Here is a 111,927-nt window from a genome sequence, read left to right as displayed (position 1 = left end):
AATCCTGTTGGCCAGGCTGTGGGCTGCATCCAGAAGGTCTGCGGGATCGTGGATTTCAGTGATGAGGTTGGCGGCACGGGCCTCGTCTGCGCCGAGGACCAGTCCGGCCAGCAGGATCTGCTTGGCCAGCGGCTCGCCCACCAGTTCTTTGAGCCGCCAGCTGGCACCGGCAGCAGCAAGGATTCCCAGGCCTGTTTCCGGGTTGCCGATGCGTACATTGGGGGTGCCGATCCGGAAGTCCGCGGCATAGGCGAGTTCGGCGCCCCCGCCCAGGCAGTAACCGTCCAGCGCAGCGATGACCGGCATCGGCAGCTTGGCGATCCGGACGAAGATGGTGGAGTTGATTCCCTGCAGGGCGTCGTCCCGGCGCCGTTCGCGCAGCTGGGCGATGTCGGCGCCGGAGGCAAAGACTCCGTCCACGCCGGCGATGATCAGCACCTTAGGGTTCTGTTCCAACGCAGCGCAGACGGTATGGAGCTCATCCACCATCTGCTGGTCAATGGCGTTCTTTACGTCGGGCCGGTTGAGCAGCACCACCACGCGGTCATCCCGCTCCTCCACGAGCAGGGCGGAAAAGTCTTCCGATGCCAGGTCTACGGCGACCCCCATCAGATCTTCTCCAACAGCATCGCGGTGCCCTGGCCAACGCCCACGCACATGGTGGCCAGGCCAATCCGGGCGTCTTCGCGTTCCATCCGGCCCAGCAGCGTGATGGCAAGCCGTGAGCCGCTGGAACCGAGCGGGTGCCCCAGGGCGATGGCTCCGCCGTCGCGGTTGACGATCTCCGGCTCCAGCCCAAGGCGCCGAATGCAGGCCAGTGACTGCGTGGCAAAGGCTTCATTAAGTTCGACGGCGGACAGGTCACCGACGCTCAGGCCGCTTCGCTTGAGCACTTTCTGGGTGGCGGGGACGGGACCGATGCCCATGATCTCGGGTTCACAGCCGGCGGAGGCGCCGTCAATGATGCGGGCCCGGGGGATGAGGCCCAGCCGCTCGATGGCCGCCTCCGAGGCAACGATGATCGCCGAGGCGCCGTCGTTGAGGGATGATGAGTTCCCCGCGGTGACCACGGATCCGCCGTGTGCCACCGGTTTGAGCCCCGCCAGAACGTCCATGCTGGTGCCGGCGCGGGGGCCCTCGTCCGTGTCCACCACGGTCTCGGACTTGCGGGACTTGACGGTCACGGGGACGATCTCGTCTTTGAAGCGGCCGGCCTGGATGGCGTCCAGGGCCAACTGGTGGGAGCGGACGGCGAAGGCGTCAGCGTCCTCGCGCGAGATGCCGTCCACCCGGGCCACTTCCTCGGCCGTTTCAGGCATGGAGTAGGTCATCTTCCCGTCGCGGGACAGTCCGCCGTGCTGGAAATGCGGGTTGGTGAACCGCCAGCCGATCGAGGTGTCGAAAATCTGGCCCGGCTTGGCAAAGGCGGCGGCGGGCTTCTCCTGGACCCAGGGTGCCCGGCTCATGGATTCAACGCCGCCGGCGATGACAATGTCCGCGGCGCCGGCCTTGATCATGTGGCTGGCCTGGATGATGGCGCTCAGGCCGGAGGCGCAAAGCCGGTTGACGGTGATCCCGGGAATGTGCAGCGGCAGCCCGGCCAGCAGGGTGGCCATCCGGGCAACGTTCCGGTTCTCCTCCCCCGCGCCGTTGGCGTTGCCGAGAATGACCTCGTCAATGCTGTCGGGATCCAAACCGGCGCGTTCCACGGCTTCCCGGACCACCAGGGCCGCAAGATCGTCCGGGCGCACGGAGGACAACGCGCCCCCGTACCTGCCCACGGGCGTTCGGACCCCGCCTACAAGGAAAGCCTGCGGACCTGCAGTTGCAGCCATGGAAACACCCTTCACGCGATAAACAGCACTGTCATCGGCGGCCGGCACAGCGGAATCATCCACTTACCGACCGTTCGTTCTGTAAATGGTACACGGGACGCCATGGGTGCGCATCCAGTTACAGGACGGTCACCCCCAGGTGCGCGGCCATGAGCGGCGCGAGGAGTCCCAGCTGGTAGTCGTCAACCACCATGCCGGCCATGCTGCCGAGTCCACTGATCCTGCGGAATTCCGTGCCCCGGAGGTCGAAGTCCTTCAGCTTGGCCCCGGCCAGGTCCAGCGTTCCCACAGTGCAGTCCACGAGCTTCACGCGGGTTGCCGCCGCGGCGCCAAGGTCAAGTTCATTGATGATGCACCCCGTGATCAGCACGTCCGCGAGCTTGGCGCCGCGGAGGTTGAGGAAGTCCAGCTTGCCGCCGTCGATCCGCACGGACTGCCAGCCGCTTTCGTACAGTTCCGCGGAACCCAGGCGGGGATTCCGGAACTCCACGTCCTGCCAGGTGCTGCGGGCGCCCTTGAAGACCGGCGCGTACAGCTCCGCCAAGACGCAGTCGCGGAACGATGCGCCGCGGAGCTGGGCCTCATTAAAGGAGGGTGCACCGAATTCGCATTCGACAAAGACAGCGCCACCCAGGTCCAGTCCATCGGCCGCCGGGCGGCTGAACCGCACGTTCTCATGACGCCCGCCGCGCCGGAGCTCGGCCTCCGGCTGGTCCTCGAGGTCCTGCAGCTCCACGGAGGAAAGCCGGGGCGGAACCACTTTGGCCGCACTCTTGCCGCGCACTCTATTCATGGCCCGAGCCTAGTGGCGGGCACCGACAAGGAACAGCGCGGGCAAGCCGGGACTTGAAATAGTAAGCAGGCTTTGCTTATCGTGAAAGGGCACGGTTGATCGACGGAAACGAAAGGAGGCCGGAACCATGGGCCTCGGAGACAAGATCAGTAACGCGGCAGAGGACCTTGGCGGCAAGGCCAAGGAAGCTGCGGGCAACGTGACCGATAACGACCGTCTGAAGGCAGAAGGCCAGGCCGATCAGGTCAAGGCAGATGCCAAGAAGGTCGGCGAAAATGTCAAGGACGAGTTCAAGCGGGACTAATTCCTTGCTGGTGCAGCCGTAGCGAACGGCGTGCTGCAGCAGCCCGACGGCGGTGGATCCACTGGATGCACCGCCGTTTCGCTGTCCGCCCGCCATCGATTGCTGAGCACCTGCCGTTTTAAGGCGTCATAACGACACATACTCAGCAATCGATGGGGGGAATTCGGGATTCACCATCCGCTGCGGGTGGGAGTGTGCCCCTTCCGGGAATCCTCCGGCATGGTCATCCCGGCGCGCAGGCCGAGCAGCCGGACCGGATGCCCCGGCTCGATTTTTGACACCAGATCGAGCGCCGTCGCCAGCACTTCTGCGGGGTCCGACGTTTCAGGGATCTTCCTCGCATAGGTCTTGGTGGTGAACGGGGCATACCGCACCTTCAGCGTCACGCCAACCACCGGCCGCCCCTCGGCAGCAACATCCTCCAGTACCCGCGCAGCCAACTCCCTGACGGCGTCGTCAATCTCTGCAGCGTCTGTGAGGTCGCGCTGGAAGGTGGTTTCACGGCTGTGGCCCCGCGCCACCCACGGCGTATCGTCCACCACGCGCGCTCCATCACCCCGCCCGAGCTGCGCATACCAGGGACCCATTTTGGGGCCGAACTCCGGGACCAGGTCATTGGGGTCCACGGCAGCGAGGGCAGCAACGGTCTTGATGCCCAGCCTGGCCAGGCGCTGCGACACCTTGGTTCCCACACCCCACAGCTCAATCGTGGGCCGGTCCCCCATCACCTCGAGCCAGTTGCCCTGCGTAAGCCGGAAGACGCCGGCAGGCTTGCCGAACCCGGTGGCAACCTTGGCGCGGACCAGGGTGTCACCAATGCCGACGCTGCAGTGGAGACGGGTTTCCGCCAGGACTGCCTGCTGAAGTTGCCGGGCCCAGGCCTCCGGATCCGTTGTCTCGATGCCAACGAATGCCTCGTCCCAGCCGAGCACCTGCACGGTGGCACCGCGCTGCGAGCGCAGCACGGCCATCACTTTCTCCGACGCCTCAAGGTACGCCTCGTGGTCCACGGGCAGGATGACCGCGTCCGGCACTTTCCGTGCGGCGATCCGCAGCGGCATTCCCGAGCCCACGCCGTAGGCCCTGGCTTCGTAGGACGCGGTGGACACCACTGCCCGCTCGGTGGGGTCGCCGCGGCCGCCCACGATCACTGGCTTGCCCGCAAGTTCAGGCCGGCGGAGCACCTCGACGGCGGCGATGAACTGGTCCAGGTCCACATGCAGCACCCAAGGTTCGCTCACATCCCCCAGTCTGCCCCGGGCCGGCGGCGCAGGCCACCCCTCCCGCGACATCCAGACAAAAGGCAGGACTTCCCCGGAACGTCCGGTTAGCCTTGCCCGATGACCATCGTTGACCTGAGCGCTGCAAGCGCCGCCGCAGGCGGCTCCCCGGGCCTGCGCGGCTACCTGGCGTTACCTGAAGGGCCTGGCCCTTTCCCCGCCGTCGTCATGATCCATGAGGTGTTCGGCCTCGATGACCAGACCCGCCGGCATGCGGACCGGCTGGCCCGGGCCGGCTACCTCACCCTGGCGCTGGACCTGTTCAGCGACGGCGGCCGGCGGCGCTGCCTGGTAGGAACCATGCGTGCCATGGCGGCGCGGACTGGCCGGCCCTTCGTTGACATCGCCACAGCGCGAAAATGGCTTGCGGAATCGGAACTGGGCAACGGCAGGACCGGGGTGATCGGCTTCTGCATGGGCGGCGGATTCGCCCTGCTGGTGGCACGGGACGGGTTCGACGCCGCCTCCGTCAACTACGGGCGGCTCCCGGGAAAGCAGCAGGAGGACCTGGTGGAAGCGCTGCGCGGAGCCTGTCCGATCGTGGCCAACTACGGCGGCGTTGACAAGTCGCTGAAGGGAGCCGCCGCGCGGCTCGAATCAGCCCTGGACCAGTTGGGCATTGAGCACAGCGTGAAGGAATTTCCTGCGGCCGGCCATTCGTTCCTCAACGATCAAGAGCTGGGCCCGGCACCCCTCCGGCCGCTGATGCGGGTGATGGGCGTGGGGCCGGACCCGGAATCTTCGCCCGAAGCCTGGCGGCGCATTGAAGACCACTTCGCCACGTACCTGAAGGGCCAATCTCCATCGAGTGCTCCGTAGCTGCCGTTTTGAACGCCCAAAACGGCAGCTACGGAGCAATCGACGGAAAACGCCGACGGCGGGCCGCCCCACCAAAAGGGGGCGGCCCGCCGTCGAACTTTGTTCCAGGAAGCGTCAGCTGAAGAGCTCGCTCTTAGGCTGGTTGTTCTTGACCTTCTGCCAGCCCAGCCACAGGACCACCGCAAAGAACGGAATGGTGCCCAGGGTCCAGAGGCCCAGGTAGAACACCTCGCCGGACTTGCTGGTCATGGTGTCGAAGCCGATCAGGACCGTGATGGCCAGCAGCCCCACCAGGCCGGCCCAGCTGGTCCACGGCGAGCCGGGCATGGCCAGGCCGGAGGTGACGCCCTTGCGCCGGCGCAGCATGATCTGGCTGGCAAAGATGGAACCCCAGCAGAAGATCACGCCGATCGAGGCGGTGTTCAGGGCCAGGTCGAACGCGTGCGAGCCGCCCAGCCAGATGTTCAGCATGATGCCCACCAGGTAGAAGGCCGCGATGGCGAGGATGGCCGCGTACGGGACGTGCCGCTTGGACATCTTTGTAAGCCACTGCGGGGCATGGCCGTTGTTGGCCATGGTGCGGAACACGCGGCCGATCGAGTACAGGCCGGAGTTGCAGGAAGACAGGGCGGCGGTGATCACGATCATGTTCATCACGTCGCCCACCCAGCCGAGGCCCATCTGGCCGAACACGGTGACGAACGGGGACGTGCCGGCCTTGTACTGGTCGGATGGCAGCAGCATGGCCAGCAGGGTCACCGAACCGACGTAGAACACCACAATGCGGAGGACGACGGCGCGGATCGCCTTGGGCACTTCACGTTCCGGGTTCTGCATCTCGCCGGCGGTGATGCCCACCAGTTCGATGCCGTTGTACGCGAAGATCACGGCGTTCAGGACCAGGACCATCACCAGGGCGCCCTTGGGGAACATTCCGCCCTCAGCGGCGAAGAGGTTGGCCACCGACGCGTGGCCGTTACCCACCTGGGCGTTGGTGACCACCATGAAGGTGCCCACGGCCAGGAAGATCAGGATGGCGCCCACCTTGAGGCAGGACGCCCAGAATTCGAACTCGCCGAAGGCCTTGACGCTGAGCAGGTTGACGGCGACCAGCAGGACCAGGGCGGCGATGGCCGAGGCTTCTACCGGGACATTGGGGAAGAAGAACTGGAAGTACAGACCGATTGCGATCAGTTCGGCGATGCCGGTCATGCCCCAGTTGATGAAGTACATCCAGCCGGAGAGGAAGGCGCCCTTCTTGCCGAACATCTCGCCGGCGTAGCTGACGAACGAGCCGGAGGTCTGGCGGTACATGATGAGTTCGCCCAGGGCACGCATGAGCAGGTAGGCGATCACGCCGGCGATGGCGTAGGAGAAGATCAGGGCGGGGCCGGTGGAGGCGAGGCGGCCGCCGGCTCCCATGAAGAGTCCGACGCCGATGGCGCCACCCATGGCGATCATGGTGACATGGCGCCTGCCCAGCGTCTTGCTGTAGCCCTCGGCACTGAGGGTGGGGTCGACTACGGCGGTGGATGGTGCCGTGCTGTTCTTTAGGTCTGTGGGGGTACTTTGAGGCACAACTGTTCCTTGTGGGTTGGGGGTTGGCCGCATCCGGACTTCGTATGATCAAGCTCACAAAATTCGGCTTTAAGTCTCTGGACCTACAAATGTGAGCGCGGGATCCTCGAACTGCCGAAGCTTCACGCGGCCTGACCATCTTACGTGACGGTGCGGGGTGGTACGTGACGCGCACTACACGCTGCCCGCCGGAGATAGGCTGGCGGCATGGCAACAGTCCACCGCTTACCGCCCAGTCCACAGCCGCAGCTGTACCGCTTTTCGCGGCTGGACTTGGCCACCCTGTGCCTCTACGTTGCCATCGCCGGTTTCTTCGCAGCCGCCGGCGACCTGCTGGCCCCGTTCCTCCGGCAGATCGCCCCGTCGCCTGCCGCCGCGTCCTATGCAGTGAACCTTTTGTTCTATGCCTCGGTGGGAATACTGGCGCTGCTGGCGGCCCGTAAGGTTGTGGTCCGCGACCTCAGGGTGCTGGCAACCCGGCCCTGGTTCACGCTCCTGATGGTCCCGGCAGCCGTAATCGCGATGATGATCCTCACCGCGGTTGTGGTGGCGGCGAACGGGCAGGTGGAGACCTCGGCAAACCAGGCGGGACTGCAGGCACTCATGCAGCAGGTCCCCGCCTGGCTCATGGTTCCACTGCTGGTGGTGGTGGGCCCGTTCGTGGAGGAATACATCTTCCGGCACCTCCTGATTGGCAAGCTCAGCAGGCGCATCAACGTTTGGATCTGCTGCGCCCTTTCCGTGGTGCTGTTCGCAGCACTTCACATCGTGGGGCAGGAAGCGGTCACCCTCACGGCCCTGCTCCCCTACCTGGCCATGGGTGCCATGCTGGTGTTCGTCTACATGTGGACCGGGAAGAACCTGATGTTCTCCTACTTCGTCCACGCCGCCAAGAACCTGCTGGCGGTGATCCTGGTCTACGCCATCCCGCCGGAACTCTTTGAGCAGATGCAGAACATCCAGGCGTAGGCGTCCTCCTTTCCCCGGCATCTTCCGCTTCGCCACGGCCGCCTCTACCGTGGACGGATGGGACTGAACATCCAGATAGTCATCGATTCCGCCCGCCCCCATGAGCTCGCCGACTGGTGGGCGGAAACCCTGCAATGGGCGGTGGAACCCCAGGACGCCGGCTTCATCCGCTCAATGGTCGACCAGGGCTTCGCCACGGAGGACCAGACCATGGTGCACCGCGGCAACCTGGTGTGGAAGGACGGCGCGGCCATCCGGCCGCCGGAGGAGATCGAGGCCAAAGCGCCCGCGCGGCGCATGCTGTTCCAGACGGCTCCCGAGGGAAAAACGGTGAAGAACCGGGTGCACTGGGACGTCAGGCTGGACGGCCGGGACAAGGACGAGGTGCGGCGCGAGCTCGAGGCCCGCGGCGCCTCCTTCCTGTGGTCCGCGCGGCAGGGCCCGCATTCCTGGCACACCATGGCCGACCCCGAGGGCAACGAGTTCTGCATCAGCTGACCCGATTACTAGACTTGGACGGTGAGCAACCAGATCCCCGCCCCGGTGTCCGACGTCTTCGACCCCACGCGCTGGCGGGTGGTCTCCGGCTTCGAGGACTTCCAGGACATGACCTACCACCGGCAGGTGGAGCGGGATGCCGACGGCGGCTGGGTGCGTGACCTGCCTACTGTCAGGATCGCGTTCAACCGGCCAGAGGTCCGCAACGCGTTCCGGCCGGGCACAGTGGACGAACTGTACCGCGCCATGGACCACGCCCGGATGACGCCCGACGTCGCCACCGTCCTGCTCACCGGCAACGGCCCTTCCCCCAAGGACGGCGGCCACTCCTTCTGCTCCGGCGGCGACCAGCGGATCCGGGGCAGGGACGGCTACCGTTATGCCGACGGCGAGACCCAGGAAACCATCGATCCCGCCCGTGCCGGCAGGCTGCACATCCTGGAAGTCCAGCGGCTCATGCGCACCATGCCCAAGGTGGTCATCGCCGTCGTCAACGGCTGGGCAGCAGGCGGCGGGCATTCCCTGCACGTCGTCGCCGACCTCACCATCGCGTCCCGGCAGCACGGCAGGTTCAAGCAAACGGATGCCACGGTGGGAAGTTTCGACGCCGGCTACGGCTCGGCGCTGCTGGCCCGGCAGGTGGGGCAGAAGACAGCCCGGGAGATTTTCTTCCTGGCCCGCGAATATTCCGCTGAGGACATGGTTCGGATGGGTGCCGTGAACGAGGCGGTGGACCACCAGCGGCTGGAGGAAGTGGCCCTTGAATACGCCGCTGACATCGCCCGCCAGTCCCCGCAGGCCATCCGCATGCTGAAGTTCGCCTTCAACCTCGCCGACGATGGCCTGGCCGGCCAGCAGGTGTTCGCCGGTGAAGCTACCCGCCTGGCATATATGACCGACGAGGCCGTGGAGGGCAAGGAGGCCTTCCTGCAAAAACGCGACCCCGACTGGTCACGCTTCCCGCACTACTTCTAAGGCAGGACGCCAATGAACAGCGAAGAAACCCCGGCCCCCGCCCCCACCGGGCCCCTGAACATCGAACCCGCCCTGAAAGCCCTCGCGGCCGCCCTCCATGGCGAGGGCCCCGCCGTCGAGCTGTCCGTGGGCCCCGACGGCCGGCTGGTTGTGGGCCACGTTGAGACCCCCGGGTGCGACGACGCCGTGGCCGTGGTCCGCACCTCAGGTTCCACCGGCACACCCAAGGCAACCCTGCTGACCGTCGAATCCCTGGCGGCCTCCTCCATGGCCACGGCCCTGCGGCTCAAGGGCGAGGGCCAGTGGCTGCTGGCGCTGCCCGTCCAGTTTGTTGCCGGTATCCAGGTGCTGGTGCGGTCCCTGTTCGCCGGCACCCGGCCCTGGGTCATGGACATGTCCGGCGGCTTCACCCCGGAGGCCTTCACCGCCGCCGCGCTGGAACTGACGGACAAGATCCGGTTCACGTCCCTGGTCCCCACCCAACTGCAGCGGCTCCTGGACGATCCCTCGCCGGACACGCTCGCCGTCCTCCGCCGCTTCAACGCCATCCTGCTGGGCGGCGCCCCCGCTCCGCCGGCCCTTCTGGCAGCTGCCCGGGACGCCGGGGTCCGGGTGGTCACCACCTACGGTTCGGCCGAAACCTCCGGCGGCTGCGTGTACGACGGCTACCCCCTGGAGGGCGTCTCGGTCCGGGTGGCCGAGGACGGCAGGATCCTGCTGGGCGGTGACACGGTGGCCGCCGGCTACATCGAGGCACCGGACGAGGAAACCGGAACCTTCTTCGAGGAGGACGGCGTGCGATGGTACCGCACCAGCGACCTCGGCGCCATTGACGACGACGGCCGGCTCACCGTGCTGGGCCGGGCGGACGACGTCATCATCACCGGCGGCGTGAAGGTCTCCGCGGGGCACGTCCAGGAGCAGTTGGAAAAGTCCGACGCCGTCGCCGCGGCTTTCGTGGCCGGGGTGCCGAGCGCGGAATGGGGCCAGGCGGTGGCGGCCTATGTGGCCCTCACCCCCGAAGCCGCTGCCCGGCACGATGACGGGTACCCCGCCGTCGTGCTCCAGCAACAGTGGCAGCAGCAGCTGGGGGTCCTGGCGCCCAAAACCGTCCTCACCGCACCGGCCCTTCCGATGCTGCTCAACGGCAAACCGGACCGGCTCGCCATGACCGCCGAACTCAGCGCCCTGCACGGGGGAAAGTAGAGTTGGACCTGCACCACCGCGGCGGGTGCGCACGTTCCGTCCTGCCGTCTTACCGAAACAACACGAGGTACTAACCGTGGCCACAGCCGCCCAATGGATCCAAGGCGCCCGACTCCGGACGCTGCCGGCAGCGATCGCGCCTGTGCTGATCGGCACTGCCGCCGCCTACGAAATGGACTCGTTCCTCCTGCCCAACGCCATCCTCGCGGCGCTGGTGGCCCTCCTGCTCCAGGTGGGCGTGAACTTTGCCAACGACTATTCGGACGGCATCCGCGGGACCGACGATGACCGGGTGGGTCCGCTGCGGCTGGTTGGCTCCGGCGTCGCGAAGCCTGAACACGTCAAGTGGGCGGCGTTCGGAACCTTCGCCCTGGCCATGGTGTTCGGCCTGGTCCTGGTGTTCCTCACCCAGGCGTGGTGGCTGATCCTGGTGGGGCTGGGCTGCGTCATGGCCGCCTGGGGCTACACCGGCGGCAAGAACCCCTACGGCTACATGGGCCTGGGCGATCTTTTCGTGTTCGTCTTTTTCGGCCTGGTGGCCACCCTGGGTACCACCTACACGCAGGCCGGCCACATTAGCCTGTCCGCGGTCATTGGCGCCATCGGCACCGGATTGATCGCCACGGCGCTGCTCATGGCCAACAATGTCCGGGACATTCCCACGGACATGCAGGCCGGGAAGAAGACCCTGGCGGTGCGGTTGGGGGACAAGCATGCCCGTGAAAGCTACGTCCTGATGCTCGCCGTCGCCATCCTGCTGGTGGTGATCCTAGCGCCGGGCCGGCCGTGGATCCTGATCGTGCTGCTGCTCATTCCGGCCTGCCTGATGCCGGCCTGGCTGATGATCAACGGCCGCAAGCGCAAGAGCCTGATTCCGGTCCTGAAGCAGACCGGCCTGATCAACCTTGGCTACAGCGTGCTGTTCTCACTGGGACTGATCCTCAGCCACGGGTTCTAGCCCTTGTGGTTGCTGCCTTTGGCGTTGTTGATGGTGATGTCCGGATTGGCGTCAAGCAGGGCGTCCTCGGCGTTGGCGTCCTGGACCTCGCCGGCGGAACGCAGCGGCTTGGCCTTCCCTGAGAATCGGTGCTGCAGGGCTGCTGCGGCGGCGTCGCGCTGCTTCTGGAAGAAGAGGTAACTGATGGCAAAGGCAATAAGCGCGGCGCAGATCACGGACATCAGCACTCCCACCTGCAGAAGCGCGAACAGGGCAAACAGGGGCACGAAGATCGCCAGCCGGATCAGGGAATATTTCAAAAAGGCCACTATTCAAGTTTAGCCGCCTCCGCCAGCGGTCCCTGCGCGTCCTGACGATAGACTTAATGGCATGCTCTTCCGTGTGGCTTTGGCCGTCGCAGTCCTCGTCATCTTCGTGTATGGCCTGGTGGACGTGATTCGCACTGAGGGCCGCCTGACCCGTGGAATTTCAAAACCGGCCTGGATCATCGTGCAGATCGTCCTGCCCGTCCTGGGTGCCATCCTGTGGCTCGTGATCGGCAGGCCGCGCGGCACGGCGCAGCCGCGCCCCAGCTACCCGCATCCCACTGCCCCCGACGATGATCCGGATTTCCTCCGCAACCTTGAGGCCCGCCGGCGCAACCAGGCCGAGGCGGAGCGCCTGAAGAAGCTCCGGGATGAGCTGGAGGCGAAAGCCAAGGAGGACGGCGGCAAAGGCCGGCGCGGCACCGATGAACACGATGCCGACGGACTGAAATAGGGCCCATGGCGTTCCACCCCGGCGGAGACGAGGGGCGCCTGCCGGCTCCCCCACCGAGGCCCGGCCTGTCCTACTCCGCGCCACCGCCCATCCCCGTCACTCCCGTGCTGCCCCGGGTTGTCAGGACGGCCCGCACGCTTTGGGTTCTCAGCTTCGTCGCTGGGCTGGCCGTCCTGCTGGGATCGTTTGTGGCCCGTGACTCCAACGTGCAGCGGCTTCGTGGGGTGGTGGCGGACATGGCGGCGGGCAGCGACGCCGAGTCGGTGGGTACCGCGGCGGAAATCGTGTTTTGGGGCAGCATTGGCGCCCTGTTGCTGGTGACCGCGCTCGAAGCAGTTTTCCTGGGCGCCGCACTGGGCCGGCGTAACTGGTCCCGCTGGGTCTTGCTGCTGCTGCTGGCCGCCCACGTTCCCGTCCTGCTCCTGGCATCGGCGTTCCTTGTTCCCAGCGGCGCCGAGGGCAGCTACGTAGTCATGCTGTGGGGCGCCGGCCTGCTCCTTGCGGCCGCCGGGATGGTATTTCTGTTCCTGCCGGCCGCCGGAGCCTGGCTGAAACGGAAGGCCGCCTGAGCCGGGAGCCTGCCTGAAGCAGGCGCCTGGCTGGAGCGTGACCCCGCCGGCTTGGGACCCGCCCTCCCTACGCCGACTGGGCCTGGCTGCCCCTGTCCGCGAAATCCGCCAGGACACCCTCGCAGCTGCGGATCACCACCCGGCACGCATCAAGGGCGGGCCTGGGAGTCAGTGGGCTTTCAGCAACCCTGCGCCAACGCGCAAGGCAGCGCCGCGCCTCGGCGGCCAGCACATCCGGGCTTGAGTCGGCCGCCAGGCCCAGCCGCAGATCCGGGGCCGTGCCGTGGCCGCCGATGATCCGTTCAGCTTCCGCCGCCAGTTCGGGGCCGAGGTCCACCCCGGTGGTCCGGAGGGCTGCCAGCAGCCGGAGCTCACGGAACTCATGCGCGTTTGCCTGCAGCCGCTCCAGGGACGCCGCCAACTGTTCCGATCCCCCGCGGGGGTGGCTGTCCAGGAGGTTTCCCACCGCAACCAGCGCGGTCCTGGCCTTGAGCGCCTCGGCCCGCGCCTGGAACTGCCGTTCCAGCACGTCCAGCAGAGGGTCCAGGCCACTGCGGCGGGCGAGTTCATGGGCCAGCGGCGTTGGTTCCGGGTATCCGTTGCGGATGAGGACCACGGCCAGCCGGATCCCGAAAAGCCCGTAGCGCGCCAGCAGTGAGGAGCGTGCTTCTTCCGTTAGTCCCTCAGGTTCCCTGGACCGGCGGAACCTGTCGGCCGAAAGCATCATCCGTTCACGTGCGTCCCGGTCCAGGGTGGCCAGCAGTTGGAGGGCCTCGAAGTCCGGCTGGCGAAGGGTACGGGCGCTCTGGGCAAGCAGTCCGGCGACGGGGACAACGCCCAGTGCCAGCTTCCGGAGGTTGGGGTCCCGGCTGTACCTTTCCGCGATGGTGCCGGCGGACAGCAGAGAGTCGATGCGGCCCGCCCCCACCTCGTCGGCCCGGGACAACACCGCGAGGGCGTTGACGGTACCCGAGCGGCCCGCCCCGGTGTCCCGGAAGGATTCAAGGAACCGGAGGTCGGACGCATGCAGGTGGCGCATCAGGTAGATGACGGCATCAGCTTCCGACGCCGAATCCTCCGGGGTCAGGAACCTTGCGGACCGCGCTGACACGTCCTGGGAGAGGGAGGCGATGCCCGGGGTGTCGATCAGCGTCATGGCCTGCAGGGCCGGGGCAGGCCATTCGACGTCGAGCCGTTCCACGTCTTCTGCCTGGACGCCGTCAAGGACAAAGACCAGGCGTCCGTCCACGCGCTTCAACGGCAGGTTCCGGGGCTCCCCGGTGGTGGGGTGAAGTGTGATGCGGGGAGTGTGCCCGTGCCGGTACCACGTGACGATCCGGGTGCATTCGCCGGTGTCAGTGGGGGCGATCTCTTCACCGATGATGGCGTTGAGGAGCGTTGACTTTCCTGCCTTCACCATGCCGGCAACGGCAATCCTCAATGGCTCCGCCAGGCGCCGCGCATAGCCGTGCAGCGCAGCAGTGGCCTGCGGGTCGCCGGCGTAAACATCCAGCGCTTCCCGGATCAGTCCAGCTGCCCCCGCGGTAGTGGACGGTGTCATCCAACCCCCGCCCCGCTGCGGGTCCCGGCGGCAATAACCTCCGCGGCTATGGCTTTAGCGGAGCGGTGCAGCGCATCCACCTTCTTGAGTTCGGCCCTGATGTCCCGGATGCGTCCTTCCTTCTCCTGGGCGTACGATGTGGCAGCCTTCTGGGCTGCGGCCACCGAATCCGACAACGACCTGTGGTACTCGTCCGCGATCTCGGTGAAGTGGTCTCGGATGGTCCGCTGAACCAGCCGGAGCCTGTCCTTCAGCTGCTTTCCCACCTGGAACGTTACGTCGTCGAGCTGGCGCCTCACCAGCGCTTTCGCTTCTCCCTGGCGGCGCTTGAGCCGCGTTTCTTTGTCCTCCCGGTAGGCCTTGCGCCCCAGCAGCAGCCCGGCGCCCACCGAGAGCGGATTGATCAGGGCCATCCCGAAAATTCCCGTCAGGAGGCCAAACATCAGGACCCCGCCGTAGGACCCGCGCATGCCGATCAGGACTTTCTGGACCGGGTTCACGCGCCCCGGATCCAGGCCCGGCATCTGGTCCACCGGGTCCAGCGCGTCCCCTGAGTCGTCCACGTGCAGAACGGGCAGTGATACTTCGTCGGCTGCGAAGTGTTCTGCCACGTGTGCGGCCAGCCATTGCGACCGCTCGCTGGTCCAGACGAAGGTGTCAGAGACGGCCGCGGCGACGCACTCTTCGAGCCATTGGGAGAATTGGGGCCAGACCGGTCCGGGATCGCCCTGGTCTATGGCCGTCTCGGCTTCCCGCTGGATCCGGCGCAGGCGGTCCCGGAGGTCGTACTCCATGTCGGCGATGAGGTCGTTGATGCCGTCACTGAGGGTCAACTGCCAGCGCGCGGACCGTTTCCGCATCTCGTCCGCCTCTGTCTTGGCCCGTTCAAGGTCTGCAAGCATCTGCGGCGTACCGGCAGGGTTTTCCAGGGCCTCAAGCTCGGACTGCAGGGACAGCCGCAGGTTGTCCGTCACGGACAGCAGGTCCTGGCTGACGGACCGGCGCTGGATGCGCTGTGCCTTGCCCACCACATCATTGCGCAGGTGGGCCACCAGGCCGGGGAAGCCGGACTCTGCGTTGAGCTCGCTGTCCTGGAGCCGTGAGGCCTCAAGGCGGAGGTCCGCGGACAATGGGAACAGCGGAATGTCTGGAGCCACCTGGTCCAGGTGTGTCCTGTCCAGTTCCTCCACCCGGCGCCATTCCGGGTAGAGGTCCGTCTTGGAGAGGACAGCCGCAACGCTGGGGGTGATCCGCATGGCCTGGCGCAGGAACCGCAGTTCCGGCTCTGTGTATTCCTGGGAGGCATCCGATACCAGCAGCATGGCGTCCGCGGTGGGCAGGGCGGTAAGGGTGGTGAGGGTGTGCGTGGAGCCCATGCCGCCCACGCCCGGGGAGTCAATGATGCTGAGGCCCCCGGTGAGGATCCGGCGGGGCAGGCAGACTTCCGCGGCCACGAGTTTCCTGCTGTTGCCCGGGTTGCCCTGCTCCGAGACGAGCGCCGGGAGCTCTGCCAGGTCGACGGGCCGGCGCTCCACGCTGCTGTCCCCGCCGTCGCCTGCAGCCTCCCCGCCAGGCTGTTCCGGCGCGGGGACCAGCACCGCGGCGGAGGCCGGGTCCCCGTAGCGGACGACGGTGGGCACCGAGGTGGCAATATCGTCGTCCACCGGACACACCGGTGCATTCACCAGGGCATTGATGAGCTTGCTTTTCCCCTGTTTGAACTCCCCCACCACAATGACCCGGATACTGGGGTCCTGCAGCCGGGCCATGGCCTGGGCCAGCCTCCTGCGCAGGTCCGCACGCTCTCCGGTGCCCACCAGCTGCAGGCCCTCTTCAACGAGCCTCACCAGCTGGCCGGCGGTCATTGGCCCCGGTGCCCTTGCCGGTCCTGCTTCTGCCACAGCGGCCCCCTTTTCCTGTGCGCCCGTCGGTACTACGGGAGCAGCCCGGCAGGAGGTCATTGCCTCCTGCCGGGCGGTTACCTCCCGGACGTAGCGTGTTGGAACCAGCGTGTTACAGCACGGTGGAGTCGTCAACCACCGAATCGTCGATGGTGGTGTCGTTATCGAGGTCGATGTCCGTGTGGCTGGAGTTATCCTCCGTGAAGTCGAGCTGGTTGTCCGCCACCACAACGCTGTCCTCCACGTTGCTCGTGGCCGAGTTGTCCTGGAAGGAGTCCTCCACCTCCACGTCGATGTCCACCGCGGTGGTATTGGAATTGTCCCGGTTGAAGGAGTCCTCCAGCACCGTCGTGGTGGAGCTGTCCTGGTTGAAGGAGTCCTCCACCTCCACCGTGTTCTGCGTGGAGTTGTCCGAGTTGTCGTTGAACGAGTCGCGGAGATCGAGGTCGGTGTCGGTGCTGACGGAGTTGTCGGAATGGTCCGAGTTGTCGGAATTGTCCGAGTTGTCGTTGAAGGAGTCGTCCAGGTCCAGGTCCGTGTTGAAGGAGTCGGCGATGTCCGTCTCCTCATTGCCGATGTTGACGTCCCCGCCTGCATGGATGGAATCGTCCGTGGACTCATCGACGGAGCGGTCGGTGTTGTAGGAATCCCTGATGTTGTTCGAGTCCTGGAGATCGGCATCGTCACCGGCGGCCACGGCGTGGTCCCCGGCTGCCACTACGGCGTCGTTGTCGAACCACTGCTCCACGTCTCCGTCCGCCCAGATGTTTTGGCTGACCGACTGGTCCGTGACGGTGTCCCGGTCGTCCACCATGGTGGTGCTGGCGGTATAGGAGAAGTGGTTTACCACGTGGTGCAGTTGCTGTACCGCGTGTGCGTGGTCGTCCTGCTCGTAATTCCTGCCGCCATGGGCGGCCCCCTGGCTTCCGCTGTGGACGGCTGATGCACCCACGGCGTGGCCCGCCGAGGCGGCTGCTCCGGCCCACACGTTGCCGGCGCCGGTGTTGTATTCGCGCTCGAACGACGGCGCGTTGACGGTGATGGGTGCATAGTCCAGGACCACGGGCATTGCAGCGTCAACGTCAGCCAGGCACACGTTCCCCAGGCCGTGTTCGGACAACGCCCTCTCCGGGTCATCCAGGAAGGCCTGGATGGCCTTGCGGTTGCCGAAGAGGTGCATCAGGAATTGAACAAGGTCATTTGCGAGTGTTGGCATATGCGTGGTCCTCACATCTTCGTTAAGTTTCGGATCATCCGGCGGAACGTGTCGGGCTGCTTCAAACCTAGGTTCGCTGCCGGAGACAGGGCATCGGGCGCATTCCCCCTACCGGTTGGATCCGCCCCGGGGCGCTCCCGCCTCCGCTGCTAGGGGCATTAGGGACTACTCCTGTTGCGGGTTCAGGTGCTGGGAGTTCTCAACGCCGAGGGCCACCCTTAAACGGGCCAGCAGGTCGGACCGGTTTTCAGCGCCAAGGCGGCGGCGGATCCGGGCAATGTGGTGTTCTGCCGTCCTGGGCGAAATGTAGATGGCTTCGCCGATCTCACGGTAGGTTTTGCCCTCAAGCACCAGCCTGGCCACTTCCTTTTCGCGTTCACTCAGACCAGAGCCGTCCGGCTGGTGCGCCCTGCCGCCGTTCTCGGCAGCGGTTCCTGTTTGAATCGCGGCCCCGGACATGCCGCCGGTCGGGCTGCCCTGCGGGTGAAGGTCCCGTGCGCAGGAGAGCAGGCGCATCATGTCCCGCCGCTCGTCGGCACGTGCGGCGGCGTGACCTGCCAGCCTTGCGCCCTCCCAGGGCATTCCAACAGCGCCGAGCAGCCTGGCCGCGCCCTCCACATCAGAGGTGCGGAAGCGGCCGGCGAGCACCGATACCCAGGCTTTTCCCGCAGTGGCCAGGACTGCGGCAAGCTGGCTGTGGGCGGAGGCCCGCGCCAGTGCCGTTGCGTGCGGGGCAAGATCGGCGGGGCTTTCATTCAGCAGCGCGGCCTGGACGCCCGCCCAATGCAGGGGAACGGCCCACAGGGCGGGTTCGCCCAGGCGGCCCAGCAGCCTCCATGCCTCTTCCAGGTAGTGCGCCACGCGCCGCGTCTCCCGCAGGCGGGCAGCAGCGATCAGCAGTTCTCCCCACGGCAGCAGGTTGTAGAGGTCCACCGAAGTATGGAGCATGGCCTCGCGGGCCCGTTCCCATGCCCTGAGGAGTTCCGGAACGTCGCCGTTCCGCCGGGCGAGACCCACCTCGAGTGCCGCGCACATGAACTCGTCCCGCGGGACCAGCGGCCAGTGGTTGACCTTGGCGGCTTCCGTGGCGGCCAGCCGGGCATCCTCGAGTTTGTCCTGCATCATGCACGCCCAGGCCTGCAGCAGCAGGAGCCTTGGTTGCGCGGCATTGCCGCCCTGCCCGGCAGCAACAGCAGCCCTGCAGACGGTTTCCGCCAGGTGCGGCTCACCGGTGTGCAAGGCCAGCAGGGCTGCCAGGGCGGCTGGCGTCTCCGGAAGCGGAAGTGATGTTCCTGCCGAGTTCAGCATGTCCGAGGCGTGGATCAGCACGGAGATGCCCTGTTGCGGCTTCTCTCCCAGGGATGCAAAGACTCCCTGGCCGGTCTGGACCAGGGTGGCGGCAAGGAGGGTGGGCGACGCTGCCGGCGCCCCGGGCTGGAAGAACGCCTCCGCACCGTCCCGGTCTCCGACTCCTATCAGGACGACGGCGGCAAGGGGCGCCGATACGCCCACCCGTTCCGGCCCCAACCAGCTGTAGACATCGGCTCCGCGTGCAAGCATCCCCCGTTGCGCCCACACGGAGGCGGCCACGTCCGCACCCCGCCGGGCATCCTGCGGTTCGGTGCTGACCAGGAGCGTGTCGATGGTGCGGGCAGCGGCATCCAGTTCACCATCGCCGGCTGCCGCCTGTGCGCGCCGTGCTGCCGTCGCCACCGGATCGGCGCCGGCCAGGAGGGCCTCCTCGTATAGCTGCGACGCGAGCCTAGGATTATGCTCCAATGCACTGTCCGCGGCCAGCTCGAGCTCAACAGCCACCCGGGCGTCAGACAGTCCTCCCCGGGCCAGCTCGCGGGCAAGGCTTCCCAGCCGCTGTCCCGTCGAGGTGAACACACCCACAAGCTCACGCTGGAGCGCGTGCACCTTGGCAATGGGTGTGGCGGCCAGCAGTGCGTGCTGCGCCGTCCCCACCACAGTGCCGTCCGGCCTCAGCAGCCCGGCGGCCTCTGCCCGGTCCACCAGGGCATCAAGGTCCTCCACCCCGCCGTTGCCGAGCTTCTGCTGCAGGTCCGCGGGAAGCGGCCCCGGCAGGGCGAAACCCACCGACAGCGCCAGCAGCAGCTCCCGCACCACGGCGTTGGTGCCCTTCAGCTGCCTGGCCATCAGCTCGGCGGCGTGCAACGGGTGCCCCTGGTCCTCCGGTCCTGCGAACGCAGCCTCCAGGTGTTCCTCCCGCTGAAACTGCACGTCCTGATACTGCACGTCCTGATGCTGCATGTCCTGAAGCTCCGCTCCGTGGATGTGCCCATCCATATCAGGCCCCCGGAGAGGTGGTCGGGGCCGTTTCCACGGCTGCTTCAACAGAAGGGGACGCGGGCTCAAGCGGTGTCTCTTGCGGCAATGACGTAGCTTCCACGGCCACCTCCGTTAGGGTCGTCGAGGGATTCGGGTCAGATGCCGGACTGGTGCTGTCCGGCGAGGTGGGCGGGGTGGTTTCCCCTGTGGGCGGATCGGTCGCCGGAGAAGTGGAGGGCTCACCCGTCCCGGGACCGGTTGGAGTCTCGGTGCCTGAACTCTGCGTGGGTTCGCCTGAACCGCCGGGCTCCTGGGTATTCGAAGGGGTCCCGGAAGGAGTGCCTGAAGCGGTGCCTGACGGAGTCCCGGAGGAGGTGTCCGAAGGGGTCCCGGAAGAGGTGTCCGAAGGGGAGGCGGGATCCACGGTAACGGCCCCGGGAACAGTCTCTGACCCGTCCGGCGTCCCACCGGAACCGGCGAGTGGATCGGGGGCGGCAACTCCGCCTGCCACGACAGGTCCGTCCGCAATGGCGCTGCTTCCCGGCCCCGGCCCTTCACCGCCGGCTGCCTGCCCGGCGGGGGGTGCGGCAGCTGCTTCCAGTCCAGGCTCTGCGGCAAGGGGTTTCCTGGCGCTGGCCTCGACGCCTGCAAAGGGGCCGGGGACCCCCGCTGCCGTTGTTGCTTCCCCGGCACCGGCCTCGGCGGCACCGGCTGCATCTTCGCCAACTGACCCGCCCGTAGTGCTGGCACCGGCCTGCGGCACGAACATGGCCGTCAGGCTGCCGAAGCCGTCCGGGCTTTGGGCGGCAGTAGCCGTGAGGACCGTCAGGAGAGCGGCGGCCGCGGCAACAGCGGTCACTCGGACGGTGGGTTTTGGAGCGTGCGCGCCCCCGGCACCGTGCCGTGCACCGCGGACGGTGCCTGGCCCTGCAGGCGCACCTGCCGCCGTCGTATATTTGCGTGACCAGCTGGGCATTGCCGGGCCGGTTGGCGCGGGTGGCATGTCAGAGAGTACGACGGCGGATGGAACCTCTGCGGCGTCCGCTTCGGTGACTGCCGCTTGGGATCCGACTGCTTCAGCTGCGGCGTGGGCAAGGACGGCCGCTACGGCGGCTCCCAGGCAGATGGAGGACTTGGGGTCGGCGTCCACGGCGATGGGCCGGTCCAGCTCCTCGGACACCACCTGGGCCACGAGGGGAATCCGGGAGGAGCCGCCGATCAACAGCACCGTGGACAGGTCTGCCGGCTCCAGGTGGAGTTGGGCCAGCGAATGCTCCAGGGCTTCCACCGTTTCCCGCACGGGCTCTTCGATCAGTGCCTCGAACTCTGAACGGACCATGCGGACCTGCTGCTGGACGCCGGGAAGCAGCACCGGAATGCTGGCTTCACTGTCCGCAGAGAGTGCTTCCTTGGCCTCCACGCATTCCCGCCGCAGCCGCGTCAGGGCCCCCAGCACCGCCGGATCGCTGGTGTCCAGGCCTTCCAGCGCGTTCCCTGTATGCGCCGCCACGTAACGGAAGACGGCGGCGTCAAAGTCGGCGCCGCCCAGGTCTTCGATGCCCTCCGGGCGCCCCAGGAGCTCAAAGCGGCTGCTGCCGCACTTCCTCAGCACGGCCGTGTCGAAGGTGCCGCCGCCGAGGTCGTACACGGCAATGGTGCTGCCTTCCTCCACCCGCACCTGGGATGCGTAGTGCAGGGCTGCGGCCTCGGGTTCGGGAAGGAGGGTCACGTTCTCCAGGCCATGTGCGGCGAGGGCATCACGGATCACTGAGAGGCGGTGGCTGCCCCAGGCTGCGGGGTGGGTCAGGAAAACGGCCGACGCCGGACCCCCCTCGCGTTCGGCGGCCCGGTCCGCCACCCAACGGGCCATGGTGGCGAAGACGTCCTCCGGCTGCAGCGCCAGGGTGCCCAGGACGAACGGGACGTCGTCGCCAATCCGGCGCTTGAATTCCCGCACTACGCGTTCGGGCGAGTCCAGTCCGCGGCGTTCCGCGGCCTCGCCAACCAGGACCGCGCCTTCCTCGGGGTAGTACACCACGGACGGCACGGAGGCTCCACGCGCACCGAGGGGCAGGCACTCGGGCACGGCGGAGGGACCGTGGTGAAATCGAACAACGGCAGCTGCCGTGAAACTGGTCCCGACGTCAACGGCGAGAGCGTAGCTCATGGGTACCTCGGAAAGCTGGTGTTTCACCTGCAAGCTTCATCACAGGGAACGTCACAAACGTAGCATTACCGAAGGACCGGGGAACACCCCTGTTGGTACATCGAATGGTTATTTACCGGGCAGTAGCCGTAACTGAGTGCCGTCACCCGTTTCGGGTTCAAAAAACCCCGGTTTTTAGGGCCGGAAGGCCCTGTTCCAAGGGCCTGATGATCCTCCCTAGAGGCCTGAGTAGGAGTGGAGCCCGTTGAAGAACTGGTTCACGATGGTGAAGTTGAAGATCACGCAGAGGTAGCCCACGATCGACAGCCACGCTGCGCGTGTTCCGGTCCAGCCGCGGGTGGCACGTGCGTGCAGGTAACCGGCGTAGACCACCCAGATCACGAAGGTCCACACTTCCTTGGTGTCCCAGCCCCAGAACCGGCCCCAGGCTTTCTCGGCCCAGATGGCACCGAACATCAGGGTGAAGGTCCAGCCGATGAAGGCGATGGCGTTGATGCGGTAGGAAAGGTTTTCCAGGCTCAGCGCGGACGGCACCAGGCGCATGAAGCCGAGCTTGTCGGCGCCGCCTGCCGCCACCGCCTTCTGCCGGTGGGACTGCACCAGCTGCAGTGCGGACATGGCAAAGGTCAGCGTGAACAGCGCCGAGGACAGCACAGCGATGGAAACGTGGATGACCAGCCAGTAGCTCTGGAGGGCGGGAACCAGGTGGCCCACCGGGGTCCAGAACGCCACCGAGGCAGCCACCAGCATGATGACCACCAGGCCCACCACGAAGGTGCCCAGGAAGCGGAGGTCGCGGCGGATCAGCGAGAGCAGGAACACGGCCGCCACCAGGAACGCGCCGGTGGTGAGGAATTCATACATGTTGCCCCACGGCACGCGGCCTGCGCCCAGTGCCCTGGTAACCACACCGGCGCCGTGGATGACGGCCGCAAGGGCGGTCACGGCTACGGCGACCCGCGCCGGAACCCGGCGCTCCGCGGCGTACTTCATGTCGCCGTCGGCCGTTACAACGCCGCCGGTTCCTGCCCGGCCAGCCTTGGCAGCGGACGACGACGGACGCTCGGCCCGGCCTGCCGGCCCGTCCAGGCGGGACTCGACACTGGATCCTTCGCGTTCCCCCGCCCCGGCAGCAACACCGGCAGCTACCGGGACCTTGGCGGCAGCACTTGCCTGGGCGGCCTTGAGGTCCACGGCGCGCAGCGCCTTGCTGCTCTTGGCCAGGTCCCAGGCGAAGGCGATGAAGGCCACGGTGTAGGTACCCGCCGCCAGCAGCATGAAGAGTTCGCTGTACTGGCCCATGGTTTCGTTGATTCCGAATGGCATTACTGGTCCTTTTCGGGCCCGGTGGGGCCTGCTGGGGTGGTGACGGGGCCTGCGGCATTGTCGGCGGAGCCTGCGACATTATCGCTTGCCCGGCTGGGAGTTCGCTGGGACTGGACATCGTCTTGAGAGGAAAGGACTTCAGAGGCAAGGTCCTGGGACGCAGTGCCTTCAGGGTCTGTGTCTTCCGGCAGCTGCCACTCGGTGGAGAACAGTTTCCGGAGGGCTGCTGCCTCTCCGGCCAGGCGGTGGTCCTCGCCGCGGGCCAGGAGTCCGTATTCCACCATGGTCCGGCCGTCCTCGGCGGTGCCCGTCCTTACCCAGACGCGACGGCGGTTGACGTACAGCGAGAGGATCAGGCCGGCCACGGCCAGCAAAGCGAAGACCAGGGCGTACGCCTGTCCGGGGTTGTGGTGGATGTCCACGCCGATGTACCGCTTCACGCCGTCGAAGCTGATGGTGCCCTTGCCGTCCGGCAGCGTGTAGGTGGAGCCCGGCGCAAGCGTGATGCCGCCGGCTGCCAGGTTCCTGGCGTTGAGCGGGGTCAGGTTCTTGACGTCCAGTTCGAAGACGTTCTGCGGGGAGCCGCTGTTCAGGCCCAGGTCCCCGTAGTAGGAGTTCAGGGTCAGCTGGGGGTTGAACAGTTCCGGGTCGGCGCTGAAAGAGACGTTCTTGTCCGTGACGAACGCGGTGGGGAGGAAGAAGCCCACGAAGCCCAGCTGGTCCGGCTGGGCATCCGGCACCTTGATGACCACGGAGGAGTAGTAGTTATCGCCCTGCAGTTTGGCCACCACCGGGCCCTGCATGGCCACGTTGCCGGCTCCGTCCCGGATGGTCACCACCGGTGCGTAGCCGTTGCCGGTGAGGTAGATGCTGGTCCCGCCCAGGGTCACGGGATCGTTGACCTTCAGGATTTCCTGCTTGGGCGGGGCGTCCGGGTTTTCCTTGGTGGTGACGGTGGCGGCGAAGTCGATGGGCTGGCCGAACTTGCCCCTGGATTCGCGGTCGAACGTGATGTTGAACTTGTCCAGCTGGAGCGAGTACGGCTGTAGCTGGCTGGACTGGAAGTTGGTGCCCGGGTTGAACTGGTCGTAGCCCACCAGGGTGTTCACGAACGTGTCGCCTTCCACCAGGATGCGCTGGCCGCTGTACCCGAACAGGCCGCCCGCGGCCACGGCCACCAGCACGCCGATCAGCGAGGTATGGAAGACGAGGTTGCCCACTTCCTTCATGAAGCCGCGCTCGGCGCCAAGGGATGGCCGGTCGCCGTCGGCGTCCCTGACCTCCACCCGGTAGCCGCGCCTCCGCAGCAGCCCTGCCGCACCGTTGATGGCGTCCGACGCCGGGATCCCGGCTCCGGCGGGGATCACCAGGGTGCCGTATTCCGGCAGCCGGGAGAGGCGCTGCGGCGTGCGCGGCGGCTGGGAGCGCATGGCCTTGTAGTGGGCGATGGCGCGCGGCACCACGCAGCCGATCAGCGAGATGAACAACAGAAGGTAGATCGCTGAGAACCAGGCCGACGAGTAGACATCATAGAGCTGCAGGGAGTCCAGCAGCTTGCCGTAGTCCGGGTGGTCCTTGATGTACTGGGTCACCACCGCCGGGTTGGCCGGCCGCTGCGGGAACAGGGAGCCGGGGACGGCGGCGACGGCGAGGAGCAGCAGCAGGAACAGCGCCGTGCGCATGCTGGTCAGCTGGGTCCAGGCCCACCGCAGCATGCCCCTGGGCCCCAGGGCCGGAAGGGCGGCCTGGGCTTTAGCCTCCGCAACGGGGGCGGATTGCTTCTTCTTTACGTTCACACGCTCGCTCATCAGATCGGCAACTTCACGTCGGTTTGGAACCAGTACTGCAGCCCTGTCACCCAGGTCCCCCAGACGCCGGTGGCCATCAGCAGCCCGAGCACCACCAGGATTCCGCCGCCGGTCCGCTGGATGGCCAGCCGGTGCTTGCGGAAGAACGCCATGACGCCCATCCCCCGGCGAAGGGCCAGCGCGATCAACAGGAACGGAATGCCCAGCCCCAGGCTGTAGACGAACGCCAGGAAGGCGCCCTTGGCCGCGGAGGATCCGCCGGAAAGGCTCAGCAGCTGGACGGCTGAATAGGTGGGGCCGATGCACGGCGCCCAGCCCAGCCCGAAGGTCAGGCCCAGCAACGGCGCCCCCCAGAGCCCGGCCGGTGGTTTGGCATGGATCTTCGCGTCCCGCTGGAGCCAGCTGAAGCCGCCCATGAAGACGATGCCCATGATGATCACCAGGACGCCCAGGAGCTGGGTGATCCACGCGTTCTGGCTGCCGGTGATCAGGGTGCCCAACTGGCCGAAGGCGCCGCCCAGCAGGACGAAGATCACCGAGAAGCCCAGGACGAACAGCCCGATCCCTGCCAGCATGCGGCCACGTTTTTGCTTTTGCAGGTCCACGCCGCTCAGGCCCGTGACGTAACCGAGGTAGCCGGGAACCAGTGGAAGGACGCAGGGGGAAAGGAAGGAAACCAGTCCGGCGAGCAGTGCCACCGGAATGGCCAGCAGGATGGAGCCGCTGAGGATGGCTTCAGCAAAGGGGCTGTTCACGGTCCCGCCCTACTCGGCCACGGCGGCGCTGATGAGGGCTTTCAGGGTGCCCTTTTCAATCTCGCCGAGGACGCGTGAGGCCACCCGTCCCTGCTTGTCCAGGACCAGGGTGGTGGGCACGGCGCCGGGCGGCACCAGGCCGGACACGGACAGCAGGACGCTGCCGTCCTTGTCGTCAAAGCTCGGGTAGGTCAGGTTAAAGGTCTTCTCGAACGCCTCCGCCGTGGGCTTTTCGTCCCGGAGGTTGACGCCGAAGAACTGGACACCCTGGTCCTTGAACTCCTGGTGCAGTTCTTCGAGCAGCGGTGCCTCCACCCGGCAGGGGGCGCAGGCGGCGAACCAGAAGTTCAGGACGCTGACCTTGCCCTGGAAGTCGGCGGGGGTTACTGCGGTGCCGTTGAAAAGCGCACCCTGGATCTGCACGGCTTCCTTGCGGTCCCCGGCCGCGAACTCGGTTACGGAGCCGTCACCCGCCACGTAGTTCTTGTTGTCCCCCGCCTTGGCCTGCTTGGCCAGCGCATCCTCCTGGGCACAGCCGGACAGGCCCAGGGTCAGTGCGGTGAGGGCCATGCCGCCGGCAGCGAGCATGCTCCGGCGCGAGGGAAGGTTGTTGCTGCTCACGGTCAGGCTCCAGGGGTGCTGGCGGCACCGGGAAGAAGGGATGCCGCGGGTTCGCTGTACTCGACCCGCAAAAGCGAGCCGTCGTCGTCGAACACCAGGGACGTAACGGATGTCAGGGTGCACTCGCGCTTGCGCGGATCGTGCCACAGGGGCCGGCCTTCGGCGCTCAGCCGGGCCGTCCAGATGGGCAGCTGGTGGCTGACCAGGATGGCCTCGGGCCCCCGGGCGCCGAAGTCGCCTGCAGCCAGTTCGATGGCCCGCAGCCGGGCGTCCTGTGCAGCGGCGGCCACCCTCGCGGCCTGCCGCTTGTACGGTTCACCCCACGACGGGCGCAGCGGGTTGACCAGCCGCGGCCAGTGGCGGGGCCGCCGGAGCTCCGCCTTGGTGACCTTCATGCCCTCGAAGTAGTTTTCGGCTTCGATGATCCGCTCATCGGTGTGGATCTGCAGGCGCAGGGCTTCCGACGTCGGCCGCGCCGTTTCCTGCGCACGGTCCAGCGGGGAGGCGGCGAGGTACGTGATGCGGGCCCCGAGTTCGGCGCGCTGCCGGAAGTGTTCTGCGAGCGTCCGGGCCATCTCCTGCCCCAGTTCGGAGAGATGGAATTCGGGAAGCCGCCCATAGAGAACGCCGTCGGGATTATGGACCTCGCCGTGGCGGAGCAGATGGACAGTGGCTTGGGGCATGTTTACCAGTTTCTCAAAGATGGCGTGCGATCCGAAATCTTCCGCACATGCTTTCTACAAACAGTAGAACTGAAGTTTTTGAAGAAATGTTCCGGAGCCGGGAACAAAACATGCAAACGCATGTTTATACTGGATGCAGCAGGTTAGTTGAGGCTTCAACAGATGAAGGTTCAACCGCGCAACCAGCCCGCATACCTATACAAGGAGCAACATCATGGCACTTCCCGCAGACGTCACCACCGGTACCTGGACCCTGGACAACTCCCACAGCGAGATCGGCTTCACGGTCCGCCACGCCGGCATCAGCAAGGTCCGCGGCCAGTTCAAGGAAGCCGCCGCCACCCTGGACCTGGCCCAGGATGTTGCCGACTCCACCATCAACGCCACCATCCAGACCGCCAGCTTCGATTCCGGCGACGTCAACCGCGACGGCCACGTCAAGGGCGAGGACTTCTTCGACGTGGAGAAGTTCCCCGAGATCTCCTTCGTGTCCAACGGCCTGGTGGCCAAGGGCAACAGCTACGAACTCACCGGCGACCTCACCATCAAGGGTGTCACCCGCCCGGTGACCCTGGAAACCGAATTCAACGGCGTTGCCGTTGATCCGTTCGGCAACACCCGCGCCGGCGTCTCCGCCGAGACCACCATCAGCCGCAAGGACTTTGGCCTCACCTGGAACGCGGTCCTGGAAGCCGGCGGCGTGCTGGTCAGCGACAAGGTTGCCATCAACCTGGAACTCGCCTTCATCGCTCCCGCAGCATAATTTCACCCCCTCAGGGGCACACCCCGGCACCAGGCCTACCCGCCTGGCGCCGGGGTCCCCTTGTTTAACGGCAACTGTTTAACGGCAACTGTTTAACGGCAACCACCTGCGCCAATAGCGGTGGAATCACCCACAACGCGGCCTGCCGGGGGTACGGTGGACTTAAGCCATGCTGGGGGGAAGGCAGAGGACCGATTCCCGGCAGCCTACCCGGATCCCAACCTGCAGAAGGAACGCCATGAGTACTCCTCCCGTCCCGCCACCCGCGCCCCAGGACCCCCATTCCGGCAACGGCCAGCCCGGGCATGACCAGTCCGGCAACCAATCCGGAGACCAGCAGCCCCGCTACGGCCAGAACGCACCCCAGTATGGCCAGAACGCCCCGCAGTACGGGCAGAACGCGCCCCAGTACGGCTCCCAGCCGCCGGCAGCGCCCCAGTACGGCCAGAATGGGCCCCAGTATGGGCAGAACCCGCCCCAGTACGGCTCCCCCTATGGCCAGAATGCGCCCCAATATGGGCAGTCGCCGTATGGCCAGTCCCCCTACGGCCAGTACCCTTCGGAGCAGCCGCAACCCGCCGGCGCCAACGGAATCCCGCAGCTGGTGAACATCTCCTTCTGGCTGCTCATCGCGTCAGCCGTCATTTTCGTCGTCGCAATGCTCACCGGCCTCAGCCAGCTGGACGACCCCGCCTACCGGCAGGCCTTTGAGCAGCAGATGGAGGCCGGCGGCGCCACCGGAGTCACCTATGACGACATCCAGGGAGTCATTGCCGGAACCCTGGTGGTGTTCGCCATCATCGGCGTGGCCCTCTACCTGCTGGTGGCCTTCTTTGTCCGGAAGGGCAAGAACTGGGCGCGCATCCTGGGCACCGTGTTCGCTGCGCTGTCAGTACTGGGCCTCTTCGGTCCCCCCAGCCTGGGCACGATCGGAACGCTCCTGGGAATCGCGGCCATCGTGCTGCTCTACCTTCCCGGGGCCGCCCCGTACTTCCGGAAGCAGCAGCCGTTCGCCAACCCGTACTCGGGCGGCTTCGGCAATCCGTACGGACGGTAGCGGTACCCGCGCTGACAGTCAGGCGGCCCGGGATGCATCGCATCCCGGGCCGCCTGCTTTAAACTGCTAGGCCGTCTGCCCAGGCGTCTGGGCCCGTTGTGCGTGGTAGGCCAGGATCTGGAGTTCGGTGGCCATGTCCACCTTGCGGAGGTTCACGCCTTCGGGAACCTGCAGCATCACGGGTGCGAAGCTCAGCACGCTGTGCACGCCTGCCGCCACCACGCGGTCGCACACCCCCTGGGCCACCGCGGCAGGAAGGGCCAGCACCACCATGTTGGCCCCCGTACGGTGCAGGACGGTTTCAAGGTCTGCCACGTCGCTGACGCGCAGCCATCCCACCTCGTTGCCCACCACCATCTGGTCGGCGTCGAAGATGGCCACCACGTCGAACCCCCGCGATTCAAAGCCGCCGTAGCGCGCCAGCGCCTTGCCCAGGTTGCCGGCGCCCACTATGGCCACTTTCCAGTCGTGGGTCAGTCCCAGGGCAGCGGCAATGTGGCGGCTGAGGTACTGCACCTCATAGCCAACACCCCTGGTCCCGTAGGACCCCACATGCGACAAGTCCTTGCGCAGTGTTGAGGAACTGACGCCTGAGGCTTCCGCCAGGGAGTCGGAGGAAACGCGCTCCACGCCCTCGGACAGCAAGGTGTTCAGGGCGCGGAGGTAAATGGTCAGCCGGGCCACGGCGGCAGGAGGTATCTGCTTGGCGATTGGGCCCGTGGCATCCGGAAGGTCCGGGACAGGCTGGGGCGTTGAACCCAGGGATGTCACCCGCACCTCCCTTGCGTCGCGTTGTGAGTCCACTCTAGGTCCCTGCCGCTCATGGCTTCAAAACCCGGGCCATCGAAAAACCGCGGCGTCCGGGCATCTGATGTCACTGCCGCCACTCCCCTACTGGGCCATGGCGCGCTGCAGCACGCGTTCCAAGCGGGCCTCGTCGATCTTCCAGAAGTCGCGCTGCACGCCGTCCACCAGCACTACGGGGATTTCCTCGGCATAACGCTCACGCAGGTCGGGCTGGTTGTCCACCTGCTCTTCGCTCCACGTCAGGCCCAATGTGGCAGTGACCCGGGCGACGGCGTCGCGCGCCTCCTCGCAAAGGTGGCAGTCAGCTTTGGTGACCAGGACGACGCGGGGTGTAGCCATGGCTTAACGGTATCGCCGTTCGTGGCGTGCCGGTGACGCCGACGGCGGCTGGCCACTGGATTGACTAGACTCGAGTCCATGCCCGAGGAGAAATACGTCGCCGTAGTCACGCGGCCGGTTGCTGCGCCGCAGCCGGGCGAGGCGGCGTTTTTCGATGTGGACAATACCTTGATGCGTGGCGCCAGCCTCTTCCATGTGGCGCGGAAGATGCACCAGCGCGGAGCCTTCACCCTGAGGCAGGCGGCTGGTATGGCCTGGCAACAGTTCAAGTTTGTGGCCCGCGGAGAGAACATGGATGACGTCCACGCCGTCCGCGACTCCGCCCTGACCCTGGCAGTGGGCATCAGCGTGGACGACATCAAGGCGCTGGGCGAAGAAGTCTACGACGAAATGATTGCGTCGCGGATCTGGCCGGGCGCCAAGGCCCTGGCCGAGCAGCACCTGAGGGTAGGCCGCCGCGTCTGGCTGGTGACGGCCACCCCCATCGAAGTGGCCACCGTGATCTCCACCCGGCTGGGACTGACCGGAGCCCTGGGAACCGTGGGCGAGGTTTCCGACGGCATGTACACGGGCAGGTTAGTGGGAGACATCCTGCACGGCTCGGCCAAGGCCGTGGCCGTCCAGGCCATCGCGGACGAGGAAGGCCTGGACCTGAAGCGCTGCTGGGCCTACAGCGATTCCTACAACGACGTTCCGCTGCTTTCGCTGGTGGGCCACCCGGTGGCCATCAACCCGGACGCCAAGCTGCGCCGCCACGCGCGTGACCACAACTGGCCGGTTTACGATTTCCGCGCCGGCCGGCGCGCCGCCACCTTTGGGCTCAAGGCGGCCACCTTCGGCGGAGCCGTTTACGGCCTTTGGAAGGGCTTCGCCCGCATCCGCGGCCCCCGCATCTAGGTAGCAGCAGATGTCGTTATGAGCCCCCATAACGACATCTGCTGCTACCTAGTTGGGCGGGGGACACAGAAATGCCCGCCGCCATGAAAGGCGACGGGCATTTCCACGCTGTTCGAAGTATGTCTACTTCTTGTTACGGCGCTGGTGACGGGTCTTGCGAAGCAGCTTGCGGTGCTTCTTCTTGGCCATACGCTTGCGACGCTTCTTAATAACTGAACCCACGAAAGTTCCTTACAAACTAGATGCAGTACCTGTCTGATGGAGAATGTCCGTGGACAGAGCTACGAACTGAACAACTGACAGATTCTTACAATGACGTAAAACGTTCCTTAACAGGGTACCGCTTATCGGGAGCGGCTCAGGACAGGCCGCCTCAGGCGGTCTCGGTGTGGCCGTCCACCACAGCACCCTTGAGGTACTGTTCAACGGCGTTTTCGGGGACCCGATAGGAGCGGCCGAAGCGCACTGCCGGCATTTCGCCGGAGTGGACCAGGCGGTAAACAGTCATTTTGGAGACTCGCATGACCTCGGCTACTTCAGCCACGGTCAGGAACTTCGCGTTGGAGAAGTTCTGTTCTGCCGACATTTCCCTATTTTCCTTTGCTGACGGATGGACAACAGTGACCCCAGGTACGTGCCAATGCGGTGTTCCGATGCTGAGCCATCCACCAACCACCTAAAAAGATACTCTAGATGTTCCTGTGGCAGATGTGAAAGTAGTGCTTCCCCTATTTCACCCCCTAATTTGACTGCCGCCGCCTCCGTGCCGATGCCGCCAGCTGCCCAAGGACGGACGCGGAAACGTCCCAGTCCATGCAGGCATCCGTGACGCTTTGCCCGTAGACCAGCTCCGACCGCCCGGCCGCATGATCCGCAACATCCAGGTTCTGCGCGCCGCCCACCAGGAAGCTTTCCAGCATCACCCCGGCCACGGCCCGCGCCGCAGCACCGCCTTCCTCCAGCTGGGCTCCGATTTCCAGGGCAACCTCGGCCTGCCGGTGGTGGCTCTTGCCGCTGTTGGCATGGCTCGCATCCACGATCAGGCGGGGGTTCAGTCCCTTGCCTGCCAGTTCAGTAGAGGCACGTTCGACGTCGGCCGCTGAGTAGTTGGGCCCCTTGCGGCCGCCGCGCAGGATCACATGGGTGTCCGGGTTTCCGGCCGTTGCCACCAGCGCCGCCCGGCCGTCGCCGTCGATCCCCAGGAAGGCTTGGGCAGCCGCCGCGGCGCCGCAGGCGTCGATGGCCACCTGAAGGCCGCCGTCGGTCCCGTTCTTGAAGCCGATGGGCATGGAGAGCCCGGACGCGAGCTGGCGATGGATCTGGCTTTCCGTGGTGCGGGCGCCGATGGCACCCCAGGAGATCAGGTCCGCCATGTACTGGGGGCTGATGGGCTCCAGGAATTCGGTGGCGGTGGGCAGGCCCAGCGCGGTGACCTGCTGCAGGAACTGCCGGGCGGTCCGGAGGCCCGTGACCATGTCGTGGCTGCCGTCAAGCCGCGGATCGTTGATCAGGCCCTTCCAGCCCACGGTGGTGCGCGGCTTTTCGAAGTAGGTCCGCATCACGATCAGCAGGTCTTCCCGGTGCTTCTCCGCCTGGCTGACCAGCCGCCGGGCGTATTCCAGGCCCGCTTTGGGGTCGTGGATGGAGCAAGGGCCAACGATGACCAGCAGGCGGTCATCCACGCCGTCCATGATGGCGCGCACTTCGTCGCGTCCGCGTTCAACGACGGCGGCCGCCCGGGCGTCCAGGGGCAGTTCCGCGAGGAGGTCGGACGGAGCGGGCAGCGGAGTGAATTCGCTGACGCGCAGGTTCGAGGTGGACGTGGTGTCGCTGGCGGTTGCTGCGGCTGTTGCGGTGCTCATGTTCGGGGTCCTGTTCCAGATGGGAAGCGGGCCCGGATTTCAGAACCCGCCGGAGAAACGGCGAAGGGCAGAGAATGATCTCTGCCCTGTTGGCTCTGAAGGAATGCTGGATGCGTGTCAGTTAGACGCGGGCCCCTCCAGAGCCAACGAAAAATACGCATACCAACGGTTAGTCATGGAAAAGACCATAAGCCCGGGCCGCCGCGGGCGCAAAATCAATGTCCGTCACATTCCGTTACCGCCGGCTTTGGAGTCCGGCCACCAGTTCTGCGTGCTTCCGGTCAGTCAGGCGGTACCAGTACATGATGCCGACCGCTGCCAGCACCAGGACGGCGGGCAGCAGTCCTGCGGCGGCCCGGACGGCCATGACCGCCGGGGCGGCCTGCTCCGCCAGGGACGAGGAATACCCGCCCCACGCCAACGCGAAGGCCACCAGCCCGCCGCCGAAGCCCATGCCCAGTTTCCGGGTTGCCGCCAGGAGCGCATAGTTGATGCCCTGGACCCTGACACCCGTCTTCCATTCGCCGTATTCCACCGTGTCCGCGATCAGGGCCCAGGTGAGGATGCTGACCGTTGCGGCGGACAACTGCGCCACGACCATTCCGGCCACTGCCGGCCAGGGCACTCCCGCGGGCGCCAGGAAAACCACCATCCCGCCTGCGGTGCCCAGCAGGCAGCCCACGGTGAAGACAGCCTTCTTGCCCCACCGGGCCACCGGGCGCGGCATCACGACGGCCAGCGCCAAGGTGATCACCACCTGCGTTGCCGCCAGTAGCGGAAAGAGATCCACCCGGCCAAGGACGTCACGCAGGTAGTAGAACTGGGCGGCCACGGTGGCGGAGTTGCCCGTCACCAACAGCACGGAGCTGAGGCACAGGACCACCAGGGGCGAGTTGACCTTGAGCGCCTCCGCGGTCTGGCGCCAACTGATCCTGGGGACGCTGCCGGCCACCTGTTCCCGGCATGCGATCCCCGTGAATACGTAGAGCGCGGAACCAATCACCGCGAAGGCCAGCGTCAGCACGGTGAAGATCTGCTGGATATCCCCGCCCCTGCCCAGGAGCGGGGCCACGAAGAACCCGAGCACTGCCCCCGTGGACAGCCCGCCGATGGTCCGGGCGCCGGCCAGCCTGGCCCGTTCCCGGGGGTCCTGGGTCATGGCCCCCACCAGGCAGCTGTAGGGAACGTTCACCAGGCTGTAGGCAAGGCAGACCAGGCCGTACGTGCAGTAGGCGTACAGGAGTTTCAGCGCTGGTTCGACGTCGGGCACATGGAACACGGCAATCCCGAGCACCAGCGGAACAAAGCCGAAGACCAGGAAGGGCCGGAACTTTCCCCAGCGGGGGCTGTGGAAACGGTCCACGATCCGGCCCGCAGCAATGTCCGTGAAGGCATTGAACACCCGCGCCACCACCAGGAGCGTGCCGGCAGCGGCGGCGCCAATGCCGGCAACATCCGTGTAGTAAACCAGCAGGAACATGTTGGCGGTACTGATGATCATGCTGTTCGCCGCGTCGCCGGCGCCGTACCCCACCACCGCGGCCCCTGTTGAGTCGCTTCATTTCTCCTTGCCTCAGGGTGAGAAACCGTTTTCTCTCCCCTGCAAGAAACCTACCCCAAAATCTTGCGGAGAAACACCAGCTGCCGGATCCAGTGGTGTTCCTGGCCGCCCTCGTGGTTGTTGAACCGGTACACCTCGATCTCCTTCTCCGCCCCGCCGGCGGAGGACGCGGACATGCCGGAGCCGTAGGCGTTGAAGCTGGCGAAGACGGTGGACGCCGGGCAGATGTCGTCCATCAGCGCCGCTGAGTACAGTGCGGGCGCGGTGGCGGAGCGCGCCAGGTTCACACCGTCGAAGTAGGCGAGGACGGCAAGCGTGGACTCGTAGCTGTCCCTGTGCCGTGCCAGGAACTGGGCGATTTCCGGGTAGGGCCCGCGCGGGGTGATGTCAATGGCGCGGGGGAAGTCCTGCAGGAAGGGGACGTCGGGCAGCGCGGCGATGACGCCGTCGAGCCTTCCTGCGGTTAGCCCTGCCGCGGCCACCACCAGCCCGCCGCCCTGGCTGACTCCTGCCAGCACCACCTTGGACGGATCGACGGCGGGGTGGGCCTGGGCGGCCTCCACCGCGCGGAAGGCATCCACATAGACCCGGCGGTAGTAATAGTCCTCCCGGCTGGCGATGCCCCGGGTCATCAGGCCGGCATGGGCAACATCGCCGGCAGAGGGGTGGGGGTCCGCCGTGTGCCCCAGCGTGCCGCCGTACCCCTGGCCGCGCGTGTCCATGATGAAATGCGCGTACCCGGCCTGCGCCCAGCGGGTGTCCTGGTTGACCAGGCCGCGGCCGCCGGAATAGCCGATGTAGTTCACCACCACCGGAAGCCGCGCGCCGGCGTCCCGGTGGGCGGGAAGGTGCAGCCAGCCTTTAACAGGTGCGCCGCCGAAGCCGGCGAAGGTGACGTCAAAGGTGTCGATCACGGTGAGGTAGTTCTCCACCGGCTCAAAGTGCGCGTCCAGCGGGAAGGCACGCGCCTCCGCAAGGGTGGCATCCCAGAATGCGGCCAGGTCCTCGGGCGGAGTGACGGCCGAGGTGTAGCTGCGCAGCTGGTCAAGGGGCAGGTCGAAGAGGGGCATCGTTGTCCTTCGGCTTTCAGTTGTTCGTAGGCCTCGCGGGGAGTTCCTCTATTTCTAGCGCACGCACCCCTGGCGCACGACGATGACATCCAGGCGCCTGGGCCCGTGCACTCCCTCGACGCGCTCCAGTTCGATGTCGGACGTGGCGCTGGGTCCGCTGATCATGGTCAGCGGACGGGTGCCGTCCAGGCGGCGGAGGGCTTCGGGCAGGATGGCAGTGATGTCCCTGGTGTGCACCACGCAGACGTGATGGTCCGGAATCAGGGAAATGGCGCGGCGGCCCTGGTCCGGGCTGCCATCGAGGATGATGGTTCCGGATTCGGCCACGGTCACCGCACTGGAGGTCACGACGGCGTCTGTTGCGTCGAGTTCCGCCACTGACCGCACGCCGTGCGCGCCGCCGTCGTACTTAATCCGCGCGGGTTCCGTCTCCCAGTCCAGCCAGGCCGGGTCAAGGCCGGCCGGGACAACATAGGAAGCCGCGCCAGCAAGCAGCCGCCGGATGGCGGCCGCGACGGCGTCTCCATCGACGACAGTGACACCGGCCTTGTAGTCTTCCAGCCGGTCAACCAGGATCTCGATGCGCTGCTGCGCGCCTGCCTCCCCGTCCAGGCGGTAGTTCCGCGGGATCTCCGGAACGGCCGGCACGTCCTTCAGTGCGGTGCGGACGGCGGCGAGGATCTGTTCACGGCTGCTCATGGTTCCTTGTGCTCCTTGGCCCACCAGTCGCGGAAAGACTGTGCCGGCGGCGCCGGGATATCCCGGCTTTGCGTCCAGCCGGCGGCAATGCCGGGCAGTTTCTTGATCTTCTTGTCCCGTCCGGCTGCGGCACGGCCCAGGGGCAGGAGCTTTTCGACGGCGGCCAGCCGGCTGCCCGAGGACAGCGCCCAGGAGGCTGCCTTGAGTCCAATGTCCAGCTGCGACGGGAAGCCGCCGCGGTGCGCATCAACGTCCTTGCCGCGCAGGTGGACCAGGATGTCCGGGATGTTGATTTTCACGGGGCAGGCGTCGTAGCAGGCGCCGCAGAGCGAGGACGCGTACGGGAGCGAACCGTTCTCTTCAGCCTCGATGCCGGTCATCAGCGGCGAGAGGATGGCGCCGATCGGTCCCGGGTAGGTGGAGCCGTAGGCGTGGCCGCCGGTCCGTTCGTACACCGGGCAGACGTTGATGCACGCGCTGCAGCGGATGCAGTGCAGGGCAGAGCGTCCCATCTCGTCGGCCAGGGCGTTGGTGCGTCCGTTGTCCAGCAGGATGACGTGGAACTTTGAGGGTCCGTCGCCTTCGGTGATGCCGGTCCACAGCGAGGTGTAGGGGTTCATCCGCTCACCGGTGGAGGACCGCGGCAGCAGCTGCAGGAAGACCTCAAGGTCGGCGAAGGTGGGCAGCAGCTTCTCGATGCCCATGACCGTGATCAGGGTTTCGGGCAGCGTCAGGCACATCCGGCCGTTGCCCTCGGACTCCACAACGCCGAGCGTTCCGGAGTCCGCGATGCCGAAGTTCGCCCCCGAGATCGCCACCTTGGCGGTCAGGAACTTCGCACGCAGGTGCGCCCGGGCGGCCATGGCAAGCAGGCGCGGTTCATCGGTCAGGCCGGGGTCCACGCCGGGCATCTCCTTGAGGAAGATGTCCCGAACCTCGGTGCGGTTCTTGTGGATGGCCGGGACCAGGATATGGCTGGGCTTATCGTGGCCCAGCTGGACGATCAGTTCAGCCAGGTCCGTCTCGAAGGCCGCGATGCCGCGCTCTTCCAGGTACTCGTTCATGCCAATTTCCTGGGTGGCCATCGACTTCACCTTGACCACTTCGTCCACGCCTTCGGCCTTGACCAGGTCATGGATGATCCGGTTGGCCTCCGCGGCGTCCTGCGCCCAGTGCACCACACCTCCACGGGCGGTGACGTTGGCTTCGAAGGCTTCCAGGAGTTCGGGCAGCCGGGCCATGACCGCGGTCTTGATGGCACTGCCCGCCTCCCGCAGTTCCTCCCAGTCGGGAAGTTCCCCGGTGACCGCCAGGCGTTTGCCGCGGATGGTGGACGTGGCGTGCTTGAGGTTCCGGCGGAGCTGGCTGTTGCCGAGCCCGCGGCGGGCCGCTGAGGGGAACTTCTCTTCGGCGAACAGATTGCCTGAGCCGGGGTGGAGGCCGGGCATGCCCAGCTGGGTGCGAGGCATCACTTCACCATTACTTTCGCCGGTGTACCGGCCGTCTCCGGCAGCACAGCCGGCTGCTGTTCCGTGCTGGCCAGGATTTCGGCCAGATGCAGGGTGGCCACAGCATCGGCCTGCCGTGAGAGGCCGCCGCCGATGTGCATCAGGCAGGAGTAGTCGCCGCCGGCGCACACGGATGCGCCGGTGCTGCGGATGTTCGCCGTTTTATCAGCCAGCATCGCGGAGGAAACGTCGGCGTTCTTTACCGAGAAGGTGCCGCCAAATCCGCAGCACTGGTCGGCTTCCGGCAGGTCCACCAGCTTCAGGCCCTTCACGCCGCGCAGCAGCCCGGCCTGCCGGTCACCGAGCTTCAGAAGGCGCATCCCGTGGCACGAGGGGTGGTAGGTCACCGTGTGCGGGAAATACGAACCCAGCTGCTCCGCCGGATTGGTGACGCCCAGGACATCCACCAGCAGTTCGGACAGTTCGTAGGTTTTCTTCCCGACGGCGGCCGCCCGCTCCTCGAGCGTGGCGTCCCCTGCGTGCCGGGCCACCATGGGGTGCTGGTGCTTCACGGAGGCGACGCAGGAGCCCGAAGGTGCCACGGCGACGTCATAGTCCCCGGATCCGAAGGCGCGGACATGATTGGCCACCACGGGGACGGCTTCCTTCAGGTAGCCGCTGTTGACGTGCATCTGCCCGCAGCAGGCCTGCCCTTGGGGAAAGACCACCTGGTGGCCCAGGCGTTCCAGGACCGCCACGGTGGCTTGTGCCGCACGTGGATACATGGCATCCACGATGCAGGTGGCGAAAAGTGCGATTTTCATGGGTTCAATTCCTGGCGGCGTTGAGGGGCAGGTCCTGCGGTTCGTAGCGGCGAAGGCTGGTTCCGGCGGCAATGATTCCGCGCAGGTCCGGCAGCCCGCCGGTGGCAGCCCCGGCGGCGCGGGCCTGGATGAGCACGTTGCCCAGGGCTGTGGCTTCGACGGGACCGGCAACGACGGGGCGCCCGGTGGCATTGGCGGTGAGCTGGCAGAGCAGGGTGTTCTGCGAGCCGCCGCCCACCACGTGCACCACGTCCACCTCGCGGTCCGCCAGGCGTTCTGCTGCGGTGATGGTTTTGGCGTATGCGGCGGCGAGGCTGTCCATGATGCAGCGGGTGATGGCTGCGGGATCGTTGGGCAGGACGTCACCTGTACGCCGTACCGCCGCCCGGATGCGCTCCGGCATATTACGCGGGGCGATGAAGTAGGGATCGTCGGCATTGACCTGGGGACCGCCCGCAGGCAATGCCGCCGCGGCGGCGAGCAGTGCGGCCAGGTCGGGTTGGAAACCCTCACTGGCCCAGGTCCGCTGGCATTCGCTCAGGAGCCACAGTCCTCCCACGTTGCGCAGGTAGCGGATAGTGCCGTCCACGCCCCGTTCATTGGTGAAGTTGGCTTCCCTGCTTGCTTCCGTCAGGACCGGATGCTGCAGTTCGAGCCCCACCAGCGACCAGGTGCCGGAGGAGATGTAGGCGAATGCGTCATCCCGGGCGGGAACGGCCACGACGGCGGAGGCAGTGTCGTGCGAGCCCACCGCCACCACTGTGGTTTCACGGGACAGGCCCAGGGTTGCGGCGATCTCCGGCAGGAGGTGTCCGTAGGCTTCCCCGGGCTGGATCAGGGGCGGAAACAGGTCCTTCCGCAGCCCCAACGCCCTGAAGAACTCGGTGGCCCACTCCCCCGCCACGGCGTCGAACAGTCCTGTGGTGGAGGCGTTGGTGGCCTCGGTCCGGCGCACCCCGGTCAGCAGGAACGCCATCAGGTCCGGGATCAGCAGCGCCTTCAGCCCGTCCAGGTGACGTTCGGTGGCCAGCTGGTAGACGGTGTTGAACTGGAGGAACTGCAGCCCCGTGGTCTGGTACTGGCGTGCCGGGTCCAATTTTTCGTGGACAGGGGCAATAGCCGCCCTGCTGCGATCGTCGCGGTAGCTGTATGGCTGTGCCACCAGCTTCCCCGATGCATCCACCAGGCCATAATCCACTGCCCAGGTGTCAATGCCGATGCTGGCGATCGTTTCACCCTGCACGGCCGCCACTGTGGCCGCAGCGCGGAGGCCGGCCAGGACCTCCGCGAACAGGGCGTCGAAGCCCCAGCGGAGGCCGCCGTCGAGCTCCACCACGCCGTTGGGGAAGCGGTGCACTGTCTCCAGTGATACCCCTGCGCCAGTAACGCGGCCCAGCATCACGCGCCCGGAGGAGGCACCGATGTCGACGGCGGCAAACACGCCGCGGGCAGGAACCGTGCTCATCGCAGGAAGGCTGCGGCCACTCCGGCGTCCACGGGGATGTGCAGGCCGGTGGTGTGGGACAGTTCGTTGCTGGTGAGGACGGCGGCGGCGTTGGCCACATGCTCGGGCAGGACTTCGCGCTTGAGCAGGGTGCGCTGGGCGTAGTACTCGCCCAGTTTCTCCTCGTCCACGCCGTACACGGCGGCGCGCTTGGCGCCCCAGCCGCCGGCGAAGATGCCGGAACCGCGGACCACGCCGTCGGGGTTGATGCCGTTGACGCGGATGCCGTGCTCGCCCAATTCCGCGGCGAGCAGGCGGACCTGGTGGGCCTGGTCCGCCTTGGTGGCGGAGTAGGCGATGTTGTTGGGGCCGGCGAACACGGAGTTCTTGGAGGAGATGTAGATGATGTCCCCGCCCAGGCCCTGCGCGATCATCACCTTCGCCGCGGCCTTGGCCACCAGGAAGGAGCCCTTGGCCATGACGTTGTGCTGCAGGTCCCAGTCCTTCTCGGTGGTTTCCAGCAGCGGCTTGGAGATGGAGAGGCCGGCGTTGTTGACCACCAGGTCCACGCCGCCGAACGCCAGCACGGCGGCGTCGATAGCCGCTGCCACCTGGGCCTCGTCCGTCACGTCGGCCTGGATGCCGATGGCGACGTCCGGGCCGCCCAGCTCCTCGGCGACCTTTTCCGCGTTCTCGAGGTTCAGGTCCGCGATGACCACGCAGGCGCCTTCCGCGGCGAGGCGGGTGGCGATGGCCTTGCCGATGCCGGAGGCCGCGCCGGTGACCAGGGCGATGCGGGTGGCGTGGGACTTGGGCTTGGGCATCCGGGCCAGCTTGGCTTCCTCCAGCGCCCAGTACTCGATCCGGAACTTCTCGGATTCCTCGATCGGGGCGTAGCTGGAGATGGCCTCGGCGCCGCGCATCACGTTGATGGCGTTGAGGTAGAACTCGCCGGCAACGCGGGCTGTCTGCTTGTTGGCGCCGAAGGAGAACATGCCGACGCCGGGGACCAGCACGATGGCCGGGTCCGCGCCGCGCAGGGCCGGGCTGTCCTGGTCCGCATGGCGGTCGTAGTAGGCCTGGTAGTCCTCGCGGTAGTCAGCGTGCAGCTCGTGCAGGCGGGCGATCGAATCCTCGATCGAGGCGTCGGCGGGCAGGTCCAGGATCAGCGGCTTGACCTTGGTGCGCAGGAAGTGGTCCGGGCAGGAGGTACCCAGGGCGCCAAGGCGCGGGTGTTCGGCGGCTTCGAGGAAGTCCAGGACGACGGCGTCATCGCTGAAGTGCCCCAGCTGCGGCTTGTCCGTGGAGGCCAGGCCGCGGATCACGGGTGCCAGGGCTGCGGCCTTGGCTTTCCGTTCGGCCTCAGGCAGTGCCCCGTAGCCGGGCAGCCTGGCTCCGAAGGGTTCTGCCTTGCCGTTGTCCTTGATGTACTTCTCGGCCTGCTCAATGATCCACAGCGAGTTCTGCTCTGCCTCTTCACTGCTGGCGCCCCACGCGGTGATGCCGTGTCCGCCCAGGATGGTGCCGATGGCCTGCGGGTTGGCGTCCTTGATCGCGGCGATGTCCAGGCCAAGCTGGAACCCGGGCCGCCGCCAGGGCACCCACACCACTTTGTTGCCGAAAATCTTGGTGGTCAGCGCCTCGCCGTCCACCGCGGTGGCAATGGCAATGCCCGAGTCCGGGTGCAGGTGGTCCACGTGCGCGGCGTCAACCAGGCCGTGCATGGCCGTGTCGATCGAGGGAGCCGCTCCGCCCTTGCCGTGCAGGCAGTAATCGAACGCGGCCACCATCTCGTCTTCACGCTCCACGCCCGGGTAGACGTTCTTCAGCGCGTTCAGGCGGTCCAGGCGCAGCACCGCCAGGTTCTCTGCCTTCAGCGTGCCCAGGTCCCCGCCGGAACCCTTGACCCAGAGCAGCTGGACGTCCTCGCCCGTGACAGGGTCCTTTTCGGTGCCCTTGGCGGAGGTGTTGCCGCCGGCGAAGTTGGTGTTCCGCTTGTCCGCACCCAGGCGGTTGGAACGGGAAATCAGGTCTTCAACAGTCTTGTTGGTCATAACTAATCAGGCGCCCCATCCGGCTTGCTGGCCGCCCACGCGGTCCTCGTTGATCTTCTTCTGGTAACCGCTGGCCTTGAAGGCGGCCAGCGGGTCCGCGGGCAGGCCGCGGGATTCACGCCACTCGGCCAGGATGGGCCGGACGTCGGTGTAGAAGGCATCGTTGAAAATGCCGTTGGCTGCCAGGACATCCCCGGCGCGCTGGGCCTCGGCCAAGGCTGCGGTGTCCACCAGCAAAGCCCGGGCGGTCATTTCCTGGACGTTCAGGACGGAGCGGATCTGGCCCGGGATCTTCTCTTCCAGGTTGTGGCACTGGTCCAGCATGAGGGCCACGCCGGAGTCCTTGCCGAAGCCGCCGCCGCGGATGACCTCGTGCATGATGCGGAAGAGCTGGAACGGGTCGGCCGCACCCACAATGAGGTCGTCGTCGGCGTAGAAGCGCGAGTTGAAATCGAAGGAACCCAGCTTGCCCAGGCGCAGCAGCTGCATCACGATGAACTCGATGTTGGTGCCCGGGGCGTGGTGGCCGGTGTCCAGGCAGACGAACGCCTTCTCGCCAAGCGCCAAGGTCTGGGCGTAGGAAGTGCCCCAGTCCGGAACATCGGTGTGGTAGAAAGCCGGCTCGAAGAACTTGTACTCGAGCACCAGGCGCTGTTCGTCGCCCAGGGCGGCGTAGATCTCCCGCAGGGACTCGGCCAACCGATCCTGGCGGCCGCGCATGTCATCCTGGCCCGGGTAGTTGGTGCCGTCCGCCAGCCAGATCTTCAAGTCCGTCGAGCCGGTCGCATGCATGATGTCGATGCAGTCCAGGTGGTGGTCGATGGCGCGGCGGCGCACGGCCTCGTTGGACGACGTCAGTGAGCCAAACTTGTACTCGTCATCCTGGAAGGTGTTGGAGTTGATGGTGCCCAGGCCCACGCCCAGGCCGGCCGCGTACTCCTTCAGTGCGGCGTAGTCGTCCACCTTGTCCCACGGAATATGCAGGGCCACGGTAGGGGCCAGTCCGGTCAGTTCGTGGACCTTGGCGGCGTCCGCCAGCTTTTCCTGCACAGTCCGCGGCGTCCCGGGTGTGCCAAACACCTTGAACCGGGTGCCTGAATTTCCATAGGCCCACGAGGGGACCTCGATGGCAAGCTCCCCGAGCCTGCCCAGCGCCGTTGCTACTTCATTCATGATGGTTCTTTCCGGTGTTTGTTGATGAGTCTGATGCGTTGTGGTGGTTGCCCCGCTGCTGGAGCCGTGCCGGTCGTGTCTGGCTATGTCAGTCAGCCCGCGGAGGACTGTGCTGCCAATTGACTGTCGAGGTTGAAGACTTCTTCCAGGACCTGGAACCCTTCGTCGGGCGCCTGGCCGGAATTTTCAAACAGGGTTGCCATCTCCGCCTGCCACCGGGCGTTGACGTCCGTGAGGGCCATGCGGGCACGGACGGCATCGAAGTCGTCGCACTCCACGTAGCCCACCAAGAGCCCGTCCGCGGCAAGGAAAAGGGAGTAGTTGTGCCAGCCTGCCCCCTCGAGGGCGTGCAGCATTTCCGGCCACACCGCTGCATGCCGGCGGCGGTATTCGTCGATCAGCGCCGGCTGGATGGAGGAACGGAAACACACCCTCATCGGGAATCCCTTCAATTTCGAAATGTTTTGAATCGTTTCATTGGTACGATTCAAAGTACTCTTGGACTTGAACAGGTGTCAAGCATTAACAAAAACTTTTGATTTCCCGCACGGAACCTACCGCGGCGGCACGTCAGCACGGAGAACCGATGAACCGCACAGCCAGTATCAAGGACGTCGCCACCCACGCGAGCGTGGCCGTGGGAACCGTATCCAACGTCCTGAACTATCCGGACCGGGTCTCGGACCGGACCAAGGAACGTGTGCTGCGCGCCATCGATGAACTGGGCTTTGTGCGCAATGACGCCGCCCGGCAACTCCGGGTGGGCCACAGCCGCACCATCGGGCTCATTGTCCTGGACGTCGGCAACCCCTTCTTCACCTCCGTGGTCCGCGCCGCCGAGGACGCCGCGGCACTGCAGGGCAGCGCCGTCCTGCTGGGCGACAGCGGCCACAATGCCAGCCGGGAGGCCAACTACATCGACCTTTTCCAGGAGCAGCGCGTCCAGGGCCTCCTGATCTCCCCGGTGGGCGATATCACGGAGCGACTGGACCTCCTCCGCGAGCGCGGAGTGCCCACGGTGCTGGTGGACCGGCTGGCTGACGAGTCCAAGTTCAGTTCCGTGGCGGTGGATGACGACGCCGGGGGGTACCTGGCTGCCCGGCACCTGCTGGACACCGGGCGCCGCCGGCTCGCGTTTGTTGGTGGCTCCACCTCCATCCGGCAGGTGGCGGACCGCCTCCAGGGGGCCCGGCGCGCCGTGGAGGAAGAGCCCAATGCCGCCCTCGAGGTGCTGGACGCGGAAGGACAGACGGTCCTGGCGGGCCGCAGCGTGGGTGACATGCTGGTGGAGCGGGGCCGGGCCGGGTTGCCGGACGGAATTTTTTGCGCCAACGACCTCCTGGCCCTGGGCGTCATGCAGTCGCTCACCATGACCCACACATTCCGGATCCCCGAGGACGTGGCCCTGATCGGATATGACGACATCGATTTTGCGGTGTCGGCCGTGGTTCCCTTGTCCTCCATCCGCCAGCCCACCGCACTGCTGGGCCGGACGGCCATCGAGCTGTTGTCCGAGGAAGTGGAGTCCCAGAACCCCACCCACCGCTCAGTGGTGTTCACACCGGAGCTGGTAGTCCGGCAGAGCACGGCCACACCCCCTGCCGGCTGACCCTTCCGACAGGGTTATTTCCCTGCCTGCTGCAGCCACTTCATGGACTCGGCGCGGGAGGTGAAGAAGCGGGTAGGGCAGGGCGGAATGTGGACGCCCAGGAAGAAGTTCGCGATGATCCGGTCCACCGGGCTTGAGCCCAGCAGTGCGATGCGGTTGGCCGCACAGGGGATGGAGAACACCGAGCGCGCCTGGATACTCACATTCTCGGTGGTGGCCATGTCCACCAGCATGGGATAGCTGCTGTCGCCGGCTATCCGGTTGACTGTCGCCATCGCCGCCTGCGCATCTTCGACTTCTATCCGGACACTGGGTTCCCAAATGAGGTGAATGACCCCGTCGGCACGCAATTCCACCGTGCCTTTGCCGCCGTCGACCGTCATGGGTTCCAATGACCCCGCCTCCCTCCAGTGGGCAGTTCCTGAACCCCTCTATCTTGCCCCAGCATGGCCAGTCCGGGGCGCACGCCGCTCCCCCACAACCACGCCTGCACCCTGGCCGGCTTGACTAGTCAGCATGCTTACTTTACCGAAAATGCGCACCAAGGTCTCAGCTTCAGTAACCGCCATTGCCCTCTCAGGCGCCATGCTCTTCGGCATGGCAGGCCCGGCGACCGCAGCGGCACCCGCGGCTCCTTCCGCCGCCTCCCAGTCATCAAAGGTTGCCAACGTAACGGGAACCATTAACCAGACCATCGACGGCGTAGGCAGCTTCGTTGGCACCTTCACACCGTCCAACTTCAGCACCAAGGACGGCCAGCTCATGGTCACCGGTTTGCTGCAGGGCACCTTCACGGACCTTGCCGGGGCTACTCAGTCCGTCGACCAGACAGTCACCACAACCGCTGCTGCTGCACCCACCACCATGGCCGGCGGCGGCGGGGCCGGCTGCGACGTGTTGAACCTGGTTCTCGGTCCCCTGCATCTGGACCTCCTGGGCCTCAACGTCGACTTGAAGCAGGTGGTCCTGGATATCACCGCCCAGACCGGAGCGGGCAACCTGGTGGGCAACCTCCTGTGCGCCATCACCGGCCTCCTGGATGGCGGAAACGGCCTGAGCGGCCTGGCCAACCTGCTGAACCGGGTCCTGGGACTGTAGTTCCCCAGCGCCTCAACAACCAGGCAGTGACAAGAGCGGGCGGCCCTTCAAGGCCGCCCGCTTTTGCGTTCCCCTGAAGGTTCCGTCCCTAAAGCTTCTCCACGACCAGGTTCCGGTAGGCAGCCTTGAGCGGCGCCATGTGGCGGAAGCCGATCCGGCCACCGGCCAGCACCTTCCCCGAGGCATCCTGCCAGTCAAAGAGGAGCAGCCCGTTGATGGAAAATGCCACCCGGGCCCCGTCCTTCACTACTTCCAGCCGGTAGAAGCCGGCGGCGTCCTCAGTGGGCGGCAACGGGTCCGCCCCCTGCGCCACGAGCTCGAAGCCCGCACTCTTGCGCAGGTTGCAGGTCCGGAAGGCACGCTCCGATGGGTACTTGTGCCGGAAATAGGAGACGTGCAGGGCGTCAATGTCGCCCGAGTGGTACTGGGGATAGTAGCCCGTCCGCGGCGCCAGGCCAGGGCTGAAGAGGTCCAGTCCGCGGTGTCCTGTAGCTGCGAAGAACAGCATGGCCAGGCCGGGTTCCTCCAGTGGCAGGAAGTCCCAGCTGATGCGGATGCCGTCCGGGAATTCCACCGGGCACCAGAACGTCCAGTGGGCGTGGTCGCCGAATTCCTGGTCATCCAGTGCGCCGGACAGTTCCAGGGCTCCCTGATGGCTTCCCATCTTTACCGGTCCTTCGGCCACCCATCCGGCCACGTCATCGGGTCCTGCCAGCGGGTTGCTGTAAAGGACGCCCGTCTCCAGGCCTGTTGCTCCCACCTAGCCGCGTCCCGCCGTCGTACTTAACTCTCTGGTCCCGGGCTCTGCGCTGGAGCCGCCGTACCCCAGGGCGCCAAGCTGCCTGGCCACCTCACCGGCAACCAATGCGGCGCCATGCTGGGAGAAATGCGTGTCGTCGGCCAGGCCCTCAGGCCAATGTGCGTGTTCCCCGGGCGCGAAGTGGCAAAAGAGCTCCCGGGACTTGTCCGGCCCCAGCCGGACGTACATGCTCCGGGTCCAGGCGTTCAGGTCCACCACCGGGACCGCTAACTCCCGGCCGAGTTCGCGGACCACCTCCGGATAGTCCTCCAGACTTTCTTCCAGCAGAGCGTCCGACGCCGGGAGGTGGCTTGGGTGCCTGCCGGCCAGGAAGTGCCGCCGCTCCACGGAGGTGCACAGCACCGGCGCGGCGCCGGCAGCACGCACCTCCGCCACCATGGTGCGCAGGTTCGCCGCGTACCCGGTGCGGGCAGCGAGATGGTGCTTTTTCTGGTCGTTGTGGCCGAATTGAAGCAGCACCACATCGGCCGGGCCTGCCTGGGCGGTCAGGTCCGCCCACAACCCCTCATGGCGGAAGGATTCGGTACTTGCCCCGCCCTTGGCGAAGTTGTGCACAGCGCCCCACCGGTAGGTGAGCGGGGCGAGGTGTGCGCCCCAGCCGCTCATAGGGAACTCCTGCGTGGGGCAGTTGGCCACGGTGGAGTCTCCGGCCAGCAGAATTTTCATGCTCAGCCTTTCACCGAGCCGATGAGCATGCCCTTGGCGAAGTGCTTCTGCAGGAACGGATAGAAGATGAGGATGGGCAGGGTGGCCACCACGATCACGGCGAACTTGATGCCCTGTTCCGGCGGGATGTAATTGGGGTCCACGTTGCCGGTGCCCAGCAGGTCGGAGGCAGCGGTGACCTGGCGGAGGTACATCTGGAGCGTCCATTTGGAGTTGTCACTGAGATAGAGCAGGGGTGACATGAAGTCGTTCCAGATGCCCACGGCGTAGAACAGGGCGAACGTGGCCAGGACGGGCTTGGACAGCGGGAGCAGGATCCGCCAGAGGATCCCGATCTCGGTGGCACCGTCCATCTTGGCCGATTCCTCAAGCTCCGCGGGGAGTTCCTGGAAGAAGTTCTTGATGATGATCAGGCTGAACGGGTTGATGGCCGCGGGCAGGATCAGCGCCCAGTAGGAGTTGAGCAGTCCCAGGTCCTTCACCAGCAGGAAGGTGGGGATCATGCCGCCGGAGAACACCATGGCGAAAACCACCAGGGACAGGATGACGTTCCTGCCCCGCAGGGTCTTCTTGGCCAGCGGGTAGGCCATGGTCACCGTGAATGCCAGCTGGACCAGGGTGCCCACCGCGGTGACCAGGATGGTGGTCACCAGGGCCCGGACGAATGCCGGTGTGGCAAAAATGTATTCGTAGGAGCCCAGGGTGAACTGTTCCGGCCAGACGAAGAAGGCCCGGCGGGTGATTTCCGCTTCAGTGGCGAAGGACCCGGCGATCACGTAGACGAACGGCAGCAGCGTGATGATGCCGATCAGGGACAGGAAGGCATAGTTGACGGCGTCGAAGACCCGGCCGCCGCGCGTGTTGTGGATCTTCATTAGAACAGTCCGCTCTGGTTGAATCGCTTGGCCAGCCAGTTGGTGCCGAAGATCAAGACAATGCCCACCAGGGACTTGAACAGGCCCACCGCGGTGGAGTAGCTGTAGGCACCCTGGGTGATGCCCACGAAGTAGACATACGTATCAAAGACATCCGCCACTTCACGGTTGAGGGCGTTGGTCATCAGGTAGATCTGTTCGAAGCCGGTGTTGAGCATCTGCCCGATCGCGAGGATCAGCATCACGATGATGGTGGACCGGATGGCGGGCAGGGTGATGTGCCAGACCCGCCGGAACCGGCCGGCGCCGTCGATGATCGCCGCTTCATACTGGTCCTGGTCCACGGTGGACAGCGCGGCGAGGAAGATGATGGTTCCCCAGCCGGTGTTCTTCCAGATTTCCTGCAGCACGATCAGTGGCCGGAACCAGTTCGGATCGGACAGGAAGTCGATGTTCGTGCCCATGACGGAGTTCAGGAAAAGGAACAGAGGGCCGAAGTCCAGGGCGAACAGCAGGAAACTCAGGGACGCCACGATGGTCCAGGACAGGAAGTGCGGTATGTACACCAAAGTCTGTACGGTGCGCTTGAGGATGGACAGCCGCACTTCGTTGAGCAGCAGCGCCATGATGATGGTCAACGGGAAGGCCACCCCCAGGTTCAGGAAGGCCAGGATCAGGGTATTGCCCAGCAGCCGGGGGAAGTCCGGGTTGGCGAAGAAGTCCTCGAAATTCCGGAATCCAACCCAGGGGCTGCCGTTCACGCCAAGGAACGGAACGTAATCCTTGAATGCGATGGACACCCCGTACATGGGCGCATAGCGGAACACCGCGAAGTACACCACACCCGGCAGGAGCAGCAGGTACAGCCACTTGTAGTGGGCGAAATGGACGGAGAACCTGCCCCCAGTCCGGGGAGCGGGCGATTTTTTGCCCACCCGCTCCCCGGCGAGGGTGTCAATGACAGGGGCTGCCATTTACTTGTTGTCCTGCCAGAGCTTGTTGATCTCTTCCTTGATCTTGTTGCCGCCGCTGGTGCCCCACAGCTTGATGGCATCCTTGAGGCCCTGCTCGTCGATCTGGCCAGCCAGGTACTTGATGCGGGCGTCGGCCACGATGTTGTCCAGCTGGGCACCCTTGGCCACGTACGTCTCAGAAACGTAAGGCGCGGCCGGGTTGTAGACGGCACTCTTCAGGTCCTCCGCCATGACTTCGGTGCGCTTGTCGAAGACCTGCTGCTCATAGTCGGAGGCCTGCTTCACCGGGTAGAACTCGTTGCCCGCAACATTCATGCCCAACTGCGCGTAGCTCTTGATGTCCGTGGTGACCGCCTTGCCCTCGGGGGTCTCCGGCTTGATGGTGGCCGCTTTCCCGTTCTCCACCGTGAAGTTCACGCCTTCGATGCCGTTGTTCAGCAGGATGGCCACGTCCTTGCCGTTCATGGTGTTCAGGAATTCCAGGACCTTGTCCAGCTCAGCCTCGCTCTTAACGCTGGCCTTGGGAATGGCCAGGAAGCCGGAGTAGCCGTCGGTGGGGTGGGCGTGGAGTTCGCCGTCGGGTCCTTCGAGGTTGCCCACGAAGCCCACCTTGTTCTGGAAGTTGTTGGGGTCCGCCTGCTTGAACAGGTTGATGAGGACGCTCACCCGGGAGTCGACGTCGACAATGATGCCGCCCTTGCCGTTGAAGAACGGCTCATTCCATTTGGTGCTGTCAAACGTGGCAAAGTCCGGATTGATGAGTTTTTCGTCCACCATCTTCTTGATGAACCGGTCCGCTTCGAGGAATTCGTCGGTTTCGAAGCTGGGGATCAGCTTCCCGTCCTTCTCGGTCCAGCGGTTGCCGGCCCCGTACCACTCCTCGATCAGGTCGTAGGGGCTGTTGGTGCCCAGTGCACCCCACTTGGGGATGGTGATGCCCCAGGTGTCGTTCTGGCCGTTGCCGTCCGGGTCCTGTTCCGTGAAGGCCTTGGCCACCTTGTACAGGTCTTCGGTGGTCTTGGGCGGCTGGAGCCCCAGCTTGTCCAGCCAGTCCTGCCGGAACATCACGGCGGCACGCATGGGGGCGCGGCCGCGGAACACACCATAGACCTTGCCGTTGACGCTGGCGTTCTTCTGGATGTCCGGGAAGGTTGTCTTGAGGTTGGGGTACTTGTCCAGCTTGTCGGTCAGGTCCCAGAAGGCACCGGCCTGCGCGTTCTTCACGAATCCGGGGGTTTTCCCTTGGATCACCATGACCTGCGGAATGTCCGAGGATGCCAGGGTGATGTTGGTCTTGTCCTCGTAGGACGCATTGGGGGCCCAGTTGATCTTGACCTGCTTGCCGGTGAGTTCTTCCAGCTTCTTCTGGACGGCGCCGTCCGCGGCGGGCGGCTGTGCCTCGAGGAACGGCGCCATGATGGACACGGAGGTGAGGTCCGCGGCCGGGGTGTCACCCCCGCTGCAGGCGGTGAGGGTCAGGGCCGTGGCGGTGACGACGGCGGCGGCCAGGGACAGTTTTCTGCGGATCATATTTTTCCACTCCACTTCGTTGGGGTACTTGGGGCTGCATGCCCCTTGGATTGAGACGTTTCATTTCTTGTTGGCCGTTCAGGCGGTGGCCACCGGGGGGGAGTCAGGCGGCGGAAGCTCCGTGAACAGCGGGGTGGAGCGCAGGTTCCGCCGCCGCCACGGATTCGTCATTGGCGGCGAAGAAGCGGTCACACAACCAGCCCGTGAGGTACAGCCAGGCTCCAACACTGAAGAACGGGATCAGGCCCGGAACGCTGCTGCTGGCATAAACCACAGCTGCGGTGACAAAGAGCAGGATGACCGTTCCCGCCAGGTGCCGCACCGCGAAACGCGAGGACATCAGCAGGTATTGCGGCACGGGCAACTCATACCGCGCATACATGGGAAACACGTAGCAGGCGGCGCCGGCCAGGAAAATTGCCGCAACAAAGATCCCTGCCGCCATCAGCTGCGGAAAGAGCCCCGGGCCCCGGGAGAAGTAGTTCCGGTTCAGGACAAGGGCCGCGGCGACGCCCATCAGCGGCAGCGAAAGCATGTTCGCCCTGAAGAAGTTGCGGAAGTAGGCGGCGGCGAAGCTTCGCAGCAGCGGAGCGCCGTCACCCGCCGCCCGTTTGCGCACAGCGATCTGGGCGGCAGCGGTGGCCGGTCCCGCCCCAAAGACCCCAAGACCCAGGAGGGTAAAGGCGATCCACAGCAGGTTCAGTCCCGCGATCCAGACGAGGGTGTCAAAAAATGAGTAGGCACGCGCACTGAAGGTCCCGGACAGCATGGCGGGGCTCCCTTCTATTCTCCATCGTTGCAGAGGCGAAGCGGAAAGTGTCCCGCATCACGCTGGTAATCGGTTTCTCGAAAATCTAGACCTCCTGCCACACGATGGTCAAGCGAAATTTTGAATCGTTACATAGCTGGACTGGGCGGGACGGTATGCCGCACACTTATTGCTGGAAAGCGCTTGCTGGAATGTTCAGGAGCAAAGAGTCGGTGCCTGCGAAGCCGGTGCCAGGGCAGAATGGAGAACCATTGGGAACGGCAACGGAAGCGCCCGGCAGTGACGCCGGAACAGCGGCCACCCCGCAACCCGCGGCCCGGGTTGCGCTGGTGGGAGTGCACGGCTTCGGCACCCACCACCTCCGGAACCTGGGGCGCCTCCAGGCCGCAGGCAGCGTTGAACTCGTTGCCGTGGCGGACCCGCAGCCGCCGGCACCCGGGGCCCTCCCGCCGTCGGCCGCTTCCTACCCGGGACTGGACCTGCTCCTGGAGGACAACCCGGACCTGGACCTGATCATTGTGGCCACGCCCATCCAGACCCATGCCCCGTTGGCCCTGGCCGCCCTCGCCACGGATGCGGAACTGTACCTGGAGAAGCCGCCCGTCGCTTCCCTGGCCGATTTCAACCGCCTCTGCGCGGCGGCTTCGGCATCCGGCCGCGGGGTGCAAATCGGATTCCAGAGCCTCGGCTCGCACGCGCTGAATGCCATCGAAGAACTGGTTGCCGCCGGCACCATCGGAACCCTGGAAGGCATCTCCGCCACCGGGCGCTGGGTCCGAGACAGGGCCTACTACAAACGCTCCCGCTGGGCCGGAAAACGGAGCATCAACGGCGTGGACGTGGTGGACGGTGTGGCCACCAACCCGCTGGCACACGCCGTGGCAACTGCCTTGCGCATTGCCGGGGCGCGCACCACCGCGGACGTTGCGTCCGTGGAGACCGAGCTGTACCGCGCCAATGACATCGAATCCGATGACACCTCCGTCATCCGGATCCGCACCGCGGCCGGGCTGCCCATTACGTGCGCCCTGACCATCTGCGCGTCGGAGTCCGTGGAGCCTTATGTAACCCTGCAGGGCTCGGCCGGCACGGCGGTGTTCCACTACACCGAGGACCGGCTCACCATCGGGACGGGGTCCGGGCACATGGAGGAAACCTACGGCCGCGACGACCTGACGGAAAACCTGCTGGCCCACCGGGCGCATGGAGTTCCGCTCACCAGCAGCCTGGTGGACAGTGGAGCCTTCATGCTGGTTCTGGAGGCCGTCAGGACAGCGCCGCTTCCTGCTCCCATCGATCCCGCACACGTCCGCTGGGAAGGCGAAGGCGACGCAGCGCATGCCGTGGTGGTGGGCATTGAGGACGCCCTGGAGCGCGCGGGCCGGCAGCATGCCACGTTCAGCGAACTGGGCCTCCCCTGGGCTGCCGCTGCCCCGGTTGCCTTCGAATTGCCCGCTTCCTGATGGCAGTGCAGGAACCGCAAGCCGGGCAGCTCCACGCGGCCAACCTCCTGACGGACGGGCTTGCGTCCTGCCTGACCGCAGCCCCCTCCCCTGTGTTCAGCTGGCAGCTGGACCTGGACCACGACGCCGATCCGGCCCTTGCCCGGCAAACGGGCTATGAGCTTGAGGTACAGGACGCCCAGGGCACGGTTTTGTGGACGTCGGGGCCGGTGGCGTCATCCTGCCAGCGCGGCATTCCATATGGCGGTTCCCGGCGTGACGACGACGCCGATTACGCTTGGCGCGTTCGTATCCGGGACGGCGCCGGAGTCACCGGTTCCTGGTCTGCCCTTCAGCCCTTCAGCACGGGCCTGACGGACAGTTCCTGGCAGGCCGGCTGGATGGGCCGGACGCCGGGTGGACGTGCTCCGCTGGAACTACTTAACGAAACGCTCCGGGTGGCAGGGTCCCCCTTCCTGCCTGTCCCCTGCCCCGGGCTCCGCAGCTTCCGGCTGGAGGCCCGGCTCCGCCCCGTGATGGGCCGCGCTGGCCTGCTCCTGCGCAGCAGCGGCCCCGGAAGCGGCCTGTTGCTGGAGCTGGGCGCCGACGGACAGGTAGCGCTCCGCCACGCTCCGGCCTGGGAGATCCCGGCCCCCGCCGCCCCGGAAACCCCGGTACTGGCGAGCGCCCATGCCGCCGGCGCTGCGTCCGGCGGGTGGCGGGACCTTGCGGTCAGCGACGACGGCAGGACCATTTGTGTGGCCGTCGACGGCCTGGAACTGCTGGCCGTTGATGAGCCGCTGGAACAGTCCGTTGGCCAAGTCGCCGCGGGCAGTATCGCCCTGCACCAGGGCCCGCGAAGCCAGGCCGAGTACGCCTCGCTGCGCATCGCGGGCACCACAGAAGGGAAACCCGGCGAACGGGAAGAACTCCTGTTGGACCACCGCTTCGATGCCGGCAGTGAACTGGCCCTGGCCTGCCTTGCGCCCTGGTCCCGGACCACGGCACACCGCCAGCCCGATGAGTGGACCCTGTTCCGGACCACCCTGAACCTCACGGGGACGGTGCGGCGGGCCCGGCTCTACGCCGCAGCCCACCACCACGCCCAGCTCTCCGTCGCGGGGACACCCTGCCTCAGCACCACCTCGTTCGGCTACCCCGGCGAAGGCTATTACGACGCCGCCGACCTCACGGAGGTCCTTACTCAACACCCCGCGGACACGCCCGTGCCGGTGACAGCCCTGCTCCATTGGTACGGCCCGGGCCAGGGCCGCGCTGCCGGTATTCCGGGCCTGCTGGTCCGGCTCACCGTGGACTACGACGACGGGCGCCGCCAGGTCCTCACGTCCGGCCCGGGTTGGACCGCCGGCGAAGCCCCGTACCGCCAGTCGGGCTACCGCAACGATGAGGGCGATCCGGTGGAGCACCTGGACGGGGAGGCTGCGGCGTCCCTTAGCGCCGCCGTTGACCTGCCGGCCGCCATCACCTCAGGCGGCCACCCGTCGTCGGACTTTCCCCGGCTGCACCCCCGCAGGACCTTCCTTTCCGGCCGGTTCATGGCGCCGCAGCAGTTCCTGACCGCCGCTGACGGGACCATGGTGGCGGACTTCGGCCAGGTCCTCCCCGGCAGGCCTGAAATTGATTTCCTGGACGGCATGCCAGGGCGCACCGTCATGCTCCGCGCCGGCTACACCCTGGACCCCGACGGCAGGGTGGACGCCGGGAAGACCGCCAGCCAGAACACTGACATGTCCTTTCCCTACACCCAAACCTCCGGGCCACAGCAGTACCGGGCCTCGGTGCATCTGGGCTTCCGCTACCTGGAGCTCCCCGGCGTGGATGCCGCGGAGGTCTCACGCGTCGGCGCCGCCACCGTCCACGCCGGCCACCCCGGCGAGGGCAGCTTCAGCAGCTCGGACCCGGTGTTGGACTCCGTGTTCGGGCTGCTCCGTGATTCTGCGCTGTATGGCGTGCAGGAGCAGTTCGTGGATACCCCCACCCGGGAAAAGGGCCAGTTCCTGGCCGACGCCGCCAACATCTCCTATGCCACCATGGCGCTGTTCGGCGAACACGCCTTCACGGCGCAGGCGCTGCGGGAGTTCGCATGGTCCGCCCGCCGTTACTGGAATGCCGGCGAGGAGAAGGGGCGCTATAACGCCGTCTATCCCAACGGTGACGGCAAGCGCGACATCCCGGATTTTTCCCTGATGCTCCCGGAGTGGGCGGAGGAGTACCACCTGCGCACGGGTGATCTTTCCCTGGTCCGGGAGCTGCTGCCGCACCTGTGCAACACAGCTGACTACGCCCTGCGCCACATTCCAGCAGAAGGCCCGACGGCGGGACTGGTCACCAACCTGGGCGGCGGCTCCGGCCCCTACCTGCACGGCATCGTGGACTGGCCGGCGCCCGGCCGGTTCGGCTACGACATGGAGTGCGCGGCCAAAACCACTGTCAATGCCCAGGCCTACTCGGCGCTGGTATCCACGGCCCGGCTCTGCGGGGCGGCAGGTGAGGAAGACGCGGCAGCCCGCTACGCCGCCGCTGCCCGTGCACTGGCAGCCGCCCTTCGCACCCGTTTGCGGGTCAACGGAGTCATGGTGGACGGGCTGCAGGCAGACGGGACGCCCAGCTCCCACGCCTCCCAGCACGCCACCTCCTTCCCACTGTCGCTGGGCATCAGCGAGCCAGCACACGCGGCTGCGGACGCTGCCAGGATTGCCGGGATGGGCATGCGCCAGGGCCCCATGACCGTGCACCGGCTGGTCCGGGCGCTGTTGGGTCAAGGGATGACGGACGCCGTGCTGGACCTGCTGACGAACAAGGATCAGCCCGGCTGGGCGCAGCTGCTGGACCGCGGCGCCACGTTCACTTGGGAGGCATGGGACCTGGCGGACGGCAGCGACTACAGCCAGTCGCACGCCTGGTCCGCCGCAGTGCTCAAGGAGATCCTGGAACACCTGCTCGGAGTCCGGTTCAGCGTGCCGGGCGGGAACGGGGTGGTGATCGAGCCGCCGCTGTGCCGGCTGGAGCACGCCCGCGGCAGCGTCCCGGTGGGCAACGGGTATGTGCAGGCCGCTTGGCGGCGCCTCGGCGGACAGGTGGAACTGGAGTGCACCATTCCACCCGGCGTTACAGCCACCGTCCGGCTGCCCGCCGGCACTTACGGGGTCAAGGGACCTGGTGCGGATGCCGCCGTCGTGCCTTCCGCTTCAGGTGACCGTCAGGCGAACGGGGCCGCCCGGGACTTCCGGGTGCACACCGGAACCTGGACGTTCACGCCCGCCTAGGCCTAAGACGCGCGCGAGATGGCATTTCGCGGCAATCCCCGATGGGATTATTGCCGCGAACTGCCATCTCACGCCGGGGAACGGTGCGTCAGGGCACGGAACTGCCAAGGCGCTGCCGCCGCCCGTGCCACCAGAGCAGCAGGCCCACCACGGCCGCGGAGAGCATACCCAGGCCGCCGGTGACCACCAGGCCGGTGCGGACGCCGAACTGTTCGGTCAGCCAGCCCGCCAGGAGTCCCCCGCAGGCATGCCCGCCCAGCAGGAGTGGAAGGTACAGCGCCATGACGCGGCCGCGGATGGCGGGCCCTGCTTCCAGCTGGACCGCCGTGGCGGCGCTGGTCAGGAACAAAAGCGTCATGATGCCCACCACCACCAGCATGGCCACGAACAGCACGAGGTTGGGCATGAGGGCGGCCACCAGCTGCGACAGCCCGAAGAGACCCGCCGCAGCCACGATGCCGCGGCGGCCCATGTTTCCCAGCCGGGCCGCAAGGAGCGCACCTGCCAGCGCCCCAAGGGCACTGACGGTGTTGAACAGCCCAAAGCCTTCCACGCCGTTGTGCCACACCCGTTCGGCGAAGGCGGCGAGGACCACGGGCCCGTTCATGCCGAAGGCGCCCAGCAGCCCGGCCAGCAGGATGAGGAGGAGCAGCCGCGGCCGCTCCCTGACGTACCGGAAACCGGCCAGTACCTGCCCGCGCCCCCGCTCCGCCGGTACACCCGGGTGCAGCTCCCGGCCACGGATGGCGGCGATCATGCCCAGCACCAGCACACCGATCAGCGCGTTGGCGGCGAAGGCGGCCGCCGGCCCCGCCTGTGCGATCAGGATGCCGCCCAGTGCCGGACCGGCCATGGCGCCCAGCTGGGACAGCGCGTTGTTGAGTCCGATGGCGGGCCGCAGGCCGGCGTCGCCCACCACTTCATTGACGAAGACCTGCCGGGTGGGCTGGTCCACCGCTGCCGTGATGCCCAGGGCGATGCAGCTGGCGTAGACCACCCACACGGTGATGGTGCCGCTCGCGGCCCACGCGGCCAGCCCCACACCGAGCAGCACGATGACGGACTGGCACACCATCATGATGCGGCGCTTGGGGAAGATGTCCACCACGAGTCCCGCGAGCGGCCCCACCACCAGCATGGGCAGGAATTGGAGGGCGACGGCGGCACCCACCGCGGCGGGGCTTCCGGTCAGCTGCAGCACCAGCCAGTCCTGGGCCAGGCGCTGCATCCAGACACCAAGGCTGCCGGCCAGCTGCATGGCCAGGAACAGCCGGTAGTTGTGCTGCTTTAAGGGGTGGTACCAGCGGGGCTGGGTGATCCCGGGACGGGTGTCCGGGGCGGACCGCGTGCGGCGGGAAGGCACAGTCAGTTGCGGTGGCGCTGGGAGCGCAGCTTCACTGCGGCCGCGGCCAGGATCAGGGTGCCGGGAACCACCACGAAAAGTGCGGCGAGCATCCAGACGAACACCACGGCACCGAACAGCGCGGCGGCGATCAGCAGGGAGCCGGTCCAGTCGCGCAGCGAGATTGCCTGGCCGGCCTGGAGGGCCCGGCGCCATGTCTCATTGCCCGTGTTTCCGGTGCCGGAGGAATCGGACCACGCCGATGCCGTGCGCAGCAGCAGGATGGCTGCTCCGGCGGCAAGGATGAGCGTGGCGGGCAGCACCACGCCGCGGCCCGGCAGCTGCCCCACCCATGCAAGCAGCAGGTTGAGGACAATCACGACGGCGGCTGCCGCCGTGGTGAGCCCCAGTTTCCAGCTGCCGGGAAGGGCAGCCTTGAACAGGTCCCAGAGGCCGCGGACGGAATCGTCCCGGCCGTTCAGGTGCCGCTCAAGGTGGGCGGTGCCGGCGGCGTAGGCGGCGGGGATGGTGACCAGCGGGATGGACAGCACCAGCACCAGCACCCCCGCCAGGAGGGTTTCGGAGAACAGGGCGAACCGGTTCACCGGGATGGGCTCGTGGCTGGATGCGGGTGTGGTGCTGTCCATTACGCTCATTTTCTGTCTCGTTTCCGCTAGCCCTTGAGGCCCTGGGTGGAGACGCCTTCAACAATGTACCGCTGGAAGATCAGGAAGAAGATCAGCACGGGCAGCAGGGCCAGGACGGACATGGCGATCATGGCGCCGTAGTCCGAGGACTGGGTCTGGTCCACGAAGAGCCGCAGTGCCAGCGGCAGCGGGTACTTGTCCGGGGTGTTCAGGTAGAGCAGCGGGCCCAGGAAGTCGTTCCAGCTCCAGATGAAGGAGAAGATCGAGGTGGAGATCAGAGCCGGCTTCATCAGCGGCAACATGATGGAACCGAAGATCCGTGCGTGTCCGGCGCCGTCGATCCTTGCCGCCTCATCCAGTTCAGCGGGCAGGCCGCGCATGAACTGGACCATGAGGAAGACGAAGAACGCGTCCGCGGCCAGGAACTTGCCGATCAGCAGCGGCACATAGGTGTCCACCAGGCCCAGCTGCTGGAACACGATGTACTGCGGGATGATCACCACGTGGAAGGGCAGCAGCAGGGTGGCGATCATCATGCCGAAGAAGACGCTGCGGCCGGGGAAGTTGATCCTGGCGAACGCGTACGCCGACACGCTTGCCGACAGGACGGTCCCCACCACCGCGCCGATGGCCAGGATCAGGGAGTTGGTGAAGAACTGCAGGGTGGACACCCCGCCGATCCCGTCCATCGCGGTGACGAAGTTGTCGAAGCTGAAGTTGTTGGACCACAGCGACGTGTTCTGGCCGCCGATCTCGGAGTTGGGCTTGAAGGACGACGCGATCATCCACAGGCCGGGGTAGAGCACAATGGCGGTCAGGGCGAGGGCCACGATGTGGAAGATGGCGCTCTTGGCCCGCTTGGTCCCGGTGGATTCGGATTTCGGGTTGTAGGCCGGGGTGGCGGCGTCGGGGGTGGACTGCGTGGGTGTTGCCATGGTTGTCATCGTGAATCACCGCTGTAGTGGACCCAGGACTTGGACGTGCGGAAGAAGATCAGCGTGATGATGCCGACCACGATGACCAGCAGCCAGGCCATGGCCGAGGCGTAGCCCATCCGGAAGTCGCTGAAGCCCCGCAGGTACAGGTAGAGGGTGTAGAAGAGGGTGGAGCCGGCAGGGCCGCCTTCACCGTTGGAAATGATGTAGGCCGACGCGAAGATCTGGAATGCGTGGATGGTTTCCATCAGCAGGTTGAAGAAGATCACTGGGGAGAGCATGGGCCAGGTGATGTTGAAGAACTTACGGACCGGGCCGGCGCCGTCCATCGATGCTGCCTCGTACAGCTCACCGGGGATCTGCTTGAGGCCGGCCAGGAAGATCACCATCGGTGCGCCGAACTGCCACACGGTGAGCAGGATGAACATGGGCATGGTCATAGACGGGTTGCCCACCCAGCCGCCCAGGTTGATCCCGAAGAAGGACAAGCCCTGGTCCACCGGGCCGGAATCGCCGAACATGGCCTTCCAGACGATGGCGATGGAGACGGAGGCACCGATCAGGGAGGGTGCGTAGAAGGCGGAGCGGTAGAAGCCCTGGCCGCGGCGCTTGCTGTTCAGCAGCATGGCCACCGCCAGTGCCGCCGCAAGCTTCAGGGGCGTACCGAAGACCACGTAGCCCACGGTCACGCCCACCGACTGCAGGAAGCGTTCGTCCTGGAACAGGGTGGTGTAGTTGTCCAGGCCGATCCACTTGGGCGGCTCGAACAGGTTGTAGTTGGTGAAGGACAGGTAGAGCGAGGAGATCATCGGCCCAACCGTGAGGGCAATGAATCCCAGCAGCCAGGGCAGCAGGAAGGTGTAGCCGGCACGGGCGTCCGTGCCCCGCTGCCGCGATTTGCGCGGCAGCGGGGACGTGGACGACGCCGAACGCCTGCTCAGAGTTGGGCTTTGAGTCACGAGTTCATTCCGTCAGTCGTGGAACCTGGATGGGAGGGCATGGCGCCGGATCAGGCGTTCTGCTTGATGAGGTCTTCGGCTTCCTTGAACCAGGCGTCGGCGGCACCGTCGATGGTGAGCTTGCCGTAGTTCATGTCCGAGGCAACGCGCTTGAAGGAGGCTTCGAGCGTGCCGAAACCGACGATGGGCGGCTCGGGGGCGTCCTTGAGGTACTTCTCGATGGACTTCTCGTAATCCACAACGAGCTTGTCGGTGCCCTCAAAGGTGGTGCCGTCGCGCTGGGTCTTGGAGGCGGGGACGCCGCGGGAGGTCTTGAAGATCTGGCCAACCTCGGGGTCGTTGACCATGAAGTCGATGAACCGTGCCGCTGCGTCCTTGTACTTGGTCTTGGCGCTGGCCACCATCAGCATGGAGGGCTTCAGGAACAGGCCCAGGTTGTCCGGGTCATCCGAGGGAACGGGGACAAGTTTCAGTTCCTTGGCGCCGCTGTCCCCAAGGTAGCCGGCCATGAAGTTGTCCCAGGTGACTTCGGTGGCAGTGGCGTTGGAGCCGAACGGCGACTTCGGGGCCAGCTGCGTCACGCGGTCCTCGGGGATGATGGCGCCGGTGCCCCGCAGGTTCGCCGTCAGGTTCCACCACTTCTTCAGGTCGTCCTTGCTGAAGCCGAGCTTGCCCTCGGAGGTGAAGGCCTGGATCTTGTTCTGGCGCAGCCAGATGTTGAACATCCACCAGACGCCCGTGTAGTCGGTACCGCCGTAGAGGGCTCCGTTGCTCTTGGTGCCCACCTGGGTCAGGAAGTCGTTGAATTCCTTGTACGTCCACTTGCCTGTGGGCTCTGCAATGCCCAGGGGTGCCAGCTTTGCGGGGTCGTAGTAGACAGCGAACGCGTTCGTGCTCGTCGGGATGCCATACTGCTTTCCCTTGATCTGCCCCGACGGCATGAGCGACTTCTCGAACGCGTCGGTGTTGATCTTCACCGTGCCCAGGTCCAGGAGCTGGTTGCGCTGGCCGTAGTCGCGCAGGTAGGACAGGTCCCACTGCATGACGTCCGGCAGGCCGCCGCCGGCAGCCTCGGTGGCGCGCTTCTGCCAGTAGCCGGCGAAGTCGGTGAAGTTGCCGTTGACCTTGATGTCCGGGTTCTTCGACTCGAAGAGGGCGATTGCCTTGCGGGTACGCTCGGCGCGGTCGTCGTTGCCCCACCAGGTGTAGTTGATGGTGACGGGTTTGTCAGCGGATCCGGTCTGGCCGGAAGAGCCTGATCCGTTTCCGCACGCGGACAGTGCTGCGGCAGATGCGGTGCCGATGGCGACGGTAGTGAGGAAATGCCTTCTGTTGATCACGGGAGCCTCCTTGCTCGATGAGTGCTTTGCCATTTTCTCGGTCTACAACGCGAGTAGTGAGCTGGCTTACACGGCTTCTGAAACGATACAATATCTGCATTCCCGAAATTGGGCAAGCGTTTTCCAAAGGTCTGATGTCAGATCGGGTTTTCGTCCCAAACAGACAAAGGAGTCCCATGACAGAGCAGGAAACCACCGGTCCGTCGAGCATCTGGACCAAGGTCCAGGGCATCGGTTTCGGTGGTGACTACAACCCTGAGCAGTGGCCGGCCAGCGTCCGTTTGGAGGACCTGGAACTGATGCAGGAAGCGGGGGTGAACTTCCTCAGCGTGGGGATCTTCTCCTGGGCGCTGCTGGAACCCTCCGAAGGGCACTACGACTTCGGGTGGCTGGACGAGGTGATGGACAACCTGGCCGGCATCGGGGTGAAGGTGGCCCTGGCCACCGCCACCGCCGCTCCCCCCGCCTGGCTGGTCCGGAAGCATCCGGAAATCCTGCCGGTCACGGCTGACGGAACCGTGCTGGGGCCGGGCTCGCGGCGGCACTACACGCCGTCGTCGGCCGTTTACCGCCGTTACGCCACCGGGATTACGCGCGCCATCGCGGAACGGTACAAGGACCACCCGGCGCTGGCACTGTGGCACGTGGACAACGAACTGGGCTGCCATGTCTCCGAGTTCTACGGGGAGGAGGATGCCGCTGCTTTCCGGGCCTGGCTGGAACGCCGGTACGGGAGCATCGATGCGCTCAATGCCTCCTGGGGAACTGCCTTCTGGTCCCAGAACTACGGCTCCTTTGATGAAATCCGGCCGCCCTCCGTTGCGCCGTCCACCCTCAATCCGGGGCAGCAGCTGGACTTCCAGCGGTTCAACTCCTGGGCGCTGATGGACTACTACCGCCAACTCGTGGCCGTCCTGCGCGAGGTAACCCCGGACATCCCCTGCACCACCAACCTGATGGCATCCAGCGCCACCAAGTCCATGGACTACTACGACTGGGCCGGGGACCTGGACGTCATCGCCAACGACCACTACCTGGTGGCCGCCGACCCCGAACGGCAGATCGAACTCGCGTTCAGCGCGGACCTCACCCGTGGCATTGCGGGCGGCGACCCGTGGATCCTGATGGAACATTCGACGTCGGCCGTCAACTGGCAGCCGCGCAACCAGCCCAAGATGCCGGGCGAGATGCTGCGCAATTCACTGGCGCACGTGGCCCGCGGGGCGGACGCCGTGATGTTCTTCCAGTGGCGGCAGAGCTTTGCCGGGTCCGAGAAGTTCCATTCGGCCATGGTGCCGCACGCTGGACGCGACACGCGCGTGTGGCGTGAGGTGGTGGAGCTGGGTGCTGCGCTGAAGCGGCTCGAGCCCGTGCGCGGTTCGCGGGTCCAGTCCCGCGCCGCGATTGCCTTTGACTACGAGGCGTGGTGGGCTGCCGAAATCGACTCCAAGCCGAGCATCGACGTGAAGTACCTGGACCTCCTGCGGGCTTTCCACCGCGCACTGTTCCTCCGCGGGATTTCCGTGGACCTGGTGCATCCCTCCGCCTCACTGGAGGGGTACGACCTGGTCCTGGTGTGCACGCTGTACTCCGTGGCTGATGATGCCGCGGCCAATATTGCCGCAGCCGCCTCCGCCGGCGCCACCGTGCTGGTGAGCTACTTCAGTGGCATTGTGGACGGGAAGGACCATGTGCGGCTGGGCGGCTACCCCGGCGCCTTCCGTGAGCTTTTGGGGGTGCGGGTTGAGGAGTTCCATCCCCTCCTTGCCGGTTCCCAGCTGAAGCTGAGCGACGGCACGCTGGCTTCGGTCTGGAGCGAGCACGTCCACCTGGCCGGCGCGGAGGCTGTGCAGTCCTTTACCGGGTACCCGCTGGAGGGCGTTCCTTCCCTCACGCGCCGCAGTGTCGGTTCCGGATCAGCTTGGTACCTGGCCACCTTCCCCGACCGGGACGGGATTGATGCTCTCCTGGACAAACTGCTGGCCGAGTCCGGGATCTCCCCCGCCGCGGCTGCCGATCCGGGCGTGGAGCTGGTGCGCCGGCTTTCCTCCGATGGGCAGAGCTACCTGTTCGCGATCAACCACACCCGGTCGGACGCTTCGGTGTCGGCCACCGGCACCGACCTGCTGACCGGCGGGACATTCTCCGGGACTGTTCCGGCAGGCGGTGTAGCCGTTATCGCGGAGGCTTAGGCACCCTGCTCCACAAGAGTCCGGGGGCGGCACCGCCCTTGGTGCCGCCTTCCCCATCCGTCCCGGGGCACTTTGGGCACGCCTTCTGCACAAATCACGACGGCGGCCGGCGGGTCCGTGTCAAAGTGCCCCGTTTCGGAGGGCCCCCTTAAACAGCTCCGCCCCGGAAGGAACATTGGTTCCTTCCGGGGCGGAGCTGCCACCCGCCGTCGGACGTCTGTGATGAGGAGGCACCATCGAGACGGTCCGGAGCCGTGTTGGCGGGGTGAGGACTATTTGCTGATGGCGGACTTCATCTCATCAGTCGCTTTCTTGCCTGCATCTTCTGGAGAGAGCCGTTCGAACAGGACTTCGGAGGTGTACCGCTTGATGATTTCCTGGATGGCTCCTGCACCCTTCGGGGGCGGTGCCGGTGCCTCGCCAAGCTCATCCTTGATCTGGTCAATGAACTTGACCACCTTGACGTCGGCCGGAGTCAGCTTCGGCTGGATGGCGGCCCGGACCTCCGAGTTGGGGTAGACACCGCGGTCAGCGAGGAGGGCCTCGCCGGCTTTGACGTTGTTGGTCAGGAAGTTGATGAACTTCGCCGTTTCCTGCGGGTGCTTGGTGCGCGAGGAGGCGGACCAGAACTGTGAGGCCTTGTACCAAAGGCCCGCATCATCGGCAGAGCCGGTCTTGGTGGGGAACCGCAGGATCTTCAGGTCCCCGCCGCTTGCCTTCTCCAGTGCCGGGGCCTGGTTGGACCACCAGAAGGCCATGCCGTTCTTGCCCGTGGCCAGTCCGCTCTGGTCAAGCGGGGCAGCCTCGGCTTCCACCACCTCGGACGCGGACGGCACCGCCTTCTTCTGGCTCAGCTGCTTCAGGAAGGCCCACCACTCGGCGATGTCGCCCGGCTCGAAGCCCAGCTTGCCGTCGGACGTGTACAGCGACTTGCCGTTCTGCCGGAGCCAAACCCCCAAGGAAGCCTCATCAGTTCCGTAGGCTGCAGCGCCATAGGTTCCCTTGGGCGACTTGGCCGTGATCTCTCCGGCGATGCGGCCAAAGTCGTCCCACGTCCACTTGCTGTCGTCCGGGAGCGGCACTCCGGCAGCCTGGAAAACGGCAGGGTTGGCCAGGATGGTGGCGGCGTTGATGCCTGCGGCGATCCCGGTCAGCCCCTTCTCGCCCTTGCCGGCGTTCAGCGCCGCTTCGTCCAGCTTGGAGGTGTCAATCTCGTACTTGGACAGGTCAAGAAGGGCACCGCGGCTGGAGTACTCCGTGATGTACTTCTCGTCCATCTGGATGATGTCCGGGGCATCATTGGCCGCTACCTGCGTGGCCAGCTTGTCCCAGTAACCGCTCCAGTCGCCGAATTCGGGCTTGACCTTGATCTTGGGGTTTTCGGCTTCGAACTGTTTGATGGCTTCCTGGGTCAGCTGGGCGCGCTTGTCGCCGCCCCACCAGGAGAAGCGAAGCTCCACGGTGCCGTCGGCGTTCTGCGGGGCTGCTCCCCCGCCACAGGCGCTGAGTGCCATGACGGCGGCGACTGCGGCGGCAACAGCGCCGGCTTTACGGGTTCGGCCAATGCGGGGTGGGTGGGTGGTGCCTGATGCGGGTGCCCCTGCAGGCTGCTTGGCAGCAGACGCAGGACGGGGAAAAAGCGGCACTGTTACTCCGATCTTCGTTGATCCAGGTGCGGGTTTATCGTGGGGACGGCGGCCGACTCCAGCAGGAGTGCTGGCCAGGAGCCGTGAAAGCGCTTTCTGGCACTAACACTACAAGTTAGTTACTTGTATTACAAGATGGTGCTGCCATGAAAATTGAGCGATTAATGAGCCGGAAAACCACGACGAACGGCCCGCCACTGGGGCGGGCCGTTCGTCTCTGAGGGTTGGCACCCGGCTTATGACATGCCGGGTCTATTTGATGCCGGTGGTGGCGATGCCCTTGATCAGGAACCGCTGCCCAAAGAGGAATACCAGGAAGACCGGCAGCAGGGACACGATGGACATGGCGAACAGCGAACCCCAGCTCGTGGCCGACTGCGAATCCACAAACGCCCGCAGCGCCACCGGAACGGTGAACATGTCCGGGTCCGTGAGGTAGATCAGGGCGCCGAAGAAGTCGTTCCAGGTCCAGATGAACGTGAAGATGGTGGTGGTGGCCAAAGCCGGCACCATCAGCGGGAGGATGACCCGCAGGAAGATCCGCGGATGGCCCGCGCCGTCGATTCGCGCCGCTTCATCGAGCTCGCGCGGGATGCCGCGGATGAACTGCACCATGAGGAACACGAAGAACGCGTCCGTGGCCAGCAGTTTGGGTACCAGCAGCGGCCAGAAGGTGTTCACCCAGCCGATCTGCGAGAACAGGATGTACTGCGGAACGATGACCACGTGGAACGGCAGCATGATGGTCAGCAGCATGATGCCGAAGAACAGCTTCTTGCCGGTGAACTGCAGCCGGGCGAAGGCGTAGGCAGCCATGGAGCAGGACACCAGGTTCCCCAGGATGGAGCCGACCACCACGATGGCCGAGTTCAGCATGTAGTGGCCAAAGGGGTGCGTCAGCGCTGACCAGCCGGAGGTGTAGTTGCTCATTTCCAGGCTGTTGAGCCAGAGGCCCGGCTCACGGAAGATCAGCTCGTTGGGACGCAGGGAGGACACCACCATCCACAGGAGCGGGTAGATCATCAACCCGCCGGCCAGGATCAGGATGCCATGCTTCATCAGCGATTTACCGCGCTGGGCCCGGCTGAAGGCCAGCGTTCCACGGGACTCGCGGACCCGGCGCTTGCGGTCGTTAGGCTTGCCGGCACCCTCGGACTTCTTCGGGGCGGGCAGCGTCTCAAGCTCAGTCGTCATAGAAAACCCAATACTTAGAAGCGATGAAGTTGATGGCGGTGAAGACGCCGATGATGAGCAGCAGCACCCACGCCATGGCTGATGCATAGCCCATGTCGAACTGGCCGAAGCCCTTTTGGTAGAGGTACAGCGTGAAGAACATTGTGGAGTCGGAGGGCCCGCCGTTGCCGCCCGAGACGATGAACGCCTGGGTGAACGACTGGAAGGAACCGATGATTTGCAGCACCAGGTTGAAGAAGATGATGGGGCTCAGCATCGGCATGGTGATCCGCCCGAACTGCTGGAGGGTGGTGGCGCCGTCCACTCTTGCAGCCTCGTAGTACATGTTGGGGATCTGCCGCAGGCCCGCCAGGAAGATAATCATGGGGGCACCGAAGGTCCAGACGTGCAGCAGGATGATCGATCCCAGTGCAGTGCCGGGGTCCGAGATCCAGCCCGGGCCCTGGATACCGAACATGGCCAGGACCTGGTTGACCAGGCCGGTGGTGCCGAAGATCTGCTTCCACAGGATGGCCACGGCAACCGAGCCGCCCAGGAGGGACGGCAAGTAGAACACCGAACGGTAGAACGGCAGGCCGCGGAGGCCCTTGTCCAGGACGAGCGCAATGAGCAGCGCCACGGCGAGCTGCAACGGCACGCCGACAAAGACATAGGTGAACGTGACCCGGAGCGAGTTGTGCAGCCGCGCGTCACTGAGCATCCGGGTGAAGTTGTCCAGCCCGGTCCATTCCGGCGGCTGCAGAAGGTTGTAGTCAGTGAAGGAAAGGTAAAGCGACATCAGCATGGGTCCGATGGTGATGGCCACCAGGCCCACCAGCCACGGGAGCAGGAAGATGTAGGCGGCCTTGTTGTCCCGCCTGTTCGCCTTCTTCTCCTCCGGGGTGGCCTTGCCCTTCTTCCGGGTGATGGAGCTGAGTTCGCTGATGGCGCTCACAGGAGCTGCTCCATCCGGGATGCCAGGGTCACTGATGCCGGCGCCAGGGCCGGACGCAGTGTCCTGGAGATGTGTTTTGCGGCCATGTGGTCTCCTTTGGTCATCGTGGCCTCCACGTTGCGGTCATCGCCAGGCGATGGGGGTCGGGCACTTCCGGCACGGTCTGTTGTCGTCTTGAGGACTACAGGATCCGGGGCCGTGGGTGCCGTTTGAATTGCGGCTCCGTACCAAAGTAAACGGTTTCTTGACTCCTGTATAGCCCTTTGTTAGTTTTTGAGAAAACGCTTTCTGTTACCGGCATCACGCCACCCCACCAACAAGCCGAGGGGCACAACCAATGAAGTTTGGTCTCAAGAAATCCGTCATGGGCGTCACCGGCATTGTTGCCGCCCTCGCCATGGCCTTGACCGGCTGCGGCAGCAGCCAGCAGGCCGGAAAAGTGGGGACGGCGGAAGACCCCGTCACCATCCGCTTTGCCTGGTGGGGCAACGATTCGAGGGCGAAAACCACTATGGAGGTTATCAAAGCCTTCGAAGCCGCAAACCCCACCATCAAGGTCCAGGGCGAAAACACCGAATACAGCTCCTACTGGGACAAGATGGCCACCCAGATTGCGGGCGGAACCACACCGGATGTCATTGCCATGAGCGGTGCCTACCCCAGCGAGTACGCCAGCCGCGGCGTTTTGCTGGACCTGGCCAAGGTCAAGGACCAGATCGACACCTCGAAGTTCGCGGAAGGCACCGTGGACCTGGGCAAGATCGACGGCAAGCAGTACACCATCACGGCAGGCGTCAACTCCATGTCCATGGTCCTGGACCCCAAGGTGTTCGAGGCCGCAGGCGTGGCGATGCCCAATGACGAGACGTGGACCTGGGACGACTACGCCAGGATCGCAGCCGAAATTACGCAAAAATCCCCAGCCGGAACCTTCGGCACCACGCCCATGTCCAACGACTCCTTCCTTGCCGTGTGGGCACGCCAGAACGGCGAGGCCCTCTACACGGATGACGGAAAGAAGATGGGCATCAGCGAGGACACGCTGGCACGGTGGTTCGAGCTCAACAAGAAGCTGATGGATACCGGCGGCGCCCCTTCCGCATCACAGACCGTGGAGGACGGCTCCGCGCAGCCGGAAATGACCCTGATGGGACAGGGAAAGCAGGGCATGAAGATCTCGTGGAGCAACCAGATGACGTCCTACTCCGGCGCTCCCCTGGTCATGGCCAAGCTGCCCGGCGAAAGCAAGCAGACCGGCGCGTGGCTGCGCTCCTCGATGGAATACGCCATCTCCTCCAAGTCCTCCCAGCCCAAGGAAGCGGCCCTGTTCATCAACTACCTGGTCAACAACATGGACGCTGCCACCAAGATCAAGAGTGACCGGGGCATGCCTGCCAACACCGAGCTGAAGGCGGGGATCACTCCACTGCTGAAGGAAACCCAGCAGAAGGAAGCGGCATACCTGGACCGCATCGCCGCCCTGAAGGTCCAGGCTCCCAAGCCGTTCCCGGCAGGATCTTCGGCCACCATGGAAGTTTTGAACCGTTACAACACGGATGTACTCTTCGGAAAGATCTCCCCGCGGGACGCAGCCAAGGGCCTGATCTCCGAGGTCAACCAAAACCTGGGCTGACCAGACCATCCGCGCGGTAACGGCCAGCATCACCATCGGAAGGAGGCCGGCACAGTGACCCCAACACCATCGATCTCAGCGGTACGGCCCAGCGCAATCGCCGGCTACGACGACTGGCCCGCCTACTTGCACAAGTATCCACGCCACCAGGCGTTCACGCAGCCGGCGCAGGAGTTCTCGGACGCTTTGGGTGTGCCTGGGGCAGGGGAACCTCCAGAAGTGACGGTGCACTGGGAGGAAACGTACGACGGCGCCACCACCTCCCAGCTCAGCTGGCAGTTGGGCTTCGGGCCGCGGACAACGGGCTGGCTGGTCCGGCCGGCCGGAAGTCCAGGACCCCTCCCGGGGGTCCTGGCGCTGCACTGCCATGGCGGAAACAAGTTCGGCGGGGCCGACCGGATGGTGGAATTACCGGACACCCACCCGTCGGCGGCGGCCGCCCGTGCAGGCCACTACGATGGCCGGGCCCTGGCCACCGACATCGCACGGCGCGGCTTCGCTGTCCTGGCCCACGACACGTTCGCCTGGGGCAGCCGCCGGTTCGACCTTTCAACTCCCCCATGGCGGACCGCGTCGGCAACAGCGGCGCGGCAGGCGCAGTGGCGGGAGGACGGCGTCGTACCCTCCGACGCGGACCAATACAACGCCGCTGCCGGCTTCCACGAAGACACCGTTGCCAAAGCCGCAGGTCTCCTGGGCACCAGCCTGGCCGGCATGGTGGCCCATGACGACCTTGCAGCGCTCGACATCCTGGCGGCCCTGCCGGACGTGGACCAGGACAGGCTCGGCTGCATCGGCTTCTCAGGCGGCGGCGGCCGGTCACTCGCCCTCTCCGTCCTCAGCCCGCGTATCCGGGCCGCCGTGGTGACCTGCATGATGACCACCTTCGAATCCCTTCTCCCTGCCTACCTGGACGCCCATTCCTGGCTGCTGCAGACGCCAGGGCTGTGGAAACTGGGCGACTGGCCGGAACTCACAGCCCGTTCAGCCGACGCCCAATTCCTGGTGCAGTACGCCCTGGCCGACGAGCTCTTTCCGGAGGACGGGATGCGCCAGGCGCACCGGATCCTGGAATCCCTGCATGACGGCACGGGCCGGTACACGGGCAGCTTCCGGCCCGGCGGTCACGTCTTCACCGCGGCCATGCAGGACGAAGCCCTTGATTTCCTGGCCAAATCGCTGGCATTCTGACCCCTTTTACAACTGCTCCCACGTCTTATAACTGCTCCCAAGGACCCACGTGACCACACAGCATTCGGCCGAATCCACACACCAGCAGACCGCTCCGACGGCCATCCCGCGGGTGGCCCTGGTGGGCGTGCACGGCTTCGGCGAGCGGCATCTTGCCAACCTGGCCCGGCTTGAACAGGCCGGCGCCCTGGAACTGGTGGCCGTCGCCGATCCCAACCCGCCGCAGCCCGGCAGCCTGGCCGCTTCGGTGGCCGTATTCCCGGACCTGGACGGACTGCTGGCCGCACAGCCGGGCGTCGACGTCGTCATCATTGCCACCCCCATCCAGACGCATGCCCCGCTGGCCATCGCCGCCCTGGCCGCCGGGATGGACGTCTACGTGGAAAAGCCGCCCGTGGCATCCCTGGCCCAGTTCGAGCAGGTCCTCGCCACTGCCCGGGAGAGTGGCCGCCTGGTCCAGGTGGGCTTCCAGAGCCTGGGATCCCACGCCCTGCCCGCCATCAGGGACACTGTAGCCGCCGGGGAGATCGGCACCGTCCTGGGCATCAGCGCCAGCGGCCAGTGGCTCCGGACCCAGGCATACTTCAAGCGCTCACGCTGGGCCGGAAAGCGCAGCCTGGACGGCGTGGATGTGGTGGACGGTGTTGCAACGAACGCCCTGGCCCACGCCGTTGCCACGGGCCTCTCCCTGGCCGGCGCACGGACCCTCGCAGACGTCGCCTCCGTGGAGACGGACCTGTACCGGGCCAACCAGACCGAAAGCGACGACACCTCCGTGCTCCGGGTCCACACCGCCCAGGGAACCACGCTGCTGTGCGCCCTCACGCTCTGCGCACCCGAACAGCTGGACCCCACCGTCACCGTGCACGGCACCCTGGGCGACATCACGCTCTCCTACACCCGGGACGAGGTGGTCGTCACTACCCCCAACGGCGAGCGCCGGGAGGCCTACGCGCGCACGGACCTGCTGGAGAACCTGCTCGAGGCCCGGGCCACCGGGGCTCCCCTGCTCTCTGCGCTGCAGGACACCGGCGCGTTCACCGCCGTGCTGGAAGCCATCCGCACCTCTCCCGCGCCGGCCCCGATCGACGGACAATACATCTCGTGGGAGGGCGGAGGCGACGACGCACATCCCGTGGTCCAGGGCATCACCGACCTGATGGCCCGCGCCGTCAAAGCGCAGGCAACCTTCGCCGAGCTCGGAGCCCCCTGGGCCCGCGCCCTGCCGCCCACCCACACGCTAACCCTGGACGGCCACCCGGTGGCGGACTACCGCGACGGCAGCCACATCCGCGCCGTCTCCTCCCCGCGCCCCTACCTGCACCCGGTCCGGACCCTTGCCGGAACCGTGGTGACGGACCACCAGCCGCTGGACCATGTGTGGCACCTGGGCGTTGGAGTGGCGCTGCAGGACGTGGACGGAGTGAATTTCTGGGGCGGCCGGACCTATACCCGGGAGGCCGGGCAGTACGTCTGGCGCCCGGACCACGGCAGCATCGCCAGCACCGGCACTGGGTCCGCACAGATGGACGCAGCCGAAGGGCACGCGGGCCGGCTCCAGGAGGTGCTCAGCTGGAACGGCCCGGACGGCACCCCCATCCTTGTGGAGGAACGCACCTGGGCATGGTCCGGCGTCGCGCCATCCATCTGGCAGCTGTCCCTCGACTTCGCGCTGTCCCCCGCGGGTGACAAGCCAGTCAGCCTGGGCAGCCCGGGATCGAACGGACGCTTCGAGGGCGGGTACGGCGGCTTCTTCTGGCGCCTTCCCCAGTGCCGGGACGCGGCAGTCTGGACGCCCGCCGGTGCCGGCGAATCACAGACCCACGGCAGCGTGACGCGCTGGCTCGCCTGGTCAGGAAAGTTCGACGGCGGACCGGCCACCTTGGTTTTCGTCGCCCCGGAAGGCTCCACTGATCCCTGGTTTGTCCGGGTGGAGGGCTACCCGGGCGTGGGCCAGTCGCTGGCGTGGGACGCCCCCGTCATTGCCCGGCCGGGCAGCCCGGTGCGGCGGAGCATCACCGTTTTTGTGGCCGACGGAATCCTGTCCACAACCGACATCGAAGATCTGATCAACCAGCAGGGGGACCCGTCATGACCCAAACAACCACCTCAGCCGTCCCCCATGGGGAAGCGCGCCTGGCGCCGGGATCAAGGACGGACCGGGCCATCAAGCGCCGGCGCGTCCTGGACATCCTGGACGGGGCCGGGCAGGACTCCCTGCTGCTCACCACCAACACCGCCCTGACCTGGTACCTGGACGGCAGCCGCGTCCACATCAGCCTGGCCGGCGATCCCATCGCCGCCCTGCTGGTGGACCGCGACGGTGACCACCTGGTCACGTTCAACAACGAAGCCGGCAGGATCGCCGCCGAGGAGCTGCCCGCCGGAGTCAACCTGCACACCGTCCCCTGGTACGGGAACCTGCACCAGGCCGCGGCCGCCGTCGGGAACGCCTCCCGCCCCCCGCTGGCGGAAGCGGACGTCACGGCGCAGCTGCGCGCCGCCCGCCAGCAGCTCCTCCCGGCCGAAACTGCCCGCTATTCCATGCTCAGCGCGGAACTGGCCGGGATCATGACCGATGTCCTGTCCGCCGCCCGCCCGGACACCACGGAGTTCGAGCTGGTCTCTGCGCTGGCCGCCCGGGTGGTGGCCGCCGGTGCGGAACCGCTGGTGCTCCTGTGCAACGGCAGCTCCCGCAGCACTTTCCGGCACCCGCTGGCAACGCATTCCCCGCTTGGCCGCCGCGCCATGGCCGTCGTATGCGCCCGCCGGGACGGCCTGGTTGCCAACATCACCCGTTGGATCCGGTTCGACGCCGGCACCCCCGAAGAGCGCGACGCCGAGGCCCGCATCGCGGCAGTGGAGGCGGACATTTTTGACGCCACCGTGCCCGGGGCCCGGCTGGACCGGATCTTCGCCGAGATCCAGGCAGCCTATGCGCGGCACGGTTTCGGTGCGGACCAGTGGGAACAGCACCACCAGGGCGGTCCGGCGGGTTACGCGGGCCGGGATCCCCGGGTCACCTCTGAGGTTACGGACACGGCTGTCCTGGACCAGGCCTTCACCTGGAACCCCTCAGGCCCGGGCGTCAAGATTGAAGACACGGTGCAGCTCACCGAGTCCGGACTTCGCGTCCTCACCGTGGACCCGCGCTGGCCGGTGGCTACGGTGAACGGGCTGGACCGGCCGGTGACCCTGCAGCTCTAGACAGACGCCCGCTCAGATACTGCACCAAAAAACGAAACGCCCGCTCAGTTATGGCCGGTAATACGGCAATAACTGAGCGGGCGTTTCGAATAAAGGGACGTTATCCGAGCGGGCGTTGCTACGGAAGCTGCAGTTCACCGTCCACGCGGCGCGGGATGCCCAGGAGGCGGTTGTCCTCGCGCAGTGCCGGGTGCAGCACTGATTCGGGGGCGTCCTGGTAGGCCACGGGGCGCTGGAACCTGCGGACCGCCGTGGCGCCCACCGAGGTGAAGAGCGAGGTGGTGGCCGGGTAGGGGCCGCCGTGCTGCTGGGCCCAGTTGACGGCTACGCCCGTGGGCCAGCCTTCGAAGAGGACGCGCCCGGCGAGTCCGGACAGCTGCTCCGCCAGGCCCGCGATGTCTTCACCGGGCTGCGCGTGCAGGGTGGCGGTCAGGCTGCCCGGGACCTTGGCCAGGACGGCGGACAGTTCGTCCTGGTCCGCGTATTCGATCAGGATGGTGGTGGGGCCAAAGCATTCCTCCAGCAGCTGCTCAGGGCGTTCCAGCACCTTGACTGCGGTGGTGGAGAACACTACCGGAGCCGCACCATTGGACGCCGCATCCTGCTCCACGGTGCCGCTGACCACATCCACGCCGTCCACTGATGCGAAGGCGCGCAGGCCGTCCGGGTAGGCTTCGGCGATCCGGGTGGTGAGCATGCCCAGGGCCGGCTTGTCCTTGCTGGCCTCCGCCACTTCCTTGGCGAACTGCGTTCCCGCCGGGATGAACACCAGGCCCGGCTTGGTGCAGAACTGGCCCGCACCAAGGGTGAAGGAGCCGGCCAGTCCGGCGGCGAGTTCCGCGGAGCGGGCCTGCAGTGCCGCTGCGGTGATGACTACGGGGTTCAGGCTCCCCAGCTCCCCGTAGAACGGGATGGGGTCGGGACGGGAGGTGGCGAGGTCGAACAGGGCACGGCCACCGGGGATGGAGCCGGTGAAGCCCACGGCTTTGATGGCGGGATCCTGCACCAGCGCCGTTCCCACTTCGCGTCCGTGGACCAGGGCGAACAGGCCTTCCGGTGCACCGGCGCCGCGGAGCGCCGCCGCCACGATTTCAGCGGTGCGCTCCGACAAGCGGAGGTGGCCCGAGTGTGCCTTGACGATCACCGAACAGCCGACGGCAAGGGCGGAGGCCGTGTCCCCGCCCGCTACCGAGAAGGCGAACGGGAAGTTGGAGGCGGAGAAGACGGCAACCGGGCCGATGGGCTTGAGGATCCTGCGCAGGTCCGGCCTTGGCGGGGTGGCAGCTGGATCGGCGTGGTCAATGATGGCCTCAAGGTACGAGCCCTCGGTGATCACGCGGGCAAACAGGCGCAGCTGGCCGGTGGTGCGGGCAACTTCACCGGTAAGGCGCGCGGCGCCCAGGCTGGTCTCGGCATCGGCGATCTCCACCAGTTCGGCAGCGTTGGCGTCCAGGGCGTCCGCCACGGCGTTCAGCCAGCCGGCGCGTTCAGCATCGGAAGCTGCGGCCGAGATCCTGGCCGCTGCTGTGGCCGCAGCGGTGAGCTCGGTTAAGGAAAGCGTTGCAGTTGTCACGTCAGGTACCCGTTCGTCGTATGGAAATTCATGGTTGCAGCGTGTCCCGGAAACGGAAGCCCAGTCCGGGCTGGTCCGCCAGGGCCACCCTGCTGTTGGTGAAGCGCACCGGCGACGGCCCGGCCAGGATCCCCAATTGTTCGAAGGAAGCCTCTTCGACGTCCTCCACCATGGTGGGTTCGGCCAGGGTCAGGGCCAGCTGCCCGGACAGTTCCGGCAGCAGGTGCGGCATGACCTTGATGCTGTTGGTCCTCGCCAGCTCAACAATCCGCCGGAACGGGGTAATCCCGCCCACGCGGATGATGTTGGGCTGGATGATGTCCACCGCCTCCGCCTCAATGAAATCGCGGAACCGGTAGATGGTGTGCAGGTTTTCGCCAAGGGCGATGGGTACGGGCGAATGCTTCCGGAGCCGGCGGTAGGCCCAGAGATCGTCCGCGCGGATGGGTTCCTCCAGCCATTCCAGCCCGAATTCGGCCAGGACATCCAGGGCCCGGAAAGTGGTGGGCAGGTCCCACCGCTGGTTGGCGTCGATCATGAGCCTGCGGTCCGCGCCCAGGACGGAGCGGACGGCGGCTACGCGTTCGCGGTCCTCGCGGATGTCCGGTTTTCCCACCTTGATCTTCACGGCCTGGTGGCCGGCGGCAACCCAGCGTTCGGTCTGCGCCACCAGCTCTTCCAGCGTGTAGTGCAGGTTCACCCCGGAGCCATAGACCTCTGCCGATTCCTGCCGCTGGCCGAGCAGGCCGGTGACCGACGTGCCGGCCCGGCGGGCCTGCAGATCCCACAGTGCCAGGTCCACGCCGGCCATGGCGATGGTGGTGAGGCCTCCGCCGCCGGCCTCGTGCAGCCGCTTCCAGAGCACATCCCACACCGCCTCGGGGGCGGCGGGCAGCCCCGAAACGAAAGGTGCGATGTCGTAGTCAAGCAGCGCCTTGACGGCCTGGGGACCGATGGTGGGCGTCCAGGAGAAACCAAAGCCCGTGCCGCCGTCGTCCGTGTGGACCTCCGTGGCAATCACGTGGTTCTCCGGCGCCTCGGCGCCCCAGCTGCGGCGCAGCGGAACCGTGAGGAGCCGTGCTGACAGGCCGGTGATGCGCGGAACAGTGCGGACGGCTTCCGCCGCCGGTGCGCTCATCAGCGCCCGGCCAGCTCGTAGCCCTTGGCCAGAATGGCTTTGAGCTCCACGAGCTGTTCCTCCGTAGGATCGACCAGCGGCGGCCGGACCGGGCCCACCGGCAGTCCACCCAGCCTCAGGCCGGCCTTGATCAGGGAAACGCCGAAGCCGGGGGTCTGATCGCGCAGGCGTACCAGGGGTGCGTAGAAGCCCTCGAGGAGGGCGTTGCGGCGGTCCTCGTCCCCTGCAGCGTAGGCGTCGTAGTAGGCCTTGGCGATCTCGGGGGCCATGGCGAACGCCGCCGAGGAGTAGAGCGGGATGCCCAGGCCGCGGTAGGCGCCCTGCGTCAGTTCGGCAGTGAGCAGGCCGTTGAAGAAGGCGAAGTCCTTCCGGCCCGTGGCCTTGACGGCGGACACGATTTCCTGGGCGAGTCCCACGTCGCCCAGGCCGTCCTTGAAACCGATGACCTTGGGGTTGGCGGCCAGCTTGGCCATTGACGCGGCAGTGAACCTGGCATTCCCGCGGTGGTACACGATGACCGGCAGGCTGCTGGCGCCGGCCACGGCCTCGATGTAGGCCACCAGTCCGTCGGTGGGACCGGTCACCAGGTACGGCGGCAGCACCAGGAGCGCGTCGGCGCCGGCTTCCTCAGCAGCCCGGGCGGCGGCAAGGGCGTGGCCCAGGGGTCCGCCGGCGCCGGCCACCACGGGGACCTGTCCGGCAACAACCTCGACGGCGGCCCGCACCACGGTGCCGACCTCCTCGATGCTGAGGGCGTGGAATTCGCCGGTGCCGCACGCGGGGAAGACACCGCCGGGCCCGAAGGGCAACCGGGAGCTGATGTGTTCCTTGAGCAGTTCCACGTCAACAGCGCCTTCGGCTGTAAACGGGGTGACGGGGAAGAAGAGTACGCCGTCGAATTTCATGATGTCTCCTTGCCTCCGCCGGCGGTAACCAGCGCGGAGGCCTCGTCGTTGAGGGTTGGATAAGACTTGAGTTCGCTCCGCCACGTGCGCTTGGGCTGCCATCCCAGCAGTTCCCGGGCTTTAGCGATGGAGAAAGCGGGGCTGGTTCCGGTGAGGCCGGCGCTGAGCGCTTCGCTTCCCGGCAGGAATTTGGGCATCAGCTCCGCCAGCGGGGCGGTGGCCAGGGCGTCGGGTGCCCCCACGAAGAAGGTTTCCCCGTTGGGAATGTCTTCCATCTTCTGCAGCAGCAGGTCCAGGAAGTCCGCCACGTCCCGGGCGTCCACATAGTTGAAGAGCGCCGGTGCTGAGAGGGCGGGGTCGGCCAGTCGTTCGGCAAGGGTGTGTCCCTGCTGGGTGGGAGCGCCTTCCCATTCCTCCGGCGAGATGACGAAGCACGGACGGAACGCCGCGTACCGGATCTTCTCCCCCTGCGCCGCGGCAAACATCTGCATGGTCTGTTCGGCGATGAGCTTGGACAGCGCGTAGGCGTGCCAGGGCTTGGGCGGGGTGCGCTCATCGAGCGGGAACGACGGCGGCAGCCACCCCGCCGGGCAGCCGTAGCCCAGGACCGTGGGGCTGCTGGCGGTGACGATTTTGCCGATTCCCAGTTCCGTTGCGGCGCTGATCACGGCGAAGGCGAGCCGGGTGTTGGTGCCGAAAATGACGTCCTCCGGCGCGCTGAACGGTACCGCGATCGCCGCAAGGTGGATGACGGCGTCGGGCTTTGCCGCCCGAAGGAGGCGCAGCGCCTCACCCGGCGCCAGGAGGTCCGCGGATTCCTGGACGACGCCGGCCGGCAGGAGTTCGGCGGGCACCGCGTCACGGTCCACCGAGACTACGTCGTGGCCCGCCTGTGCCAGCCCCGCCACCACGCTGCGGCCGAGGCGGCCGGAGCCGCCGGTAATGAATATCCTGCTCATGGTTGTTCCTCTACTTGCCGCGGCGAAGGTCGACGCCGAGGTCCAGGTCCTCGACCCGGACGGGCAGGGACGTTTCCAGGGAGCGGTTGCCGGCAATGCCCACGGACACCGAACGCAGCCCGTCCAGGTAGCCGGAGGGACGGCCCAGCGGGTCCTCGCCCGGTCCGTTGAAGAGATCCGACAGCAGCAGTTCGTCACCGCCGCCATGGCCGCCCTCGCCGTTGACGATCGGCACCTCGTACGCGGCCTCCCAGTGGCGCTGGACCACCAGGCGCTCGCCGTTGCGGCGGACGGCGTCCTCTTCCTCAACAGGGGTTGCGGACGGGTCCACGACGGTCTTTTGGTCCGTGCTGTGCAGGACGGCGGCGCGTTCCACCACCTCAAGCTCGGCGCGACCTTCGGTTCCGTTGACCACCACCCGGTAGCCTTCCCACGGGCTGTGGGCATTCAGCGAGTAGCTCAGGCGCGGGCCGCCCTGGTACTCCACCACCAGGGCCAGGTTGTCCTCGATGGTGATGCCGGCGGTGAACACATCCTGGTCGCGGCGGTAGCCGTCGTAGTGTTCGTTGTCCAGGAACAGGGCCTTGAGGCGCTCGTCCTCCCTCAGGTCAAGCGCGAAGGGGTCCTTGGCGCCGGCGGGGGCATCGGCGTCGGGCGTTCCCCGTTCCGGGCGGGGGCCAAGCCCGCGCTCGGCGGCGTTCTTGTCGCCGTAGAACTTCAGGCCACCGGACGCGAAGATCCGCTCCGGGACCTCGTCGATCCACCAGTTGACCAGGTCGAAGTGGTGCGACGCCTTGTGGATGAGCAGCCCGCCGGAGTTCTTCTTCTCCCGGTGCCAGCGGCGGAAGTAGTCCGCACCGTGGACGGTGTCCAGCACCCAGCTGAAGTCCACGGAGGTGACCTTGCCGATCACGCCGCTCTGGATGATTTCCTTGAGCGCGCTGTTGCGGGGCGAGTAGCGGTAGTTGAACGTGACCACCACGTTCCGGCCGGTCTCCTGGACGGCCTGGGTGATCCGGCGGCAGCCTTCGGCGTCGATGGTGAGGGGCTTTTCGACGACGACATCCGCGCCCGCGAAAAGGCCCTCCACGATGTAGTCGGCATGGGTGTAGTCCGGTGTGGTGACGATGATGCGGTCGATGTTGTTGGCCTGGATGAACGCCGTCAGGTCCGCGGGCTCAAATGATGCCACCGGTCCCGGCGCACCGAGTTCCTGGATGAGCTTCTGGTAAAACTCAACGCGTCCGCGGTTCACGTCGGAGAACGCCACGAGCTCGGCAGTATCGGCGTGCTTGCCGAAGATGGCGCGGATGTACATCTCGGACCGGCCGCCGGTACCGATCAGGGCGATCCGTGCCTTCCCGCCATTGGGGCTGGTGACCTGCGAAATGGTGTCCGGGGAAGCAGCTGCGGCCGACGTCGTCTCGGCTGTGTTGACCATGGGGTCCCTTTCAAAACTCATTGCCGGCCGTGGGAACGGCGGCTGTGTGATCGGCGGCGGCACTGGTAGCACCGGATGGGGAAACGTCTGAGAAAGCGTTTTCTCAGCTATCTATAGAAGTTGTATCAACCCGTCGGTCGATCCGTCAACCATTTTCCAGCTCGGAGGAAAGCGTTTTCTGAGGCTCCTCCCCGGCTATTCGCCATCGGCGCGGGAAAACAGGTGGGAAAAGCGTAGAAATCGCTTTCCTGCTCCCGTATATGCTGTCTTTCAAAGCATCTGCCATCCCCGCCCGGCTGCCGGAACACCAAGGGTTCGGTGGCGGCGCGGACGGATGGCGCAAAAGAAGGGTTCCCCATGGCCAGGAAATCGGCAAGCGGCCGGATCGGCATCGCGGATGTCGCCGTGAAGGCGGGAGTTTCCCATGCCACCGTTTCACGCGTCATGAACGGAAACTTCACCGTGGACCCGGACATTGCCGCCCGGGTCCGGGCAGCCGCAGTCGAGCTGAAGTACCAGCCCAATCCCGTGGGCCGCAGCCTGGCCCTGGGCAAAACGGACACCATCGGCATTGTGGTGCCGGACCTGGCCAACCCCACCTTCCAGGCGATCCTCCGGGGCCTGAGCAGGGCGGCAGCCCAGGACGGTTACCGCGTGCTCATCGCGGACTCATTCGAAGTGTCAAGCGAAGAGTCCATCTTGGCGGGGGAGGCGCGGCGGCGGTGTGACGGGCTGGTCCTCTGCGCCCCGCGCATGTCTGACGCGGAACTGGAGGAGATTGCACCCTCCCTGCACCCGGTGGTGCTGATCAACCGCACCACTGCCGCCCCGAATGTGCCCAGCCTGGTGGTGGACTACGGCCAGGGCGTCCAGGACATCGCGGGGCACCTGGTGGAACTGGGCCACACCCGCCTGGCTTTCCTTGCGGGACCGCACGGCAGCGCCTCCAATGAGATGCGACTCAAGGGCCTGGAAACGTTCAAGGCCGCCCACCCTGAGGTGGAGGTGACCATGCTGGAGGGCGGCTCCGACTTCGACACCGGGCACGAAGCCGTGGATGCCGTCCTGCACAGCGGGGCCACAGGCATCCTGGCCTTTAATGACCTGGTGGCGATGGGCCTCATGAGTGGCCTGCATGAGCGCGGCATGGATGTGCCCGGGGACATTTCCGTGACCGGCTTCGATGACATCCCATTCGCCAGGTACACGACGCCGGCCCTCACCACGGCCGCGGTCCCCATCACCGAACTGGGCGAGCAGGCCTGGCATCAGCTACGGGCGCTGATCCGGAAGGAAGGCCACGAAACGCCCGGCAGCCGCTACCAGCCGCGGCTGGAAGTCCGGGCCAGCACAGGGCCGGCCAAGGCGCCGCGCAGCACTGTGCACGGCTGATTCTCATCCCGCTGTATCAGAACCCAGCCCGGCCTCTTTGTAGAACCCCTCGATGTGGGCGGCCACCAGATCTGCGGCCCGGCCGCCGTCGCCGTTCCTGACGGCAGCCAGGATGGCGTGGTGCTCACTGCGCAAGCGCGAGGCCGTGGTTTCCCAGTCCGGCAGATTGGCCGTCAGTTCGGCCGCGTATCCCTGGATGGCTTCCCGGAGCGACCCCATCATGGCGCTGACCACCGTATTGCCGGCGGCGTTGGCCAGTGCCAGGTGGAACCGGACGTCAAGGGCCAGGAAATCCCCAACTGACAGGCATTCGGGGGCATCCATGGCTTCCAGGAGGGCAGCCGCGTCATTGAGTTCGGGCGCGTCCTGGGGTGCTTTCGCCGCAGCCCACGATTCCAGCAGGACCCGCGTTTCCACAATGTCCGCCACAGGCAGGTGCTGGGTGGCCACGTGCAGCCGAAGGGCAGAGCCCAGCGCGGACGTGGGGTCCGAAATCACTACCGTCCCGGAGTCGGGTCCGGACCCCACGCCGGCGCGGACCACTCCCATTGCCTCGAGAATCCGGATGGCCTCCCGGACGGAGGTGCGGGAAACCTTGAGTTGTTCAGCAAGCGTGCGCTCGGCGGGAAGCCGGCCGCCCACGGCCAACCCGCCGGCGGAGAGTTGGTCCTCGATCCAGGTCAGGACCAGCTGATGGGTGCGCATAGGCCCAATGGTAGTTGATGTGGTTGGACCACATCACCTAGAGTGTGGTTGGACCATAGGAGGAGCCATGACCCACACCATCCAGCCCAACAATCCGGAGGCTACCCCGGCGCCGGACGCCACGGACATCCCCGCAGCGCCGGCACCCGCCGGGGCTCCGTCGTCGTCCGCCCTGCCTGCCGCACTGAAGCGGCGCATTCCCAAATACTCTGACCTTGCGCCGCTGATGCAGTTCAAGAAGCCGGAGTTCAGCAGGGAGGCCCGGCTGAAGCGGGCCAGCACCATCTGGGAGTTGCGCGACATCGCCAAGCGCCGTACTCCGCAGGCACCGTTTGACTACACCGACGGCGCTGCAGAAGAGGAAATCACCCTCCGCCGCGCCCGCCAGGCCTTCCTGGACATCGAGTTCCGCCCGGGCATCCTGCGCAACGTCTCCAGCATCGACCTCAGCACGGAGATCCTGGGCAAGCCGTCACGGCTTCCCGTTGGCATTGCCCCCACCGGGTTCACCCGGATGATGCAGTCAGAGGGCGAGTACGCGGGGTCGCAGGCAGCCGAGGCAGCCGGGATCCCCTACACCCTGTCCACCATGGGCACCGCTTCCATCGAGGACGTTGCCGCAGCGGCACCGAACGGCCGCAACTGGTTCCAGCTGTACCTGTGGACGGACCGGGACCGCTCGCTGGAACTGATCGAGCGGGCAGCCAAGGCCGGCAACGACACCCTCATGGTCACCGTTGACACCGCCGTGGCCGGCGCCCGCCTCCGCGACGTCCGCAACGGCATGACCATCCCGCCCGCGCTGACCCTCAAGACGGTCCTGGACGCCTCCTACCGGCCGGCCTGGTGGTTCAACTTCCTCACGCACGAGCCGCTCACCTTTGCGTCGCTGTCCCGCTACACGGGCACTGTGGCGGACCTCATCAACTCCATGTTCGATCCCACCCTCACCTTCGAAGACCTGGACTGGCTGCGCGAAACCTGGAAAGGCAAGCTGGTGGTCAAGGGCATCCAGACCGTGGAGGATGCCCGCCGCGTGGTTGACCATGGGGCCGACGGTGTGGTGCTGTCCAACCACGGCGGCCGCCAGCTGGACCGGGCGCCCATCCCCTTCCACCTACTTCCCGAGGTCCGGCAGGCCTTTACTGCAGACAACAGCAACGCCGCCGTCATGCTGGACACCGGGATCATGAGCGGCGCGGACATCGTGGCGGCGCTGGCCCTCGGCGCCGATTTCACGCTGATCGGCCGCGCCTACCTGTACGGGCTGATGGCCGGCGGACGGGCCGGAGTGGACCGCACCCTCCAGATCCTGGAGAAGGACATGGCGCGGACCATGGCACTGCTGGGCGTCAGCAAGGTCTCAGACCTGACCCCGGACCACGTGCGCCTGCTGGCGAAGTAAGCCCTACTTCTTCCGGCCGAACTTCGGCAGGTTGGGGAGGTTGGCCAGCAGGTCCGCCGCCTTCGTGGCGGCACGGCCCACCGTGCGGCCAATCTGCTGCGGAACGCTGTCGTCACTCAACGGGGCGGCTGTGCCGCCGGGAATCACGACGGCGGGGCTCAGCTCGGCGCCCTCCCGCACCAGGACGGGCGCCGGGGCTTCCTCCCTGGCCGTCCGCGGCGCAGCAGGCCTTTCCGCGGCGGACGGGCCGGCCGCGTGGGGCAGGGAGGGGGCTGCGGCAGCGACGCCTTCCTTCAGGTGGGCGGCGACTGCAGGGTCGGGAACCGCCTGATCCGGGACTGCCAGATCATGGCCGGCCGGTGAGGCGGCGGCTTTGGCGCCAGGGCCGACGTCGAACGTCCCCAGCCAGCTGGCGATGCCCTCCAACGGCCCGCGGTTCAAGGCGTAGTAACGCTTCTGGCCCTGCGCGCGCATGCTGACCAGCTGTGCCTCACGGAGGACTTTCAGGTGCTTGGAAATGGTGGGCTGGCTCGCCGCCAGTTCCTCCACCAACTCCCCCACGGCCTTGTCTCCTGCCCTAAGGGCCACCAGGATGTCCCGCCGGGTGGATTCCGCTATGACGGCAAATACGTCGTCTGTCACCATGCCTCCCACCCTAGCGACATATGCCTCGAAAGGCATCAACTATTTCGGCCGCCCGGACAGCTAGTCGAACCAGGGGTCCAGCCCGTGCAGCGGGAACACCGACTTGCGGGTTGCCACGACGCTGCGGTCCACGGCGTCGTTGGGGTCGAAGCCCACTTCCCAGGACCGCCACCACAGCTCCACATCGTCCCCCATCAGGGCCGGAGCGTCCCTTCCAAACTTCTCTGTTACGTACTGCCGCCAGACCCCCGGCACGGGCGTTCGCAGCGGTACAGGCCGTCCGGCAGCGATGGCCACCAGATGCGTCCAGGCCCGCGGCACCACGTCCAGCACGTTGTAGCCCCCGCCGCCGGTGGCGATCCACCGTCCGCCACAGTAGCGTTCGGCCAGATGCCCGACGGCGTTCGCCGCCTCGCGCTGTCCGTCCACACTGAGATTGAGGTGCGTCAGCGGATCGTTCCGGTGTGAATCGCAGCCATGCTGGCTCACGATGACCTCGGGCTCGAAGGCTCCCACCAGTTGCGGCACCACGGCGTAGAAGGCACGCAGCCACCCGGCGTCCCCGGTACCTGCGGGCAGGGCGACATTCACCGCGGTGCCTTCCGCTGCAGGGCCGCCGATCTCGTTGGCGAACCCGGTCCCCGGAAAAAGGGTCAGCCCCGTTTCGTGCAGCGAGAGCGTGAGGACCCGGGGATCGTCCCAGAAGATGTTCTGGGTGCCGTCCCCGTGATGGGCGTCGACGTCGATATAGGCCACCTTGCGCAGGCCGCCGTCGAGCAGCTTCTGCACCGCAACGGCGGCGTCGTTGTAGATGCAGAATCCGCTGGCGCGGTCCCTGGCCGCGTGGTGCATGCCGCCGCCGAAATTGACGGCGTGAACGGCCGATCCCTCCAGGACCCGGCTGGCGGCCAGCAGGGATCCCCCGGCCAGGCGCGCCGCGGCCTCATGCATGCCGGCAAACGCGGGGTCGTCCTCAGTACCCAGCCCCCGGGACTCGTCCGGCTGGGAGGGGTCGGCACTGACCCGGCGCACCGCCGCAACGTAATCTGCCGAGTGAACGGACTGCAGTTCAGCGTCAGAGGCCACATCCGGTGCCGCGACATCAACATGGTCCAGGTCGAAGAGCCCCAGGCTGCGGGCCAGGCGGGCCGTCAGGTCCATCCGTTCCGGCGCCATGGGATGGCCCGGACCAAAGTTGTAGGCTGTCATGTCAGGACTCCACGCCACCATCGTTGGCGGCGCGGGCTGGCTGAGGCCGGGCAGGTATGTCATCAATCACAGGCTACCCGAGCCCGCGCTGCCGCCCACCGGCCATGACGCGGGCTTTAGTGGTTTACTACTGGGGGAAGCCGTTTCAACCGAGGAAAAGCCACACATGACGCAGAGCCAGTCGAGGCCCCGGACACCGGCCGCCTGGCACCCCCCGGCGCAGGAGCGGGAGGGCCTCTGGGTCCTGACGCGGCTGCGCGACTTCATCGACGACATCGCCAACACCACCCCCGCCCGGCTGGCGCTGACGGCGTTCGCCGCCGTCTGCACGGTGTTTACATTTCTGTTGTCCCTGCCGGTCTCTTCCGCTGACGGAACCCCCACGCCCATCCACCAGGCGCTCTTCACGGCGGTCTCAGCGGTGTGCGTTACGGGACTCACGGTGGTGTCGACGGCGGTCCACTGGTCCTTCTTTGGCCAACTGGTGATCCTGGTGGGCATCTTCATCGGTGGCCTGGGCACCCTGACCCTGGCGTCGTTGCTGGCATTGATGGTGAGCAAGCGGCTGGGCGTCCGGGGCAAGATCATCGCGGCGGAGTCCATGAACAACGCCGGCCGCCTGGGCGAGGTCGGCACTCTGCTGCGGATCGTCATCACCACGTCCGTGGTCATCGAGGGTGTCCTTGCCCTCGCACTGATCCCCCGGTTCCTGACGCTGGGTGAACCGTTCTGGCAGTCGGTCTGGCACGGTGTCTTCTACGGCATCTCGTCCTTCAACAACGCCGGTTTTACGCCCCACTCGGACGGCATCGTCCCCTATGAGACGGACCTTTGGATCCTCATCCCCCTCATGGTGGGAGTCTTCATGGGCAGCCTGGGGTTCCCCGTGGTGATGGTCCTGCAGCAGAACGGCCTGAACTGGAAGAAGTGGAACCTCCACACCAAGCTCACCATCCAGGTTTCCCTGATCCTCCTGGTGGCGGGCGCCTTCCTCTGGGCGCTGATGGAGTGGGACAACGCCCGGACCATCGGCTCCATGAGCGTGGGCGACAAGATCACGCACGCGCTTTTCGCGTCCGTGATGACCCGCTCAGGCGGGTTCAACCTGGTGGACCAGAACCTGATGGATTCCACCACCATGCTGCTGACCGACGCCCTGATGTTTGCCGGCGGCGGTTCCGCGTCCACGGCCGGCGGCATCAAGGTGACCACCATCGCCGTGATGTTCCTGGCCATCATCGCCGAAGCCCGCGGCGACGCCGACGTCAAGGTCTATGGCAGGACCATCCCGCAGGGCAGCATGCGGGTGGCCATCTCCGTGATCGTCGCCGGCGCCACCTTGGTGTCCGTGTCGGCTTTCCTGCTGCTGCATATCAGCGGCCAGTCCCTTGACCGCGTATTGTTCGAAACCATCTCCGCGTTTGCAACGGTGGGACTCAGCACCAACCTGAGCGCCGAGGTGCCGCCGGCCGGCGTCTACGTCCTCACGCTGCTGATGTTCGCGGGCCGCGTGGGTACCGTTACCCTCGCCGCTGCCCTGGCCCTGCGCCAGCGCAGCCAGTTGTACCACTACCCCGAAGAGAGGCCGATCATTGGCTAGTTCCACAGACGCCGCCCGGCGCCCCGCCCACAACGCTCCGGTACTGGTCATCGGGCTGGGCCGGTTCGGATCATCCACGGCCGAGCAGCTGGTGAAGCAGGGCCGGGAAGTCCTGGCCATCGAACGGGACCGGAACCTGGTGCAGAAATGGGCGCCCCTCCTGACCCACGTGGTGGAGGCCGACGCCACCAACATCGATGCGCTCCGCCAGCTCGGCGCCCAGGAGTTCAGCTCCGCCGTGGTGGGTGTGGGCACCTCCATCGAATCCTCGGTGCTGATCACCGTCAACCTGGTGGATCTCGGCATCGAGCACCTGTGGGTCAAGGCCATCACCCCGTCGCACGGCAAGATCCTGACCCGGATCGGCGCCAACCACGTGATCTACCCGGAGGCCGACGCCGGGGTCCGCGCCGCGCACCTGGTGTCCGGGCGCATGCTGGACTTCATCGAGTTCGACGACGACTTTGCCATCGTGAAGATGTACCCGCCGCGCGAAACGGTGGGATTCACCCTGGACGAGTCAAAGGTCCGGTCCAAGTACGGCGTGACCATCGTGGGCGTGAAGTCCCCCGGCGAGGACTTCACCTACGCCCGCCCCGAGACCAAGGTGTCCTCCCGCGACATGCTGATCGTCTCCGGCCACGTGGACCTGCTGGAACGGTTCGCGGCGCGCCCTTAACCCAGCTGTTTAGTGATCTCCGCTGCCCGGTTGGCTGCGGCGCGGGCCCCGGCGGCGATGATGGCAGGGATGCCCTGCTCGTCGAATGTGGCAATGGCGCGTTCGGTGGTTCCGTTGGGACTGGTCACGGCCCGGCGGAGCGCAGTGGGGTCTGCTCCCGGCTCGGCAAGCATGAGGCCGGCACCGGCCACCGTTTCGCGGGCCAGCAGCAGGGACAGCTCCCGGTCCAGGCCCAGTTCCTCCCCGGCAGATGCCATGGCCTCGGCCAGGTAGAACGCGTAGGCCGGGCCCGACCCGCTGATCGCGGAGAGCGCATCCACCTGCTCCTCAGGGACCTCCACAACGGTCCCGGCCCCCTTCAGGATCCCCTTGACCTTCTGGAGCTGCTCGGGGGTGCAGTGGGTCCCGGGCGAGACGGACACAACGCCGCGCCCCAGTTTTGCCGGCGTGTTGGGCATGGTCCTGATCACCGGCTGCCCGGCAGGCAGGGCAGCCTCCAGCTGGGCGATGGACACGGCAGCGGCCACACTGACCACCACGGTCTCGGGCGACAGGGCGGGGCTGATTTCCCGGGCCAGGTCCGTGATGCCCACGGGCTTTACGCCAAGGATGACGACGGCGGATCCCTTGGTGGCCTGCCTGTTGTTGTCAGGCTCTTCCTCACCGGCGATCGCAGTGATCCCGTGGTACCGCTCGGCCAGTTCCGAGGCGCGGCCGGCCCGGCGGACCGTGGCCACCACATCCGCCGGTTCCGTTCCGGCCTCCAGCAGGCCGCCAAGGATGGCCTCGTTCATGGATCCACAGCCAAGGAATGCGATTCGGTTGCTCATGCCTCCATCATTGCAGTTCGCACGCATTCACAGGCAACTCCCATGTTGGGCGCAGGCAGCACACAACTTGGGGTCCTAAAGTAGTTATTACCTCATTGAGGGTGCGAGTGATGCGGCAGGCATGGGGATGCCTGCCAGGGCACCGGCGGCGCGGCAACAGGTTTTCCCCCATTTTCCTGTTGCCCGCCCCGGTGCTTCCGCTTTTAACGGACCAGGCGCTGCGGGTCGTCTAAACCGCGGCTTCCACAGAGCGGGAAGCGGCCACGTGCGGTGCGGGCTCCAGCGGACCGGAAAATACCAGCTGGTCCAGGCGGCGGAGAATCAGGCCCTCACGCAGTGCCCACGGGCAGATGCGGAGCTTCTTGAACTTGAACATCTCAAGGGCGGCCTCGGCCACCAGCGCGCCGGCCAGCAGCTGATGGGCCCGTGCCTCCGAGACGCCGGGAAGGTGCAGCCGGTCCTCCGAGCTCATGGCCGAGATCCGCTGGGTCCAGATGCCCAGGTCCGAGGCGTGCAGTTCCCGTTTGACGTACGGTCCCTCCGCGCTGGGTGCGGCACCGGCGATCCGGGCCAGGGAGCGGAAGGTCTTGGAGGTGCCGGCCACCACATTGGCCCGGCCCAGGCCGTCGAATTCGCGCACGGCAGGCTTGAGCGTGGCCCTGATGTAGCGCCGCAGTTCCTTCACGCTCTTGGCGGACGGAGGATCCTCGGCGAGCCAGTCCCTGGTGAGGCGGCTGGCGCCAAGCGGCACGGAGGTGGCCACTTCGGGAAGCTCGTCCTGGCCAAAAGCCATTTCAAAAGAACCGCCGCCGATGTCCAGGTTCAGGATGGGCCCGGCGCCCCAGCCGTGCCAACGCCGCACCGCGAAGAACGTCATGGAGGCTTCTTCGCTGCCGGTGAGCTCCTGGAGGGTGACCGTGGTTTCGTGCTTGACCCGGGCCAGCACTGCGGGGCCGTTGGTGGCCTCGCGGATGGCTGACGTACAGAAAGCCAGCAGGTCCTCGGCCTTGTGCCGGGCAGCGAATTCCCACGCTTCCAGCACGAACTCGGTCAGCTCGTGCTGGCCCTCGTCGCTGATGCTGCCGTCCGGCTCAAGGTACTGGACCAAGGACAGCGGCCGCTTGTGGGACGCGAAAGGGACCGGCTGCGCGCCGGGATGGGCATCCACCAGGAGCAGGTGGACAGTATTGGAACCAATATCGAGGACGCCTAGACGCATGGGGACATTATTGCTCGTCGGCGCGCTTGAAGTCGCGCCGGATGTTGGCAACGCCTTCGGGATTGATCTCGAAGCCATAGGCGGCGCCGGGGTTGATCACCATGCCAAGTTCATCACCAAGGTTGGCGATGATGGCTGCGCCCTGCGTGCCCAGCACATTGGGTGCAGCTTCCAGGTACTGCTGGTCCACCCTGCTGGGGTGCGAGAAAACGGCGAGGACGGGGTCGCCGTCGGCGTTGGCAAGAACCAGGGGCTCCACCTGGGAGTCCATGCCCTCCACCATGTCCGAGCTGATGATGTAGACCTCGCTGTTCAGGAACGACAGGATGACGTCCACAGGGTTCGCGTCAGGCTGTCCGCCGGTGGCGAGCTTCTCTTCGAGGTCGTTGAGCGGCTGGAGGTCCGTGTGCGCAGGCTGTTCAGTCATACGACTACCCGATCACGATCCGGTGGCCGGCGCAAACGCGCCGGCCAGGGCGCTATTTCTTGGCTGTTGCCTTCTTCTTGGCCGGCGCCTTGCGGGTGGCGGTCCGCTTGACGGGGCCCTTGGCGCGTTTCTCGGCCAGCAACTCCACGGCCTGCTCCCGCGTGAGCTCCTCCAGGGAGGTGGCGCGGGGAACCGTGATGTTGGTGATGCCGTCCGTGATGTAGGGCCCGAAGCGGCCTTCCTTCACCACGATGTTCTTCTCGGACACGGGGTCCGGGCCGAACTCGGCCAGCGGCGGCACGGCCGCACGGGCGCCGCGCTGCTTGGGCTGGGAGTAGATCTCCAGCGCCTGCTCCAGGGTGATGGTGAAGATCTCCTCTTCGGAGCCGATGGACCGGGAGTCCGTCCCCTTCTTCAGGTACGGGCCGAACCGGCCGTTCTGCACGGTTATGAGGTTGCCTTCGGCGTCCTCCCCCAGGGCGCGGGGCAGGCTCATGAGCTGCAGTGCCTCGTCCAGGGTGACAGACTCAACGGTCATGGACTTGAAGAGCGACCCGGTGCGCGGCTTGGCCTTGACCGGCTTCTTGGGCGGCTTGGGCTTGCCGTTCTTGTAATACTCCACCGGCTGCTTGGCCAGTTCTTCCTCGGTCATCTCGGGGATGATCTCGGTGACGTAGGCGCCGTACCGGCCGTTCTTGGCCACGACGGTGTGCCCTGTGTGCGGGTCGGTGCCGAGGACGCGTTCCTCGGGCGCCGCCGTCTCCATGAGTTCGATGGCCTTGGCTGCCGTCAGTTCGTCCGGAGCCAGGTCCTCGGGCACGTTGGCGCGGGCCGATTCGACGATCTCGCCGGTCTTCGGGTCCACCACTGCGGCCGAGCTTTCCAGGTACGGGCCGAACTTTCCCACCCGAAGCGTGATGTCGTCCGTGATGGGGATCGAGTTGATTTCCCGGGCGTCGATCTCGCCGAGGTTGTTGACGATGCTCAGCAGGCCGGGATCAGAGTCCTCGCCGAAGTAGAAGTGCCGCAGCCAGGAGGCGCCGGCTTCCTGGCCGTTGGCGATCTTGTCCAGGTCGCCTTCCATATCGGCGGTGAACTCGTAGTCCACGTAGTCGGAGAAGTGCTGCTCCAGGAGCCGGATGACCGAGAAGGCGATCCAGCTGGGCACCAGCGCGGAACCCTGCTTCCGGACGTAGCCGCGGTCCTGGATGGTGGAAATGGTGGAGGCGTACGTGGAGGGCCGGCCAATGCCCTTCTTCTCCAGTTCCGCGGTCAGCGACGCTTCCGTGTAGCGCGGCGGCGGCGAGGTTTCGTGGCCCACGGCCTGGATGTCCGCGGCGGTGAGGGAATCGCCCTTGGCCACGTTGGGCAGGCGGCGCGCTTCGTCGGAGTCGTCATCGCCGCGCGTCTCGTCCTTGCCTTCCTCGTAGGCTGCGAGGAAGCCGGGGAACGTGATCACGGTACCGGACGCGGAGAACTCGGCGTCCCGCCCGTCGGACGCCACGGCACCCAGGCGGATGGTCGCCGTCGAACCCTTGGCATCGCCCATCTGGGACGCGACGGTGCGCTTCCAGATCAGCTCGTAGAGGCGGAACTCGTCCCCGGACAGCTGCTTGGCCACCTGGGCAGGCGTGCGGAAGGAATCACCGGCGGGGCGGATGGCCTCGTGCGCTTCCTGCGCGTTGGCGGCCTTGTTCGAGTACACGCGCGGTGACTGCGGAACGTATTCGGGGCCGTACAGCTCGGAGGCCTGCCGCCGGGCAGCGGTGATGGCTTCGTCGCTCAGCGCGGAGGAGTCCGTACGCATATAGGTGATGTAGCCGTTTTCATACAGCCGCTGGGCGATCTGCATGGTGCTCTTGGAGGAGAAGCGCAGCTTGCGGCCCGCCTCCTGCTGCAGCGTGGAGGTGGTGAACGGCGCCGCGGGACGACGGGTGTACGGCTTGGTGTCCACCGACCGGACCGTGAACGAAGCATCCTGCAGCCCGGCCGCCAGGGACGTTGCCAGGTCCTCGTTGAGGTGGGCCACGTTCCGCGACGTGAGTTCGCCGTTGTCATTGAAGTCACGGCCGGTGGCCACCTTGGCGCCGTCAACGGCGGCAAGCTTGGCCTTGAAGGAGCCGGAATCGGCGCCGAACTGGCCGGTCAGGTCCCAGTAGGAGGCCGCCTTGAAGGCCATGCGCTCACGTTCGCGGTCCACCACCATGCGGGTCACCACGGACTGCACGCGGCCGGCGGACAAGCCCCGGGCCACCTTGCGCCACAGCACGGGCGAGATTTCGTAACCGTAGAGGCGGTCCAGGACGCGGCGGGTTTCCTGGGCGTCCACCAGGTCCTGGTCCACGTCGCGCAGGTTGCCCATGGCGCGCTGGATGGCTTCCTTGGTGATTTCGCCGAACGTCATCCGGTAGACCGGGACCTTGGGCTTGAGCACTTCCAGCAGGTGCCACGCGATGGCTTCGCCCTCGCGGTCCCCATCGGTTGCGAGATAAAGTTCGTCGGCGTCCTTGAGCGCGGCCTTGAGCTCAGTCACCTTTTTCTTCTTGTCCGGGGACACCACATAGTACGGCTTGAAGTCATGATCAATGTCGACGGCGAACTTGCCCACCGAGGTCTTCTTCAGCTCGGCAGGGAGTTCGGACGGCTGCGGCAGGTCGCGGATGTGACCGATGGAGGCCTCAACGATGAAGCCCTCGCCGAGGTACTTGGCGATGGTCTTGCTCTTGGCGGGAGACTCCACAATCACGAGTTTCTTGCCGGTTTTGGCCTTGCTTGGCACGGTGCTCCTACAGAAAAAGGTTGCTGGGGCAGATGAGCCCATGTCCGCCTAGTTCACCATATTTTGGGGAATCGTGCGCATTCCTGTGGAAAAGACGGGGCTCCGTTGGGGGCACCAAGGGGCGTGGCGCGCCGCCGGGCCGGCCCCTTAAACCTCAGCCGGAACCGCTGCCGGAATGAGGAAGCCGTCGCGGACCAGGTTGGCCACGTCGGCGAGCAGCGCACCCTGGAAGGACCCGGCGTCTCCACCCAGGAGGGCCTCCAAAGCGGCGGCGATCTGCCCGGCGGTCAGGTCGCCGTCGCACGCCGACACAAAGCCTGCCAGTTCGGTGCTCATCAGATTGGTCCGGCGCAGCCCGGCGCCCTGCCGGAGCAGGATCACCCCGGGGTGTTCGGCGCCGGGGCGCTGGTGGCGCTCCTCGGTGACGTCGTCCGCCGCGAGCAGGTGCGTGCCGGCAAGGTCGTGCCCGGCCAGCCAGTCGCTGCGTTCGACGGCGGCGCCCAGGTGGGGTCCGATGGGTTGCTCGATGGGGTAGGTGATTTCCTCGAAACGGCTGATGGCGGCCCCGGCGCCGGCAGCGGGACGCCGCAGCCACACCATGCCGAATCCGATTCCCGCCACATTCCGGGAGGCGAAGTCTTCAAGGTAGGCGGCGTAGGCATCGCGGTAGTGCTGCCGGTCCCGGGACTCCGACGCGTCCTGCAGCCAGGTTTCGGCGTATTGTTCGGGGCTGACCTGCTCGCGCTGGATAAACCAGGCGTCGGTCCCCGGCCGTACCCATGACTGTGGCCGCTCGTCCCAGCTGGCACCGGCGGGAACTTCCCAGTTCCCCAGCATCTGGGCCCACCCGCCGGGTGCCAGGATGCCGGGCAGGTCCGCCACCAGGGCTGAAACGATCCCGTCGCCCGGCAGGCCGCCGTCGCGGTAGGTGAACTGGTCCGCGGCATCCTCCCCCGCACTGCGCGGGGTGATGACGAACGGCGGGTTGGAGACCACCAGCCCGAATTCCTCACCGGCCACGGGCTCCAGGAGCGAACCCAGGCGTAGGCTCACCCGGTCTTCGAGGCGGTCGGGGTCGACGGACAGCGCCTCTGCGTTAAGCAGGATGTTGAACCGGGCGTAGGCCAGGGCGCGCGCGGAAATGTCGGTGGCGGTCACATGCTGGCAGTGGTGCAGGAGGTGGAAGGCCTGGATGCCGCAGCCGGTTCCCAGGTCCAGGGCGCGCTCGGTGTGGCGGCGGACGGTGGTCTGCACCAGGGTGGTGGATGCCTGCCCGATGCCCAGGACGTGGTCGTGCCGCAGCACGCCTGCCTGCTGGTGTGCCGCGAGGTCGCTGGCCACCCAGAGCTCGGCGCCGCCGGTGCCGTCGTCATTCCTGTCCCAGCCGTACGGCCGCAGGTCCGCCTTGGCGGTGAGCAGGCCGGAGCCGGGTACGGGCTGCACCAGCCCGAGCTCAAGGAGGCCTTCAACGCCGGTGTCCGGCAGCGCGGCGTCGAGCGTTTCCCGTTCCTGGGGCTCGGCGAGCAGCCAGAGGCGGACGACGGCGGCAAGCGGGGCCACCCCGTTGTCCTCCTTCACTGCCCGCTCGGCAGCGAGCAGCGCGGGAATGATCTGGTCCCGGTTCAGTGCCGCGGAGGCCGTGGGGCCCAGCAGCCCGGCCACGCCTTCCAGCGTGTACTCGAGGCGGCGCAGGTCTGCGGCGAGCGCCGCCAGCAGGCCGGGAAGGTCGCTGCGGGGAGCATCGGGGGTGTTGCCGGCGGTGAACTCGTAAGGGGATCTAGGCACCGCTCAAGTTTAGTCCGGCGTGCCTGCGGGGTACGGTGGAGCATGCCTTCCCGCCTTGCCTTCCTTTCGCGCGCCCGCACGGCAGCTGCTGCGGTCCGCCGTCCGTTGCCGGGGACACTGCTGCCGGGGACGGTGCTTGCCGCGTTCCTCGGCCTGGCCGTGGCGGGGTGCTCGCCCGTGTCTTCGGTGGAGAACGCAGATGTGCCGAAGTGGCGGGCCACCGCCCTGCCATCGTCGCCGGCCGCTGTTGTGCTTCAGGACTCGGGCAAGATCCTCAACCGGGACCGTATCGTGCAGGAGGCCGCAAACGTTCCTGCCGGCAGCTACACGCTCACGGCTGTCTGTGACGGAGCAGGTAAGGCCTTCTTCGCGGTGTCGCTGGACGGCAGGCCCGTGGCCGAATCCGGGGCCGCGTGCAACGGCCGGCAGGAGACCAGCAAGATCAGCCTTCCCTCCGCCGGACGGGTCGAAATCAGCAGCTCCAGCGTGGACGCTCCGCTGCTCTACGCCTACCGGCTGGTGCGCACGCAATAACGCCCGTTCCGGCTATGGCCCGCCGCCCGCTGCGGGCATAAAGTCTGACTATGCCCAGTGTGCGGAGATTCTCCGCGCCCCTTTCCCAAGGGACAGCACGGGTGCCGCCGGCACCGAAGCCCCCGGCCGCCGTCGTCCTTGCGCTGGTGCTTGCGGCAGGTGCGCTGGCGGGCTGCGAATATACGTACGACGACGCCCGGGCCGGCACCGTGCAGGGCACCGCCACCATTGCCCCGGCCCCGGCCTTCACCCGGGACCCTCTGCAGCAGGACCCGGTCAGCGACGCGGAACTGGGCGACTGGGTGTCGCGGGCGCTTCCGGACAGCACCGGGCCCGTGGTCCAGGCCGATGCCGGGCTGCTTGCTGCCGCGGAGGTGCGGATCATCTCGTCACCGGTCCTGGAGACCGGAACGTACATCCTGGCCATCGCCTGCAGGAGCCAGCGCCGGGTGACCTTCACGGTGCGCACCGAGACCCTCACCCTGGTGGACCTGGGCCTGCGCTGCGGCATCAACCGTGAAAACGTCATCTACGTGTCCACGGACAGCGTCCTGACGGTCAGGGTGGAAGCCAGGACCGCGGCGAACTACGCGTTCCGGGTGTACCGGCTGGGATGATGCCCGCGTGGACCCGGCAGGCTTACGGTGGGCCGGGGGCTCAGGCTGCGGTGCAGCCTTCCGGGCAGCGCAGCGTCTCGGGGCTGGCCGCGCATTCTTCGCAGTACAGGGTGAGGGTGCGGCAGCTGGGATTGGAGCAGTTCTCGAACTTGCTGGTGGGCGCGGAGCAACGGGCGCACTCGCCAATGGTCTTGGCGTCCTCGCTGAACTCCAGGTGCATGCGCTTGTCGAAGACATAGAGCGAGCCTTCCCAAAGGCCCTGGTCCTTGAAGGCTTCCCCGTACCGGACGATGCCCCCGTCCAGCTGGTACACCTCTTTAAAGCCGCGGTTCACCATCAGCCTGGAGAGGACCTCGCAGCGGATGCCCCCGGTGCAGTAGGTCACCACCGGCTTGTCTTTCAGGGAGTCGTATTTTCCCGAGTCGAGTTCCTTGATGAAGTCGTGGGTGGTGGCGACGTCCGGGACCACAGCGTCCTTGAAGCGGCCTATCTGCGCTTCAAACGCGTTGCGGCCGTCGAAGAAGACCACATCCTCCCCGTCCTTCTTCCTGGCGTCCACGAGCTGGTGCAGTTCTTCGGGCTTCAGGTGTTTGCCGCCGCCCACCACGCCGTTGGCATCAACCTTGAGTTCTCCCGGTGCGCCGAAGGAGACGATCTCGTCCCGCACCTTCACGCTGAGCCGCGGGAAATCCTCCGCGCCGCCGTCGGACCATTTGACGTCGACTCCCCGGAACCCGGGGTACTCGCGGGTGGTCTTGACATACTGCTTAACGGCACCGATTTCCCCGCCGACCGTGGCGTTGATTCCGTCCTTGGAGATGATGATGCGCCCGGTGAGGCCCAGCTTCTCGCAGAGGGCGCGCTGCCAGAGCCGGACGGCGTCCGGATCAGCGATGGGGGTGAAGCCGTAAAAGAGCACAATTTTGTTCAAAGCCACGCATTTAAGGGTACCGGCTGCCCTGGCGGCCTGGTCCTGCTCCACAACGGCGGGAGGACAGGCCTCATTACGATTGCATAAGCACTTCCCTACCCCCTGTTGCTGGCGATCGGGCTGGAATAGTCTCTTGCCATGAGTCCGGAAACCCTGGTTGAAGACATCACTGGCCTGCTCGAGGTGTGGGTTGCGGGCTGGGCCGGGTGTCGCGGCTACCAGACCACCACCGAGGGCCGCTTCCCTGCCGCGCTCCGGTCTGATACCAGTGGTGAATGGGAAGTCTTCGCGTCAGAACCAACTGAGGACGAGTTCGCCGCGCTGGCTGCCAGGACGGCAGCATCCCCCGCCAAGGTACTGACCGTCCTCACCAACGATCCCTCCCGGTATGCTGCGCTGGCAGCCCGGCATGGGCTCAATGTCACCTCCGACTCCCAGACGATGATGATCGTGGACATGGAGACCCAGGACACTGAGGACCCCTGGCTTTCCGACGACGATCTGAGGCTGTCCACTTCCGAACAGAATGGCGTCCACTACGCCGAGGTCCGGTCCGGAGACGCCGTGGCGGCAAGCGGCCGGGTGTTCGTGGTGGGTGACACCGCGGTGTTCGACAAGATCATTACGGAGCCGGCCTTCCAGCGCAGGGGCCTGGGCAGCCTCATCATGCGCGCCCTGGCGGCCCAGGCTTCCGGGCACGATGTCCGCAGCGGCCTCCTTCTGGCGTCCAGGGACGGGCAAAAGCTCTATTCGCACCTTGGCTGGACCACCGTTGCGCGGGTCCTGATGCTCTCGGCGTCTCATGACGGATCGGATCTCTCGCTGAGCTAAGCCGCCCCGGCGGAAGTACGCCCCGTGCTGTTTTCCCGTTGGCGAACCGCGTGCCCGGCCCGCAGCACCGGATGAAAGAATGGTGGGGTGAATCCCCATGACTCCCTGATTCCTTTGCTGGGCCGCGGCCCGGAACCGGAACAGCTCCGTCATGTCCGGACCATACCGGCGCGGGAGGCAATCCACGCGCCGTGGCCCGATTGGGTGCACCCGGACATTGCCGAGGCGTACGGGTCGCTGGGCATCCGCGAGCCGTACCGGCACCAGGTGGACGCGGCCAATGCGGCGCACTCCGGGGCGCATGTGGTGGTGGCCACCGGAACCGCGTCCGGGAAGTCGCTGGCGTACCAGTTGCCGGCGCTTGACGCGATCCACCGCTCCGAACTGCGGGTGCTCGCAGACCCGGGAAAGATCCACGACGACGGCGCCGTCACCCTGTACCTGTCCCCCACCAAGGCGCTGGCCGCCGACCAGCTGAACGCCATCCGTGCCCTGAAGCTGCCCACGGTCCGGGCGGAAACCTATGACGGCGATACCGATCCGGCCGCCCGCCGCTGGATCCGGGACCACGCCAATTTCATCCTGGCCAACCCGGACATGCTGCACTTCGGCATCCTCCCCAACCACGCCTGGTGGGCCGGGTTCTTCCGCCGGCTGCGCTACGTCATAGTGGACGAGGCGCACAGCTACCGGGGTGTATTCGGGTCCCACGTGGCCAACCTGATGCGGCGGCTCCGCCGGATCTGTGCGTACTACGGGGCGGGAACCTCTTTCCCGGAACCAGTATTCATTGCGGCATCCGCCACGGCCTCCGAGCCCGATGTCTCCTTCGCACGCCTCATTGGTGCCCCGGTGAAGGCCGTATCCCAGGACTGCTCACCCCACGGGGCCACCACTGTGGCGTTTTGGGAACCGGCGCTGACCGAGGTCCGGGGCGAGAACGGGGCCAAACAGCGCCGGACGGCAGTGGCCGAGACCTCGGACCTGCTGGCCAACCTGGTGTCCGCCCGGATCCGTACCATCGCCTTCATCAAGTCCCGCCGGGGTGCCGAAACCATTTCAGCCATCACCAAGCGGCTCCTTGACGAGGTGGACCCCAGCCTGCCGCAGCGGGTGGCCGCCTACCGCTCGGGATACCTGCCGGAGGAACGCCGGGCAGTGGAGAAATCCCTGCGTTCAGGCCAGCTGCTGGGCGTCTCCAGCACATCCGCCCTGGAGCTGGGAATCGACATCTCCGGCCTCGATGCAGTCCTGGTGGCAGGCTGGCCCGGCACCAGGGCCTCGCTCTTCCAGCAGATTGGCCGGGCGGGCAGGGCAGGCCAGGACGCCATCGCCGCGTTTGTGGCCAGCGACGATCCGCTGGACACCTTCCTGGTGAACCACCCCGAGGCCATTTTCGACGTCTCGGTGGAGGCCACGGTCTTTGACCCGGCCAACCCCTACGTGCTCGGACCACACCTCTGTGCCGCGGCGGCGGAACTCCCCCTGGGACCGGCGGAGCTGGACCTTTTCGGGGGAACCGCCGAGATGCTCCTGGACCGGCTGGTGGCGCAGGGCTACCTGCGGCGGCGGCCTGCGGGCTGGTTCTGGACCCACTCCCAGAGCGCTGCGGCCATGGTCAACCTCCGGGCTGACGGCGGAGGCCCGGTCAGCATCGTCGACGCCGAGACCGGCTCCCTGCTGGGCACAATGGACTCGCCCCAGACCCATTACCAGGCACATACAGGCGCGGTGTACGTCCACCAGGGTGACACGTATGTGGTGGAGGACCTGAACGAGGACGACCACTGCGTCATGGTGCGGCGGGCAAACCCCGACTACTACACCACGGCAAGGGACGTGACCCAGATCGAGGTCCTGGACACCGTGCGGACCATGCAGTGGGGTGATGTGACCGTCCACTTCGGTGACGTGAAGGTCACCACGCAGGTTGTTTCCTTCCAGCGGAAGGCCTTGATTTCCAATGAGGTATTGGGCGAGGAGCCGCTTGAGCTGGGTGCCCGCGAACTTTTCACCAAGGCAGTGTGGTTCGTGGTGGACAACCGTTCTCTCACGGGGGCCGGCCTCATCGAAGCCCAGTTCCCCGGTGCACTGCACGCCGCGGAGCACGCCGCGATCGGGCTCCTGCCCCTCGTTGCCTCCAGCGACCGCTGGGACATCGGCGGGGTCTCCACGGCGCTGCACGCGGACACCGGGGTGCCCACCATCTTTGTGTATGACGGGCACCCCGGCGGGGCCGGCTTTGCCGAACGGGGTTTCGACAAGGCCATGGTGTGGCTGGCAGCAACCAGGGACGCCATCAAGGCCTGCGAGTGCGACTCCGGTTGCCCGTCCTGCGTGCAGTCCCCCAAGTGCGGAAACAAGAACAACCCGCTGGACAAGGCTGCCGCGGTGACCCTGCTGGACGTCCTGCTCAAGGACGCCTCCGAGACCACCCTTTTGGATGTGGAGGCCAGGAGCTGACTCCGCTCCAGGCGTCACCACTACGGCGGAGGCCCTGCCCGGGCACGGCCGGTTGCGGCACCCAGCAGCGAGCGATCCACCAGCTCGGTCCGCACCTCAACGGTCTGGCCCGCGCCCTCTGAACAGCCAAGAACCATGGCGGCGTGGCGGGCGGCCACCTCCGCGGCGACACTGCAGGGCTCACCAGTGGTGATGCCGCGGAGGGCATCGGCTGCGGCAAGGGCCGCCAGGTCCGCGGCCGCTGCCGCCCTGCTGGCCAGCACCGCCGACTGCGCCAGCAGCAGCATGACGGCCATGGCCGTCATGACCACCAGTGCCAGCCCTGCGGCCAGGACAGTCCCGGAACCGCGTTCGCGTCCATCACGAGTCCCCGGCCCGCACCTGCCCGCGGTGCGATGACTCCGCCCGACTGCGGGATGGCGCAACCCGGCGGCGGCGTACTTCAGGACCCCGACGGCGTTGCCCCGCCCCTTGACGTGATGCCGCCGTTCAGCATTGCCCATCATCTGACTGCCCGGCCGTGCGCCGGGCCGCCGACGCCACCAGTAGCACTGCCGGCACCGGTCCCCGCTGTTTCGCTCCGCGTTGCCGCACGTGCCGTGAGGGTCCAGGGGATGGATGCTCCTAATGGTCCAGGCACCCGGTCCGTAACGGTGACGTTGAACCATTCACCGTCGGCGGCGACCGACGCAGCGGCCGAACTGCCGGCCAGCGTCCTCACCGTCCGTTCCACCGCCGCCGGGTCCTCGCCCCGGGCCAGCGCCCTGGCACCGGCCCGGGCTCCCTCCTCGATGCGCAGTTGGGTCATCCCCGCGGCGGCTCCGGCCAGCAGCATGGCCAGCAGTGCGAGCACGGCCGGCAGTGCCACGGCGAACTCCGCAGTGACGGCACCCCGTGCGTTTGCACCAGAGGCTGTTGGTCCGTGGTCCCCTTTGCCGCTGGCCATACGGCCGGTCGCCTCTTCCGAGGACCTGGCTTTCAGGTTCCCGTCTCCGAAGGAACTGGCTTCGACGGGACTTGCTTCGACAGACCTGGAACCGAGGGCCCTGGAATCGAGGGCTCCAGGGAGAAGAAGCCGGGCCGGTTTAGCCGTCACGGCAGCGCCAGGGCGGTCCGGATGAGGTTAAGGAGGAAGCCACGCACCTCGTCGCTGCGAAGGATGAACACGAGCAGCCCCGCGAATCCGACTGCTGCGAGGGTGGCGATGGCATACACGGCCATTGTGTCAAGTTACTAGCTCGATAGAATGGGGAAGTGAGCAAATCCAAGGGCACCAGGGCTGCCATCTACGCACGTATCAGCCGCGACCAGCAAGGGCAGGGCTTGGGCGTGGAACGCCAGGAACAGCTCTGCCGAGAGCTCGCCAAGTCGCTCGGGCTTGAAGTCACAGAGGTCTACACCGACAACGACATTAGCGCCTACTCAGGCCGACGCCGGCCCGCCTATGAGCAGATGCTTACCGATATCCAAGCCGGGCAGCTCGACGCCGTAGTCTGCTACCACTCCGATAGGCTCATGCGTCGATCCCGTGAGCTTGAACGCTACATCGACATTTGCCGTCCCCGTGGCGTGGTCACGCACCAGGTAACCGCCGGCCTCCTGGACCTGGCAACTGCAACCGGCCAAGCCGTCGCCAAAACCGTGGCGGCATGGGCGCAGCACGAGTCAGACCACAAGGGCGAGCGGATCGCAGCGCAGAAAGCCCAAGCAGCAGCCAAGGGGAAGTTTCTAGGCGGCAGGGTGCCTTGGGGATGGCATAAGACGGCCGCGGGCATCGAAGTTGAGCCCATCGCGGCTAAGCACATTCTGGAGGGAACGCTCGCCATCATCGCGGGCAAGTCCTTGGTGGGGGTCACGAGGGCATGGGCGGACGCTGGAGCCGTCAGCCTGTCGGGAACACCCATGAACACCACACAAGTCCGTCGCGTCCTCCTGCGCCCCCGCAACGCCGGACTAATGACCTTCCACGGCGAAGTGGTTGCCGACTCATGGCCGGCCATTGTGCCCTTGGAGACGTTCCGGCAGTGCGAAGCGGTACTAACTAGCCCGGAGCGCCCGCAGCAGTCAGAGGCTAAGTTCAAGTACCTGCTAAGCGGGATCGCCAAGTGCTTTTGTGGCCGCTACATGACCGGTTTTGGGGCGGAGGGCCACAGGCGTTCCTACCGTTGCAAGATTCACCAGGAGGGCGGCAAGTACGTTCCGGGCCACGCTCACAGGGCCATGGCGAACCTTGATGACTATGTTCTGAGAATGGCCGCGGCATGGTTGGATCGGCCCGACTACAAAGCAGCCGTATTGGCCGACGCGCAATTACTCGCTGACCAGGACGCCCCCGGCGAATCGTCAGACATGGCGGAATTGATCGCACGGAAAAACTCGCTTGCCCGAATGTTTGCCCAAGGTCTTATTTCCGAAAGCCAGCTAATCGAGGGCAGTCGGGAAATTGAGCAGAAGCTAGACGCGATAAAGCAGACCGCCGCCGCGAATATTGGTAGCCGCGTTATGGCGAATTTCGCATTTGCTGAGAACGCAGGGGAATCATTCCTACAGGCCGGCATTGAGATGCAGAGGGAGCTACTCCGCAGCGCGTTCAGCATCACCCTGAAGCCGTCCGGCCCCTTCCGTGGCGAGTTCGACCCCACGACTGTGGATATGTTCCCGCTGCACATGGCCTCATAAGGCGTTGCCCATATGGGCGCTGTTTCTAGCCATATTTGGCATACGCGGGCACTTAGTATCACGATGTGACCAAGATCACATAAGCGTAGTTATCCACAGGCTGAGCAGGGGAAAGTTACCCCCGAATGCTGTTTCTGCGGTTGCTCTAACCTGTCCGGACCGGCGTCTGTAGTGTTCCGTAGCGTTCCGTAGTCGTGCATAAGCGTGATTAGTCATTTCCGTATCCAGGGCAAAGACAAAACCCCCGGTCCACATCGCAGTGCACAGGCTGTGGCTGTTTTGGGCGAATACTGCACAGGTTTTCGACCCCGCGCCAGTTGCACGAATAGACAGTTTGCCGCCAGAGTTGATTCCAGCAAGCAAAGAACCGGCCCGGTAGCTCCGACCAAAGAACTAAAAACCGGACCGGCTCAAGATCAGAGAATCTTCCTACGGATTCAAAGATCGGGCTTGCATAACTAATCCGCCAGGACGAGAAATGCAAAGGGGACAGCTCAATGGGCCATCCATCACTTAGTGTTGCAGACATAGCGAGCCACTACAACGTGAGCCGCGCAACGATTTACCGCCGCGTCAAAGACGGGACGCTGACAGCCTACAAATTGGGCAGTCGGACGATTCGTTTCGACGCCGGCGAAGTGGCCGCCGCTTTCAAGAAGTAGGCCAGGCTGTGAAGGCCGCCGCCGCTGACAAGCTCGCCGCCCACATAGCCGCCACAGTCGCCTCCTGGCCCGCGCCAACACCGGAGATGGTCCGCAAGACAACCATCCTGCTACGCGCCGCCGCCACATCTAAGGCGGTGACCAAGTGAAGCGCGAACCCTACACAGGCCCATGGATCACCCTCGCCTCTTGGGTGCACTGGGAAATAAGGCGCTACCTCCTCGAAACCGAAGCCCCCGGCCGGTACGGGACCTACAGCAAGGAGGACGCCCCATGGACCTCCTGAGCGCAATGGAAGAGTTCAACATCTCAGAAGACGACTACCAGGAACACCAGCAGGACTCTGTTCCTGTTCCTCCACCCCCTATGTCAGGAACAAGGAACAAGGTTGGATACGGGAACATAGCCGCCCTACTCGCCGGAAACCTTCCCCCGGCACCTACCCCCTCGATACTCCGCCGCGTGGACGGAATCGGCATGTTCTACGCGAACCAAGTCAACATCCTGTTTGGTGAGCCCGAGTCAGGCAAAACTTTCGTAGCCCTCGCCGCCATCGTGGAATGCCTCAATAAGGGCGGCCGCGCAGTGTTCCTCGACATGGACCACAACGGCATGGAAGGCATCGCAGCTAGGTTGCTGGATCTTGGAGCCCCGGCGCCGATCCTTGGGGACCTGGACAGGTTCCGCTACAAGGAACCCGAAGACCGGCAGGACCTCATGGAAGCTGTAGCGGACCTGAAGGCGTGGCACCCCGGCGTTGCAGTGTTGGACAGTATCGGGGAACTGATGCCAACCATGGGCCTCAGCTCCAACAGCCCGGACGACTTCACAATCGCCCATACCTCCGTCCTGAAGCCGCTAGCCATGGCAGGGGCCGCGGTCATAGCCATCGATCACGTAGCCAAGAACACCGAATCCAAAGCCCAAGGACCGACAGGGACCGCCGCTAAGTCACGGGCAGCCGGCGGGACCATGCTCCGCGTAACCGTCAAGGACGCATTCACCCCCGGCCACGGCGGAGCCGCTTACCTGAACGTCAAGAAGGACCGCCACGGCGGCCTACGCTCCAACTCCCCACGAGGCGATAAAGAGCCCCTAGGCGGGACGTTCAAGCTCTTCCCAGACGGCAACTTTGCAGTCTTCGCAGCGCAGGACGGGGAGCGGATGCCCGAAGCAGTCCCGGCCGTGGACCTAGCCGAACTTAAGGCCTTGGATCCACCGCCTACCACCGTCCGGGAAGCCAGGGAACGCCTCAATTGGGGCAATGACCGAGCTACCGCAGCCATGCGGGTATTCAAGCAGCAGGGGCAGCAATGAGCGCGTTCCTTGTTCCTGACACACAGGGTGCAGGAACAGGAACACCACTTGCTCCCCGTTCCTCAGTAACGCCACAGGAACAGGAACGGCAGCCATCGGTAGCCGCCATGGCCCTTTCAAAAGCCCAGTACATCGAACTCTGCGACACCTTCCGCGACAAGGCCCAGCAAGCCCACCAGGACGCCCGCACATGGCAGAACAGGGCGCTACTGGCCGAAGCATCATTAGCCACTCTCAGGGCCGCATACGAGCCCGCCCCATTCACTGAAAGCGAGACATAGATATGGGTTTCAACATGCCCGCCGGCGAAGACTGGATCGCCAGGCAGTTTACGGACATCAAACGCCAGATTCGGGAGCTCGCCGCAGCTAATCCCTTCGGCCCTATGGGTATCAGCCCTCAGAAGGGCGGCATGGTTGTGGAGGGCTACCAGACCGTAAACGGCCCCATGACCATCACGGGCAGCCTGGACCTCCCCGCCGGCAGCGTCCAAAACGACGCCCTCGCTAACCCCGTGCAAATCGACACAGCAAGCAACGGCATTGACGGCGAACTGATCGACACCACGGCCACAGTCCGGGCAACCCTTACCCTCACAGTCCCAGCCGGCATGACACAGTCCCAGCCGGCATGACACAAGCCATCGTCATGGCAACCGCCACGGGCATGGGCGAGAACAGCACCGCAGCCAGCGATTACCTCTACGTCTCCGCAGTCGTGGAAGGCATCAACGGCGGCGAACTCTTCACAGCCGCCCCGGCAGGCTTGGGTGCCAGCATCGCCGCGCCATTCAACACCACCCTTACCGGCCTCACGGACGGGCAGGAAATCACGGTAGGGGTAGCCACTCGCACCGGTACGGCTGATTGGGCCGCATCCACGGCGAACCAAGCCGCTATCTCCGCAACCGTCATGTACCTGCGATAGGAGCCACAATGACCGCCCAGACCCCGGAACCCATCACCCCCGCACCCGTCACCGATGTACCGGCCCCGGATGCACCGCTGACCTTCCAAGCCCCGACACCAGCAGCCCCAGGCCGGCCAAACCCCATCAGGCGCGGCATCCCATGGGGAAAACCCATCACCCCCAACAGCATCAGCACGCCGGCGCCCGCAGATCAGGCCACAGCATGATTACCCCGGCCGTGAACGTCCGCCCCATCGACAGAGCCCGCGCTATCCGAGCCATCCTCGCAGTCCGCCAAACCGACCAAATAGGGCTCAACCACGTAGCCAAAGAAGCAGCCAGCGACAGCAACCCCGAATCAGTGGCCCAGCTAGTCCTGGCACTAAGCGAAATGGCCGCCTCATTCCTCCGCGCCATCCCAGACGGCGACACCCGACTCCAGCGGATCCTGCTGGACTACGCAAAGGAAAACTGACCATGACAGACAGCCCTTGCAGCACAGCCACGGAAGACAGCTTCGCAGACAGGTGCATGGAACCAGCAGGCCCGCAGCCCTGCCAGGAATGCCCATGGCGGAAAATCAACCGCGGACGAAGCCACCCGGACCAAGCCCCCTACACAGACGACTGGCTCACAACGAAATGGCGCAGCGTCTCCCAAGACGGCAACAACTTCGCTTGCCACCTGTTCGACGCTGGAGCCCTGCACTACTCCGACGAACTCAAAGCCGCCGGATTCAAGAAACCCGCGGACATCGGCGCACGCAAAGAATGCGCCGGCATGGTCGCCATGGTAACCCGCGAACTAGAAGCCATCATCGCCAGCCCCTCATTCGAGGAATACCGGCAGGAACGCCCCTACGGCCTCACCCAGGAATCACTGGACTACTTCGCCGCCCGACTCCGGGGAGAAATACAGCCGCCCTTCAAGCCATCCGAATACATCGACATGGCCGAAATCCTCGACATGCACGACGTAGTGAAACCGGACAGCATGACCTGGACCTATGACACCACGTTCCTAAACAACCTAAACGGCCTCATCACAACACTGATGCCCGAGTACCGGGAATGCGGCTGCACAGTTTGCACCGAACACCACACAGTGCACGACATGCTGCCACTCCACACAGCCGAAGACCTGGACGTGACAGTAGACGCCGAACTGCACCCCCTACTGCACGCCATGGCAGCTACCGGGATCCGCACCACAGCCTCATGCATCGACATCCGGGAAGCCATCACCGAGCTATCCCCGGACATGCTTGGGCCGCTGATGAACCTCTCAGACCCCAACACGATCAACTACGGCCCAGTCCTCCGCCGGCAAGCCGCGTTCATCGAACTACGCAACGACACCGAACCGGAAAAGCTATTCCTCGCAGCAGCCGGGAAGACCCCCGGTCTCGACATCAACCACCAGAACTCACGCTCACAAATCATCTTCCAGCGGGAACACCTGCCCATCCTGGCAACCTTCGCCACTCTCACCGCCCAGCACCTGGCAGCCAAGCCATCACAGGCAGTCAAACCACCCGCCACCAAACGCAAACCCACCCGGAAGAAACGCAAAGGAAACCGCTGACGTGATCCAAGGACAAGGCCCCCGCCCCAAGGTCTACACCCGCCTCTGGGCATGGAAAGACGCCGACCGCAACGAAACACCCGGCGTCGGACTCTTCCGCGGCCAAGACCTCCAAGCCCACCTGACACCCGGCGAAGCCCGAACCCTCGCAGACAAACTGCACGACCTGGCCGACAGAGCCGAAGCTAACCACCAGAAGGAGACCTGCTAAATGGGCAAGCAAAAGCATGACCAGGGATGGAAGAAGCGCCAGCCCCTCAACCAGGCGGAAACCCCTGAAAGTCCCGCCAGTCTCGCCTTGGAGCTCGTCCGGCGCGGCATCGCAACCAGACAGATCCTTGACGTCCGGGGCGGATGGAAAAGCGAAAGGACCAACCAGTGATCGACAACTCATTCATTGGCAAAGCCGAGATGTACGACCAGAACCTGGAGGGCTCAGCCCGGACCTACGCCCGCAAGGCGTACATGCAAGGCCCCTACGGCATGGAACCCGCAGTTGCCGTATTCCGTGACCGCGCCCTACTGACACTACTCACCCCCGGCGACGCCATGAGAACAGCAACGCAGATCGCGGACGCGCTGCAAGAACACAACCGGCAGGCAAAACGATGACCACGACACCCTGCCGTTGCGACCTCCGAATCGTCACCCGCCAAGCACTAGAAGGCCGAGCCCACCAGTGCACCGAAGAAACACAAGCCAGCGCAGCAGCTCAACCGCCGGCCCTCAACAGTGACGCTCTCACCAGCTCGCTAACCGCCGCTCTCGGCATCACCACCACAAGCCCCACCCTCTAAAGGAGAAACCCCATGTTCGCAGAAATCCGCCGTATCGACCGCACCTTCGCCGCCCTCAGCATCGACCTGCCCAAGGAATGCCAGGACGCCTCAGCCCTCGCTAACGCCGCCCTCGCAGCCACCAACAGCCCCGCAGTCCAAGACCTGCACGACGGCATCATCTCCGGGACCATCACGCCTAAGAACATCGCCGCGAAGCTCACAGACTCCGCCATCTCAATCATGGCCGCCGAACGGATCCAGACCGCAGCGGAAGGCACACAGTCAGCCGTCAACTCCATCTACTTCGGAGCCATCAGGGCCAACGCGGACAAGCTGGTAGCAGCCCTGCGCCCCGCCTTTGATGAAGCCGCAGCCATCATCCAGACCGCGGGCAAGCACTTCGCCGCCGACGCCAATGAACGGGAGATCCTGAACGCCGGTATCGAAGCAGTCAACGCCTGGCACAACCTCGCCGCAGCCAAAGCAACGATGATGCAAATCACCAATGCCCGCGCCGTCATCGCTGAAGCCGAGAGGGACAACACCAGCGCGTACCTCCACTACATCACCGGCCAGCACACACAGGCCGAACTCTGGCAGGCAGAAGCCGAGTACACCGGAGTAGGCCACGGGCTCCACAACCTCGCACGCGCAGGCTTCACCCTCCACCTCAACACCAAGGCCGAAGCCCAGAAGCTGGCAGACACCGCACGCACCCAGACCGAACAGGCGCAAGCACGGGCCGAAGCTGCACGCATCGCAGAGAGCAAGCAGGACAGCCCCCTTGCCTTTGAGATGGCAGCACGCGCAGCACAGTAACCGGCCCGGCGACAGGTGATGCTCGCCGGCCCACAACGGCGAGCATCACCAACCCCATAGGGCCACCCGGTCACACCGGGGCGAGACCCCCCCGAAAACCCGCCGGGGAGATGAAAATAGTCCGCCGTCAGCAATTGGACTCAACAGGAAGGAGGCCAGCGGATGCCTGGCCCGAAAGCGAACCCAACTAAGCCAAATTCCCGGCATCGCAGCCCCGGCGCACGTTCCGGGCTTATCGAACTACCTGCGGAGGGCTGCACACTTCCCATCCCCTCGCTGCCAAAATCGGGCAATTGGTCCCCGGAAGATAAGAAATTGTGGCGTAATCTGTGGAAATCACCGCAGGCTAACGAGTGGGACGACAGCTTTATACCTGCTGTAGCGGCTTACGTGTGCCATGCAAGGTCCGTTTATGAGGGCTCCGCGTCAGCATGGCAGGCCCAGGAAATGCGGCACCTTGGAGGGCAGCTAGGGCTTACCCCGGCGGGGATGCTTTCGCTTGGCTGGGTAATCCGCCATGAGCAGTAGGAGACTCGCCAGGCGGGATGCTGTGGCCCCTGTTCTTGTGGGCGGGGAGGATCCTAACCGTGTGGTGCAGCAAGTGTTGCCGTCGCCCCGTGGTGAGGTCCGGGCTTGGTTCAAGGGCGGCATCTGTCGCCGGGTCAGGGTGGCTGGAGGGAAGATGTACGGCTTTGAGCGTGCGCCGGCAGTTTGGGCCGCGATCCTTGACGGTAGTTTCCGGCCTAACGACTTCCCCTAGGTGGCTGGACGAAACAGGACGGCCCCGGTATCTCTCAGGAGACGCCGGGGCCGCTTTCGTGTTTGAGTCCGTTAGAGCTTGGTTGCCGAAACGCCGGCAACCTCTGGCGAACCGACAAGCGCCGCAGATATGCGCTTGAGATAGCCGACGCAGATTAGCAACAAGCCAAGAATGTTCCCGCCCGAAAATATGAGCCCATTACCGGCACCATTGAACGCGCCAATAAAGTAGAAAATCACGCTCAGGAGGCATAGCAGGATGCCTGCCTGAATGATGTTTTCGCCCGGAAGTTTACCGTTTTTCCCCATTTTGATCCCCATGCGCTGATCTAACCACGGACTCTGATAGTAAGCAACGGTGCTTTTAGCGCGACCGTGCTAAATCAGTGCGGAAACCTCCGCCAACGCCGCGGCGATCTTCCCGGCCTCTGCGCCCTGAATGGCGTTGTCCCGGTTGCCGTCAACGTAGAACGTCACGCCGTGTTCCGCGGTCCATTGGCTTGTTACCTTCCATCCATCGCCCTGGAATGACGGGCCATCCCAGTAGCCGGCAATGTAATCCCCGAAAGTGGACTTATCGAGCGTGAACCCATTCGGCGGCATTAGGTCAACGATTGTCTTGCCCTGCGCTTCCGCGTAGTCGCCAAGATCCTGGATAGTGGCAGGCAGAGTGATTGTGTTCATGGTGAGACCCCCTATTTGTTGTGACCGCATCCCCAGCGGACGCGGTTAGCCTAACGGCTGGATGTGACATTGGTTCAAAGATGAAGCGGACCTATCGGGCTGGCTTGTCATAGTCCCTCATCCCGTCACGAAACCCGCCGCCCCCGCCTCCGTCAGCGACATTCCAACGCCCGTAGCCCGCCCAAGGTATCGGGGCAGGCTGGCGCTCAACGCGGCTGCACGGCCGTGGCAGTCGCTCCGCCCCCGGTAGGGCGGCAAAGGGAGGTCTAAACACCGGGCCGACACTGTTTAGCGTCTAGGTCAGCAGGAACGACGCAGGCGGAAGCCTGGAACCAGCCAAGGAACAGCGCCCCTTGATTGGATCCCGGCCGCCGCGCTCACTTGGAGCGAGCGGGACGGGAATTAGGCGTTTACTGCTGGCGCCGCGGGCTTTACATGCTCTAGGGCGGCTTTAGCGTCGGTCTTGGTTCGGAATCCGCCGAAGGTCACGACCCCGCAGGTATCGCAGCGGGCCGCGTAGCCCTTTTGGCTGCCGTCATGGCCGTAAGTGCCACGCTCGAATGCCACGGCTTTGTGGCCCCTCATGCCGCGGTCCCAAAGACCAGCGCCACCAGCGCGGAAGGAACGAAGAAGAAGGCCATCACGATAAGCGTGTGGAAGAGGAATTGCACTGCGCTCTGCACGGCGCGGGCTGTAGGATTATTCATGTTGCCGGTCCTGACTACTGGTAACCACGCCCCCGGAGTGTTGACGCACTCGCGGGGGTTTACCCGTATTTGAGCGGGTAACTTCACATAGTCTCTGTCTACTCCGCGGTGGCCATGCCGGCCTGTGAACCCAGCAGCCCACCGCGCCGGAGCCGGGTTCCGGTACCGCCCGAACCGGGATAGAGCTCCACGACGTTGCTGACTGCGGGGACAGAAACTTTGGGGGCAAGGGAAGAGGCGGAAGCGTACGGTGCCCTGTTGGTGCCTGGCCGGCTGCTGTCCCGTTGTCCGGGCTTCGGGCCGGATGCCGCGAGCGCGGAGGTTCCGGCGGTGTAGTGGCGGCGGTGGTGGTTGATGTACATGTGGTTTCCTTTCCGTTGTGCCGGTGCTCTTCCCGGCTGTCTTGACTCTTCCCGGCCCCGCGGGAGCGGGTAAGTGAGTGATTGGGCTAAGTGGAAAAGGTGGGCAATTCAGCCTTGTGGAGGAAGGGACCGGCGCTCATTTCCGGGCACGGCAGCTCTGTGGTCAGCCGGATGGCACCAGGGCCAGCAGGACCGGGACGACGCCAAGGCAAATGAAGGCGGGAAGGGAACACAGTCCCAGCGGAACCACCAGCTTCACGCCGAGCGAAGCGGCCCGTTTTTCCGCGGCCCTGAACCGTTCCCGCCGAAGCCGGGCGGCCTGTGCATAGAGGATTGCGGACGACGGGGCCCCCGTGAGGGCGGCGAAGCCCAGCGCATCCCGGAGTTCCAGGATTTCCGGGAGCCGTACGGCAGAGCTGCGCCACGCTGTCCCCCAGTCGGCACCGATGGCGAGCGCCGAGACCACGGGCCGCAGGGAGTCCCTGTATTGGGGCACGGCTGAGGCAGCCACCAGTTCCAGCGAACGCCCGATGCCCGCGCCGGCATCGAGCATCGCCGCGACGAGTTCGAGCATCATGGCCGTATCCTTCAGGCCAGTACTGCGCTCACCCTCCGGCCCCTCGGCGGCGGCCGCCTGCGGTGTTCCTGGTCCGGCGTGAAACAGGTGGCGGAGCCGGTGACGCGACCGGTCAGGCCCGGAACATGCAAGCCAGACAGCTGCGCCGAGCAGCAGGAACAGCGCCAGGCCCGGGGGCCAACCCGGTGTCATGGCACTCCTGCCCCTGCAGCCGAAGAAACAAGCCGGGCGGACCACGCCCTCCCGGCGGCGGTCAGCAGCACGCCGCCGAACAGCGCGGCCAGCCCCAGGGGTGTTCCCAGCAGGGTGGCCAGCGGGTCCACGCCCAAGGCGGCGCCCAGCCCAAGACCCATCGCCGGAAGCCAGGTCAGGAGGCGGACTGTGGCTTTGGGGCCGGCGAGAGCGGTCTGCCTGGCTGCGTCCGCATCGTCCTCCGCTTCCAGCTGGGCAGCGAACCTGGTCAACACGTCGGCGAGCGGGCATCCGCTGGCTTCGGCGATGTCGAAGCAGGCAGCAAGCTCAGACCAGGTCCTGGCTTCCCTGCCCCTGCGCGGGAACGCCAAGGAAACAGCACGCCGGATGGCCTCCGAAACAGGGGCTCCGGTTGCCGCAGCCGCGCGTGCGGAGGCCAGGACTGCAAGTGAACCACCTGACAGCACCGGGGACGGGAATGCCGGGTGCTGCCCCTGCCGATCATCAGGGGTTCCGTACACAGTCCACAGTTCGTCCCACAGCCGCCCCGGTGTTCGTCCGCCTTTGAGCAGCGCCGCCAACTGCTGAACCACCAGAGTCAGGCCGGGTCCACGCATTCCTGCGGTACCTCTGCCGGCCTGGCTGCCCGGAGGCCGTATCCGGTTTCTC

109 protein-coding genes and 1 pseudogene (2 of these 110 cut by a window edge) are annotated in these 111,927 nt (G+C 66.0%); 42 read left to right on the top strand and 68 right to left on the bottom strand.

Features of this window, described 5'->3' with window-relative positions; genetic code table 11:
* The 3 genes from QFZ60_RS02905 to QFZ60_RS02895 form a co-directional block, all read right to left on the bottom strand.
* Nucleotides 1-609 carry the 5' portion of an enoyl-CoA hydratase/isomerase family protein gene (locus tag QFZ60_RS02905; protein WP_307087972.1) on the bottom strand. Its footprint begins 207 nt before the window's first position, so the window shows 609 of its 816 coding nt (coding positions 1-609); the start codon lies at nt 607-609; the stop codon falls past the left edge of the window.
* Nucleotides 609-1,835, bottom strand: coding sequence for a thiolase family protein (locus tag QFZ60_RS02900; protein WP_307087970.1), 1,227 nt, complete (start codon nt 1,833-1,835; stop codon nt 609-611). The genes QFZ60_RS02905 and QFZ60_RS02900 overlap by 1 nt, the downstream gene beginning before the upstream one ends.
* Before the next feature lie 118 nt (nt 1,836-1,953).
* On the bottom strand, nt 1,954-2,628 hold the full coding sequence (locus tag QFZ60_RS02895; RefSeq protein WP_307087968.1) for a pentapeptide repeat-containing protein: 675 nt from the start codon (nt 2,626-2,628) through the stop codon (nt 1,954-1,956).
* Nucleotides 2,629-2,755: 127 nt separating this feature from the next.
* On the opposite strand from QFZ60_RS02895, the gene QFZ60_RS02890 reads away from it, so the two are divergent.
* Entirely contained in the window at nt 2,756-2,932 is a 177-nt protein-coding gene (locus tag QFZ60_RS02890; RefSeq protein WP_056328815.1) for a CsbD family protein, read from the top strand.
* 170 nt (nt 2,933-3,102) lie between these two features.
* Here QFZ60_RS02890 and QFZ60_RS02885 read toward each other — a convergent pair whose 3' ends face one another.
* Nucleotides 3,103-4,158 (bottom strand): DNA polymerase IV, encoded by a 1,056-nt coding sequence (locus QFZ60_RS02885; protein ID WP_307093188.1) that lies wholly within the window; start codon nt 4,156-4,158, stop codon nt 3,103-3,105.
* 114 nt (nt 4,159-4,272) lie between these two features.
* Here QFZ60_RS02885 and QFZ60_RS02880 point away from each other — a divergent pair, with 114 nt between their 5' ends.
* The gene (locus tag QFZ60_RS02880; RefSeq protein ID WP_307087966.1) at nt 4,273-5,031 is read left to right on the top strand and encodes a dienelactone hydrolase family protein; all 759 of its coding nucleotides are present in this window, start codon (nt 4,273-4,275) and stop codon (nt 5,029-5,031) included.
* A 114-nt stretch (nt 5,032-5,145) separates the two neighbouring features.
* On the opposite strand, the gene QFZ60_RS02875 is transcribed toward QFZ60_RS02880, so the two are convergent.
* Nucleotides 5,146-6,609 carry an amino acid permease gene (locus QFZ60_RS02875; protein ID WP_307087964.1) on the bottom strand — a complete coding sequence of 488 codons (1,464 nt, stop codon included), beginning with the start codon at nt 6,607-6,609 and terminating at the stop codon, nt 5,146-5,148.
* A gap of 207 nt (nt 6,610-6,816) precedes the next feature.
* Between QFZ60_RS02875 and QFZ60_RS02870 the strand changes: the two genes are divergently transcribed.
* The 5 genes from QFZ60_RS02870 (at nt 6,817) to QFZ60_RS02850 (ending at nt 11,215) form a co-directional block, all read left to right on the top strand.
* Nucleotides 6,817-7,578 carry a CPBP family intramembrane glutamic endopeptidase gene (locus tag QFZ60_RS02870; RefSeq protein WP_307087962.1) on the top strand — a complete coding sequence of 254 codons (762 nt, stop codon included), beginning with the start codon at nt 6,817-6,819 and terminating at the stop codon, nt 7,576-7,578.
* Between the two features lie 57 nt (nt 7,579-7,635).
* A complete protein-coding gene (locus QFZ60_RS02865) occupies nt 7,636-8,076 on the top strand; it encodes a VOC family protein (RefSeq protein ID WP_307087960.1) in 441 nt (146 codons plus the stop codon).
* A gap of 21 nt (nt 8,077-8,097) precedes the next feature.
* A complete protein-coding gene (locus QFZ60_RS02860; protein WP_307087959.1) occupies nt 8,098-9,051 on the top strand; it encodes a 1,4-dihydroxy-2-naphthoyl-CoA synthase in 954 nt (317 codons plus the stop codon).
* Between the two features lie 12 nt (nt 9,052-9,063).
* Nucleotides 9,064-10,257: an AMP-binding protein gene (locus QFZ60_RS02855; RefSeq protein WP_307087957.1), complete on the top strand. Its 1,194-nt coding sequence runs from the start codon at nt 9,064-9,066 to the stop codon at nt 10,255-10,257.
* A 76-nt stretch (nt 10,258-10,333) separates the two neighbouring features.
* Complete coding sequence (locus QFZ60_RS02850; protein WP_307087956.1) at nt 10,334-11,215, top strand: 1,4-dihydroxy-2-naphthoate polyprenyltransferase; 882 nt, start codon at nt 10,334-10,336, stop codon at nt 11,213-11,215.
* Here QFZ60_RS02850 and QFZ60_RS02845 read toward each other — a convergent pair.
* A complete protein-coding gene (locus QFZ60_RS02845) occupies nt 11,212-11,523 on the bottom strand; it encodes a DUF4229 domain-containing protein (protein ID WP_200830443.1) in 312 nt (103 codons plus the stop codon). The genes QFZ60_RS02850 and QFZ60_RS02845 overlap by 4 nt on opposite strands.
* A 61-nt stretch (nt 11,524-11,584) precedes the next feature.
* Here QFZ60_RS02845 and QFZ60_RS02840 point away from each other — a divergent pair, with 61 nt between their 5' ends.
* Both QFZ60_RS02840 and QFZ60_RS02835 read left to right on the top strand, forming a co-directional pair.
* Nucleotides 11,585-11,974, top strand: a complete 390-nt coding sequence (locus QFZ60_RS02840; protein WP_142117595.1) for a PLD nuclease N-terminal domain-containing protein — start codon at nt 11,585-11,587, stop codon at nt 11,972-11,974.
* Nucleotides 11,975-11,979: 5 nt separating this feature from the next.
* Nucleotides 11,980-12,543, top strand: a complete 564-nt coding sequence (locus tag QFZ60_RS02835) for a hypothetical protein (RefSeq protein WP_307087951.1) — start codon at nt 11,980-11,982, stop codon at nt 12,541-12,543.
* A gap of 67 nt (nt 12,544-12,610) precedes the next feature.
* Here QFZ60_RS02835 and QFZ60_RS02830 read toward each other — a convergent pair whose 3' ends face one another.
* From QFZ60_RS02830 to QFZ60_RS02785, 10 genes are all read right to left on the bottom strand, one after another.
* The gene (locus QFZ60_RS02830) at nt 12,611-14,104 is read right to left on the bottom strand and encodes a dynamin family protein (protein ID WP_307087949.1); all 1,494 of its coding nucleotides are present in this window, start codon (nt 14,102-14,104) and stop codon (nt 12,611-12,613) included.
* The gene (locus tag QFZ60_RS02825) at nt 14,101-15,969 is read right to left on the bottom strand and encodes a dynamin family protein (RefSeq protein ID WP_307093186.1); all 1,869 of its coding nucleotides are present in this window, start codon (nt 15,967-15,969) and stop codon (nt 14,101-14,103) included. The genes QFZ60_RS02830 and QFZ60_RS02825 overlap by 4 nt, the downstream gene beginning before the upstream one ends.
* A 148-nt stretch (nt 15,970-16,117) precedes the next feature.
* Nucleotides 16,118-17,221 carry an IniB N-terminal domain-containing protein gene (locus QFZ60_RS02820; protein WP_307087947.1) on the bottom strand — a complete coding sequence of 368 codons (1,104 nt, stop codon included), beginning with the start codon at nt 17,219-17,221 and terminating at the stop codon, nt 16,118-16,120.
* A gap of 165 nt (nt 17,222-17,386) precedes the next feature.
* The gene (locus QFZ60_RS02815) at nt 17,387-19,495 is read right to left on the bottom strand and encodes a LuxR C-terminal-related transcriptional regulator (protein ID WP_307087946.1); all 2,109 of its coding nucleotides are present in this window, start codon (nt 19,493-19,495) and stop codon (nt 17,387-17,389) included.
* 37 nt (nt 19,496-19,532) lie between these two features.
* The gene (locus tag QFZ60_RS02810; RefSeq protein WP_373427705.1) at nt 19,533-21,680 is read right to left on the bottom strand and encodes an Hsp70 family protein; all 2,148 of its coding nucleotides are present in this window, start codon (nt 21,678-21,680) and stop codon (nt 19,533-19,535) included.
* Nucleotides 21,681-21,896: 216 nt separating this feature from the next.
* Nucleotides 21,897-23,006, bottom strand: a complete 1,110-nt coding sequence (gene ccsB / locus QFZ60_RS02805) for a c-type cytochrome biogenesis protein CcsB (protein ID WP_307087941.1) — start codon at nt 23,004-23,006, stop codon at nt 21,897-21,899.
* Nucleotides 23,006-24,814 carry a cytochrome c biogenesis protein ResB gene (locus QFZ60_RS02800; protein ID WP_307087939.1) on the bottom strand — a complete coding sequence of 603 codons (1,809 nt, stop codon included), beginning with the start codon at nt 24,812-24,814 and terminating at the stop codon, nt 23,006-23,008. Before QFZ60_RS02800 ends, ccsB begins: the two co-directional genes overlap by 1 nt.
* A complete protein-coding gene (locus QFZ60_RS02795; protein WP_142028950.1) occupies nt 24,814-25,569 on the bottom strand; it encodes a cytochrome c biogenesis CcdA family protein in 756 nt (251 codons plus the stop codon). Before QFZ60_RS02795 ends, QFZ60_RS02800 begins: the two co-directional genes overlap by 1 nt.
* A gap of 9 nt (nt 25,570-25,578) precedes the next feature.
* A complete protein-coding gene (locus tag QFZ60_RS02790; protein WP_307093184.1) occupies nt 25,579-26,157 on the bottom strand; it encodes a TlpA disulfide reductase family protein in 579 nt (192 codons plus the stop codon).
* 35 nt (nt 26,158-26,192) lie between these two features.
* Nucleotides 26,193-26,873, bottom strand: a complete 681-nt coding sequence (locus QFZ60_RS02785; protein WP_307087936.1) for a histidine phosphatase family protein — start codon at nt 26,871-26,873, stop codon at nt 26,193-26,195.
* A gap of 214 nt (nt 26,874-27,087) precedes the next feature.
* On the opposite strand from QFZ60_RS02785, the gene QFZ60_RS02780 reads away from it, so the two are divergent.
* Nucleotides 27,088-27,636 carry a YceI family protein gene (locus tag QFZ60_RS02780; protein ID WP_307087934.1) on the top strand — a complete coding sequence of 183 codons (549 nt, stop codon included), beginning with the start codon at nt 27,088-27,090 and terminating at the stop codon, nt 27,634-27,636.
* Between the two features lie 238 nt (nt 27,637-27,874).
* Complete coding sequence (locus QFZ60_RS02775) at nt 27,875-28,693, top strand: hypothetical protein (protein WP_307087932.1); 819 nt, start codon at nt 27,875-27,877, stop codon at nt 28,691-28,693.
* Nucleotides 28,694-28,759: 66 nt separating this feature from the next.
* On the opposite strand, the gene QFZ60_RS02770 is transcribed toward QFZ60_RS02775, so the two are convergent.
* Together QFZ60_RS02770 and QFZ60_RS02765 are read right to left on the bottom strand one after the other, a co-directional pair.
* The gene (locus tag QFZ60_RS02770; protein WP_307087931.1) at nt 28,760-29,464 is read right to left on the bottom strand and encodes a redox-sensing transcriptional repressor Rex; all 705 of its coding nucleotides are present in this window, start codon (nt 29,462-29,464) and stop codon (nt 28,760-28,762) included.
* A gap of 120 nt (nt 29,465-29,584) precedes the next feature.
* Entirely contained in the window at nt 29,585-29,839 is a 255-nt protein-coding gene (locus QFZ60_RS02765; RefSeq protein ID WP_142117605.1) for a glutaredoxin family protein, read from the bottom strand.
* Between the two features lie 78 nt (nt 29,840-29,917).
* Here QFZ60_RS02765 and QFZ60_RS02760 point away from each other — a divergent pair, with 78 nt between their 5' ends.
* Nucleotides 29,918-30,736, top strand: a complete 819-nt coding sequence (locus tag QFZ60_RS02760; RefSeq protein WP_307087930.1) for an HAD family phosphatase — start codon at nt 29,918-29,920, stop codon at nt 30,734-30,736.
* A gap of 123 nt (nt 30,737-30,859) precedes the next feature.
* On the opposite strand, the gene QFZ60_RS02755 is transcribed toward QFZ60_RS02760, so the two are convergent.
* From QFZ60_RS02755 to QFZ60_RS02700, 12 genes are all read right to left on the bottom strand, one after another.
* Entirely contained in the window at nt 30,860-30,958 is a 99-nt protein-coding gene (locus tag QFZ60_RS02755; RefSeq protein WP_003792170.1) for a 30S ribosomal protein bS22, read from the bottom strand.
* 151 nt (nt 30,959-31,109) lie between these two features.
* Nucleotides 31,110-31,322, bottom strand: coding sequence for a helix-turn-helix domain-containing protein (locus tag QFZ60_RS02750; protein WP_043452394.1), 213 nt, complete (start codon nt 31,320-31,322; stop codon nt 31,110-31,112).
* A 154-nt stretch (nt 31,323-31,476) separates the two neighbouring features.
* Complete coding sequence (locus QFZ60_RS02745; RefSeq protein WP_307087928.1) at nt 31,477-32,598, bottom strand: 3-deoxy-7-phosphoheptulonate synthase; 1,122 nt, start codon at nt 32,596-32,598, stop codon at nt 31,477-31,479.
* A gap of 235 nt (nt 32,599-32,833) precedes the next feature.
* Nucleotides 32,834-34,099 carry a glycoside-pentoside-hexuronide (GPH):cation symporter gene (locus QFZ60_RS02740; protein WP_307087926.1) on the bottom strand — a complete coding sequence of 422 codons (1,266 nt, stop codon included), beginning with the start codon at nt 34,097-34,099 and terminating at the stop codon, nt 32,834-32,836.
* Between the two features lie 110 nt (nt 34,100-34,209).
* Nucleotides 34,210-35,229 carry an acetylxylan esterase gene (locus tag QFZ60_RS02735; protein WP_307087924.1) on the bottom strand — a complete coding sequence of 340 codons (1,020 nt, stop codon included), beginning with the start codon at nt 35,227-35,229 and terminating at the stop codon, nt 34,210-34,212.
* A gap of 54 nt (nt 35,230-35,283) precedes the next feature.
* Nucleotides 35,284-35,928 carry an LUD domain-containing protein gene (locus QFZ60_RS02730; RefSeq protein WP_307087922.1) on the bottom strand — a complete coding sequence of 215 codons (645 nt, stop codon included), beginning with the start codon at nt 35,926-35,928 and terminating at the stop codon, nt 35,284-35,286.
* On the bottom strand, nt 35,925-37,397 hold the full coding sequence (locus QFZ60_RS02725) for a LutB/LldF family L-lactate oxidation iron-sulfur protein (protein WP_307087920.1): 1,473 nt from the start codon (nt 37,395-37,397) through the stop codon (nt 35,925-35,927). Before QFZ60_RS02725 ends, QFZ60_RS02730 begins: the two co-directional genes overlap by 4 nt.
* Nucleotides 37,397-38,200, bottom strand: a complete 804-nt coding sequence (locus tag QFZ60_RS02720; RefSeq protein ID WP_307087918.1) for a (Fe-S)-binding protein — start codon at nt 38,198-38,200, stop codon at nt 37,397-37,399. Before QFZ60_RS02720 ends, QFZ60_RS02725 begins: the two co-directional genes overlap by 1 nt.
* 4 nt (nt 38,201-38,204) lie before the next feature.
* On the bottom strand, nt 38,205-39,665 hold the full coding sequence (locus QFZ60_RS02715) for a rhamnulokinase family protein (protein ID WP_307087916.1): 1,461 nt from the start codon (nt 39,663-39,665) through the stop codon (nt 38,205-38,207).
* Nucleotides 39,662-41,698, bottom strand: a complete 2,037-nt coding sequence (locus QFZ60_RS02710) for a bifunctional aldolase/short-chain dehydrogenase (RefSeq protein WP_307087914.1) — start codon at nt 41,696-41,698, stop codon at nt 39,662-39,664. Before QFZ60_RS02710 ends, QFZ60_RS02715 begins: the two co-directional genes overlap by 4 nt.
* 6 nt (nt 41,699-41,704) lie before the next feature.
* Nucleotides 41,705-42,871, bottom strand: coding sequence for an L-rhamnose isomerase (rhaI, locus tag QFZ60_RS02705; RefSeq protein WP_307087913.1), 1,167 nt, complete (start codon nt 42,869-42,871; stop codon nt 41,705-41,707).
* Between the two features lie 92 nt (nt 42,872-42,963).
* Entirely contained in the window at nt 42,964-43,308 is a 345-nt protein-coding gene (locus tag QFZ60_RS02700) for an L-rhamnose mutarotase (protein ID WP_307087911.1), read from the bottom strand.
* 149 nt (nt 43,309-43,457) lie between these two features.
* Here QFZ60_RS02700 and QFZ60_RS02695 point away from each other — a divergent pair, with 149 nt between their 5' ends.
* Nucleotides 43,458-44,480, top strand: a complete 1,023-nt coding sequence (locus QFZ60_RS02695; RefSeq protein ID WP_307087909.1) for a LacI family DNA-binding transcriptional regulator — start codon at nt 43,458-43,460, stop codon at nt 44,478-44,480.
* Between the two features lie 14 nt (nt 44,481-44,494).
* Here the strand turns inward: QFZ60_RS02695 and QFZ60_RS02690 are convergent, their stop codons facing one another.
* Nucleotides 44,495-44,872, bottom strand: coding sequence for an STAS/SEC14 domain-containing protein (locus QFZ60_RS02690; RefSeq protein WP_307087908.1), 378 nt, complete (start codon nt 44,870-44,872; stop codon nt 44,495-44,497).
* 124 nt (nt 44,873-44,996) lie between these two features.
* On the opposite strand from QFZ60_RS02690, the gene QFZ60_RS02685 reads away from it, so the two are divergent.
* Nucleotides 44,997-45,578 (top strand): ABC transporter substrate-binding protein, encoded by a 582-nt coding sequence (locus QFZ60_RS02685; protein ID WP_307087906.1) that lies wholly within the window; start codon nt 44,997-44,999, stop codon nt 45,576-45,578.
* An 88-nt stretch (nt 45,579-45,666) separates the two neighbouring features.
* Here QFZ60_RS02685 and QFZ60_RS02680 read toward each other — a convergent pair whose 3' ends face one another.
* From QFZ60_RS02680 to QFZ60_RS02655, 6 genes are all read right to left on the bottom strand, one after another.
* Nucleotides 45,667-46,338: a DUF1961 family protein gene (locus QFZ60_RS02680; protein ID WP_307087904.1), complete on the bottom strand. Its 672-nt coding sequence runs from the start codon at nt 46,336-46,338 to the stop codon at nt 45,667-45,669.
* The gene (locus tag QFZ60_RS02675) at nt 46,339-47,064 is read right to left on the bottom strand and encodes a rhamnogalacturonan acetylesterase (protein WP_307087902.1); all 726 of its coding nucleotides are present in this window, start codon (nt 47,062-47,064) and stop codon (nt 46,339-46,341) included.
* 2 nt (nt 47,065-47,066) lie between these two features.
* Complete coding sequence (locus QFZ60_RS02670) at nt 47,067-47,939, bottom strand: carbohydrate ABC transporter permease (protein WP_142117620.1); 873 nt, start codon at nt 47,937-47,939, stop codon at nt 47,067-47,069.
* A complete protein-coding gene (locus QFZ60_RS02665; RefSeq protein WP_307087899.1) occupies nt 47,939-48,913 on the bottom strand; it encodes a sugar ABC transporter permease in 975 nt (324 codons plus the stop codon). The genes QFZ60_RS02670 and QFZ60_RS02665 overlap by 1 nt, the downstream gene beginning before the upstream one ends.
* On the bottom strand, nt 48,914-50,443 hold the full coding sequence (locus QFZ60_RS02660; RefSeq protein ID WP_307087897.1) for an extracellular solute-binding protein: 1,530 nt from the start codon (nt 50,441-50,443) through the stop codon (nt 48,914-48,916).
* 103 nt (nt 50,444-50,546) lie between these two features.
* The gene (locus QFZ60_RS02655; RefSeq protein WP_307087895.1) at nt 50,547-51,212 is read right to left on the bottom strand and encodes a YesL family protein; all 666 of its coding nucleotides are present in this window, start codon (nt 51,210-51,212) and stop codon (nt 50,547-50,549) included.
* A 251-nt stretch (nt 51,213-51,463) separates the two neighbouring features.
* On the opposite strand from QFZ60_RS02655, the gene QFZ60_RS02650 reads away from it, so the two are divergent.
* The gene (locus tag QFZ60_RS02650) at nt 51,464-52,675 is read left to right on the top strand and encodes a Gfo/Idh/MocA family protein (RefSeq protein WP_307087893.1); all 1,212 of its coding nucleotides are present in this window, start codon (nt 51,464-51,466) and stop codon (nt 52,673-52,675) included.
* Nucleotides 52,675-55,941, top strand: coding sequence for a family 78 glycoside hydrolase catalytic domain (locus QFZ60_RS02645; RefSeq protein WP_307087892.1), 3,267 nt, complete (start codon nt 52,675-52,677; stop codon nt 55,939-55,941). The genes QFZ60_RS02650 and QFZ60_RS02645 overlap by 1 nt, the downstream gene beginning before the upstream one ends.
* A gap of 88 nt (nt 55,942-56,029) precedes the next feature.
* Here QFZ60_RS02645 and QFZ60_RS02640 read toward each other — a convergent pair whose 3' ends face one another.
* Genes QFZ60_RS02640 through QFZ60_RS02620 form a run of 5 tightly spaced genes read right to left on the bottom strand, consistent with a single transcriptional unit; the run spans nt 56,030 to nt 61,164 of the window.
* A complete protein-coding gene (locus QFZ60_RS02640) occupies nt 56,030-57,304 on the bottom strand; it encodes an MFS transporter (RefSeq protein ID WP_307087890.1) in 1,275 nt (424 codons plus the stop codon).
* 2 nt (nt 57,305-57,306) lie between these two features.
* The gene (locus QFZ60_RS02635; protein ID WP_307087888.1) at nt 57,307-57,939 is read right to left on the bottom strand and encodes a Poxvirus protein I5; all 633 of its coding nucleotides are present in this window, start codon (nt 57,937-57,939) and stop codon (nt 57,307-57,309) included.
* Nucleotides 57,940-57,956: 17 nt separating this feature from the next.
* Nucleotides 57,957-58,874, bottom strand: a complete 918-nt coding sequence (locus tag QFZ60_RS02630; RefSeq protein ID WP_307087886.1) for a carbohydrate ABC transporter permease — start codon at nt 58,872-58,874, stop codon at nt 57,957-57,959.
* Nucleotides 58,871-59,824: a carbohydrate ABC transporter permease gene (locus tag QFZ60_RS02625; RefSeq protein ID WP_307087884.1), complete on the bottom strand. Its 954-nt coding sequence runs from the start codon at nt 59,822-59,824 to the stop codon at nt 58,871-58,873. The genes QFZ60_RS02630 and QFZ60_RS02625 overlap by 4 nt, the downstream gene beginning before the upstream one ends.
* Before the next feature lie 50 nt (nt 59,825-59,874).
* Complete coding sequence (locus tag QFZ60_RS02620) at nt 59,875-61,164, bottom strand: ABC transporter substrate-binding protein (RefSeq protein WP_307087883.1); 1,290 nt, start codon at nt 61,162-61,164, stop codon at nt 59,875-59,877.
* A 176-nt stretch (nt 61,165-61,340) separates the two neighbouring features.
* Here QFZ60_RS02620 and QFZ60_RS02615 point away from each other — a divergent pair, with 176 nt between their 5' ends.
* The gene (locus QFZ60_RS02615) at nt 61,341-63,356 is read left to right on the top strand and encodes a beta-galactosidase (protein WP_307087882.1); all 2,016 of its coding nucleotides are present in this window, start codon (nt 61,341-61,343) and stop codon (nt 63,354-63,356) included.
* A 272-nt stretch (nt 63,357-63,628) separates the two neighbouring features.
* Here the strand turns inward: QFZ60_RS02615 and QFZ60_RS02610 are convergent, their stop codons facing one another.
* From QFZ60_RS02610 to QFZ60_RS02600, 3 genes are all read right to left on the bottom strand, one after another.
* Nucleotides 63,629-65,002, bottom strand: a complete 1,374-nt coding sequence (locus QFZ60_RS02610) for an ABC transporter substrate-binding protein (RefSeq protein ID WP_307087880.1) — start codon at nt 65,000-65,002, stop codon at nt 63,629-63,631.
* 252 nt (nt 65,003-65,254) lie between these two features.
* Entirely contained in the window at nt 65,255-66,196 is a 942-nt protein-coding gene (locus QFZ60_RS02605; protein ID WP_307087878.1) for a carbohydrate ABC transporter permease, read from the bottom strand.
* Complete coding sequence (locus QFZ60_RS02600) at nt 66,186-67,130, bottom strand: carbohydrate ABC transporter permease (protein ID WP_307087876.1); 945 nt, start codon at nt 67,128-67,130, stop codon at nt 66,186-66,188. Before QFZ60_RS02600 ends, QFZ60_RS02605 begins: the two co-directional genes overlap by 11 nt.
* A 337-nt stretch (nt 67,131-67,467) precedes the next feature.
* On the opposite strand from QFZ60_RS02600, the gene QFZ60_RS02595 reads away from it, so the two are divergent.
* From QFZ60_RS02595 to QFZ60_RS02580, 4 genes are read left to right on the top strand one after another with little or no spacing between them, the layout of a single operon-like run.
* Entirely contained in the window at nt 67,468-68,763 is a 1,296-nt protein-coding gene (locus QFZ60_RS02595; protein ID WP_307087874.1) for an ABC transporter substrate-binding protein, read from the top strand.
* Nucleotides 68,764-68,817: 54 nt separating this feature from the next.
* Nucleotides 68,818-69,954 (top strand): acetylxylan esterase, encoded by a 1,137-nt coding sequence (locus QFZ60_RS02590; RefSeq protein WP_307087873.1) that lies wholly within the window; start codon nt 68,818-68,820, stop codon nt 69,952-69,954.
* Between the two features lie 49 nt (nt 69,955-70,003).
* A complete protein-coding gene (locus QFZ60_RS02585) occupies nt 70,004-72,049 on the top strand; it encodes a DUF6807 family protein (protein ID WP_307087871.1) in 2,046 nt (681 codons plus the stop codon).
* Nucleotides 72,046-73,161 carry a Xaa-Pro peptidase family protein gene (locus QFZ60_RS02580; protein ID WP_307087869.1) on the top strand — a complete coding sequence of 372 codons (1,116 nt, stop codon included), beginning with the start codon at nt 72,046-72,048 and terminating at the stop codon, nt 73,159-73,161. The genes QFZ60_RS02585 and QFZ60_RS02580 overlap by 4 nt, the downstream gene beginning before the upstream one ends.
* Nucleotides 73,162-73,279: 118 nt before the next feature.
* Here QFZ60_RS02580 and QFZ60_RS02575 read toward each other — a convergent pair whose 3' ends face one another.
* From QFZ60_RS02575 to QFZ60_RS02555, 5 genes are read right to left on the bottom strand one after another with little or no spacing between them, the layout of a single operon-like run.
* Entirely contained in the window at nt 73,280-74,734 is a 1,455-nt protein-coding gene (locus tag QFZ60_RS02575) for an aldehyde dehydrogenase (NADP(+)) (RefSeq protein ID WP_307087867.1), read from the bottom strand.
* Nucleotides 74,735-74,762: 28 nt separating this feature from the next.
* Complete coding sequence (locus tag QFZ60_RS02570; RefSeq protein WP_307087865.1) at nt 74,763-75,872, bottom strand: mandelate racemase/muconate lactonizing enzyme family protein; 1,110 nt, start codon at nt 75,870-75,872, stop codon at nt 74,763-74,765.
* The gene (locus QFZ60_RS02565; protein WP_307087863.1) at nt 75,872-76,777 is read right to left on the bottom strand and encodes a 5-dehydro-4-deoxyglucarate dehydratase; all 906 of its coding nucleotides are present in this window, start codon (nt 76,775-76,777) and stop codon (nt 75,872-75,874) included. Before QFZ60_RS02565 ends, QFZ60_RS02570 begins: the two co-directional genes overlap by 1 nt.
* The gene (locus tag QFZ60_RS02560; RefSeq protein WP_307087861.1) at nt 76,774-77,736 is read right to left on the bottom strand and encodes an NAD(P)-dependent oxidoreductase; all 963 of its coding nucleotides are present in this window, start codon (nt 77,734-77,736) and stop codon (nt 76,774-76,776) included. The genes QFZ60_RS02565 and QFZ60_RS02560 overlap by 4 nt, the downstream gene beginning before the upstream one ends.
* 10 nt (nt 77,737-77,746) lie before the next feature.
* Nucleotides 77,747-79,177: a Gfo/Idh/MocA family protein gene (locus QFZ60_RS02555; RefSeq protein WP_307087859.1), complete on the bottom strand. Its 1,431-nt coding sequence runs from the start codon at nt 79,175-79,177 to the stop codon at nt 77,747-77,749.
* Nucleotides 79,178-79,534: 357 nt separating this feature from the next.
* On the opposite strand from QFZ60_RS02555, the gene QFZ60_RS02550 reads away from it, so the two are divergent.
* Entirely contained in the window at nt 79,535-80,569 is a 1,035-nt protein-coding gene (locus tag QFZ60_RS02550) for a LacI family DNA-binding transcriptional regulator (RefSeq protein WP_307087857.1), read from the top strand.
* 3 nt (nt 80,570-80,572) lie between these two features.
* On the opposite strand, the gene QFZ60_RS02545 is transcribed toward QFZ60_RS02550, so the two are convergent.
* Nucleotides 80,573-81,274 (bottom strand): FadR/GntR family transcriptional regulator, encoded by a 702-nt coding sequence (locus QFZ60_RS02545; RefSeq protein ID WP_307087855.1) that lies wholly within the window; start codon nt 81,272-81,274, stop codon nt 80,573-80,575.
* A 67-nt stretch (nt 81,275-81,341) separates the two neighbouring features.
* Here QFZ60_RS02545 and QFZ60_RS02540 point away from each other — a divergent pair, with 67 nt between their 5' ends.
* On the top strand, nt 81,342-82,679 hold the full coding sequence (locus tag QFZ60_RS02540) for an alpha-hydroxy acid oxidase (RefSeq protein WP_307087853.1): 1,338 nt from the start codon (nt 81,342-81,344) through the stop codon (nt 82,677-82,679).
* 3 nt (nt 82,680-82,682) lie between these two features.
* Here the strand turns inward: QFZ60_RS02540 and QFZ60_RS02535 are convergent, their stop codons facing one another.
* Complete coding sequence (locus QFZ60_RS02535; protein WP_307087851.1) at nt 82,683-83,324, bottom strand: helix-turn-helix transcriptional regulator; 642 nt, start codon at nt 83,322-83,324, stop codon at nt 82,683-82,685.
* A gap of 60 nt (nt 83,325-83,384) precedes the next feature.
* Nucleotides 83,385-84,596, bottom strand: a complete 1,212-nt coding sequence (locus QFZ60_RS02530) for an acetoin utilization protein AcuC (RefSeq protein ID WP_307087850.1) — start codon at nt 84,594-84,596, stop codon at nt 83,385-83,387.
* Between the two features lie 103 nt (nt 84,597-84,699).
* Here QFZ60_RS02530 and QFZ60_RS02525 point away from each other — a divergent pair, with 103 nt between their 5' ends.
* Together QFZ60_RS02525 and QFZ60_RS02520 are read left to right on the top strand one after the other, a co-directional pair.
* A complete protein-coding gene (locus QFZ60_RS02525) occupies nt 84,700-86,133 on the top strand; it encodes a TrkH family potassium uptake protein (protein ID WP_307087848.1) in 1,434 nt (477 codons plus the stop codon).
* Nucleotides 86,126-86,812 (top strand): TrkA family potassium uptake protein, encoded by a 687-nt coding sequence (locus tag QFZ60_RS02520; RefSeq protein WP_056328631.1) that lies wholly within the window; start codon nt 86,126-86,128, stop codon nt 86,810-86,812. Before QFZ60_RS02525 ends, QFZ60_RS02520 begins: the two co-directional genes overlap by 8 nt.
* Here QFZ60_RS02520 and proC read toward each other — a convergent pair.
* The 5 genes from proC to QFZ60_RS02495 form a co-directional block, all read right to left on the bottom strand.
* Nucleotides 86,809-87,642, bottom strand: a complete 834-nt coding sequence (gene proC, locus QFZ60_RS02515; protein WP_307087845.1) for a pyrroline-5-carboxylate reductase — start codon at nt 87,640-87,642, stop codon at nt 86,809-86,811. The two genes, QFZ60_RS02520 and proC, sit on opposite strands and share 4 nt — an antisense overlap.
* Nucleotides 87,643-87,871: 229 nt before the next feature.
* On the bottom strand, nt 87,872-88,861 hold the full coding sequence (locus QFZ60_RS02510) for a Ppx/GppA phosphatase family protein (protein WP_142029000.1): 990 nt from the start codon (nt 88,859-88,861) through the stop codon (nt 87,872-87,874).
* 7 nt (nt 88,862-88,868) lie between these two features.
* A complete protein-coding gene (locus tag QFZ60_RS02505) occupies nt 88,869-89,288 on the bottom strand; it encodes an SseB family protein (RefSeq protein WP_307087843.1) in 420 nt (139 codons plus the stop codon).
* Between the two features lie 52 nt (nt 89,289-89,340).
* Nucleotides 89,341-92,067 carry a type I DNA topoisomerase gene (gene topA, locus QFZ60_RS02500; RefSeq protein WP_307087841.1) on the bottom strand — a complete coding sequence of 909 codons (2,727 nt, stop codon included), beginning with the start codon at nt 92,065-92,067 and terminating at the stop codon, nt 89,341-89,343.
* Nucleotides 92,068-92,214: 147 nt separating this feature from the next.
* Nucleotides 92,215-93,852 (bottom strand): class I SAM-dependent methyltransferase, encoded by a 1,638-nt coding sequence (locus QFZ60_RS02495; RefSeq protein ID WP_307087840.1) that lies wholly within the window; start codon nt 93,850-93,852, stop codon nt 92,215-92,217.
* Nucleotides 93,853-93,894: 42 nt separating this feature from the next.
* Here QFZ60_RS02495 and QFZ60_RS02490 point away from each other — a divergent pair, with 42 nt between their 5' ends.
* Both QFZ60_RS02490 and QFZ60_RS02485 read left to right on the top strand, forming a co-directional pair.
* Nucleotides 93,895-94,386, top strand: coding sequence for a hypothetical protein (locus QFZ60_RS02490; RefSeq protein ID WP_307087838.1), 492 nt, complete (start codon nt 93,895-93,897; stop codon nt 94,384-94,386).
* Nucleotides 94,387-94,487: 101 nt separating this feature from the next.
* Nucleotides 94,488-95,003, top strand: coding sequence for a hypothetical protein (locus tag QFZ60_RS02485; protein WP_307087836.1), 516 nt, complete (start codon nt 94,488-94,490; stop codon nt 95,001-95,003).
* A gap of 40 nt (nt 95,004-95,043) precedes the next feature.
* On the opposite strand, the gene QFZ60_RS02480 is transcribed toward QFZ60_RS02485, so the two are convergent.
* Complete coding sequence (locus QFZ60_RS02480) at nt 95,044-95,940, bottom strand: rhodanese-related sulfurtransferase (protein ID WP_307087834.1); 897 nt, start codon at nt 95,938-95,940, stop codon at nt 95,044-95,046.
* Nucleotides 95,941-96,072: 132 nt separating this feature from the next.
* Between QFZ60_RS02480 and QFZ60_RS02475 the strand changes: the two genes are divergently transcribed.
* Nucleotides 96,073-96,765 carry a GNAT family N-acetyltransferase gene (locus QFZ60_RS02475; RefSeq protein ID WP_307087832.1) on the top strand — a complete coding sequence of 231 codons (693 nt, stop codon included), beginning with the start codon at nt 96,073-96,075 and terminating at the stop codon, nt 96,763-96,765.
* An 87-nt stretch (nt 96,766-96,852) separates the two neighbouring features.
* Nucleotides 96,853-99,228: a DEAD/DEAH box helicase gene (locus QFZ60_RS02470; RefSeq protein WP_307087830.1), complete on the top strand. Its 2,376-nt coding sequence runs from the start codon at nt 96,853-96,855 to the stop codon at nt 99,226-99,228.
* Between the two features lie 20 nt (nt 99,229-99,248).
* Here the strand turns inward: QFZ60_RS02470 and QFZ60_RS02465 are convergent, their stop codons facing one another.
* From QFZ60_RS02465 to QFZ60_RS02455, 3 genes and pseudogenes are all read right to left on the bottom strand, one after another.
* Nucleotides 99,249-99,734: an Rv3654c family TadE-like protein gene (locus QFZ60_RS02465; protein WP_307087828.1), complete on the bottom strand. Its 486-nt coding sequence runs from the start codon at nt 99,732-99,734 to the stop codon at nt 99,249-99,251.
* Complete coding sequence (locus QFZ60_RS02460; RefSeq protein WP_142117652.1) at nt 99,731-100,174, bottom strand: TadE family type IV pilus minor pilin; 444 nt, start codon at nt 100,172-100,174, stop codon at nt 99,731-99,733. Before QFZ60_RS02460 ends, QFZ60_RS02465 begins: the two co-directional genes overlap by 4 nt.
* Before the next feature lie 146 nt (nt 100,175-100,320).
* Nucleotides 100,321-100,446, bottom strand: a pseudogene (locus QFZ60_RS02455) (DUF4244 domain-containing protein); the annotation flags it as partial.
* Between the two features lie 36 nt (nt 100,447-100,482).
* Between QFZ60_RS02455 and QFZ60_RS02450 the strand changes: the two are divergent.
* The 13 genes from QFZ60_RS02450 (at nt 100,483) to QFZ60_RS02395 (ending at nt 107,977) form a co-directional block, all read left to right on the top strand.
* Nucleotides 100,483-101,907, top strand: coding sequence for a recombinase family protein (locus QFZ60_RS02450; RefSeq protein WP_307087826.1), 1,425 nt, complete (start codon nt 100,483-100,485; stop codon nt 101,905-101,907).
* 497 nt (nt 101,908-102,404) lie between these two features.
* On the top strand, nt 102,405-102,569 hold the full coding sequence (locus tag QFZ60_RS21600; protein ID WP_373427656.1) for a helix-turn-helix transcriptional regulator: 165 nt from the start codon (nt 102,405-102,407) through the stop codon (nt 102,567-102,569).
* A 145-nt stretch (nt 102,570-102,714) separates the two neighbouring features.
* Nucleotides 102,715-102,855 carry a hypothetical protein gene (locus QFZ60_RS02445; RefSeq protein WP_307087824.1) on the top strand — a complete coding sequence of 47 codons (141 nt, stop codon included), beginning with the start codon at nt 102,715-102,717 and terminating at the stop codon, nt 102,853-102,855.
* Nucleotides 102,843-103,886 (top strand): AAA family ATPase, encoded by a 1,044-nt coding sequence (locus tag QFZ60_RS02440; protein ID WP_307087822.1) that lies wholly within the window; start codon nt 102,843-102,845, stop codon nt 103,884-103,886. The genes QFZ60_RS02445 and QFZ60_RS02440 overlap by 13 nt, the downstream gene beginning before the upstream one ends.
* Before the next feature lie 295 nt (nt 103,887-104,181).
* Nucleotides 104,182-104,520 carry a hypothetical protein gene (locus QFZ60_RS02435; RefSeq protein WP_307087819.1) on the top strand — a complete coding sequence of 113 codons (339 nt, stop codon included), beginning with the start codon at nt 104,182-104,184 and terminating at the stop codon, nt 104,518-104,520.
* Entirely contained in the window at nt 104,517-104,813 is a 297-nt protein-coding gene (locus QFZ60_RS02430) for a hypothetical protein (protein ID WP_307087817.1), read from the top strand. The genes QFZ60_RS02435 and QFZ60_RS02430 overlap by 4 nt, the downstream gene beginning before the upstream one ends.
* Nucleotides 104,814-104,821: 8 nt before the next feature.
* Complete coding sequence (locus tag QFZ60_RS02425; protein ID WP_307087814.1) at nt 104,822-105,022, top strand: hypothetical protein; 201 nt, start codon at nt 104,822-104,824, stop codon at nt 105,020-105,022.
* Nucleotides 105,019-105,270, top strand: a complete 252-nt coding sequence (locus tag QFZ60_RS02420) for a hypothetical protein (RefSeq protein WP_307087812.1) — start codon at nt 105,019-105,021, stop codon at nt 105,268-105,270. Before QFZ60_RS02425 ends, QFZ60_RS02420 begins: the two co-directional genes overlap by 4 nt.
* 2 nt (nt 105,271-105,272) lie before the next feature.
* On the top strand, nt 105,273-106,379 hold the full coding sequence (locus QFZ60_RS02415; protein ID WP_307087810.1) for a hypothetical protein: 1,107 nt from the start codon (nt 105,273-105,275) through the stop codon (nt 106,377-106,379).
* 1 nt (nt 106,380) lies between these two features.
* Entirely contained in the window at nt 106,381-106,590 is a 210-nt protein-coding gene (locus QFZ60_RS02410; protein ID WP_307087808.1) for a hypothetical protein, read from the top strand.
* Nucleotides 106,591-106,761 (top strand): hypothetical protein, encoded by a 171-nt coding sequence (locus QFZ60_RS02405; RefSeq protein ID WP_307087807.1) that lies wholly within the window; start codon nt 106,591-106,593, stop codon nt 106,759-106,761.
* Entirely contained in the window at nt 106,758-106,991 is a 234-nt protein-coding gene (locus tag QFZ60_RS02400) for a hypothetical protein (RefSeq protein WP_307087805.1), read from the top strand. Before QFZ60_RS02405 ends, QFZ60_RS02400 begins: the two co-directional genes overlap by 4 nt.
* A 197-nt stretch (nt 106,992-107,188) precedes the next feature.
* Nucleotides 107,189-107,977, top strand: coding sequence for a hypothetical protein (locus QFZ60_RS02395; protein WP_307087803.1), 789 nt, complete (start codon nt 107,189-107,191; stop codon nt 107,975-107,977).
* An 831-nt stretch (nt 107,978-108,808) separates the two neighbouring features.
* On the opposite strand, the gene QFZ60_RS02390 is transcribed toward QFZ60_RS02395, so the two are convergent.
* From QFZ60_RS02390 to QFZ60_RS02365, 6 genes are all read right to left on the bottom strand, one after another.
* Nucleotides 108,809-109,057: a hypothetical protein gene (locus QFZ60_RS02390; protein WP_307087801.1), complete on the bottom strand. Its 249-nt coding sequence runs from the start codon at nt 109,055-109,057 to the stop codon at nt 108,809-108,811.
* Nucleotides 109,058-109,114: 57 nt separating this feature from the next.
* The gene (locus tag QFZ60_RS02385) at nt 109,115-109,420 is read right to left on the bottom strand and encodes a hypothetical protein (protein WP_307087800.1); all 306 of its coding nucleotides are present in this window, start codon (nt 109,418-109,420) and stop codon (nt 109,115-109,117) included.
* A 581-nt stretch (nt 109,421-110,001) separates the two neighbouring features.
* Nucleotides 110,002-110,127, bottom strand: a complete 126-nt coding sequence (locus QFZ60_RS02380) for a hypothetical protein (protein ID WP_307087798.1) — start codon at nt 110,125-110,127, stop codon at nt 110,002-110,004.
* A gap of 98 nt (nt 110,128-110,225) precedes the next feature.
* On the bottom strand, nt 110,226-110,489 hold the full coding sequence (locus tag QFZ60_RS02375; RefSeq protein ID WP_307087797.1) for a hypothetical protein: 264 nt from the start codon (nt 110,487-110,489) through the stop codon (nt 110,226-110,228).
* A gap of 163 nt (nt 110,490-110,652) precedes the next feature.
* Nucleotides 110,653-111,258, bottom strand: coding sequence for a type II secretion system F family protein (locus QFZ60_RS02370; RefSeq protein ID WP_307087795.1), 606 nt, complete (start codon nt 111,256-111,258; stop codon nt 110,653-110,655).
* On the bottom strand, nt 111,255-111,927 hold the 3' portion of the coding sequence (locus QFZ60_RS02365; RefSeq protein WP_307087794.1) for a type II secretion system F family protein. 122 nt of this gene lie beyond the right edge of the window; only the last 673 of its 795 coding nucleotides appear in the window; the start codon falls outside the window, past its right edge; the stop codon is at nt 111,255-111,257. The genes QFZ60_RS02370 and QFZ60_RS02365 overlap by 4 nt, the downstream gene beginning before the upstream one ends.

The sequence above is a fragment of the Arthrobacter sp. B2I5 genome (assembly GCF_030816735.1).
Classification (GTDB): domain Bacteria; phylum Actinomycetota; class Actinomycetes; order Actinomycetales; family Micrococcaceae; genus Arthrobacter.
Note: the sequence above shows the minus strand (reverse complement) of the source record. Positions and strands in the feature narration are given on the sequence as shown.

Excerpts from the sequence above, each read along its gene's own strand:
- QFZ60_RS02420 (WP_307087812.1), top strand. The coding sequence starts at position 105,019 with ATGATTACCCCGGCCGTGAACGTCCGCCCCATCGACAGAGCCCGCGCT.
- QFZ60_RS02615 (WP_307087882.1), top strand. The coding sequence starts at position 61,341 with ATGACAGAGCAGGAAACCACCGGTCCGTCGAGCATCTGGACCAAGGTC.
- QFZ60_RS02825 (WP_307093186.1), bottom strand. The coding sequence starts at position 15,969 with ATGACCGCCGGCCAGCTGGTGAGGCTCGTTGAAGAGGGCCTGCAGCTG.
- QFZ60_RS02685 (WP_307087906.1), top strand. The coding sequence starts at position 44,997 with ATGCTTACTTTACCGAAAATGCGCACCAAGGTCTCAGCTTCAGTAACC.
- QFZ60_RS02715 (WP_307087916.1), bottom strand. The coding sequence starts at position 39,665 with ATGAGCACGGTTCCTGCCCGCGGCGTGTTTGCCGCCGTCGACATCGGT.
- QFZ60_RS02790 (WP_307093184.1), bottom strand. The coding sequence starts at position 26,157 with ATGCTCGCTGCCGGCGGCATGGCCCTCACCGCACTGACCCTGGGCCTG.
- QFZ60_RS02745 (WP_307087928.1), bottom strand. The coding sequence starts at position 32,598 with ATGAGCACCGCAACAGCCGCAGCAACCGCCAGCGACACCACGTCCACC.
- QFZ60_RS02540 (WP_307087853.1), top strand. The coding sequence starts at position 81,342 with ATGACCCACACCATCCAGCCCAACAATCCGGAGGCTACCCCGGCGCCG.
- QFZ60_RS02595 (WP_307087874.1), top strand. The coding sequence starts at position 67,468 with ATGAAGTTTGGTCTCAAGAAATCCGTCATGGGCGTCACCGGCATTGTT.
- QFZ60_RS02535 (WP_307087851.1), bottom strand. The coding sequence starts at position 83,324 with ATGGTGACAGACGACGTATTTGCCGTCATAGCGGAATCCACCCGGCGG.
- QFZ60_RS02645 (WP_307087892.1), top strand. The coding sequence starts at position 52,675 with ATGGCAGTGCAGGAACCGCAAGCCGGGCAGCTCCACGCGGCCAACCTC.
- QFZ60_RS02870 (WP_307087962.1), top strand. The coding sequence starts at position 6,817 with ATGGCAACAGTCCACCGCTTACCGCCCAGTCCACAGCCGCAGCTGTAC.
- QFZ60_RS02720 (WP_307087918.1), bottom strand. The coding sequence starts at position 38,200 with ATGAAAATCGCACTTTTCGCCACCTGCATCGTGGATGCCATGTATCCA.
- QFZ60_RS02405 (WP_307087807.1), top strand. The coding sequence starts at position 106,591 with ATGGGCAAGCAAAAGCATGACCAGGGATGGAAGAAGCGCCAGCCCCTC.
- QFZ60_RS02800 (WP_307087939.1), bottom strand. The coding sequence starts at position 24,814 with ATGAGCGAGCGTGTGAACGTAAAGAAGAAGCAATCCGCCCCCGTTGCG.
- QFZ60_RS02880 (WP_307087966.1), top strand. The coding sequence starts at position 4,273 with ATGACCATCGTTGACCTGAGCGCTGCAAGCGCCGCCGCAGGCGGCTCC.
- QFZ60_RS21600 (WP_373427656.1), top strand. The coding sequence starts at position 102,405 with ATGGGCCATCCATCACTTAGTGTTGCAGACATAGCGAGCCACTACAAC.
- QFZ60_RS02635 (WP_307087888.1), bottom strand. The coding sequence starts at position 57,939 with ATGAGCGTAATGGACAGCACCACACCCGCATCCAGCCACGAGCCCATC.
- QFZ60_RS02545 (WP_307087855.1), bottom strand. The coding sequence starts at position 81,274 with ATGCGCACCCATCAGCTGGTCCTGACCTGGATCGAGGACCAACTCTCC.
- QFZ60_RS02830 (WP_307087949.1), bottom strand. The coding sequence starts at position 14,104 with ATGACACCGTCCACTACCGCGGGGGCAGCTGGACTGATCCGGGAAGCG.
- QFZ60_RS02700 (WP_307087911.1), bottom strand. The coding sequence starts at position 43,308 with ATGAGGGTGTGTTTCCGTTCCTCCATCCAGCCGGCGCTGATCGACGAA.
- QFZ60_RS02865 (WP_307087960.1), top strand. The coding sequence starts at position 7,636 with ATGGGACTGAACATCCAGATAGTCATCGATTCCGCCCGCCCCCATGAG.
- QFZ60_RS02370 (WP_307087795.1), bottom strand. The coding sequence starts at position 111,258 with ATGACACCGGGTTGGCCCCCGGGCCTGGCGCTGTTCCTGCTGCTCGGC.
- ccsB (WP_307087941.1), bottom strand. The coding sequence starts at position 23,006 with ATGCCATTCGGAATCAACGAAACCATGGGCCAGTACAGCGAACTCTTC.
- QFZ60_RS02560 (WP_307087861.1), bottom strand. The coding sequence starts at position 77,736 with ATGAGCAGGATATTCATTACCGGCGGCTCCGGCCGCCTCGGCCGCAGC.
- QFZ60_RS02725 (WP_307087920.1), bottom strand. The coding sequence starts at position 37,397 with ATGCCTCGCACCCAGCTGGGCATGCCCGGCCTCCACCCCGGCTCAGGC.
- QFZ60_RS02525 (WP_307087848.1), top strand. The coding sequence starts at position 84,700 with ATGACGCAGAGCCAGTCGAGGCCCCGGACACCGGCCGCCTGGCACCCC.
- QFZ60_RS02505 (WP_307087843.1), bottom strand. The coding sequence starts at position 89,288 with ATGACTGAACAGCCTGCGCACACGGACCTCCAGCCGCTCAACGACCTC.
- QFZ60_RS02425 (WP_307087814.1), top strand. The coding sequence starts at position 104,822 with ATGACCGCCCAGACCCCGGAACCCATCACCCCCGCACCCGTCACCGAT.
- QFZ60_RS02765 (WP_142117605.1), bottom strand. The coding sequence starts at position 29,839 with ATGGCTACACCCCGCGTCGTCCTGGTCACCAAAGCTGACTGCCACCTT.
- QFZ60_RS02605 (WP_307087878.1), bottom strand. The coding sequence starts at position 66,196 with ATGACGACTGAGCTTGAGACGCTGCCCGCCCCGAAGAAGTCCGAGGGT.
- QFZ60_RS02630 (WP_307087886.1), bottom strand. The coding sequence starts at position 58,874 with ATGACAACCATGGCAACACCCACGCAGTCCACCCCCGACGCCGCCACC.
- QFZ60_RS02655 (WP_307087895.1), bottom strand. The coding sequence starts at position 51,212 with ATGCTGTCCGGGACCTTCAGTGCGCGTGCCTACTCATTTTTTGACACC.
- QFZ60_RS02735 (WP_307087924.1), bottom strand. The coding sequence starts at position 35,229 with ATGCCCCTCTTCGACCTGCCCCTTGACCAGCTGCGCAGCTACACCTCG.
- QFZ60_RS02660 (WP_307087897.1), bottom strand. The coding sequence starts at position 50,443 with ATGATCCGCAGAAAACTGTCCCTGGCCGCCGCCGTCGTCACCGCCACG.
- QFZ60_RS02750 (WP_043452394.1), bottom strand. The coding sequence starts at position 31,322 with ATGTCGGCAGAACAGAACTTCTCCAACGCGAAGTTCCTGACCGTGGCT.
- QFZ60_RS02580 (WP_307087869.1), top strand. The coding sequence starts at position 72,046 with ATGACCCAAACAACCACCTCAGCCGTCCCCCATGGGGAAGCGCGCCTG.
- QFZ60_RS02670 (WP_142117620.1), bottom strand. The coding sequence starts at position 47,939 with ATGAAGATCCACAACACGCGCGGCGGCCGGGTCTTCGACGCCGTCAAC.
- proC (WP_307087845.1), bottom strand. The coding sequence starts at position 87,642 with ATGAGCAACCGAATCGCATTCCTTGGCTGTGGATCCATGAACGAGGCC.
- QFZ60_RS02835 (WP_307087951.1), top strand. The coding sequence starts at position 11,980 with ATGGCGTTCCACCCCGGCGGAGACGAGGGGCGCCTGCCGGCTCCCCCA.
- QFZ60_RS02855 (WP_307087957.1), top strand. The coding sequence starts at position 9,064 with ATGAACAGCGAAGAAACCCCGGCCCCCGCCCCCACCGGGCCCCTGAAC.
- QFZ60_RS02440 (WP_307087822.1), top strand. The coding sequence starts at position 102,843 with ATGGACCTCCTGAGCGCAATGGAAGAGTTCAACATCTCAGAAGACGAC.
- QFZ60_RS02840 (WP_142117595.1), top strand. The coding sequence starts at position 11,585 with ATGCTCTTCCGTGTGGCTTTGGCCGTCGCAGTCCTCGTCATCTTCGTG.
- QFZ60_RS02820 (WP_307087947.1), bottom strand. The coding sequence starts at position 17,221 with ATGCCAACACTCGCAAATGACCTTGTTCAATTCCTGATGCACCTCTTC.
- QFZ60_RS02665 (WP_307087899.1), bottom strand. The coding sequence starts at position 48,913 with ATGGCAGCCCCTGTCATTGACACCCTCGCCGGGGAGCGGGTGGGCAAA.
- QFZ60_RS02555 (WP_307087859.1), bottom strand. The coding sequence starts at position 79,177 with ATGGTCAACACAGCCGAGACGACGTCGGCCGCAGCTGCTTCCCCGGAC.
- QFZ60_RS02380 (WP_307087798.1), bottom strand. The coding sequence starts at position 110,127 with ATGAATAATCCTACAGCCCGCGCCGTGCAGAGCGCAGTGCAATTCCTC.
- QFZ60_RS02900 (WP_307087970.1), bottom strand. The coding sequence starts at position 1,835 with ATGGCTGCAACTGCAGGTCCGCAGGCTTTCCTTGTAGGCGGGGTCCGA.
- QFZ60_RS02490 (WP_307087838.1), top strand. The coding sequence starts at position 93,895 with ATGCCTTCCCGCCTTGCCTTCCTTTCGCGCGCCCGCACGGCAGCTGCT.
- QFZ60_RS02740 (WP_307087926.1), bottom strand. The coding sequence starts at position 34,099 with ATGATCATCAGTACCGCCAACATGTTCCTGCTGGTTTACTACACGGAT.
- QFZ60_RS02530 (WP_307087850.1), bottom strand. The coding sequence starts at position 84,596 with ATGACATACCTGCCCGGCCTCAGCCAGCCCGCGCCGCCAACGATGGTG.
- QFZ60_RS02510 (WP_142029000.1), bottom strand. The coding sequence starts at position 88,861 with ATGCGTCTAGGCGTCCTCGATATTGGTTCCAATACTGTCCACCTGCTC.
- QFZ60_RS02570 (WP_307087865.1), bottom strand. The coding sequence starts at position 75,872 with ATGAGCGCACCGGCGGCGGAAGCCGTCCGCACTGTTCCGCGCATCACC.
- QFZ60_RS02760 (WP_307087930.1), top strand. The coding sequence starts at position 29,918 with ATGCCCGAGGAGAAATACGTCGCCGTAGTCACGCGGCCGGTTGCTGCG.
- QFZ60_RS02385 (WP_307087800.1), bottom strand. The coding sequence starts at position 109,420 with ATGAACACAATCACTCTGCCTGCCACTATCCAGGATCTTGGCGACTAC.
- QFZ60_RS02815 (WP_307087946.1), bottom strand. The coding sequence starts at position 19,495 with ATGCAGCATCAGGACGTGCAGTATCAGGACGTGCAGTTTCAGCGGGAG.
- QFZ60_RS02375 (WP_307087797.1), bottom strand. The coding sequence starts at position 110,489 with ATGTACATCAACCACCACCGCCGCCACTACACCGCCGGAACCTCCGCG.
- QFZ60_RS02675 (WP_307087902.1), bottom strand. The coding sequence starts at position 47,064 with ATGAAAATTCTGCTGGCCGGAGACTCCACCGTGGCCAACTGCCCCACG.
- QFZ60_RS02460 (WP_142117652.1), bottom strand. The coding sequence starts at position 100,174 with ATGGCCAGCGGCAAAGGGGACCACGGACCAACAGCCTCTGGTGCAAAC.
- QFZ60_RS02435 (WP_307087819.1), top strand. The coding sequence starts at position 104,182 with ATGCCCGCCGGCGAAGACTGGATCGCCAGGCAGTTTACGGACATCAAA.
- QFZ60_RS02565 (WP_307087863.1), bottom strand. The coding sequence starts at position 76,777 with ATGAAATTCGACGGCGTACTCTTCTTCCCCGTCACCCCGTTTACAGCC.
- QFZ60_RS02475 (WP_307087832.1), top strand. The coding sequence starts at position 96,073 with ATGAGTCCGGAAACCCTGGTTGAAGACATCACTGGCCTGCTCGAGGTG.
- QFZ60_RS02890 (WP_056328815.1), top strand. The coding sequence starts at position 2,756 with ATGGGCCTCGGAGACAAGATCAGTAACGCGGCAGAGGACCTTGGCGGC.
- QFZ60_RS02810 (WP_373427705.1), bottom strand. The coding sequence starts at position 21,680 with ATGAGCTACGCTCTCGCCGTTGACGTCGGGACCAGTTTCACGGCAGCT.
- QFZ60_RS02895 (WP_307087968.1), bottom strand. The coding sequence starts at position 2,628 with ATGAATAGAGTGCGCGGCAAGAGTGCGGCCAAAGTGGTTCCGCCCCGG.
- QFZ60_RS02395 (WP_307087803.1), top strand. The coding sequence starts at position 107,189 with ATGTTCGCAGAAATCCGCCGTATCGACCGCACCTTCGCCGCCCTCAGC.
- QFZ60_RS02390 (WP_307087801.1), bottom strand. The coding sequence starts at position 109,057 with ATGGGGATCAAAATGGGGAAAAACGGTAAACTTCCGGGCGAAAACATC.
- QFZ60_RS02465 (WP_307087828.1), bottom strand. The coding sequence starts at position 99,734 with ATGATGGGCAATGCTGAACGGCGGCATCACGTCAAGGGGCGGGGCAAC.
- rhaI (WP_307087913.1), bottom strand. The coding sequence starts at position 42,871 with ATGAATGAAGTAGCAACGGCGCTGGGCAGGCTCGGGGAGCTTGCCATC.
- QFZ60_RS02550 (WP_307087857.1), top strand. The coding sequence starts at position 79,535 with ATGGCCAGGAAATCGGCAAGCGGCCGGATCGGCATCGCGGATGTCGCC.
- QFZ60_RS02775 (WP_307087932.1), top strand. The coding sequence starts at position 27,875 with ATGAGTACTCCTCCCGTCCCGCCACCCGCGCCCCAGGACCCCCATTCC.
- QFZ60_RS02710 (WP_307087914.1), bottom strand. The coding sequence starts at position 41,698 with ATGACCAACAAGACTGTTGAAGACCTGATTTCCCGTTCCAACCGCCTG.
- QFZ60_RS02785 (WP_307087936.1), bottom strand. The coding sequence starts at position 26,873 with ATGCCCCAAGCCACTGTCCATCTGCTCCGCCACGGCGAGGTCCATAAT.
- QFZ60_RS02695 (WP_307087909.1), top strand. The coding sequence starts at position 43,458 with ATGAACCGCACAGCCAGTATCAAGGACGTCGCCACCCACGCGAGCGTG.
- QFZ60_RS02430 (WP_307087817.1), top strand. The coding sequence starts at position 104,517 with ATGACACAAGCCATCGTCATGGCAACCGCCACGGGCATGGGCGAGAAC.
- QFZ60_RS02780 (WP_307087934.1), top strand. The coding sequence starts at position 27,088 with ATGGCACTTCCCGCAGACGTCACCACCGGTACCTGGACCCTGGACAAC.
- QFZ60_RS02730 (WP_307087922.1), bottom strand. The coding sequence starts at position 35,928 with ATGAGCAGCCGTGAACAGATCCTCGCCGCCGTCCGCACCGCACTGAAG.
- QFZ60_RS02415 (WP_307087810.1), top strand. The coding sequence starts at position 105,273 with ATGACAGACAGCCCTTGCAGCACAGCCACGGAAGACAGCTTCGCAGAC.